Annotated in this window: 98 protein-coding genes and 2 tRNA genes (2 of these 100 only partly in view); 38 read left to right on the top strand and 62 right to left on the bottom strand. The window is 68.6% G+C overall.

The window, feature by feature from the left end; all coding sequences use genetic code 11:
* Both J7495_RS02155 and J7495_RS02150 read left to right on the top strand, forming a co-directional pair.
* Nucleotides 1–1,217, top strand: partial view of an NAD(P)/FAD-dependent oxidoreductase gene (locus J7495_RS02155; RefSeq protein ID WP_294054420.1) — the 3' portion only. Its footprint begins 22 nt before the window's first position; 1,217 of the gene's 1,239 nt are visible here — the last part of the coding sequence; its start codon lies beyond the left edge, outside the window; the stop codon is at nt 1,215–1,217.
* Nucleotides 1,218–1,228: 11 nt separating this feature from the next.
* Nucleotides 1,229–2,377: a DUF3734 domain-containing protein gene (locus J7495_RS02150; RefSeq protein WP_294054419.1), complete on the top strand. Its 1,149-nt coding sequence runs from the start codon at nt 1,229–1,231 to the stop codon at nt 2,375–2,377.
* A gap of 78 nt (nt 2,378–2,455) precedes the next feature.
* On the opposite strand, the gene J7495_RS02145 is transcribed toward J7495_RS02150, so the two are convergent.
* Genes J7495_RS02145 through J7495_RS02130 form a run of 4 tightly spaced genes read right to left on the bottom strand, consistent with a single transcriptional unit; the run spans nt 2,456 to nt 6,284 of the window.
* A complete protein-coding gene (locus J7495_RS02145) occupies nt 2,456–3,574 on the bottom strand; it encodes a serine hydrolase (protein ID WP_294054418.1) in 1,119 nt (372 codons plus the stop codon).
* Entirely contained in the window at nt 3,571–4,641 is a 1,071-nt protein-coding gene (locus J7495_RS02140; protein WP_294054417.1) for a hypothetical protein, read from the bottom strand. Before J7495_RS02140 ends, J7495_RS02145 begins: the two co-directional genes overlap by 4 nt.
* Before the next feature lie 7 nt (nt 4,642–4,648).
* Nucleotides 4,649–5,836 carry a hypothetical protein gene (locus tag J7495_RS02135; protein ID WP_294054416.1) on the bottom strand — a complete coding sequence of 396 codons (1,188 nt, stop codon included), beginning with the start codon at nt 5,834–5,836 and terminating at the stop codon, nt 4,649–4,651.
* Entirely contained in the window at nt 5,823–6,284 is a 462-nt protein-coding gene (locus tag J7495_RS02130) for a hypothetical protein (RefSeq protein ID WP_294054415.1), read from the bottom strand. The genes J7495_RS02135 and J7495_RS02130 overlap by 14 nt, the downstream gene beginning before the upstream one ends.
* 191 nt (nt 6,285–6,475) lie before the next feature.
* On the opposite strand from J7495_RS02130, the gene J7495_RS02125 reads away from it, so the two are divergent.
* Complete coding sequence (locus tag J7495_RS02125) at nt 6,476–6,946, top strand: YHS domain-containing (seleno)protein (protein WP_294054414.1); 471 nt, start codon at nt 6,476–6,478, stop codon at nt 6,944–6,946.
* Nucleotides 6,943–7,425, top strand: coding sequence for a VTT domain-containing protein (locus J7495_RS02120; protein ID WP_294054413.1), 483 nt, complete (start codon nt 6,943–6,945; stop codon nt 7,423–7,425). The genes J7495_RS02125 and J7495_RS02120 overlap by 4 nt, the downstream gene beginning before the upstream one ends.
* A 314-nt stretch (nt 7,426–7,739) precedes the next feature.
* On the opposite strand, the gene J7495_RS02115 is transcribed toward J7495_RS02120, so the two are convergent.
* Nucleotides 7,740–8,654, bottom strand: coding sequence for an NAD(P)/FAD-dependent oxidoreductase (locus tag J7495_RS02115; RefSeq protein WP_294054412.1), 915 nt, complete (start codon nt 8,652–8,654; stop codon nt 7,740–7,742).
* A 109-nt stretch (nt 8,655–8,763) separates the two neighbouring features.
* Here J7495_RS02115 and J7495_RS02110 point away from each other — a divergent pair, with 109 nt between their 5' ends.
* Nucleotides 8,764–11,619: a PAS domain S-box protein gene (locus J7495_RS02110; protein WP_294054411.1), complete on the top strand. Its 2,856-nt coding sequence runs from the start codon at nt 8,764–8,766 to the stop codon at nt 11,617–11,619.
* Between the two features lie 50 nt (nt 11,620–11,669).
* Here the strand turns inward: J7495_RS02110 and J7495_RS02105 are convergent, their stop codons facing one another.
* The 11 genes from J7495_RS02105 to J7495_RS02055 form a co-directional block, all read right to left on the bottom strand.
* A complete protein-coding gene (locus tag J7495_RS02105) occupies nt 11,670–14,747 on the bottom strand; it encodes a TonB-dependent receptor (RefSeq protein WP_294054410.1) in 3,078 nt (1,025 codons plus the stop codon).
* Between the two features lie 364 nt (nt 14,748–15,111).
* A complete protein-coding gene (locus tag J7495_RS02100; protein ID WP_294054409.1) occupies nt 15,112–15,480 on the bottom strand; it encodes a c-type cytochrome in 369 nt (122 codons plus the stop codon).
* Nucleotides 15,480–16,466 carry an isochorismatase family protein gene (locus tag J7495_RS02095; RefSeq protein WP_294054408.1) on the bottom strand — a complete coding sequence of 329 codons (987 nt, stop codon included), beginning with the start codon at nt 16,464–16,466 and terminating at the stop codon, nt 15,480–15,482. Before J7495_RS02095 ends, J7495_RS02100 begins: the two co-directional genes overlap by 1 nt.
* Nucleotides 16,466–16,660 (bottom strand): tautomerase family protein, encoded by a 195-nt coding sequence (locus tag J7495_RS02090; RefSeq protein WP_294054407.1) that lies wholly within the window; start codon nt 16,658–16,660, stop codon nt 16,466–16,468. The genes J7495_RS02095 and J7495_RS02090 overlap by 1 nt, the downstream gene beginning before the upstream one ends.
* Before the next feature lie 12 nt (nt 16,661–16,672).
* Nucleotides 16,673–17,200, bottom strand: a complete 528-nt coding sequence (locus J7495_RS02085; RefSeq protein WP_294054406.1) for a hypothetical protein — start codon at nt 17,198–17,200, stop codon at nt 16,673–16,675.
* Nucleotides 17,197–18,540, bottom strand: coding sequence for an amidohydrolase family protein (locus J7495_RS02080; protein WP_294054405.1), 1,344 nt, complete (start codon nt 18,538–18,540; stop codon nt 17,197–17,199). Before J7495_RS02080 ends, J7495_RS02085 begins: the two co-directional genes overlap by 4 nt.
* A complete protein-coding gene (locus J7495_RS02075) occupies nt 18,537–19,427 on the bottom strand; it encodes a dipicolinate synthase subunit DpsA (RefSeq protein WP_294054404.1) in 891 nt (296 codons plus the stop codon). The genes J7495_RS02080 and J7495_RS02075 overlap by 4 nt, the downstream gene beginning before the upstream one ends.
* Nucleotides 19,424–20,485 (bottom strand): NAD/NADP octopine/nopaline dehydrogenase family protein, encoded by a 1,062-nt coding sequence (locus tag J7495_RS02070; RefSeq protein WP_294054403.1) that lies wholly within the window; start codon nt 20,483–20,485, stop codon nt 19,424–19,426. Before J7495_RS02070 ends, J7495_RS02075 begins: the two co-directional genes overlap by 4 nt.
* Nucleotides 20,475–21,263: an ABC transporter ATP-binding protein gene (locus tag J7495_RS02065; RefSeq protein WP_294054402.1), complete on the bottom strand. Its 789-nt coding sequence runs from the start codon at nt 21,261–21,263 to the stop codon at nt 20,475–20,477. Before J7495_RS02065 ends, J7495_RS02070 begins: the two co-directional genes overlap by 11 nt.
* Entirely contained in the window at nt 21,260–22,015 is a 756-nt protein-coding gene (locus tag J7495_RS02060; RefSeq protein WP_294054401.1) for an ABC transporter permease, read from the bottom strand. The genes J7495_RS02065 and J7495_RS02060 overlap by 4 nt, the downstream gene beginning before the upstream one ends.
* Complete coding sequence (locus J7495_RS02055; protein ID WP_294054400.1) at nt 22,012–23,004, bottom strand: ABC transporter substrate-binding protein; 993 nt, start codon at nt 23,002–23,004, stop codon at nt 22,012–22,014. The genes J7495_RS02060 and J7495_RS02055 overlap by 4 nt, the downstream gene beginning before the upstream one ends.
* Before the next feature lie 166 nt (nt 23,005–23,170).
* On the opposite strand from J7495_RS02055, the gene J7495_RS02050 reads away from it, so the two are divergent.
* On the top strand, nt 23,171–23,887 hold the full coding sequence (locus J7495_RS02050) for a GntR family transcriptional regulator (RefSeq protein ID WP_294054399.1): 717 nt from the start codon (nt 23,171–23,173) through the stop codon (nt 23,885–23,887).
* 9 nt (nt 23,888–23,896) lie between these two features.
* On the top strand, nt 23,897–24,847 hold the full coding sequence (locus tag J7495_RS02045) for a GTP-binding protein (RefSeq protein ID WP_294054398.1): 951 nt from the start codon (nt 23,897–23,899) through the stop codon (nt 24,845–24,847).
* Here the strand turns inward: J7495_RS02045 and J7495_RS02040 are convergent.
* The 4 genes from J7495_RS02040 to J7495_RS02025 all read right to left on the bottom strand — a co-directional run bounded on the left by J7495_RS02040 (nt 24,829) and on the right by J7495_RS02025 (nt 30,831).
* Complete coding sequence (locus tag J7495_RS02040) at nt 24,829–26,262, bottom strand: amidohydrolase family protein (protein ID WP_294054397.1); 1,434 nt, start codon at nt 26,260–26,262, stop codon at nt 24,829–24,831. The two genes, J7495_RS02045 and J7495_RS02040, sit on opposite strands and share 19 nt — an antisense overlap.
* A complete protein-coding gene (locus J7495_RS02035; RefSeq protein ID WP_294054396.1) occupies nt 26,262–27,425 on the bottom strand; it encodes a Xaa-Pro peptidase family protein in 1,164 nt (387 codons plus the stop codon). The genes J7495_RS02040 and J7495_RS02035 overlap by 1 nt, the downstream gene beginning before the upstream one ends.
* Nucleotides 27,412–28,572 (bottom strand): enolase C-terminal domain-like protein, encoded by a 1,161-nt coding sequence (locus J7495_RS02030; RefSeq protein ID WP_294054395.1) that lies wholly within the window; start codon nt 28,570–28,572, stop codon nt 27,412–27,414. Before J7495_RS02030 ends, J7495_RS02035 begins: the two co-directional genes overlap by 14 nt.
* Before the next feature lie 93 nt (nt 28,573–28,665).
* Nucleotides 28,666–30,831, bottom strand: a complete 2,166-nt coding sequence (locus J7495_RS02025; protein ID WP_294054394.1) for a TonB-dependent receptor — start codon at nt 30,829–30,831, stop codon at nt 28,666–28,668.
* A gap of 187 nt (nt 30,832–31,018) precedes the next feature.
* On the opposite strand from J7495_RS02025, the gene J7495_RS02020 reads away from it, so the two are divergent.
* Both J7495_RS02020 and J7495_RS02015 read left to right on the top strand, forming a co-directional pair.
* Nucleotides 31,019–32,317 carry a Rieske 2Fe-2S domain-containing protein gene (locus J7495_RS02020; RefSeq protein ID WP_294054393.1) on the top strand — a complete coding sequence of 433 codons (1,299 nt, stop codon included), beginning with the start codon at nt 31,019–31,021 and terminating at the stop codon, nt 32,315–32,317.
* A complete protein-coding gene (locus J7495_RS02015) occupies nt 32,296–33,744 on the top strand; it encodes a glutamine synthetase family protein (RefSeq protein WP_294054392.1) in 1,449 nt (482 codons plus the stop codon). The genes J7495_RS02020 and J7495_RS02015 overlap by 22 nt, the downstream gene beginning before the upstream one ends.
* 274 nt (nt 33,745–34,018) lie before the next feature.
* Here J7495_RS02015 and J7495_RS02010 read toward each other — a convergent pair whose 3' ends face one another.
* Genes J7495_RS02010 through J7495_RS01995 form a run of 4 tightly spaced genes read right to left on the bottom strand, consistent with a single transcriptional unit; the run spans nt 34,019 to nt 38,500 of the window.
* Nucleotides 34,019–35,380, bottom strand: a complete 1,362-nt coding sequence (locus J7495_RS02010; protein WP_294054391.1) for a c-type cytochrome — start codon at nt 35,378–35,380, stop codon at nt 34,019–34,021.
* Nucleotides 35,377–35,877, bottom strand: coding sequence for a DUF2165 family protein (locus J7495_RS02005; protein WP_294054390.1), 501 nt, complete (start codon nt 35,875–35,877; stop codon nt 35,377–35,379). The genes J7495_RS02010 and J7495_RS02005 overlap by 4 nt, the downstream gene beginning before the upstream one ends.
* Nucleotides 35,867–37,042 carry a hypothetical protein gene (locus J7495_RS02000; protein ID WP_294054389.1) on the bottom strand — a complete coding sequence of 392 codons (1,176 nt, stop codon included), beginning with the start codon at nt 37,040–37,042 and terminating at the stop codon, nt 35,867–35,869. Before J7495_RS02000 ends, J7495_RS02005 begins: the two co-directional genes overlap by 11 nt.
* A gap of 21 nt (nt 37,043–37,063) precedes the next feature.
* Nucleotides 37,064–38,500, bottom strand: coding sequence for an aldehyde dehydrogenase family protein (locus tag J7495_RS01995; RefSeq protein ID WP_294054388.1), 1,437 nt, complete (start codon nt 38,498–38,500; stop codon nt 37,064–37,066).
* 89 nt (nt 38,501–38,589) lie between these two features.
* Here J7495_RS01995 and J7495_RS01990 point away from each other — a divergent pair, with 89 nt between their 5' ends.
* Nucleotides 38,590–40,173, top strand: a complete 1,584-nt coding sequence (locus J7495_RS01990; protein WP_294054387.1) for a hypothetical protein — start codon at nt 38,590–38,592, stop codon at nt 40,171–40,173.
* Nucleotides 40,174–40,176: 3 nt separating this feature from the next.
* Here J7495_RS01990 and J7495_RS01985 read toward each other — a convergent pair whose 3' ends face one another.
* The gene (locus J7495_RS01985) at nt 40,177–41,640 is read right to left on the bottom strand and encodes an alpha/beta hydrolase-fold protein (protein ID WP_294054386.1); all 1,464 of its coding nucleotides are present in this window, start codon (nt 41,638–41,640) and stop codon (nt 40,177–40,179) included.
* A gap of 391 nt (nt 41,641–42,031) precedes the next feature.
* Here J7495_RS01985 and J7495_RS01980 point away from each other — a divergent pair, with 391 nt between their 5' ends.
* From J7495_RS01980 to J7495_RS01965, 4 genes are all read left to right on the top strand, one after another.
* Complete coding sequence (locus tag J7495_RS01980; protein ID WP_294054385.1) at nt 42,032–43,945, top strand: asparagine synthetase B family protein; 1,914 nt, start codon at nt 42,032–42,034, stop codon at nt 43,943–43,945.
* A 201-nt stretch (nt 43,946–44,146) separates the two neighbouring features.
* Nucleotides 44,147–45,046: a hypothetical protein gene (locus J7495_RS01975; RefSeq protein ID WP_294054384.1), complete on the top strand. Its 900-nt coding sequence runs from the start codon at nt 44,147–44,149 to the stop codon at nt 45,044–45,046.
* Complete coding sequence (locus J7495_RS01970) at nt 45,046–45,966, top strand: sulfotransferase domain-containing protein (protein WP_294054504.1); 921 nt, start codon at nt 45,046–45,048, stop codon at nt 45,964–45,966. Before J7495_RS01975 ends, J7495_RS01970 begins: the two co-directional genes overlap by 1 nt.
* A 3-nt stretch (nt 45,967–45,969) precedes the next feature.
* The gene (locus tag J7495_RS01965; protein ID WP_294054383.1) at nt 45,970–46,245 is read left to right on the top strand and encodes a PqqD family protein; all 276 of its coding nucleotides are present in this window, start codon (nt 45,970–45,972) and stop codon (nt 46,243–46,245) included.
* Between the two features lie 172 nt (nt 46,246–46,417).
* On the opposite strand, the gene J7495_RS01960 is transcribed toward J7495_RS01965, so the two are convergent.
* Entirely contained in the window at nt 46,418–47,323 is a 906-nt protein-coding gene (locus J7495_RS01960; RefSeq protein ID WP_294054382.1) for a LysR family transcriptional regulator, read from the bottom strand.
* A gap of 179 nt (nt 47,324–47,502) precedes the next feature.
* Between J7495_RS01960 and J7495_RS01955 the strand changes: the two genes are divergently transcribed.
* The 5 genes from J7495_RS01955 (at nt 47,503) to J7495_RS01935 (ending at nt 51,370) form a co-directional block, all read left to right on the top strand.
* Nucleotides 47,503–48,249, top strand: coding sequence for a glucose 1-dehydrogenase (locus J7495_RS01955; protein WP_294054381.1), 747 nt, complete (start codon nt 47,503–47,505; stop codon nt 48,247–48,249).
* Nucleotides 48,250–48,306: 57 nt separating this feature from the next.
* Nucleotides 48,307–48,948 (top strand): glutathione S-transferase, encoded by a 642-nt coding sequence (locus J7495_RS01950; RefSeq protein ID WP_294054380.1) that lies wholly within the window; start codon nt 48,307–48,309, stop codon nt 48,946–48,948.
* Nucleotides 48,949–48,971: 23 nt separating this feature from the next.
* Entirely contained in the window at nt 48,972–49,805 is an 834-nt protein-coding gene (locus tag J7495_RS01945; RefSeq protein ID WP_294054379.1) for an alpha/beta hydrolase, read from the top strand.
* Between the two features lie 68 nt (nt 49,806–49,873).
* Nucleotides 49,874–50,614, top strand: a complete 741-nt coding sequence (locus J7495_RS01940) for a 3-oxoacyl-ACP reductase family protein (protein WP_294054378.1) — start codon at nt 49,874–49,876, stop codon at nt 50,612–50,614.
* 12 nt (nt 50,615–50,626) lie between these two features.
* Nucleotides 50,627–51,370, top strand: a complete 744-nt coding sequence (locus J7495_RS01935) for an SDR family oxidoreductase (protein ID WP_294054377.1) — start codon at nt 50,627–50,629, stop codon at nt 51,368–51,370.
* A 189-nt stretch (nt 51,371–51,559) separates the two neighbouring features.
* Here the strand turns inward: J7495_RS01935 and J7495_RS01930 are convergent, their stop codons facing one another.
* From J7495_RS01930 to J7495_RS01920, 3 genes are all read right to left on the bottom strand, one after another.
* Nucleotides 51,560–52,063: a winged helix-turn-helix domain-containing protein gene (locus J7495_RS01930; protein ID WP_294054376.1), complete on the bottom strand. Its 504-nt coding sequence runs from the start codon at nt 52,061–52,063 to the stop codon at nt 51,560–51,562.
* A 147-nt stretch (nt 52,064–52,210) separates the two neighbouring features.
* Nucleotides 52,211–53,266, bottom strand: coding sequence for a FecR family protein (locus tag J7495_RS01925; RefSeq protein ID WP_294054375.1), 1,056 nt, complete (start codon nt 53,264–53,266; stop codon nt 52,211–52,213).
* Complete coding sequence (locus J7495_RS01920) at nt 53,263–53,790, bottom strand: sigma-70 family RNA polymerase sigma factor (protein WP_294054374.1); 528 nt, start codon at nt 53,788–53,790, stop codon at nt 53,263–53,265. Before J7495_RS01920 ends, J7495_RS01925 begins: the two co-directional genes overlap by 4 nt.
* 278 nt (nt 53,791–54,068) lie before the next feature.
* Between J7495_RS01920 and J7495_RS01915 the strand changes: the two genes are divergently transcribed.
* A complete protein-coding gene (locus J7495_RS01915; RefSeq protein ID WP_294054373.1) occupies nt 54,069–57,083 on the top strand; it encodes a TonB-dependent receptor in 3,015 nt (1,004 codons plus the stop codon).
* A gap of 101 nt (nt 57,084–57,184) precedes the next feature.
* On the opposite strand, the gene J7495_RS01910 is transcribed toward J7495_RS01915, so the two are convergent.
* The 3 genes from J7495_RS01910 to J7495_RS01900 all read right to left on the bottom strand — a co-directional run bounded on the left by J7495_RS01910 (nt 57,185) and on the right by J7495_RS01900 (nt 59,885).
* A complete protein-coding gene (locus J7495_RS01910; protein ID WP_294054372.1) occupies nt 57,185–58,168 on the bottom strand; it encodes an alpha/beta hydrolase in 984 nt (327 codons plus the stop codon).
* A gap of 65 nt (nt 58,169–58,233) precedes the next feature.
* Nucleotides 58,234–58,992: an alpha/beta hydrolase gene (locus J7495_RS01905; RefSeq protein WP_294054371.1), complete on the bottom strand. Its 759-nt coding sequence runs from the start codon at nt 58,990–58,992 to the stop codon at nt 58,234–58,236.
* Nucleotides 58,993–59,057: 65 nt separating this feature from the next.
* On the bottom strand, nt 59,058–59,885 hold the full coding sequence (locus J7495_RS01900; RefSeq protein ID WP_294054370.1) for a DJ-1/PfpI family protein: 828 nt from the start codon (nt 59,883–59,885) through the stop codon (nt 59,058–59,060).
* 215 nt (nt 59,886–60,100) lie between these two features.
* Here J7495_RS01900 and J7495_RS01895 point away from each other — a divergent pair, with 215 nt between their 5' ends.
* On the top strand, nt 60,101–60,397 hold the full coding sequence (locus J7495_RS01895; RefSeq protein ID WP_294054369.1) for a putative quinol monooxygenase: 297 nt from the start codon (nt 60,101–60,103) through the stop codon (nt 60,395–60,397).
* 117 nt (nt 60,398–60,514) lie between these two features.
* On the opposite strand, the gene J7495_RS01890 is transcribed toward J7495_RS01895, so the two are convergent.
* From J7495_RS01890 to J7495_RS01875, 4 genes are read right to left on the bottom strand one after another with little or no spacing between them, the layout of a single operon-like run.
* Nucleotides 60,515–62,056 (bottom strand): trehalase family glycosidase, encoded by a 1,542-nt coding sequence (locus tag J7495_RS01890; RefSeq protein ID WP_294054368.1) that lies wholly within the window; start codon nt 62,054–62,056, stop codon nt 60,515–60,517.
* Complete coding sequence (locus tag J7495_RS01885; RefSeq protein ID WP_294054367.1) at nt 62,053–63,297, bottom strand: MFS transporter; 1,245 nt, start codon at nt 63,295–63,297, stop codon at nt 62,053–62,055. The genes J7495_RS01890 and J7495_RS01885 overlap by 4 nt, the downstream gene beginning before the upstream one ends.
* Nucleotides 63,290–64,729 carry an FAD-dependent oxidoreductase gene (locus J7495_RS01880; protein ID WP_294054366.1) on the bottom strand — a complete coding sequence of 480 codons (1,440 nt, stop codon included), beginning with the start codon at nt 64,727–64,729 and terminating at the stop codon, nt 63,290–63,292. The genes J7495_RS01885 and J7495_RS01880 overlap by 8 nt, the downstream gene beginning before the upstream one ends.
* An 18-nt stretch (nt 64,730–64,747) precedes the next feature.
* Nucleotides 64,748–67,645, bottom strand: coding sequence for a TonB-dependent receptor (locus J7495_RS01875; RefSeq protein WP_294054365.1), 2,898 nt, complete (start codon nt 67,643–67,645; stop codon nt 64,748–64,750).
* A gap of 172 nt (nt 67,646–67,817) precedes the next feature.
* Between J7495_RS01875 and J7495_RS01870 the strand changes: the two genes are divergently transcribed.
* Nucleotides 67,818–68,786, top strand: a complete 969-nt coding sequence (locus J7495_RS01870) for a LacI family DNA-binding transcriptional regulator (RefSeq protein ID WP_294054364.1) — start codon at nt 67,818–67,820, stop codon at nt 68,784–68,786.
* Nucleotides 68,787–69,053: 267 nt separating this feature from the next.
* On the opposite strand, the gene J7495_RS01865 is transcribed toward J7495_RS01870, so the two are convergent.
* Nucleotides 69,054–69,128: transfer RNA gene (locus J7495_RS01865), tRNA-Gln, on the bottom strand.
* Between the two features lie 44 nt (nt 69,129–69,172).
* Nucleotides 69,173–70,267, bottom strand: a complete 1,095-nt coding sequence (locus J7495_RS01860) for a branched-chain amino acid aminotransferase (protein WP_294054363.1) — start codon at nt 70,265–70,267, stop codon at nt 69,173–69,175.
* An 83-nt stretch (nt 70,268–70,350) separates the two neighbouring features.
* Here J7495_RS01860 and J7495_RS01855 point away from each other — a divergent pair, with 83 nt between their 5' ends.
* Nucleotides 70,351–70,836, top strand: coding sequence for a helix-turn-helix domain-containing protein (locus tag J7495_RS01855; RefSeq protein WP_294054362.1), 486 nt, complete (start codon nt 70,351–70,353; stop codon nt 70,834–70,836).
* 528 nt (nt 70,837–71,364) lie between these two features.
* On the opposite strand, the gene J7495_RS01850 is transcribed toward J7495_RS01855, so the two are convergent.
* From J7495_RS01850 to J7495_RS01835, 4 genes are all read right to left on the bottom strand, one after another.
* Entirely contained in the window at nt 71,365–74,082 is a 2,718-nt protein-coding gene (locus J7495_RS01850) for a pitrilysin family protein (protein WP_294054361.1), read from the bottom strand.
* An 84-nt stretch (nt 74,083–74,166) separates the two neighbouring features.
* Nucleotides 74,167–77,580, bottom strand: coding sequence for a TonB-dependent receptor (locus tag J7495_RS01845; protein WP_294054360.1), 3,414 nt, complete (start codon nt 77,578–77,580; stop codon nt 74,167–74,169).
* 109 nt (nt 77,581–77,689) lie between these two features.
* A complete protein-coding gene (locus J7495_RS01840; RefSeq protein ID WP_294054359.1) occupies nt 77,690–78,685 on the bottom strand; it encodes a FecR family protein in 996 nt (331 codons plus the stop codon).
* Nucleotides 78,682–79,158, bottom strand: a complete 477-nt coding sequence (locus tag J7495_RS01835) for an RNA polymerase sigma factor (RefSeq protein WP_294054358.1) — start codon at nt 79,156–79,158, stop codon at nt 78,682–78,684. The genes J7495_RS01840 and J7495_RS01835 overlap by 4 nt, the downstream gene beginning before the upstream one ends.
* Nucleotides 79,159–79,416: 258 nt before the next feature.
* Between J7495_RS01835 and J7495_RS01830 the strand changes: the two genes are divergently transcribed.
* Nucleotides 79,417–80,232 (top strand): sulfite exporter TauE/SafE family protein, encoded by an 816-nt coding sequence (locus J7495_RS01830; RefSeq protein ID WP_294054357.1) that lies wholly within the window; start codon nt 79,417–79,419, stop codon nt 80,230–80,232.
* Nucleotides 80,233–80,324: 92 nt separating this feature from the next.
* Nucleotides 80,325–81,104 carry a sulfite exporter TauE/SafE family protein gene (locus J7495_RS01825; protein WP_294054356.1) on the top strand — a complete coding sequence of 260 codons (780 nt, stop codon included), beginning with the start codon at nt 80,325–80,327 and terminating at the stop codon, nt 81,102–81,104.
* A gap of 111 nt (nt 81,105–81,215) precedes the next feature.
* On the opposite strand, the gene J7495_RS01820 is transcribed toward J7495_RS01825, so the two are convergent.
* The 8 genes from J7495_RS01820 to J7495_RS01785 form a co-directional block, all read right to left on the bottom strand.
* Nucleotides 81,216–81,461: a hypothetical protein gene (locus J7495_RS01820; protein ID WP_294054355.1), complete on the bottom strand. Its 246-nt coding sequence runs from the start codon at nt 81,459–81,461 to the stop codon at nt 81,216–81,218.
* A gap of 112 nt (nt 81,462–81,573) precedes the next feature.
* Nucleotides 81,574–83,154, bottom strand: a complete 1,581-nt coding sequence (locus tag J7495_RS01815) for a serine hydrolase (RefSeq protein ID WP_294054354.1) — start codon at nt 83,152–83,154, stop codon at nt 81,574–81,576.
* The gene (locus J7495_RS01810; RefSeq protein WP_294054353.1) at nt 83,151–84,278 is read right to left on the bottom strand and encodes a hypothetical protein; all 1,128 of its coding nucleotides are present in this window, start codon (nt 84,276–84,278) and stop codon (nt 83,151–83,153) included. The genes J7495_RS01815 and J7495_RS01810 overlap by 4 nt, the downstream gene beginning before the upstream one ends.
* On the bottom strand, nt 84,275–85,336 hold the full coding sequence (locus tag J7495_RS01805; RefSeq protein ID WP_294054352.1) for a DUF1611 domain-containing protein: 1,062 nt from the start codon (nt 85,334–85,336) through the stop codon (nt 84,275–84,277). Before J7495_RS01805 ends, J7495_RS01810 begins: the two co-directional genes overlap by 4 nt.
* A 4-nt stretch (nt 85,337–85,340) precedes the next feature.
* Nucleotides 85,341–87,584: a TonB-dependent receptor gene (locus tag J7495_RS01800; protein ID WP_294054351.1), complete on the bottom strand. Its 2,244-nt coding sequence runs from the start codon at nt 87,582–87,584 to the stop codon at nt 85,341–85,343.
* A gap of 95 nt (nt 87,585–87,679) precedes the next feature.
* Nucleotides 87,680–88,978, bottom strand: coding sequence for a peptide MFS transporter (locus J7495_RS01795; protein ID WP_294054350.1), 1,299 nt, complete (start codon nt 88,976–88,978; stop codon nt 87,680–87,682).
* Nucleotides 88,979–89,242: 264 nt separating this feature from the next.
* Nucleotides 89,243–90,253 carry a dipeptide epimerase gene (locus J7495_RS01790; protein ID WP_294054349.1) on the bottom strand — a complete coding sequence of 337 codons (1,011 nt, stop codon included), beginning with the start codon at nt 90,251–90,253 and terminating at the stop codon, nt 89,243–89,245.
* The gene (locus tag J7495_RS01785; protein WP_294054348.1) at nt 90,253–92,259 is read right to left on the bottom strand and encodes a serine hydrolase domain-containing protein; all 2,007 of its coding nucleotides are present in this window, start codon (nt 92,257–92,259) and stop codon (nt 90,253–90,255) included. Before J7495_RS01785 ends, J7495_RS01790 begins: the two co-directional genes overlap by 1 nt.
* Nucleotides 92,260–92,387: 128 nt before the next feature.
* On the opposite strand from J7495_RS01785, the gene J7495_RS01780 reads away from it, so the two are divergent.
* Both J7495_RS01780 and J7495_RS01775 read left to right on the top strand, forming a co-directional pair.
* Nucleotides 92,388–93,044 carry an XRE family transcriptional regulator gene (locus tag J7495_RS01780; RefSeq protein WP_294054347.1) on the top strand — a complete coding sequence of 219 codons (657 nt, stop codon included), beginning with the start codon at nt 92,388–92,390 and terminating at the stop codon, nt 93,042–93,044.
* 171 nt (nt 93,045–93,215) lie between these two features.
* Nucleotides 93,216–94,523 carry a dipeptidase gene (locus tag J7495_RS01775; RefSeq protein WP_294054346.1) on the top strand — a complete coding sequence of 436 codons (1,308 nt, stop codon included), beginning with the start codon at nt 93,216–93,218 and terminating at the stop codon, nt 94,521–94,523.
* Between the two features lie 346 nt (nt 94,524–94,869).
* On the opposite strand, the gene J7495_RS01770 is transcribed toward J7495_RS01775, so the two are convergent.
* Nucleotides 94,870–95,331, bottom strand: coding sequence for a group III truncated hemoglobin (locus J7495_RS01770; RefSeq protein WP_294054345.1), 462 nt, complete (start codon nt 95,329–95,331; stop codon nt 94,870–94,872).
* 531 nt (nt 95,332–95,862) lie between these two features.
* On the opposite strand from J7495_RS01770, the gene J7495_RS01765 reads away from it, so the two are divergent.
* The 3 genes from J7495_RS01765 to J7495_RS01755 all read left to right on the top strand — a co-directional run bounded on the left by J7495_RS01765 (nt 95,863) and on the right by J7495_RS01755 (nt 101,530).
* Nucleotides 95,863–98,364, top strand: coding sequence for a TonB-dependent receptor (locus J7495_RS01765; RefSeq protein ID WP_294054344.1), 2,502 nt, complete (start codon nt 95,863–95,865; stop codon nt 98,362–98,364).
* A 134-nt stretch (nt 98,365–98,498) separates the two neighbouring features.
* Complete coding sequence (locus J7495_RS01760) at nt 98,499–100,346, top strand: methyl-accepting chemotaxis protein (RefSeq protein ID WP_294054343.1); 1,848 nt, start codon at nt 98,499–98,501, stop codon at nt 100,344–100,346.
* 143 nt (nt 100,347–100,489) lie between these two features.
* Nucleotides 100,490–101,530 carry a DUF2332 family protein gene (locus J7495_RS01755; RefSeq protein WP_294054342.1) on the top strand — a complete coding sequence of 347 codons (1,041 nt, stop codon included), beginning with the start codon at nt 100,490–100,492 and terminating at the stop codon, nt 101,528–101,530.
* A 6-nt stretch (nt 101,531–101,536) separates the two neighbouring features.
* Here the strand turns inward: J7495_RS01755 and J7495_RS01750 are convergent, their stop codons facing one another.
* Nucleotides 101,537–102,823, bottom strand: a complete 1,287-nt coding sequence (locus J7495_RS01750) for a PA domain-containing protein (protein ID WP_294054341.1) — start codon at nt 102,821–102,823, stop codon at nt 101,537–101,539.
* 94 nt (nt 102,824–102,917) lie between these two features.
* Here J7495_RS01750 and J7495_RS01745 point away from each other — a divergent pair, with 94 nt between their 5' ends.
* Complete coding sequence (locus J7495_RS01745) at nt 102,918–103,964, top strand: serine hydrolase (protein WP_294054340.1); 1,047 nt, start codon at nt 102,918–102,920, stop codon at nt 103,962–103,964.
* Between the two features lie 16 nt (nt 103,965–103,980).
* Here the strand turns inward: J7495_RS01745 and J7495_RS01740 are convergent.
* From J7495_RS01740 to J7495_RS01720, 5 genes are all read right to left on the bottom strand, one after another.
* Nucleotides 103,981–104,057: transfer RNA gene (locus J7495_RS01740), tRNA-Arg, on the bottom strand.
* A gap of 35 nt (nt 104,058–104,092) precedes the next feature.
* On the bottom strand, nt 104,093–104,557 hold the full coding sequence (locus J7495_RS01735; RefSeq protein ID WP_294054339.1) for a DUF1178 family protein: 465 nt from the start codon (nt 104,555–104,557) through the stop codon (nt 104,093–104,095).
* Complete coding sequence (locus J7495_RS01730; protein ID WP_294054338.1) at nt 104,554–105,378, bottom strand: carbon-nitrogen hydrolase family protein; 825 nt, start codon at nt 105,376–105,378, stop codon at nt 104,554–104,556. Before J7495_RS01730 ends, J7495_RS01735 begins: the two co-directional genes overlap by 4 nt.
* The gene (grxC, locus tag J7495_RS01725) at nt 105,375–105,632 is read right to left on the bottom strand and encodes a glutaredoxin 3 (protein WP_294054337.1); all 258 of its coding nucleotides are present in this window, start codon (nt 105,630–105,632) and stop codon (nt 105,375–105,377) included. Before grxC ends, J7495_RS01730 begins: the two co-directional genes overlap by 4 nt.
* Before the next feature lie 34 nt (nt 105,633–105,666).
* Entirely contained in the window at nt 105,667–106,410 is a 744-nt protein-coding gene (locus J7495_RS01720) for a ComF family protein (protein WP_294054336.1), read from the bottom strand.
* A 44-nt stretch (nt 106,411–106,454) separates the two neighbouring features.
* Here J7495_RS01720 and J7495_RS01715 point away from each other — a divergent pair, with 44 nt between their 5' ends.
* Nucleotides 106,455–107,291, top strand: coding sequence for a class I SAM-dependent methyltransferase (locus J7495_RS01715; RefSeq protein ID WP_294054335.1), 837 nt, complete (start codon nt 106,455–106,457; stop codon nt 107,289–107,291).
* A 101-nt stretch (nt 107,292–107,392) separates the two neighbouring features.
* Here J7495_RS01715 and J7495_RS01710 read toward each other — a convergent pair whose 3' ends face one another.
* Nucleotides 107,393–107,785, bottom strand: a complete 393-nt coding sequence (locus J7495_RS01710; RefSeq protein ID WP_294054334.1) for a (deoxy)nucleoside triphosphate pyrophosphohydrolase — start codon at nt 107,783–107,785, stop codon at nt 107,393–107,395.
* Nucleotides 107,786–107,864: 79 nt separating this feature from the next.
* On the opposite strand from J7495_RS01710, the gene J7495_RS01705 reads away from it, so the two are divergent.
* The 3 genes from J7495_RS01705 (at nt 107,865) to J7495_RS01695 (ending at nt 108,743) form a co-directional block, all read left to right on the top strand.
* A complete protein-coding gene (locus tag J7495_RS01705) occupies nt 107,865–108,053 on the top strand; it encodes a Flp family type IVb pilin (protein WP_294054333.1) in 189 nt (62 codons plus the stop codon).
* A gap of 120 nt (nt 108,054–108,173) precedes the next feature.
* A complete protein-coding gene (locus J7495_RS01700; protein ID WP_264608333.1) occupies nt 108,174–108,341 on the top strand; it encodes a Flp family type IVb pilin in 168 nt (55 codons plus the stop codon).
* A gap of 240 nt (nt 108,342–108,581) precedes the next feature.
* Nucleotides 108,582–108,743: a Flp family type IVb pilin gene (locus J7495_RS01695; protein ID WP_294054332.1), complete on the top strand. Its 162-nt coding sequence runs from the start codon at nt 108,582–108,584 to the stop codon at nt 108,741–108,743.
* Nucleotides 108,744–108,814: 71 nt separating this feature from the next.
* Here the strand turns inward: J7495_RS01695 and J7495_RS01690 are convergent, their stop codons facing one another.
* From J7495_RS01690 to J7495_RS01675, 4 genes are read right to left on the bottom strand one after another with little or no spacing between them, the layout of a single operon-like run.
* A complete protein-coding gene (locus tag J7495_RS01690; RefSeq protein ID WP_294054331.1) occupies nt 108,815–109,762 on the bottom strand; it encodes an acetyl-CoA carboxylase carboxyltransferase subunit alpha in 948 nt (315 codons plus the stop codon).
* A gap of 12 nt (nt 109,763–109,774) precedes the next feature.
* A complete protein-coding gene (locus tag J7495_RS01685; RefSeq protein ID WP_294054330.1) occupies nt 109,775–110,701 on the bottom strand; it encodes a tyrosine-type recombinase/integrase in 927 nt (308 codons plus the stop codon).
* Nucleotides 110,698–112,524 carry a hypothetical protein gene (locus J7495_RS01680; RefSeq protein ID WP_294054329.1) on the bottom strand — a complete coding sequence of 609 codons (1,827 nt, stop codon included), beginning with the start codon at nt 112,522–112,524 and terminating at the stop codon, nt 110,698–110,700. Before J7495_RS01680 ends, J7495_RS01685 begins: the two co-directional genes overlap by 4 nt.
* Nucleotides 112,505–112,642, bottom strand: a complete 138-nt coding sequence (locus tag J7495_RS01675; RefSeq protein ID WP_294054328.1) for a hypothetical protein — start codon at nt 112,640–112,642, stop codon at nt 112,505–112,507. The genes J7495_RS01680 and J7495_RS01675 overlap by 20 nt, the downstream gene beginning before the upstream one ends.
* A gap of 80 nt (nt 112,643–112,722) precedes the next feature.
* Here J7495_RS01675 and J7495_RS01670 point away from each other — a divergent pair, with 80 nt between their 5' ends.
* The 3 genes in view from J7495_RS01670 to J7495_RS01660 are tightly spaced (each overlapping or abutting the next) and all read left to right on the top strand, a layout consistent with a single transcriptional unit that may run on beyond the window.
* A complete protein-coding gene (locus tag J7495_RS01670; RefSeq protein WP_294054327.1) occupies nt 112,723–113,262 on the top strand; it encodes a shikimate kinase in 540 nt (179 codons plus the stop codon).
* Nucleotides 113,259–114,371 (top strand): 3-dehydroquinate synthase, encoded by a 1,113-nt coding sequence (aroB, locus tag J7495_RS01665; protein WP_294054326.1) that lies wholly within the window; start codon nt 113,259–113,261, stop codon nt 114,369–114,371. Before J7495_RS01670 ends, aroB begins: the two co-directional genes overlap by 4 nt.
* A protein-coding gene (locus tag J7495_RS01660) for a hypothetical protein (RefSeq protein ID WP_294054325.1) crosses the window boundary here: on the top strand, nt 114,368–114,643 show its 5' portion. Its footprint extends 807 nt past the window's final position; only the first 276 of its 1,083 coding nucleotides appear in the window; it begins with the start codon at nt 114,368–114,370; the stop codon falls past the right edge of the window. The genes aroB and J7495_RS01660 overlap by 4 nt, the downstream gene beginning before the upstream one ends.

Raw genomic sequence — 114,643 nt, 5'->3', positions numbered from 1 at the left:
TGGGCGCCGGCTTCGGCGGTCTCGCCGCTGCGCGCGCGCTCGCCCGCGCCGATGTCGACGTCACCGTCGTCGACCAGCGCAACCACCACCTCTTCCAGCCCCTGCTCTACCAGGTGGCGACCGCCGGCCTGTCGCCCGCCGACATCGCCGCGCCGATCCGCGCGATCCTGCGCCGCCAGGCGAACGCGCGCGTCATGCTCGGCCGCGTCGGGGGCGTCGATGCCGATGCGCGCATGGTCCGGCTCGAGGACGGGCGCAGCCTCGGCTATGACTGGCTCGTGCTCGCGACCGGCGCGCGGCACAGCTATTTCGGCCGGGACGGCTGGGCCGAGCATGCGCCCGGCATCAAGACGCTCGACGACGCGACCGCCGTGCGCCGCAAGGTGCTGCTCGCCTTCGAGCGTGCCGAGACCGAGGCCGATCCCGAGCGCCGCCGCGCGCTGCTCACCTTCGTGGTGATCGGCGGCGGGCCCACCGGCGTCGAGATGGCCGGCGCGATCGCCGAGCTGGCGCGGCTCGGCGTCTCCGAGGATTTCCGCAGCATCACGCCGCATTGCGCGCGCGTGATGCTCGTCGAAGCGGGCGAGCGGCTGCTGCCGAGCTTTCCCCCTGCCCTGTCCGCCAAGGCGCGCGCCGCGATCGAACAGCTCGGCGTCGAAGTCCGCACCGGCGCACCGGTCAGCGCGATCGATGCGGAAGGCGTGACGATCGGCAACGAGCGGGTCGCGGCGCACACGGTGATCTGGGCCGCAGGCGTCCGCGCCTCGCCCGCCGCGGCCTGGCTGGGCGCGGCGAGCGATCGGGCCGGCCGCGCGATCGTGGGCCCCAATCTCCAGCTGCTCGGGCACGCCCAGATCTTCGCCATCGGCGACACCGCCGCCTGCACTGACGCGCGCGGCCGCATGCTCCCCGGCATCGCGCCCGTCGCCAAGCAGCAGGGCCGCTACGTCGGTCGCGTGATCCTGGGCCGGACGCGCCAACCCTTCCGCTACCGCGACTGGGGCAATCTCGCGACGATCGGCCGCCACCGCGCGGTGATCGACTTCGGCCGGGTGCGGCTCTCGGGCACGCCCGCGTGGCTGCTCTGGTGCACCGCGCACATCTTCTTCCTCGCCGGCTTCCGCAACCGGCTCGCGGTCGGGGCGACCTGGCTCTGGAACTATCTCACCTTCGAACGCGGCGCCCGGCTCATCACCGGCGATGCCCCGCATCCTTGAGGACAGCAACGATGACCAAGAAGCTCATGACCGAACTCACCGGCCTCGGCCAGCAAGTGCTCGTCCTCCAGGGCGGCGGCGCGCTCGGCGCCTATCAGGTCGGCGTCTATCAGGCGCTGCACGAGGCCGGGATCGAGCCCGACTGGGTGATCGGCACCTCGATCGGCGCGATCAACGCCGCGATCATCGCGGGCAACGCCAAGGCCGACCGGATGGACCGGCTCCGCGAGTTCTGGAAGCGCGTCGAGCACGGCCATTGGTTCGACGAGATGCTGCCCACCGCGCTCTCGACGATGATGCGCAACTGGAGCTCGGTCACCGGGGGACTGCCCGCCTTCTTCAATCCCAACCCGATGGCGTTCCTCAGTCCGCACGCGACGCTGGGCGCAGAAGGTGCCGGCTATTATTCGGTCGATCCGCTGCGCGAGACGCTGGGCGAGCTGGTCGACTTCGGCCTGGTCAACGCCTGCGAGGTGCGGCTGACCGTGGGCGCCTCATGCGTGCGCACCAGCGAGATGCATTATTTCGACTCGCGCGACATGCCGCTCGACCTGCGCCACGTCCTCGCTTCGGGCGCGCTGCCCCCCGCCTTCCCGGCGGTGCGCATCGACGACGAGCTCTACTGGGACGGCGGCATCCTCTCCAACACGCCGGTCGAAGTGGTGTTCGACGATAATCCGCGGCGCAACTCGGTGGTCTATGCGGTGCACATCTGGAACCCGCACGGGCCCGAGCCCCAGACGATCTGGGAAGTGATGAACCGCCAGAAGGACGTGCAATATTCGTCGCGCGCGAGCACGCACATCAAGCGCCAGCGCCAGCTCCACAAGCTGCGGCACATCATCACCGAACTCGCCGCGCTCGTCCCCGACGCGCAGCGGACCAACGCGGACGTCGCGGCGATGGCGGCCTATGGCTGCCCGACGCGGATGCACGTGATCCGCCTGCTCGCGCCGGCGCTCGACTATGAGGATCATTCGAAGGACATCGACTTCTCGCCCTCGGGCATCCGCGCGCGCTGGGATGCGGGCTATCGCGACACGATGCGCACGCTCGACCAGGGGCCGTGGCGCGCCGAGGTCGATCCGCTCGAGGGCTTCGTGCTGCACGAGGCGATGGGCGGGCGCATGGTCGAGACGCCGGCGAGCGCGGCGGTATGAAACGCGTCCTGATCCCGGTCGCCTTCCTGGCGATGTGCTCCGCCTCGCTGCTCGATTCGGTGCCGCGCCTCCCGCCGGTCAGCCCAGCGTCTCGCGCAGCCTAGCGAATTGGGCGCGGTGGAGCGCTTCGGTGAAGCCGTTGCTCGTCACCGGATGCGAGCCGAGCTTCACCACGACGAGCTCGGCCGCCGGATCGATCCACAGCCGCTGGCCGAACACGCCGTTCGCCGCGATCAATCCGCTGTCATGGTCGATCCACCAGAGGCTGCGGTACGATCCGCCCGGCCGCACCTCGCCATAGGCGGCGTCGAACAGCGCCCGGTCGCCGCCCTCGGCGAGCCCGGCGAGCAGGCGGCGCTCCTCAATCAGCCACAGCCCCACGCGCGCGAGGTCGCGGGCGGTCGCGTTGAGCCCGGTCCCGGCCATCTCGAGACCCGAAGTGTCGACGAGCATATGGGCCTCGTCGCCGCAGCCTGACGGCTGCCAGACTTCGCGCGCCACAAGTGCCGCCAGCCGCTCGCCGGTGGCGCGGCGGAGCAGGTGCGCGAGCACGTCTGCGGCGGCGGTGCGGTAGCGGAACTGCGCGCCGGGCGCGGCCGAGCGCCGCGTCAGCATGGGCAGCGCGCCGAGCACGCCCTCGGTGCTGTCGCCCCAATAGGCCGCCGAGTAGCGGTGCACTTCGGCGTCGGGATTGGCATAATCCTCGTCGAACGCGGCGCCGTCGGTCATGTCGAGAACCTGACGGACGGTCGCATCGGCGAAGCCGCTTGCTGCAAGCTCGGGCAACAGCGCCTCGACCTTGGCCTCGGCGTCGAGTCGTCCCGCGTCGATCAGCCGCTCGGCGACGATCCCGGCGATCGACTTGGTGATCGAGAAGGCCATGTGCGGCGTCGCCGGAGTCATGCCGTTGAAGTAACGTTCGTAGACGATCGCGCCGCGGTGGAGCACGAGCGCCGCGTCGGTGTAGGTCTCGGCGAGGAACGCGTTCCAGCCGAGATCCACCGGGCGCTCGGGCAAGGCTCGCGGCGAACCGCCCGGCAGCGCCACCGACGGCACCAGCTCGCGCGCATGCTGGAAGGCCCAGCGCGTATAGGGCCAGGTCCGCCAGTTCGCGCGCGTCACGCGGCGCTCGGCCGGCACGTCGGGCCCGGGCCCGATGCCGGCCTCGCGCCAGTCGAGGGGTGGAGGAAGCGTCACGCGGTCAGCGGATAGCGTTTCGTCGCTCGTCTTTCACGTCTCCATCGCGCGATCAGCATGCGCCAGCCTTCGGGCCGGTGGCCGAGCCGCCGATTGGCCGCGCCGATCGCGAACAGCAGCGCCATTTGCCGCGCGAGCGTCTTCCAGGCGCCGAACAGCGTCATCCGGCTGTCCCAGATGTGCGTCGCCTCGGCACCTGCCCCGTTGAACTCGACGATGGTGAAGCCCTGGCCCCCGCGGAACGCCGCGAAGTCCGCGAAGCGCACGTCGAACCGGCCGAAGTGGAAGCCCGGGATCGAGTCGGCGATCGCGTCGAACCGGGTTACCAGCGCCTCGGTCACGAAGCCGCGCCCGTCGCGGAAGATCGCGCCCTTCGAATGATTGCCGGCGAAGACGAGGGGTACCCGCTCGCCAGACGCCGGCACCTCGCCCAGCCGCCCGGCAAAGCGCGGCAGATAGAGGCGCGCCACCTGGCCTGCGCGCGGATCGCGGCGGATCAACGTCTCGATCGTCGCCCGGCCGTCGCCGATGATCTCGGGGAAATATTTGAGCGTGAGCGAGAGGATGCCCCCCTGCCGCCGCCCAGGTTCGCGGACGTAGAAAACACCAGCCTCACCCGCGCCCACGGCGAGCCGCTGCAGGATCAGCGTCTCGCCGCGCGGAAAGCCGTGCAGATAGGCGAGCAGTTCGGCGCGGTCGCGCACCGGCCGCACGCCGGCACCCCGGCATCCGAGGTCGGGCTTGGCCACCACCGGATAGCCGATCCCCGCCGCTGCCATCGCCGCTTCGGCCACGGCGACCTGCACCCCGGCATTGCCGCACCGAAGCAGCGTGGCATAGGGCGCAAGGACGTCGCGCTCGGGTCCGGAGAGCGCGGCAAAGGCCTCGCTCTTGGATTCGCCCACCAGCCCGCCCGCCGGCAGCGCCGGATTGGCGAGCAGCGGCAGACGCAGCCCGCGGTGACGGATCGCCAACCCGATCACCAGACCCCAGATCGGCAAGTAGAAGATCCAGCCGGGCCAGAACTCGAACCGCGACAGCGGCGGCGCGGGCTCCAGCGGCGGCATCGCTCGATCAGGCACAGGCGCGAACCTCGCCGCGAGAGCGCACCAGGCTGTCCACGAGCAGCTCGTCGAACCACTGCCGCTGCACCTGGCTGCCGCCGATCTCGCCGCGCCCGCGGCGTTGCTGACCGAGCGAGACCGCCGCGGCGTGCCATTGGCCTCGCGCATGCGCCACCAGGCCCTGGGCGAGGTCCGCGAGCGGCGACACGGTCCCGGTGCAGGCGCGCAACGCCTCCGCCACCTTCGCATCCTCGCCGGCACGCGCCAGTGCGTAGAGGTAATGGAGCTCCGCGAAGCCGCTGACGCCCTCGCCGGCATGCGCCCCGACATAGCCGGCGATGTCGGCCCAGCGTTCGCCGCCGTCGACGCCGCGCATCTCCAGCCGCGCGAGCAGCGACACGGCGTTGATCTGGTCCTGGCAATGCGCCTTGCGCACGCCCCACACCTGCTCGTCGAAGAGCCGCAGCGCGTCGTCGCGGTCGCCCAGCCAGAGAGCGAACAGCGCTGCGTGCCACCAATTGTGCGTGAGCATGAACGACGAGCAGCGCGTCCAGCTCGCCGCATGCGCGCGCAGGAAGGCACGGCCCTCGATCCATTCCTCGCGCGCGCAGAGGATGTGCGCCATCGCATGCTGCGCCCAGGGATCGGTGTTCGGGTTGCGATCGATCGCCCGGCGCGCCTGCGCCTCGGCGCGATCGGTCTCGCCCGCCTGGTCGAGCGCGAAGGCGAGCAGCCCCGCGCCATAGCCCATGGGATCGGCGGCGGCGGCGAGCGAGGCGGTGCGCACCATCGCCCGGACCTCGCCCGTGGCCAGTTGCAGGATCTGTGCGAACTTCGCGCTCACCAGATCGTGCGGCCATTGCGCCACCGTGTCGGCGAACAGTGCTGCTGCCCGGCGTTCGTCGCCTTCGGCCCATGCCGCGACCGCCGCGACGATCTGCCGTTCGCGCGGCGACGCCTCGAGCGCCTGTGCCGCGGCCACATGCGGCGCCGCCTGCACCTGTCCCGCCCGCGTCGACAGGCAGAGGAACAGCGCCGCGGCATGGGCATGGGCAAGCGCGCATTCGGGGTCGGCGAGCACGGCCTCGAAGATCACCGAGGCGTGGCAGCCATGGCTCAGCAGCTCGCCGCCGAAACGGTGGATCGCTTCGACCGCCGCGGCCGAGCGCGTGGCGACGGCAAGCTCAGGCGCGCGCATGGCGAAGCCCCGACACGCCGTCGATCGCGAGCAGCAGCGCGGCGGACAGCCAGACGCCGCACGCCAGCGCGAACAGCTCGCCGCCGTCGCGCGTCCCGTCGGCGTTGAGCACCGAGACGCCGAGCGGCGTGAACAGGTGGAAGAAGATCGCGCCCGAGATCACGCCGAGCGAAAGCAGCGCGCCCCAGCGGCGCAGCGCCCGAAACGCCGGGAACAGCGCGAGCAGCAGTATCGCCGAAGCGACCAGCTCGGCCGTCCCGACGACATATTGCGACGCGACTCCGTGCGCCGAGAAGGCGCCACCGAGCCCGAAGCCGGCCGCCCACTGGTCTAGCGTGCCGAAGATATATTGCGTCTCGGGCGAGTTGGTGAATTTGAAGAACAGCGACTGGATGAAGACGAAGGCGATATAGAGCGTCAGCACCGTCGGCGCGTGGCGGCGGATCATGGCAGTCTCTCCTGGATCATGTGGCCCGACGGGCGGGGTCGGGTGAAGCCCGCCGGACCTGCGCACTCTCTGCGAAATCGCGCGAAGCGGCGGAAATGCCGCTCGGTTCTAATTTCGATGCGCGAAGGGCATTTCAGTCGGCGGCGCGCCGGAGCCACCTCGATCGGACCCAAAATCAAGGAGTTCGATCCATGCGTTTTCTCAGCAATTCGTTCGCGATTGCCGTCGTATTGGCCACGGGTGCCGGCGTTGCCGGTGCAAGTGCGGCGATCGCCCAGCAGGCCCCGGTCTATACCGGATGGCTGAGCAAGGTGGCGGTCGGCGGCTATGATCCCGTCGCCTATTTCCGCCAGGGCAAGCCGGTGAAGGGCAACGCGCGCTTCGCGTTCAGCTGGCAGGGCGCCGAATACCGCTTCGCCAGCGCCGCCAACCGCGACGACTTCCGCGCCGATCCAGGCCATTATGCCCCGCGCTACGGCGGCTATTGCGCCTGGGCCGTCGCGCACGGCTACACCGCACCGGGCGACCCCAAGGCCTGGACGATCGTCAAGGACCGGCTCTACCTCAACTATGACGCCGACGTCCGTCGCCAATGGTCGAAGGACATCCCGCGCTACATCGCCGACGCCAACCGCAACTGGCCCGGCGTGCTCGGCAAATGACCACGGCCGGGATGCTCGCCGGGTTCGTCGCGGGCCTGGCGCTGCAGCCGGCTATGGTGCTGGCGGCGATCTTCCTCGCGACCTTCGTGCTCGAGGACGCGGCGATCGTCGCCACCGGGCTGCTCGCCAGCCGGATGCTCGTCGATCCGTGGGCGGCGGGCATCGCGCTCACGCTCGGCGTGATCGCCGGCGACCTGGCACTCCACTGCCTCGGTCGCTGGGCGGCGAGCCTACCCTGGGTGCGCCGCCAGTGCCGACGGCGGCGCACCGCCCGGGCATTGGACCTGCTCGAGCGCGGCTGGTGGCAGGGCCTGCTCGTCGCCCGCTTCGTGCCGATGCTGCGGTTGCCCGTTTATCTCGCCAGCGGCCTGCTGCGCCTGCGGACGCCCGCTGCCGCGACGGTGATCGCCATCGCCGGGCTCGCCTGGGCGCCGTTGCTGTTCCTGGCGAGCATGGCAGGCGGTACGGTCTTGGCGTAGCCGCACCGGCGCACGCGCCAGTTGGTCGCGGATCTCACGACGGCTTGGCTGCTGAAGCAGGTGAATGCGAACCGAGCCCCGCGAGAAGCCGTGCGCGTCTGGCGCACGGTCCGCATCGAAGAGAAGACGGGCGGGCAATCCCGGCACCAGCGGGACCGCTCCGGCGTGCGGCCCACGATCGCGCGGGAGCTGCCCGAAAGGCCCCGATCATCCTGGCCGTCGTGCTCGCGATCGGGGGATCGTCTTCGTCGGGTCAACCTCGGCGGAACAGGCGCTGACGCGGGCGGGCCGGAGCATCTTCTTTCGCCCCGGCCCTAGCGAGCAAAAGTGCACTCCTCGGCCAGATCGTTGCGGATCGTCGTCGCGGCCACCCCCGCCTCGCCCATCGCGTGGCTGATCTGGTCGAGTCCCTTGACCACGTCGCCGGCCGCATAGAGCCTCGCTATGCTCGTACGCTGGTGCGCGTCGACGACGATGCAGCCGTCCTCGCTCGCTCGGGCGCCCAGTTGCACCGCCAGTTCCGACCGGATGTCCGAGCCGAGCGCCGGATAGACGGTGTCGAACCCGGCGGCCGCGCCAGGTGTCGGAACGACGATCCGGCGCCCGTCGATCCGCAGCGGAACGCATGGACCATCGACCGCCGCGATGCCGAGTTCCGCGAGCTTCGCCCGATCGGGGGAGTCCAGGCGATGCGCTGCGTCGGGGGCGATCAGCGTGACGTCCGCGCTGTACATGCGCAGGAAGATCGCCTCGCGACAGCCGTGGCTTCCAGTGCCGATCACCGCGATCTTCCTGTCGGTGACTTCATAGCCGTCGCAGATGGGGCAATAGCGCAGCAGGCCCGCGGCGAGCGCCGCATCATGGGTTTCGGGATCGATCGGCGGCCGCCGATTGACCACGCCCGTCGCCAGCAGGGCCGCGCGGGCCTCGACCGCGAGTTCGCCGGACCAGGCGCGAAACCTTTCCCCGGCCCGTTCGAGGCGATCGACACGCGCCGGGGTGATGACGGCGCCGAATTGCCGAGCCTGTTCGCGCATTCGCGCGAGGAGGTCCGGGCCCGAGATTCCTTCGGGAAATCCGGCGTGGTTGCGGGTCCTGGGGATCAACGCGGCGCGGCTATCGCCCGCATCGAGAACCCGGACCCTCAAATGGAAGCGCGCCAGGTAGATCGCCGCGGTCAGCCCGGCGGGCCCGGCACCGATCACGAGACAGTCGAGCGGGTTGTCCATCGACCGCCCCAATCCCGCAGCAGCGGGATCGTTCCGCCGGCCCGCCGACACCCTGCCCCATAGCCCGTTCGCGACGCATCCAAACCACGGCGGGCGCGTTGGGACCTGAATGCACTGGGGGGATCGATTGGGCAATTTCGGCAACACGTTGGAGGAAATCTTCCCCGGCAGCAGCCGCATGGCGCTGACCATGCGCGAGCACGACTGGGCATCGACGCCGCTGGGGGATCCGGTCGGCTGGCCCGACGCACTGAAGATCCCGCTCCGGATGCTGCTGACCTCGCGGTTCGAGATGTGGCTCGGCTGGGGATCCGACCTGCAGTTCTTCTACAACGACGCCTATATCCCGACCCTCGGGATCAAGCATCCCTCGATGCTGGGGCGGCCGTTCCGCGAGGTCTGGTCCGAGGTCTATGACGAGGTCGCCGACCAGGTCGCGCGCGTCCGCGCGGGCGAAGCGACCTGGAACAAGGCGCTGCTCCTCCTGCTCGAGCGCCGCGGCTATCCCGAGGAAACCTACCACAGCTTCTCGTACAGCCCGCTCCATCAGTCCGACGGCTCGATCGGCGGCCTGCTCTGCGTGGTTAGCGAGGAGACCGAGCGAGTCATCGGCGAGCGCCATGTCGAGACGCTTCGAGCGCTGGGAAGCGCACTCGTCGGCGCGACCGACGGCGACGGTGTCCGAGCGGCGCTGCAATCGGTATTCTCCGCGAACAGCCGCGACTTTCCCTTCGTGCTCTACATTTCGGCACCGGACGGACCCGTTCCGGCGTGCGCCGGCAGCGAGGACGCCGCTCGGCTGCTCGAGGAGGATTGGTCGGCCATCTCCGTGAGCGACGCGGGTTCGGGCAAGGTCTTTCCGCTTTCCGATGCGATCCGTTGGCCGCGAGGCGCCTGGGACCGCCCGCCGCACGAAGCGATCGAGATCGCCGTTCCCGGCCAGGCGGGCGACCCGGCACCCGGGTCGCTGATCCTCGGCCTCAACCCCTATCGCAGCGACGAGACCGAGGTCCTGCCCCTGGCGCGGCTGATCGCGGGCCAGCTGAGCGGTGCGATCGCGAACATCAGCGCGCTCGACGCCGAGCGCCGCCGCGCGGACCGGATCTGGACGGTATCCCGCGACCTCATGGTCGTCGTCGACGCCGAGGGCATCTTTCGTTCGGTCAGCCCTGCATGGACGCGCATTCTCGGGCACTCGGTCGAGGAGGTCGTCGGCCGGCCGTTCGCCGACTTCATGCATCCCGATGACGTCGCCGCCAGCCGCGGCGCCCTCGCCGACGCCGTGATCAATGCCGAGCTTTCCAACTACGAAAACCGCTTCCTGACGGTGGCGGGGGAGCCGCGCTGCATCGAGTGGCACACCACGATGGAGGGCGGACTCGTCTATGCCTATGGCCGTGACGTCACCGAGCGCAAGGTGGCGGAGGAAGCCCTGCGCACCAGCCAGGGCCAATTCCGCCATCTCGTGCAGGGCGTGATCGACTATGCGATCTACATGGTCGATCCCGAAGGGCGCGTCTCGAGCTGGAACGAAGGCGCGCGGCGCATCAAGGGCTATGAACCCGCCGAGATCATCGGCGAGCATTTCTCGCGTTTCTACACGCCGGAGGATCGCGAGCGGGGCGACCCGATCCGGGCCCTGGAGACCGCGCGCAGCGAAGGCCGCTTCGCCTCCGAGGGCTGGCGGGTACGCAAGGACGGCGAGCGCTTCCGCGCTAGCGTGGTGATCGACGCGGTCCGCGACGATGACGGGACCCTGATCGGCTTCGCCAAGATCACGCGCGACATCACCGAGCGCGAAGCGGCGCAGCGCGAGCTCGAAGCGGCACGCGAAGCGCTGTTCCAGTCGCAGAAGATGGAAGCGATCGGTCAGCTGACCGGCGGCGTGGCGCACGACTTCAACAATCTGCTGATGGCGATCCAGAGCAGCCTCGCGCTGCTGCGCAAGCGGTTGCCCGACGACCCGCTCTCCCATCGCCTGCTCAGCAACGCGACCGAGGGGGCGGAGCGCGGGGCGACGCTGACGCAGCGGATGCTCGCCTTCGCGCGCCGACAGCACCTCGAAGTCGATCGCGTCGAGCTGCCGCGGCTCCTGTCGGGCATGGGCGATCTCGCGCAGCGGTCGATCGGTCCGGAATGGCCGATCTCGACCAACCTGCCGATGGGGCTGCCCGCGATCACCGCCGATGCCAACCAGCTCGAGATGGCGATCCTCAACCTCATCGTGAACGCGCGCGACGCGACTCCGGAAGGCGGCGCGATCGTGATCGCGGCGACGTGCGAGGACCTGCCGCAGGGCAATCCGGCCGGGTTGCCCGCGGGGCGCTATGTCCGGTTGTCGGTCTCCGACGAGGGCACCGGCATGGATGCGGAGACGCTCCGCCGCGCGACCGAGCCCTTCTTCACCACCAAGGGCGTCGGGAAAGGCACCGGCCTTGGGCTCCCGATGGTGCACGGCATGGCGCAGCAGATCGGCGGCGCCTTCACGCTGGAGAGCCGGCTCGGCAACGGCACCTCCGCGATCCTGTGGCTTCCGCTTGCCGCCGGCACGGCCGAGCCGGCTGCGCCGGTCGAGGCGGAAGCGCCCGCCGTCGTCGACCAGCAGCTCAAGATCCTGGCGGTGGATGACGACAGTCTGGTGCTGATGAACACCGCCGCATTGCTCGAGGATCTCGGGCACCTCGTGATCGAGGCGGATTCGGCGGCGGAAGCGCTCGACCGGCTGCGCGAAGACGATTCCATCGATCTGATCCTCACCGATCAGGCGATGCCCAACATGACCGGCCTCGCGCTGCTCGATGCGGCCGATGCAATACGGCCAGGGATTCCGGCGATCGTCGCCAGCGGCTATGGCGAAGGCGTGGGAAGCCCCGATCGGAACCTCGTGCGCCTGAGCAAGCCCTTCAATCAGACGCATCTCGCCAGGGCCCTCGCGGACGCGCTGGAGCGTTCGCACGGCGGCTAGGCGCGGGGCAAAAATGGACGGGCGCGAGGGCGCCCGTCCAGGGTAGGAGTTCAGAAGCCCGCCTTGACGCCGAGCTGGATCACGCGGCCGATCCCATTCGCCATCCAGGGATCGAAGCCATATTCCTCCTGCGCCTTGGGCGGATCGCGGTCGAACAGGTTGGTGACCGTGGCCGTGAAGGCGATCTTGTCGGTCAGGTCGAAGCGATAGGCGAAGTCGAAGGTCACCCAGTCGCTGCCCGTCTCGCCATATTGGATGCCGGGACGCTCATCCGTGACCGCGGAGATATAGTTCATCGTGGCGCGCAGATTGTGCCGGGCGATATTGTAGTTGAGGTCGCCGTTGGCGCGGACCTTCGGCGCGGCGTTGGCGAAGGTCGCGAAGTTCAGCGTCCCGAGTCGATCGTCGCCAGTGGAGACGGTGACGCCGTCGAGCGCGGTCGGCCCTGTCCGCAGCGCGGTCAGGATCGTCGCCGCGCCGTGCAGGCCCAGCTCGCCGCCGCCCAGGGGCAGGGTATAGTCCGCCTGGATGTCGAAGCCGTTGGTCGTCTGCCCGGGGCCGTTGCCGACGACGGTCGACACCGACGAGAAGCTGCCGACCCCGCTCATGCCGACGGTGCAGCCGGCGTTGAAGGTGACGCGGGCGAGCAGCGGCTGCTTGGTGGCGTCGCAGGTGGTGATCGTGCCGCCGGCACCGTTGAAGACCAGGCTCGCGATCTGGTCGGGCGTCGCGATCTGGCCGATCTCGTCGCGGGTGCGGATGTCGAAATAGTCGACGATCAGGCGGAAGCGGTGCCCCTGGCCCAGGCCGCCACTATCCCAGATCGCACCGACATTGGCGGTAGTCGCGGTCTCGGGCCTCAGGCTCGTCGCCGTGAGGAAGGTCGCGCCGAGCCAGTTGCCGCCCGCCACCGTATAGGTCCGCGCGCCCGACGTCACCGAGCCCGGCACGGTCCCCAGCGGCGGCGTCTGATAGTTGGTGCCATAGGACGCGCGCAGCGTCAGCGGGCCGAACACGTTCCACTTGCCCGCCACCTTGTACACCGTCGCCGCGAGCCCGCCCGAGAATTCCTCGCGCCGTGCCGCCGCCTGGATATCGACGCCGTCGAACAGCGGAATCTGCAGTTCGCCGAAGAAGGACTTTTGCTGGCGTTCGGCGGTTGCGGGAATCTGCGGCGTGAACAGCACGAACGGACCCGGCGCATCGGGCGTGCACCCGCGATAATTGGGGTCGCTCGGCGGCAGCGGCGTCTGCTGCTGCGGCGTCGAGCCGGCGCCGTTGGTGCTGGTAGTGCCGGCCGGCCACGGACAGAGCTGGCCGCCGTTGAAGATCGGATCGGGAATACTCTGGCGGCTGTCGAACCAGCGCAGCTGGCCGCCAATGGCCCAGCTGAAGTCGCCGCCGGGAAGCACGAGCCCCGACTTGCCGCTGAACACCAGGTCGAGCGTCAGGTCGCTGCTCACGGTCTCCACCGCGCGGCTGTCGAACATCCAGCGAGTCAGTTCCTTCGAATTCTCGCTGCCCGCCACATAGTTGGGATTTGCGAGACCCAGCACCGGCTGGCCGGCGAAGGACGAGGAGAAGGGATTCCAATAATGGCAGTTGCCCACCCCAGCCAGCGCCGGGTTCTGGGTACCGAAGCGATTGGGATCGAGATCGGGCGCGTTGCAGCTGGGCCCGCCGAAGCCGTTCAGCGCCTGCTGCAACCGATAGCCGATGACGTCGGGGTGCGTGTTGAAGTTGCGGGCATTGTTGTAGGTCGCGGCGAAATCGAAATTCACGTTGCGCGCGAAGCCCGCCCAGTCGCCGAGCTTGCCGTCGATGTTCGCCGACACGCGGAAGATCTCGTTGTCGATGCGGTCCGGAACGCCGAAGCCGCCCTGCTGGCTGAGCGCCGGATTGCCGCCGTGCCCGAGCATGCGGTAGGTGGTGGCCGTGAAGCCCGACGCACCGACCACGCCGTTGCGCGTCGCGAACGCCGCCGCATAGGGATTGGTGATCGGCACGTAGAACTGGTCGACTGCGCCCGTCGACATCGCCGGGCCGCCGATCACCGGCTGGGAAGGCGAAGCGATCACTTCGGGCACCGTGACGCGCGCATAGGATCCGTCGACGTGGAAGCGGATATCGTCGGTGATGTCGCCTGTCAGCTGCGCATAGGCGCGCCAGGTGTCGGTCTTGGAGACCAGATCGTAATAGGAGATGTAGTTGTAGGCGCAGGTATATGCATTGTCCGGGCGGCCCCCGACCGCGCGGCAGCTGGCAGGCGTAAAGTCGGTGACGAAGCCGACGGCGGCGCCGAACTCGTTCGCGACGCTCGGCGTGGCGGGCAGCGGCCCGCGCGCGGTCCAGCCGGTCAGGTTGGTCAGCGTCGACCAGGGTGCGGGATTGTAGCCGGCGACGGTCGGATCGAGCGAATTGCGGACGAAATCGCGATCGATCGCCCGGATGCGCGAGCGGCGCTCATATTCCGCGGAGACCATCAGATTGACGTTCCCCGAGCCGACCCCGGCGAGCACACCGGCATAATAATCGCCATCGGACTTATCGATGAACTTGTAGCGCGCCTCGGCCCGTACCCCGGTGAAGCGGTCGCGCGTGATGAAGTTGACGACGCCGCCGGTCGCGTCGGCGCCGTAGGTGACTGCCGCGCCGTCCTTCAGGATTTCCACGCGGCTCAGTGCGATCGAGGGCACGTTGGCGGTATTGATGTTCATCCGGCGGCCGTTGAGCAGCACGAGCGTCTTGCTCGCGCCCAGCCCGCGGAGATTGTAATTGACCGATCCGGTCAGCGCAGGTCCGCCGAAATAATAGGATTCGCCCGTGGTCGGGCCGGAAATGGTCAGGCTCTTGGCGAAGTCGAGCGCAGTCGGCGACCCGCGGCGCTCCAGTTCCTTGTTGTCGTAGACTTCGACCGGCAGCGCTGCGTCCAGTGGCGTGCCCTTGATCAGCGATCCGGTGACGACGATCCCGGCGTCATCCTGAACCGAGTCCTGATCGTCGGGAATGGCGGTGCCGGCCTTCGGCGCCGGATCGACTTCCTGCGCCGTCGCAGGCCCGCTCCAACTCGACGCCACCAACGCCATCGCGATGGCCGCATAAGACCCGCGGCATAGTTCTGCCTTCATAGCCCCTCTCCTCTGCGTAGTTTTCACTATCTTGCGAGTGAGGATTCCGCGTAATAGCGAAACTGTCAATGCCTGTCATGGTCGAGGATTGGTGACGCACTTGGCCCGAAACGATCTTTGATTTTTCGGGCGTGGGTGGTGGAGAAGTGCGCAAGGAGGCGCCGGCGTGCGCGCCGACCGGTATTCACCGGTGATACGTACGCGCCGACTGCGACAGAACGGCGCCGCTTTCGCGCGGGCGCGCTAAATCGGCGTGGTTCTCACGACTGCTTGCCTGGGGCGCCGGTCGGCGGCGAACCGCGCTCCGCCTCGATTCCGCACGGTTCGACAACCGGGAAATCGAGCGATGGACCGGCTCGCCTCGCTAGTTGAGTTCGAGGAGATAGCGCACGACCGCCTCGCGCTGAGCAGGGTCGGGCACTGCGACGGCCATCCGCGTTCCCGGCACCATCCGGGTGGGGGCCGCGAGGAACCTGTCGAGGCTCGCGGCGTCCCATCGCACCCCCGCCTTTCGCAACGCGGGCGAATAGGCATAGGCGGTCGATCCCGCCGCGCGCCCTCCCACGCCGCGGAGATTGGGGCCGATGCCGCCCTTCGCGCCAGGCTCGATGCTGTGGCACATCCGGCATTTGCCGTCGAAGATCCGGCGCCCGTCCTCGGCGGGAGGTGAGGCGAAGGCGCAGACCGCCGCCGCCAGCGGCACCGCCGCAACGATCGGATGGAAAAGGCGCATCAGCGGCCTTCCGCTTCATAGAGTTCGACGCGCGTGCCGTCCGGATCGGTGACGTAGATGGTGCGGCCGTAGGGGCCGTCGTGGAGATCGTCCTGGATTTCCGTCCCGGCGGCCGCCACGCGCTCGCGGATCGCATGGATGTCGTTCACCTCGAACGCCATGTGATCGATCTGGCGCGCGCCGGGCCGCCGGCCGGCCACCAGCGCGATGCCCTGGCGGAAGGCAGTGAACGGTCGCCCGTCGGCAAGCGGCTTGGCCGGGCGGATCGTGAAGCCCAGCTGGTCGACATAGAAGCGGGTCGACCGCTCCATGTCCTCGACCATCACCAGCATGTGCCCGAAGCCCAGCGTGCGCGGCGCGGTCTGCGCGTCGATCCAGCCGAGGACCTCGTCGGAGGTGGCGGTCTCGCACAGATATTGGCGCCAGACCTCGCGCGCGACACGCTCCCACTCGTCCCTGACGCCCGAGATGCAGTCGTCGACCGCGATCGTGTCGAAGTCGCGCAGATACGCCTCGCGCAGCGTCGTCTCGATGCAGGCATTGGCGGTCGTGCCGGCGATCAGCAGCGTCCGCACGCCGAGCTGCGCGAGCAATATGTCGAGCCGCGTCTGGTGGAACGCGCCGTAGCGATGCTTGCGCACCAGGTACGACGGGTTCCGCTCGGCCAGCGCCTTCAGCTCGGGGATGATCTCCTGGTCCCAGCTGCCGGCCAGCGCCGACACCTGCTTGCGCCGGCTGCTGTGCCCGGCAAGCTTCTTGCGCCCCCGGCTGGCGTCGCGTGGCAGATGTTCCTGCAGCGTCCAGATCACCGGGATGCCGGCGTCGTTGCAGCGCTGCACGAGGCGATCGACGGGCTGGACGATGGACGACAGCCGGTCGGTATCGACCCCGGAGATGCCCAGCGTGCCCTCCGGGCTCAGGAAGGCGTTCTGCATGTCGATGACGATCAGCGCGGTGTCGCGGACGTCGAGCTGGTCGAGCGGCATCAATGGCCCTCCATGTCGATGCCGAGCACGCCGCCGCGGCCCCAGCTGTCCTTGGGCGTGTCGTGGATCACGACGTGGAGGTGGTCGGGCTTGCAATCGGCATGCTCGACCATCGCATCGGTGATCGCGCGCACGAGCCTGCGCTTCTGGTCGACCGTGCGGCCTTCCCACATTTCGACGACGACGAACGGCATGACGTGTCTCCTTCAGGCAGCGGCCCAGCAAGGCGCGGCGAGCGCGAAGCCGGTGACGAAATCATTGGCGGCCCGGTCGCGCCCGCGCACCAGCCACAGGGGGCGGCGGGTGCGGTCGACCAGGGGCTCGGCCTCCATCTGCGCTATATGCGCGGGATGGCCGGGATCGCGCACGAAGCGGCTGGCGGCGGGCAGATAGCGGATCAGCAGCGCCGGGCCTCCGCAGGCGGGAAGCGGCTCGCCGAGCCGAGCGCAGGCGAGGATGCTTCCGTCGAGCCGCACCAGCGCCAGCGCCCCGGCGAGCGGCTCGACCGGCCACAGCGCGGGATCGTCCTCGGGCCCGCCGTCCAGCAGCAACTCGCTGTCCCAAAGGATCAGGTCCGGCCCGATCAGCGCCGCCACCGCGTCGAGGATTGCCGGCGCATGACAGAGGTCGAGCAGCGCCCAGGCGTCCACATAGGCGGCGGCGGGCCCCCAGGGGTGATGCGCCGCGACCAGCCATTCGCGGCGCGGCCGCTTCTCGAGCGCGCGCGCGATCATGCGGGGACCGTCACGCAGCGCCCGCGGCCATAATCCTCGCTCGCCGCGCCGTCCTCATACACCACTTCGCCGCGCGCGACGGTCATCACCGGCCAGCCCTTGAGCGTCCAGCCATCATAGATGCAGGTGCCCTTGCCCCGGTGCTCGACCGTGCGCTCCGCCTCGAGGTCCACCAGCACCAGATCGGCGTCGAAGCCGATGTCGATCGCGCCCTTGCGCGGCCACAGCCCGAAGCGGCGCGCCGGGTTGTAGCTGTTCACCTGCACCAGTCGCGACAGCGGCAGGCCGCGCTGATGGACCCCGAAGTGGAGCATCAGCGACAACTCCCAGGGGAAGCTCACCACGCCCGGCGCCTCGCGCCACAGGTCCTCGCCTTTCTTGGGAAAGAACGGGACATGGTCGGTGCCGAGGCTGTAGACGTTGCCGTTCAGCATCCCGTCCCAGAGCCCCTCCAGCTCGGTGCGGTCGCGCAGCGGCGGCGAGATCTTAGCGCGCATGTCCAGGTCGGCGTCGTAGCAGGTGCGGGTCAGATAATGCTGGCAGGTCTCGACCGTCACGTCGACGCCGCGCGCCCGCGCCTCGGCGGCGAGCACCGGCCCCATGCCGACCGAGGTATGGACCAGATGCAGCGGGCAGCCGGTCCGCTCGGCCAGGAAGAGCATGCGCCGGATCGTCTCGACCTCGCAGAACGCCGGGCGCGACTCGGTGTACGCGCCCAGGTCCTGACGCCCGGTGGCGATCATCTCGTGCTTCAGCCAGGTCGCGATCTGCGTGTTCTCGCAATGGACGCTGAGCACCCCGCCGGGGATGTCCTTCAGGATGCGCATCGCCGCATAGACCCAGCCGTCGGTGGCGGGGACGATGCCGATCGGATTGTCGACCTCATAGCCGAAATAGCATTTGAACGAGCGGACCCCGGTCGCCTCGACGATCGCCGGGATCTCGTGGACATGCTCCTCGCGCTGGATGCCGAAGTGGAAGCCGAAGTCGATCAGCGCGTTCGCCTCGCCCAGCGCGCGCCGCTCCGCGTAGAAGGGCAGGTACGAAGGCTGGAGGTTGCGGATGTAGAGCAGCACGGTGGTGACCCCGCCCGAGGCCGCCGCCGCCGTCTCGGTCCGCATGTCCTCGGGGTAGGGGTAGTTGACGCCGAGGTGGCAGTGCGGGTCGATCACGCCCGGCATCAGCACCAGCCCGCCCGCGTCGATCCTGCGGGTCGCATCGGGCAGCGCATCGTCGGCGCCGCGCTCGACGATCACGCCGTCGCGCACCGCGACGCCGCCGTGGAACTCGCGGTCATGGCTGACGACGCGGGCGTTGTGGATGACCAGGTCAGCCTTCATGGGAGCGTCTCCGAGAGCGTTTCGATGCGGGTCCGGATGCCGCTCCACTGGCTGCGGCCGACGGTGACCGGCGCGCGCCCGCCCAGCCCCCGCGCCCAGACGTAGCGGCGGCCGAGCGCCTTGGCGGCGTCGCCGTCGACTCCGCCGGGCGGGGCCGCGACGTCGACCAGCAGTGCCGCCGGGGGAAGGCGCTCGATCAGCTCGGCGCCGATGATGCGGGTCGGAATGCTGGAGACGACGATGTCGCTTTCCGCGAGCAGCGCCGGCAACGCGTCGAAGTCGTGCGGCTCGGCGCCGGCGGCATAAGCCGCCGCGCGCTGGACCGGATTGCGGGCGACGACATGCACCCGCGCGCCCAGACCCAGCAGCGTGCTGGTGATCAGCGTGCCGATCGTGCCCTGCCCCACCAGCGTTACGGTCGCGCGGTGGATGGTGAAGTCGGTGTTGGCGATGATCGCCGCCAGCAGCCCCTCGACGATCGCGGGGCCGCGCAGCAGCATCAGGTCGCGGTCCCACTCATATTCGTGGATGCCGATCCCCAGCGCCTCGGCGTGCCCGCGCAGCCGATCGTCGGCCCAGCCGAGGATGATGTGCCCCGGCCGCCGCATCGTCGCGAGCGTCTCGCGGTCGAGGATGATGCGGATCGGCGAGCTCGGCGCGAAGATCGCGCCGTCCGGGGCGATGCCCGGGATCGGCATCAGCAGGAAGTCGGCGCCGGCGATCGCCTCGGCCGGCGAAGCGGCGTGCGCGACGCCCGCGATGCCCTCCTCGGGCCAGGGAAAGCCGAACGCGCGCACCGTCGCGCCGGTGTCGGCGGCACAGCGCGCGATCTGCTGCTCGCGGCGGTCGCCGCCGATCATGGCGATGCTGCATCCGTTCCAGTTCATGCGCGTATCCGTTCGATCAGTTGGTCACGGTCCAGCCCGGCGATCCCCATGTCCTCGGCCGAGCGCGCCTCCGACGCGCCCGTCGCGGTGCGGGCGAGCGACACCAGCGCGCCGGCGGTCGGGCAGGCGACTCCCGCGATCTCCGCCAGCGCGAGGAACGGCGCGAGCCCATAGCCGAAGTCCTCGCGATAATAGCGGTGGCCAAAGCCGTCGGGCGCCTTGATCCGCCGATTGGCCTCGCCCGCGGCGATGGCGGCCGCGAGGCCGTCTCCGGCGAAATCCGCCTCGACCGTGCCGATCCGCCGCATCTCCTCGACCAGCGCCGGCAGCTCGTGCCCGAAGGCGCGCGCGACCGCGCGCCGCTCGTCGTCGAGCGACGCCATCACTCGCGCCACGCCCGGCGTCATCGCGTCGACGTAGAAGGTGAAGTCGCCAGCACGCGCCTCGACCCATGCCGCGGCGAGCACCGCGCCCGGCGGATGCAGCACCATGTTGACGTTGGCGAGACCCGTCGCGAGCACGTCGAGCGCCGCTTCGGCGCCGGGAAACAGCCGGCAGGCGAGCGCGAGCGCCGCCGCCCCGCCCGGCAATGCCGCCGCCCGCACCGATTTCGCGCGTCCCGTGATCGAAACGGCATCGGGCGCAGGCTTGCGCGCCACATAGGTGAGCGTCGAGAATTCGGCGAGCGCAACCTGCCCGCCAAACGCCTGAGCAAACGCCAGCCCGCCGCCGGTATGGCCGGGATTGAGCACCACCGGCCGCTCCGCCGGCCACCCCGCCTGCGCCAGCATCGCGCCGATCGTGCCGTGCAGGAAGGTCGGCAGCACGACCACCGCCGCGTCCGCCTCCGCCGCCACCCGGGCGAGATCAGCGGTCACCGCCGGATGCGCGATGCCGCTGCCGAGCACGCCCTCGTGCCGCACGCCCCGCTCGAACCCCGCCAGCGTCTCCGCCGACCGGTTCCAGAGCAGCACGTCGTATCCGGCCTGCGCCAGCTCGACGCAAGCCGCCGCGCCGCCGGCGCCCGCTCCCAGCACCGCGATGCGTTCAGCCGGCAACGAGCACCCCCTGCGCCTCGAACGCGGCGCGGATGTCGCGCACCGCTCGCCGGAACGCGGGCGCCTCGATCATCTCGCTCCAGCGCCGCGGGCGCGGCAGGTCTATGGCGAGGTCGAGCGCGATCCGGCCGGGGCGCGGGCTCATCACCAGCACGCGGTCCGCCAGGAACACCGCCTCGTCGATCCCGTGGGTGATGAACACCACCGTGTTGCGGATGCGCAGCCACAGCGCCTGGAGATCGGTCGTCATCTGCTCGCGGGTGAGCGCATCGAGCGCACCGAACGGCTCGTCCATCAGCAGCAGCCCCGGCTCCTGGATCAGCGCGCGGCAGATCGCCACGCGCTGCCGCATGCCGCCCGACAATTCATCCGGCCGCCGCGCCTCGAACCCGGCGAGGCCTACCTGCGCCAGCAGCGCCCGCGCCGCCGGCTCGTGAGCGCGCGGATCGGTCCGGCGCACCTCGAACGGCAGCAGCACGTTCTGCAGCACCGTCCGCCACGGCAACAGGCAATCGGACTGGAAGATCATCCCCATCTTCGGATGCGGCCCGGCGACCGCGGCTCCGTCGATCTCGACCGTGCCGGTGGACGCCGGCTGCAACCCCGCCAGGATCGACAACAGGCTGCTCTTCCCGCACCCGCTCGGGCCAACGACGGCGACGAAGGCTCCGGGCTCGATCGCCAGGTCGATCCCGTCGAGCGCGGCAATCGCGCCTCCCGTGGCCCAATAGGTCTTGGCGAGCCCGCTGGCGCGGACGCTGGCGGGCGCGGAGCTCATGCCCTGGCCGGCACGCAAAGCCGCTCGACGGCGGCGACCGCATAGTAGAACGCCAGCCCCAGCAGCGAGATCGCCACGATCGCCGCGAAGTTCAGCGTCACGTCGAACTGCGCGTTCGCCTGGAGCTGCAGGAAGCCCAGCCCCTTTTCGGCCGCGACATATTCGCCCAGGATCGCGCCGATCACCGCCAGCGAGATCGCGATGCGCAGCCCGGCGAACAGGTTCGGCAGCGCGGCCGGCAGCCGCACCTTCACCAGCACGTCGCGCTCGCTGCCGCCCAGCGACCGGATCAGGTCGACATAGCCCGGCTCCAGCGCGTGCAGCCCCACCATCGTGGCGACGGTGATCGGGAAGAAGGAGATCACGAACGCCAGCGCGATCTTGGGCGCCCAGCCATAGCCGAGGTAGAGGATCAGCAGCGGCGCCAGCGCAACCTTCGGCACCGTCTGCAGCGCGACGAGCAACGGATAAGCGGCGCGCTCGAACCGCGGCCAATGGAAGGCAGCGAGCGCCAGCGGCACGCCCGTCGCCACCGCCAGCGCATAGCCGGCCAGCACCTCGCCGCCGGTCACCAGCGCGTTCGAGAGCAGCAGCGGAAAGTCGCTCGCCATCCGCGCGGCGATCGCCAGCGGCGTCGGCAGGATGAAATCCGAGATACCGAACGCCGGCACCGCCAGTTGCCACGCCGCGAGCAGCGTCAGCACCAGCAGCGCCGGGGGCAGCCAGCCGAACCCGCGCAGGCCGAGGCTCACGACTGCACCTGCGGCAGCAACGCGTTGGTGTAGAAGGCCTGGATCGGCTTGGCCGGCCGCGAATGATTCTCCCTGCGCACCAGTTCCAGCCCGGCGCGGACCAGCGCCGGATCGATCCAGCCCAGCGCGCGGCCCGGCACTGCCGGGATCGTCGCCATCGTCGCGCGTACCTGCGCATCGACCACCTTGGGCTTCGGCCCGGCCACCCACACGCGCTGGATCGCCCGGCTGGCCGCCAGCGGATCGCGGCGCGTCGCGGCAAAGGCCTGGGCGGTCGCGGCGAGGAAGCGGCGCAGCGCCTGCGGCCGGGCCGCGATGGTGCGCTCGCTCGCCACCACGGCCATGCCGGGAATGTGCAGGCCATAGGCGGCGAGATCGAGCACGGCGAGCGGCCCCGCCTTGTCCTCCAGCACCGGCAGGTCGGTGGTCCGGTAGACGCTGATCAGATCGACGCGCCGCTGCAGGAAATAGGGGATGCGCGCGCGCGAATCCATGATGATGCGGGTGATCCGGCCGCAATCGATCCGGTTGATCCCGCAGAAGGTCGTCAGATAGGCGGTGGTCGGCTCGCCGAGCGAATAGGCGAGCGAGCGCCCCGCCAGCTGCTCGGGGCGCACCACGGGATGGTCGGCGTGCGACACCAGCAGCACCGGCGCCTGCGGCTGGTACAGCGCGACGATCCGGATCGGCGCGCCCATCTGGATCGCCGAGATCGCGAAGATGCCCGGCATCACCACCAGATCGTCGCCGCCGTGGATCAGCCCCGCCACCGCGGCCTGGGGCCCCGCGCCTTCGCCGAAGCGCACATCCAGCCCGGCGCGCGCGAACAGCCCCCGCTCCTGGCCCAGGTAGAAGGCGGCATATTCGCCCTTCAGCCGCCAGCTGAACCGCACGCTCAGCGGCTCGGCCGCCTGCGCCGCGAGCGGCGCCGCCAGCAGCGTGACGAGGAGCAGCGCACTCGCGAGGATGTGACAATGCGGTCGTCGCATGATAGGCTGCGTTCCCGAGAGGCGGGCCCGCGCCGCGCCCAACCGTTTTGGATATGATCACAGCTTGTGATCACGCTATTTAAATGTCAAGAGCAGCACGGGATGAACGAGGCAGCGGCCGTACGGCAAGCGTTACGGACCGACGGCCCATGCAGAGGAACATTCGATGCTGGCGAACGCGATTGCGGAAGAGACGACCGAGGAAGCGCCCAGGAAGCGCGGCCACGTCCAGGACCAGGTGCTGAACCGGCTTCGGCGCGGGCTGATGATCGGCGCGTTCGTGCCGGGCCAGGTGATGAGCCTGCGCAAGCTGGCCGCCGGTTTCGGCACCAGCGCGATGCCGGTGCGCGAGGCGCTGCGCCAGCTGGTCGCCGCGCACGCGCTGGAGGAGATGCCGAACGGATCGGTGCGGGTGCCCCGCCTGTCGCCCGAGCGCATCCAGCAGATCTTCGACGTGCGCGAGGCAGTGGAGAGCATGGCCGCCGGCATCGCCTGCAAGGGCGACGGCGAGGCGCTGGCCGAGCGGCTGCGGCCGATCAACGGCGCGCTCAAGACCGCGATCTACAAGCGCAACATCCTCGGCTGCCTCGAATACAACCAGGCATTCCACTTCACCATCTACGAGGCGGCGGGATCGGAAGTGCTCACGCCGATCATCGAATCGCTGTGGCTGCAGAGCGGCCCGACAATGTATTTCTCGCTGATCTCGCCCGACATGCCGTGGGACGCCACCGCGCACGACGAAGTGATCGACGCGATCCGGGACGGCGACGCGGCCCGCGTCAAGCGGCACATCGCCCGCGACATCCGCGCGACCGGCAAGCATCTGATCCGCGAGCAGGTGTCGGAAACGCTGTCGGGCCCGTTCGCCTCGCCGCTCTAGGGCCCGAGCTTGATCGAGCGGGTTCCGGTCCACGTCCTCACCGGCTTCCTCGGCAGCGGCAAGACGACGTTGCTGCGCCATATCCTGTCCGACCCCGCCTTTGCCGACACGGCGGTGGTGATCAACGAATATGGCGAGGCGGGGCTCGATCATCTGCTGGTCCGCGATGTCGCGGAGGATATCGCGTTGCTGGCCTCGGGCTGCGTGTGCTGCACGGTGCGCGACGATCTGGCGACGGTGCTGGGCGATCTGGACGCGCTGGCGCGGGCGGGCGCCATTCCGCCGCTGCGACGCGTCGTTCTGGAGACGACGGGTCTCGCCGACCCCGCGCCCATCGTCCGCACCCTGATGGCCGAGGCGGGCCTCGCGCGGCGGTTCGAGCCCGGGCTGGTGATCGCGACGGTGGACGCGGTGAACGGCGCCGCCACGCTCGACCGCTTCCCCGAAGCCGCGGCGCAGGTCGCGCTCGCCGATCGGGTGGTCGTCACTAAGACCGATCTCGCGGCGGCCGGCTCGGTCGAGGCGCGCGTGCAGGCGATCAACCCCGGCGCGGTCCCCCTGCGCTCGCGCGAGCAAGCCCTGCCCTCCCCGCACGCGCTGTTCGACGCGCCTGCCGCCGCACCGCTGCGGACCGGCGCCGGCCACGCCCATTCGCACGGGATCGATACCTTCACCGTGCATCCTGAAATGCCGGTCGACTGGGACAGACTCGTCGACTGGCTGCAATTGCTGCTGCTGAACCGCGGTGAGAACATCCTGCGGGTGAAGGGCCTGATCGCCGTCGCGAGCGAGCCGCGCCCGGTCGTGATCCATGGCGTGCAGCACGTCCTGCACGCGCCGCGCCACCTCGAGGGCTGGCCGGAGGGCACGCGCCCCTGGCTGGTGTTCATCGCCCGGCACCTGAGCAAAAGCGCCGTCGAACGATCGTTGCGCAGCGTCTATCAATTGCCTTCGTCGTAGAGCGTCGTCGTCGTCGCGACGTCCTCGTGCAGCCCCGCCCGGCGCACGGCGGCGGCGGCGAGCTCGCGCGCCTTGGCGCGGATCGCGCGCTCGTCGACCGTGACCACCCTGCCCCCGCTGAACAGCGCCTGCCCGTCGACCCAGGTCTCGTGGATCGACGCGCTCGACGCCGAATAGACGAGCGCCTGGAGCGGATCGAGGAACGGCGTCCATTCGACATGATCGAGGTCGAACAGGACGAAATCGGCCTTCTTGCCGGCCTCGAGCGATCCGATCTCGTCATCCCACATCAGCGCGCGGGCGCCGTCGATGGTGGCGGCCCGCATCGCCTGGCGCGCGACGAACACGTCGGGCTTCAGCCGCGCGTCCTTGAACATGCCCGCGACCATCGGCACCTGCCGCAGCAGGTTCATCGTCCCCGCCGCCGACACCCCATCGGTGCCGAGCCCGACCGCGACGCCGGCATCGACCATCTCGGGATATTTCCCGATCGCGGTCGCGCCCTTGCCCAGCTTGAACGACGAGCAGGGGCAGAAGGCCACGCTCACGCCGTCGCGGGCGAGCAGCGCGACCTCCTCGTCCTGCACCGCCACGCAATGTGCGATCACCAGGTTGCGGCCGAAGCCGCCGGCCTGCTCGATCCGGGTGAGCGGCCACACGCCGTGCTTGGCCTCGCACACTTTGGCTTCCTCGATCGAGGTGGCGAGGTGGTAGGTGGTGCCGACGCCCAGCCGCTCGGCCAGCGCGCGCGCGCCGACGTGCAGCTCGAGCGTGCACGGCTCCTTGCCCTCGATGTTCACCCAGCACCGCGCCCGCCCGCCATGGGCGCCGTTGTGCGCGAGCACGCAGCGCTCCAGCTCGGCCAGCGCGGTCGCGGAATCGGGGAAGAAATGATGCTCGACCATCGCCTGCGTCCAGCCGCGCGGCAGCTCGGCGGGGGGATTGTCGGCGGCATGGCGGCCGGTGATGCCGCGGATGCCGGTCTCGCCGATCGCGCGCACGGCGATGCCGGGATCATATTGCGAGCCCATGTCGAGGAAGCAGGTGGTGCCGGCACGCAGCATCTCGGTGATGCCGAGCATCGCGCCCCAATATTCGTCCTCGGCGGTGATGAAGGCGTAGAAGGGCTTGGCCCAGTTGAACACCCAGGCGCGGGTGGTGAGATTGTCGGGGAAGACCGCGCGCGACAGCGTCTCCGACAGATGCACGTGACTGTCGATCAGGCCGGGGCAGACGCCCAGCATCCGTCCGTCGACCACGCGGTCCGGCGCCAACTCCATCCGCGCGCGCACCGCCGCGTCCGGGCCGATGTCGGCGATCCGGTCGTCCTCGACCAGCAGCGCCGCGTCGCGCAGCACCGTGTCGTCCGCGTCGACAGTGATTGCGAAATCCAGATGCTCGATCAGCGTGCGCATCAGCCGCCGATCACGATCAGCCGGTCGGTGTCCGCATAGTCGGACAGCAGCTCGCATCCGTCGGCCGTCACCAGCAGCATGTCCTTGTTCTGCATTCCGAAGCCATGGCCGGTGCGATAGCACAGCGGCTCGAACCCAAGCACCATGCCTTCCTCGATCACGGCGTCCGCCTCCGGCCGCCCCAGGATCGGCGCGCGTCCGAGATAGGGGTCCTCGTGGAGGTGCAGCCCGATGCCGTGGCCGACGAACGAGATCGGCGGCAGGTCGTGCGCCGCCAGCATCGCGATGAATGCGTCATAGACCGCGCGGCAGCTCGCCCCTGGGCGGACCATCTCCATGATCCGGTATTTACACTCGACCAGCACCGCCCAGATCTCGGCGGCCATCGGCGGGGCGTGACCGACCACGGCGGTGCGGCACACGCCCGCCTGATAGCCGCCGATCACCGTGAAGATCTCGACCCGGCACACGTCGCCCGGCTCGATCGCGCGCTCGGTGGGGCCGACGTTCGGGAGCTGGCTGCGCTCGCCGGTGGCGACGATCATCAGCTTGAACTGCTCGGCGCCCAGCGCGTAGACGTTGCGCGTCAGCCGCGCGGCGATCTGCATCTCGGTATCGCCGGCACGCGTCTCGGCGAGCGCGTCGGTGATCGCCTGGTCGGCCATGCGCGACAAGCGGCGCAGCAGCGCAATCTCCTCCGGCGTCTTGAGTTGGCGCAGCCGGGCAAGAATATGCTCGCCGGGCTCGAACCGTACGTCGGGCAACGCTGCGCGCAACGCCAGCAGGTCGCGCGCGGGCAGATAATCGAACTCGATCCCGATCCGCCCGCGATCCAGGCCGCGCGCGCGCAGATGCTCGACGAGCCGCGCCACCGCATTGTCGTCGAACTCCTGCCAGACGGTCAGCGGCACGCCCGGCGCGCGCAGCCGGATCGTGCTCTCCTCCATGTCGACGCCGAGCAGCGAAAGCGCGCCGTCCGGCTCGACGATCGCCATCGCGTGGCGATGCCGGATCAGCGTCTGCGAGGGCACGACGAAGCCGGTCGCATAGGCGAAATTCTCCGGAGAGCAGGAGATCAGCGCGTCGAGCCCGGCGGCGCGGATCGCCTCGGCCTGACGCACGAGGATCGGCGTTGCGGATCGGGCTTCCTCAATCACGGACACGATATTGCTCCAGTTTCTGCTCGTCGATCACGATGCCCATGCCGGGCGCAGTCGGCACCTGGATGGCGCCGTCCACCAGCCGCATCGGATCGACGAGGAGGTCGTCGGTATAATAGATTCCGCCGACCTGCCCGTTCTGCCATGCCGCCGGCGTCGAGACCGGCACCACGCACGACAGCGTCGCCGCCGGCGCTGCCGCCGCCAGATGGATGTTGGCGAGGTTGCCGACGCCGGTCTCGACCGATCCGTTGATGTTGCAGACGATGCCCGCCGCCCGGCATACCGCCGCCACCTCCATCGCGCGGTAGAGCCCGCCCGGCTTCGTGGTGTAGATCGAGACGATCTGGGCGGCGCGCTTCTTGGCGATCTGAAAAGCATCGTGCGCGGTCCACGCACTCTCGTCGGCCATCACCGGCGCGTCGATCGCGGCGGCGACCTGGCCGACGCGGTCGATGCCGGCGACCGGCTGCTCGAAATAGGCGATCCGGCAGCCGGCGATCGCGCGGTAGACCGAGATCGCCTCGCCGGGCGTGGCATAGCCTTCGTTCGCGTCGATGCAGAGCGCGACCGCATCGCCGACCGCGTCGCGCACGCCGTGGACGAGAGCGACGTCGCGGGCCGGATCGACGCCGACCTTGATCTTGATCGTCCGGATGCCCTCGGCGGCGACCTGCGCCGCTTCCGCGACCGCCTCGTCATAGGGGATCAGCCCGATCGAATGCGTCACCGGCACCGCCATGCGCGCCGCGCCCCCCAGCAGCACGTGCACCGGCACGCCCAGCCACTGGCCGGTCAGGTCGTACACCGCTGCGTCCAGGGCAGCCTTGGCGTAGGGGTAGCCCTTGATCGCGGCGTCCATCCGCGCGTGGAGGCCGGCCATGTTGCCGAGTTCGATGCCGGCGGCGGCGGGCGCCAGATAGCTTTCGATCACCAGCTTGGCGATGCGGGTGCTCTCGCCGAAATAGCGGCCGAACTCGCCGCCCCAGTCCTTGAGCGCGGGCGCCTCGCCCCAGCCGGTCCGCCCGTCGCTGTCGGTCACGCGCACCATCAGGTAGCGGCCGATCGCCTCGGTCAGGCCGGTCCATTGGTGCCGGCGGCGCGTGGGAAGCTGGACTTCGAAGGTTTCGATCCGCCGGATCTGCGGCAACGTTCTTCTCCCGTGCCGCCGGTCATATCCGCCGGCGGTTCTGGTCTTCGGTTCGCCGGCCGGAGCGGGAGTGACCGCTCCGACCGATCGGGTTCAGAAGCGGAACGTCGCGCCGCCGCCGAACCATTGCGGCCGGCCCCACACGTCGGTCGCCAGCAGCGAGACCGAGAGGTCGAACGAATAGGTGCGATAGACCGTGTCGCCGATGTTCTTGGCGAACGCCTCGAGCTCGAGCTTGCCGTTCTGGCTCGTCCAGGAAACGCTCGCATTGGCGACGGTATAGCCCGGCTCATAATGATAGGGGCTGTTGTACGCGTCGAAATATTGCGAGCTGCGGCGAGTCACGTCGCCGCCGATCCGGATGCTGCCGCTGCCGCCGAGGTCGACGGTATAGGCGGCGAGGCCGGTCACGGTCCATTTGGGCGAGAGCGGCATCCGCGTGTCGACCACCGCGCCGCCCGACGGCAGGTTGACGTCCTTCAGCGTCGCATCGAGATAGGAGACCAGGAGGCCCAGCTCGAGGCCCTTCACCGGCCGCGCATGCGCCTCCAGCTCGGCGCCGTACACGGTGGCATCGCGGTTGAAGGTGGTCGCCGTGCCCAGGGTCCCGTCATATTGGAACGCCTGCGAGTCCTTGTAATCATAATAGAATGCCGACACGTCGACCGAGACCAGGTCGCCGAACCGCTGCTTCACCCCGGCTTCGTAGCTGGTCAGCTGCTCGGGCTTCACCGGGATCGCGTTGAAGGCGATCGCGGTATAGCCGACGTTGAACGTCCCGCCCTTGTAGCTGCGCGCCACGCCGGCATAGAGGAGGGTATCGGCGACCGGCTTGTAGCTCACCCGCGCGTTGAAGCTGACGTTGTCGTCGTCCTGCTTCGCCAGCGCGCCCGCCGTGGTCTCGTTGAACACCACCCCGAACTCGCCGTTGGTCAGCGCGTACTTCTTCTTCTCCTTGCTGTAGCGCAGGCCGCCGGTCAGCGTCACGTCGCCCAGCGACCAGTCCGCATTGGCGAACAGCGCATAGGAGTCGGTCTTGAGATCATAGGTCACGTTGGGCCTGAAGCCGATGACCGGGCCGCGATAGCGCTTCTGGTAGCCGTAGACGTGATAGTTCAGATAATAGCCGCCGACGATCCAGGTGACCGGACCGCTTTCGCCCTGCGCACGCAGCTCCTGGCTGAACTGCTTGCCGCGCGGATGCGCCTCGGTGCCGCGGATGTCGAACGGCGAGGAATCGCTGTCCGACGCCTGGTCCTTCTTGCTCCACTCATAGCCGGTGACCGAGATGAGCGAGACGTCGCCCGCCTTGTATTCCAGCCTGCCGGTGGCAGTGAGCTGCTCGCTCTTCAGATAGGCGTCGCGATCCGAATTGGTGAAGCGCGGGTCGTCGCGGACGGGCTGGCGGTAGCCGAACGAGTCGGTCGCCGCCGGATTGGGATTGGCCACCGCCAGGCCCTGCGCGTTCACCGCCACCACCGAATGGCCGAACAGGTTGCCCGCGTCATTGTCGTTCTTGTAATATTGCACGGTGGCCAGCGCGCTGAACGAGTCCGTCGGCTCGATCAGCAGCTGGCCGCGCACCGCCGTGGTGTCGAGCGCGTTGCCGTCCGGCCGGCCGGGATAGATATTCTCCAGCCAGCCGTCGTGCTCGTGATGGACCGCCGAGATACGGGCGGAGATGCCGTTGGCGATCGGCCCGCCGACCGCGCCCTCCACCTTGATCTCGTTGTAGCTGCCGTATTGGGCGGTGACATAGCCGTCGAGCGTGTCGCCCGGCTTCTTCGTCACGAACTTGATCAGGCCGCCCGTGGCGTTGCGGCCGTAGAGCGTGCCCTGCGGCCCGCGCAGCACCTCGACCCGGTCGAGATCGAAGGTCTGCCCGTCGAGGCCCATCAGATTGGCCTTGTAGAAATCGTCGATGTAGACGGCGGACGGGCTCTCGTTGGTGTCGGCGAAGTCGCGCATCGACACGCCGCGCAGCGAGATGAACGGGAAGTCGCCGTCGCCGGTGTTCTGCCCGATCGCCAGGCCCGGCACGTAATTGGCGAGATCGAGCGTGCTGTTGACGCCGCGCCGGTCGAGCTCGGCGCCGCTCATCGCGGTCATGCTGATCGGCACGTCGGACGCCAGCTGCTCGCGCTTCTGCGCGGTCACGACGATCTCGGTGTCGGACGCGGCGTCGCTCGCCTGCGCGAGCGCCACGGCGGGAAGGAAGCTGGCGCCGGTCAGGAAAACGGCGGCCGTGAACTGGATCATTCTCATGATAACCCCCCTAGCTCCTAGTCTAGCCCTCCCCCGCCCGGCACCCGTTGCCGCCGCAGGCCACCCTCTCCTCAGCGCACGTTGATCTCGTGCATTATCACTGATAGTGATCACACTTTGTGATAAAGTCAACGCCGCGCGATGCGACCTTCGTACGAGGACGGCGAAGAGGGTGGAAGCGATGATCACCGCGGAAGAGAATGAACGTCTGACCCGGGTGGGACCGGGCACGCCCGGCGGCGAGGTGCTGCGCCGCTACTGGCAGCCGGCGGCGCTGGCGGAGGAGCTGGACGCGCATCCGGTGGTACCGGTCACGCTGCTCGGGGAGCGGCTCGTCCTGTTCCGGGACGACGCCGGCGACCTGGGGCTGGTCCAGCGCAGCTGCCCTCACCGCGGCGTCGACCTGAGCTACGGCCGGTGCGAGGACGGCGGGCTGCGCTGCCCGTTCCACGGCTGGCTGTTCGACCGGCTCGGCCGCTGCCTCGAACGCCCGGCGGAGGCGGACGGCGCGGGCCTGGGCGACCGGCGGGTGGCGCGCGCCTATCCCTGCCTCGTGCGCGCCGGCATCGTCTGGGCCTATCTGGGGCCGGGCGATCCGCCGCGCTTTCCGCATCTCGACTGTTTCGAGGCGCCCGGCACGCACGGCTTCGCCTTCAAGGGGCTGTGGGAATGCAACTGGCTGCAGGCGCTGGAGGTGGGCATCGATCCCGCGCATGCCTCGTACCTCCACCGCTTCGAGACCGACGCGGCGGAGGCGCGCTACGGCGAGCAGTTCCGCGCCGCGGGCGCCGCCGAGACGACGATGCCGATGACCCGGCTGCTGCGCGAATACGCCCGGCCGCGCATCCAGGTCGAGCAGACGCCATATGGCCTGCGGCTGAAGGCGATCCGCGACGCAGGCGAACACGGCGTGCACGTGCGCGTCACCAACCAGATCTTCCCCAACGCCATCGCCATTCCGATGAGCCCGACGATGGGGATCACCCAGTGGCACGTGCCGGTCGACGACACCCGCTGCTATTGGTACTCGATCTTCACCAGCTATGCCGAGCCGGTCGACCAGGATCGCATGCGCGCGCAGCGGATCGCCGAATGCACCCTGCCCGACTATGCGCCGCGCCGGAACGCCGCCACGCGCTACGGCTTCGATGCCGAGGAGCAGCGGCTGGAGACCTACACGGGCATGGGCCAGGACATCAACGTCCACGACCAATGGGCGGTCGAATCGCCCGGCCCGATCGCCGACCGCACCCGCGAGCTGCTGGGCCGCACCGACATCGGCATCGTCACCTTCCGCCGCCTGTTCAAGGACGCGATGCGCGCGATCGAAGGGAATGAGGATGTTCCGTCCCCACCGCCGGGGGACGGAAGCGACGCGGCGGCGATCGACTGCCTGCTGCCGGCGGGGGCGGACGTCGAGGGCTGGCGCGAGCGGGCGGCAGCACGACGCGCGGCGGCGTGGACGGACGTGCCGGCATGAGCGGCTTCGTCGCGCGGCATGGGCTGTGGTCGGATGCGCAGCAGGCCGCGGCCGAGCGCCTGCGGAGGCGGGTCGCGGACGGCGGGATCGAGGCGATCCGCTTCGCCTTTCCCGACCAGCACGGCATCCTGCGCGGCAAGACGGTACTGGCGGGGCAGCTCGACTCCTTCCTGCGCGGCGGCTGCGCGATCACCTCGACGCTGTTGCTGAAGGACACGTCGCACCGCACCGTCGTTCCGCTCTGGACGCGCGAGGCGGCACCGCCGGAGAACCTGCGCGGCGGCAGCGACGTGGTGATGGTCGCCGATCCGGAGACCTTCCACCTGCTGCCCTGGGCGCCGGGGACGGCAGGCGTGCTGTGCGACCTCCATCATCCCGACGGGCGGCCGGTGGCGCTGGCGACGCGGCATGTCGCGCGTTCGGCGCTGGCGCGGCTGGCCGAGGCCGGGTTCGGCTATCTGGGCGGGCTCGAGGTCGAGCTGCACGTCTTCCGCCTCGTCGACGCGCGGCTGGCGACGGGCGCTGCGACCCAACCGGGGCCGGCCCCCTCGGTGGCGCTGATCGGGCACGGCTACCAATATCTGACCGACCAGCGGCTCGACCAATATGGTCCGGTGCTCGACATCGTCCGCGAGACCTGCGCGGGGCTGGCACTGCCGCTGCGCACGATGGAGCTCGAGTTCGGCCCCGGCCAGATCGAGCTCACCTTCGCGCCGCGCCCGGGGCTCGGCCTCGCCGACGACATGGTGCTGCTGCGCTCGGCGCTGAAGCAGGCGCTGCGGCGGCAGGGCTATCATGCGACCTTCATGTGCCGGCCGGCGCTCGACAATTGCTTCTCCAGCGGATGGCATCTGCACCAGTCGCTGTTTGGCGCGGACGGCGGCAACGCCTTCGCGCCCGGCGAAGGCGAGATGCTGTCGCCGGTCGCGCGCCGCTTCGCGGCCGGGCTGCTGGCGCATGCGCGCGACGGCTGCGTGCTGACCACGCCGACGGTCACCGGCTACAAGCGCTACCGCCCGCATTCGCTCGCACCCGACGGCATCGCCTGGGGGCGGGACAACCGCGCGGCGATGCTGCGGATCGTGCCCGGCACCGAGCCCGCGGCGGCGCATCTCGAGAACCGCGTCGGCGATCCGGCCGCCAACCCCTATCTCTACCTCGCCAGCCAGATACTCGCCGGCCTCGACGGCATCGCGCAGGCGATGGAGCCGCCGCCCGTCAGCGAGACGCCCTATGACGGCACGATCGAACGGCTCCCCGCCAGCCTTGCCGAAGCAGTCGCGCTGTTCCGCGCCTCGCCCTTCTGGCGCGCCGCGCTGGGCGAAGACTTCGTCGACTATTATGCGCGCATCAAGCAGGCCGAGGTCGACCGCTTCCACGCCCAGGTCACCGACTGGGAGCAGCGCGAATATTTCGACATCTTCTAGGGGCGGTTCCGTTGCGGTGGAACATTCACCGTTCGCCCTGAGCTTGTCGAAGGGCGCGCTTCCGCGGATTCCGCTCTCTGCTTGAAATGTAGGATTTCGCCTGCTTGGCTCGCGGGGCCGGTCATGCCGGCCGCTCTTTGACTCGGTCGATCCGCACTTGGCGAACCGCGCACTTCGCCCCCGGTCTGCGCGGCGGGAAACTTACGCGATAGTGTGACCTTCGTGTGACCTTCCACATGCTGGGACCACCCAGCCCGCGCCGATCGAGCCCCGGCTAGGGCTTTTTCGGCATCTCCGGGAAGCGAATGTCGCGCAGGTCCACGCCCGCCGGCCAGGGATAGGGCTCCTTGCCTTCGTCCACCGGCATCCACCCGGCCTCCTGCGCCCGCGAGACGCGCCCGTCGAGATATTCCTTCAGCTCGACGATCCGCCCGTCCTGCACGCGCCCGACCGCGAGCGTGCCGGTAACCGTCCGCTTGCCGCCGACCGGCGTGTTGGCGAACTGATATTCGGCGGCGAAGCGGTCGCCGTCGACCAGGATCCGGTGGATATAGACCTTCACGTCGCGATAGTCGGCCTTCCACTTGTCGAACACCGCCATCGCTCCCGCCGCGTCGGTGCGCCGGCCCGGAAAGGCGAAGACGAGCTTCGGGTCGGTCGTGGCGGCAAACTCGGTGCGGTCGCCGCTCTGCCAGCTCATCAGCGAGCGCGTCACCACCGCGCGCACGCTGCTCTCGTCAGCCGCGACCGGCGCGTCGCCGCGGCGCTTGGCCATATGGGTCAGATAGGCGATCAGGTCGTCCAGTTCTCCATCCGGCAGGATCTCCGGCGGGAACGGCCCCATCGGTGTGTTGGGGTTCGCACGGATCGACTGCGAGTTGCGGATCAGCCGGCGCAGGATGCCGGGCTGGAAATATTCGGTGGGGCTCATCGGGCTGTTGAGATCCGGTCCCATGCTGCCCGGGCCCTGGCCGTTGATCGTGTGGCACGTCAGGCAGTTCTTCTCGAACGAGGCATAGCCCCGCCGCACCGGATCGTCCGCCGCCAGCGCCGGATCGGGGAGGATCTTGGGGAAGCGCGCCGCGGTGGAGCGCGTGATCGCGACATGATCGATCAGATAGGGATATTGCTCGCGGCCGATGCCGGACAGCTCGGGATGGACCCAGAACAGATAATAGGGGCCGGCCGATTCGCTCTTGTTGCGCTGGTTCGGCCATTTGGCCTGCGGGTCCTCGACGGCGAGATAGGCGATCGCCTTGTCCGGGGCGGTGTTCTGCAGCAGCTCGGGGCGGAAGGTCGTGCCGAAGCCGTCGGTCGCCACGAACTGGACTTCGTCGCCCGGCTCGATCGCCACTTCCTTCAGCAGCGACGCCATCTTCACCGCCCGGAACGTCATCGTCTGGCGCGGATAGGCGCTGACGTCCTGGATGGTCAGCGTCTCCAGATCCTTGCGCGCCAGCAATTGCGCGGTGGTGAAGACAGTCTCGCCGGTGTCGCTGCGGATCGCGAGCTGCGGCGCGGCGGCGGCCTGTTCCTCGGCGCTCTGCACGGGGAACCCGGCGGACAACAGCGCCGGCTGGAGCAGGATGGCGGCGCCCAGGGCGGCGGCCGAGAGGACGAGGGGGTTCAGTCTCATTGCGCTGGTTCCGGCTGGACGAGGTAGAGGAGGATGAGCAGGTAGAGCATCGAGAAGCGCGCGGATTCGTTGAGCCCGTTCCACGTCGGCGACTGCCAGCTCAGGAACCACTCGCCTCCCAGGACGATGAAGCCGCCGAACCACAGCACGATGCCGAGCGTCAGCGCGAGGACTGCCGGGCCCTTCGCCGCCGCAAAGGCCATGGGATCGCCGCGGCGCCCGGCCAGCCGCGCCACCGCCACCCATCCGAGCAGCGCGATTCCCGCCTCCACCAGGATGATCAGCCCATAGGCGGCATGCGTCGCCGCCACCGAATCGATGTGCCGCCACATCCCCGAATTGCCGGGGAAGGTGGTGTCCATGCTCAGCACATGGTGGACGTAGTTGAAGTTCGACCCATAGTCGGTGACGTTGTTGAACACGACCAGGGTCGCGAAGAACGCCGCGGTGGCGACCAGCGCGGTCTTCGAGAGCCGGACGGCGGCACTAGCAGGCATGGCAGGTCTCCTGGGCAGGCGCGGACGGGAGCGGACGACCCCCGCGAAGGACGGTGCGGCCGGCCGGCCGCGTCGCGAGGGCTTCGGCGAAGCTGGCGGCGGGGACCAGCACCAGATCGGCGGGATCGCCGGCCGACAGCGTGGCGCGCCCGTCGCAGATGCCCGCGACCAGCGCGGCCTCGTCGGCGAGCGGCACCCCGGTCATGGCCATCGCCGCCACGTCGAGCAGGTCGCCGTCGCCGAGCGGGTAAAAGGGGTCGCGCACATTGTCGCTTGCGAAGCGCAGCGGCACGCCCGCCGCAAGCAGCTCCGCCACGCAGGTGATCCCGCGCCGCGCCGCCGCGCCGCCGGCACGGTCCTGCAGGAACAGGTTGGTGGCCGGAAGCGCGATCACCGTGACGCCGGCGGCGAGGAAGGCGTCGATCGCGCGGCTGCGCTCGGGCGCCTCGAGCGCACCGACCGCGCAGGCATGGCTGATCGTGACATCGGGAAGCGCGCGGGCGGACACCGCCTCGGCGAAGCGCCGGCTATGGCTCCGGCCTGGGTCGAGATGCTCGTCCAGATGCACGTCGACGCCGACGTCGAGCTCGCCCGCCAGGTCGAGCAGCGCGTCGATCGCCCGTCCGGCATCCACGACGAAATCGAGCGCGGCGCCGATCATCGTCGCCCCTTGCGCCACCGCGTCGCGCAGCATCGCCTGCTCCTCGGCGCCCGCCGGATCGCCGCGCGCGGTCACGAACGCGACCACCTCGACCGCGGCGTCGACCGCCTCGCGCGCCTGCAGCGACCCGAGCACCGCGTCGAGCCCGACACGCGCGTCGACATCGGCATGGGTGCGCATCCGCGTCGTGCCATGGCCGCGCGCGCGGCCGTAGAGCCGGGCGGCATGCCGCGCATAATCGGCCGGGCCATAGTCGGCGAGCCGCGCCTGCACCTGCTTCACCGCCTCGCCGAGTCCCGCCACCGGCGGCCCGGCGCCGAGGAACGCGCGGCAGGCGTGCAAATGAAGATCGGCGAGCGGCGGCAGGCAGAGCGTGCGCGCCGCCACGCCGCTTGGCGCGATCGCGGCGATGCGGCCGCCGTCGAGGATCAGGTCGAACACGCCCTGCCCCGCGCCGATCACCGCCCCCTCGATCCGCAGGCTGCCGTCGTGTCGCTCGATCACCGGGCCATCATCCTCACCCGCTCAGCCCGCGTCCAACGGAATCGAGACGGTCTTGGTCACCATCGCCTGCAGCAGCCCCTCGATCGCCCCCTCGCGCCCGTTGCCGGACGCGCCGATGCCGCCGAATGGTACCTGGGGCGAGACGATCTGGGTGCTGTTGACCGCGACCAGCCCGGTGCGGAGCTGCGCCGCGATCCTGCCGGCACGCGCGTCATCGGCGCTGAACACATAGGCGGCCAGCCCATAGTCGGTGGTATTCGCCTGCGCGACTGCCTCGACCTCGTCGGCGAAGCGCAGGATCGGCGTCACCGGCCCGAACGGCTCCTCGGACAGGATCGCCGCATCGGAAGGCACGTCCCCAAGGACGGTGGGCGGGTAGAACCAGCCCGGTCCTTCGAGCGCGGCGGCGCCCGTCACCAGCCGCGCGCCCTTGCCCAGCGCATCGTCCACCAGCCGCTGCATCGCCGCCACCCGGCGCGGCGTCGCGAGCGGGCCCATGTCGGTCGCGGGATCGGCGCCGGGCCCGATCCGCAGCGCCGCGGCCTCCGCCGCATAGGCCGCCACGAAGCGATCGTGGATCGCATCGGCGACGAAGAAGCGCGTCGGCGCCATGCACGACTGGCCGGCATTCGCATGCCGCGCCCGTGCGAGCGCCGCCGCCGTCGCGCCGACGTCCACGTCCTCGCAGACGATCACCGGCGCGTGCCCGCCCAGCTCCATGCTGACCGGGATCAGCCGCTCGCCCGCCCTGGCCGACAGCAGCCGGCCGACCGCCGTCGACCCGGTGAACGACAGCTTCCGGATCACCGGCGAGGCGAGCATCGCGTCGGACACCGCCGCCGCGGGGCCATGGACGAGGTTGACCACCCCCGGCGGCAGCCCGGCGGCCACGCAGCACTCGACGATGCGCACGATCGTCTCCGGAGTCTCCTCGGCGGGCTTGAGCACCACCGAACAGCCGGCGGCGATCGCGATCGCGATCTTCCGCGCGGGCAGCAGCGCCGGCATGTTCCACGGCGACACCGCATAGATCGGTCCGACCGGTTCATGCGCGATCACGCGCCGCATCCCCGCCGCGGCATCGGCGACGCTGCGATCGGGAATCGCCAGCGCGAGCTCGGCCATCTCGAGGAAATAGCCGATCGTGCCGAGCAGCTCGCCCCTGGCCTGGGCGATCGGCTTGCCCTGCTCGGCGGTCAGCACCGCAGCGATCTCGTCCACCCGCTCGCGCAATTGCGCCGCGCTCGCCCGCAGCAGCGACGCGCGCGCTTCGGGAGAAACCGAACGCCACAGGTCGAACCCCCGGGACGCCGCGTCGAGCGCGCGGGCGAGGTCGCCGTCGCTTGCCTGGCAGAGCCGCGCGACGGCCGTGCCGGTGGCGGGATCGAGCACGTCGATCTCCGCGCCCCCGCTTCCCTCGCACCAGCGGCCATCGACGAACAGGCGAACCTTGCGCAACCCCGACCCCCTGGAACCGCCGCTTGACGCAGCGCAGCAAACCCATAGTGTGGTCACATATTGTGATCAAACTTGCAAGCGGGGGCAAGATGAAGGCATTCACCAAGGGCGACTGGGAAGGGTTCTTCGCGGTCAGCCTCGATGCGATGATGACGCTGATCGTGATGCAGGGGCTGCTGACCGGCTTCCTCGGCTTCCCGGGCGAGCTGGTGTTCGGCCGGATCATGCCGGCGGTCGCGGTGGGCCTGGTGATCGGCAACGGCTTCTACGCCTGGCAGGCGCTGCGGCTCGCCCGCGCCGAAGGCCGCGACGACGTGTGCGCGATCCCGTTCGGCGCGAGCATCATCACCGTGGTCGTCAACGTCTTCCTGGTGATGTACCCGGTCCAGCAGGGCGCGCTCGCTGCGGGCAATGCCAAGGAAGCTGCCGACCTGCTCGCCTGGCACGTCGGACTCTGGGCGTGCGTCGGCTCGGGGCTGGTCGAGTTCTGCGGCGCGTTCGTCGTCCACCATATCCGCCGGTTCACGCCGCGCATCGTGCTGCTGGTCAGCGTGGCGGGCACCGCGCTCGTGTTCCTCAGCCTCGATCTCGTCTTCCGCACCTTCGCCTATCCGGTGATCGGCTTCACGGCGCTGGCGCTGATCCTCACCTTCTTCTTCGGCAACCAGCGGCTGCGGCTGCCGATCCCGAGCGGCGCCGCGGTGCTGCTGGTCGGCACCGGGCTCGCCTGGCTGCTGCACGCGCTCGGGCTGCCGAGCGTCGTGCCGGGTGCGCCGGTCGACTTCGCGCACCTCGGCCTCAACCTGCCGCGCCTGGAAGCGGTCGCGGCGTGGGACTCGCTCGGGCTCGCCGCCGGCTACCTCCCGATCGTGCTTCCGTTCGGCTTCATCTTCCTGCTCTCGGGGCTCCAGAACATCGAATCGGCCGCCGCCGCGGGCGACAGCTATGCGCCGCGGCCGCTGCTCATGATGAACGGCATCGGCAGCCTCGCCGCCGCCGCCTTCGGGTCGCCCTTCCCCAATTCGGTCTATGTCGGCCATCCCGGCTACAAGCGCATGGGCGCGCGCGCCGGCTATTCGACGATGAGCGCGATCTTCTGGACCTTGGTATGCTTCACGGGATCGCTGACGCTGATCACCTACGCGATCCCCGTCGAGGCAGTGATGCCGATGATCATCTGGATCGGCATCGTCGTGTGCGCGCAGAGCTTCGAGGCGGCCGAGCGGCGCCACATGCCGGCGGTGGTGATGGGGCTGCTCCCCGCGCTCGCCGCCTATATCGCGCTGGCGGTCAAGCATGCGCTGACCGTCACCGGCATCGAGGCGCAGCGCAGCTTCTTCGACCAGGCGACCGTGGATGCCTTCGCGACGATGCGCGGCTTCCACGCCGACGGCATGTTCGCGCTGGCGCAGGGCTATATCTACACCGGCATGCTGCTGGCGGCGATCACCTTCTACGTGATCGAGAAGCGATTCCAGGCCGCCGCCGCCTGGGCCGCGGGCGGTGCGGCGCTGGCGGCGACCGGGTTCATCCACCGCACGGTGATCCGCGGCGGCGACGTGGTGGGTGTGCTGGAGCCGCCGTTCCTGGCGTGGAACCAGTGGGTCGCGGGCTATCTGCTGATGGCCGCGGTGTTCCTGATCGTCCCCCGCCTTTCGCGCACGCAGGAATGAGCCTCACCAGGCGGGGCGATTGACGATGCCGACGCGGTAGAGCGGGGCGGCTCGCTCGGCCGGATCCTGCTCGAACGCCTGCGCGGTGCGATCGGGATCATAGCCGCGCCACAGCCAGGCCAGCGCCTCGGGCAGGTCCAGCCCCTGCTGCGCCATGTTGTGATAGCCCTGGCCGTAGCGGAAGTGGAAGTCGTAGCCGCGCGTCTTCAGCGCCTGCGCCATCGCGATATTGGCCAGCGGCCAGCTCCCCGCCAGGTACATGTCGCGCCGGCCGTCCTCGGCGACGTCGATGCCGTTCATGCTCTCGGACAGCCAGACGCGCAGGTTCCGGCGCGGCTCGCGCCGGACGAGATAGGGGAACAGGAAGCCGCCCGTCGGCCCGTCCTCGGGCTGGAGCCCCAGCGCGGTGAAGCCGGCGATGCTGGGCATCACTCGGCTGAACAGGTCCGGGCGATACCAGCCGAGCTTGAAGCAGGCCGTTCCGCCCGAGGACTGGCCGGCGACCGCATGCGAATAGCCGTCGGGGCGCAGCTTCACCTCGCGGCCGACCTGCGGCAGCACCTCCTCGGCGATATGGCGGGCGAACAGGTCCGACACGGTGTCGTACTGCAGGCTGCGCATCGCCGATCCAGGGTCCTCGTCGGGATATTGCTTCGGCTGCGGCGGGCCGCCGCGCCCGGGGTTGATCAGGACGTGAACCATCGGCGGGATGCGGCCGTCGTGCACCAGATTGTCGGTGACCACCTGCATCCGCAAGCCCCGCCAGTCGCGATTGCCGACATGCATGCCGCCGTCGAGCCACAGCATCAGCGGCGCCCCGCGCACGCCGTCGACGCCCGGATTGACGTAGAGCCAATAGTCGGACTGCGCACCGCCGTAGAGCGCGCTCGTGATCGTCCGCTGCTCCGACATCGTCCCGCGCGGCACGTCCAGCCGCGGGTAGCTGGCGGGCGTGTAGCCGGCGACCGTGTAGCAATCGAGCTCACGCTCGCCGTCGTAGAAGCTGAAATTGTGCGTCGCGCCCAGCCTGATCCGCTCGACCCGATACCAATAGGGCGTGCCGGTCACGGCCTTCATCGGCCGCGCGCTGCCTTCGTCGATCCGGATGGTCACCGGACGAGGATGGGCGGTGAGGAACACGCAATGCTCGCCCCACACCACCGCCGCGTCGTTGTTGGAAGGGTTACCCCAGCCGATCGCGCCGCTCGCCGATCCCGCTACCTTCGCCAGCGGCTCGCGCCGGGCTGGCAGCGAGGCGAGGCGGGGACAAAGCGCGGCGATCAGCGGCCCCAGGTCGGGCGATCCCGCGCGCGCCGCGGCGACCAGCGCGCGATGCGACTCGATATCGGTGGTCAAGGGATCGGGAACGGCTTCGGCGCGACCGACGCCGTACAGGCCCGGAACCGCGCTGCCGACGCTGGCCGCGCAGGCAGCGCCGAGCACGCTTCTTCTGGAAATGCGATTCATCGATTTCTCCCCCGGCAGGCGTAGCCGCGGGCGAACCCGTTTCCAAGCGACGCGGGGCCAAGTTCCTTCACGCCGGGCATGCCGGCCACCGGAAATGCAGAATATTGACCGACGTGGCGGTTTCTCTTAGCGCTTTTTTCCTGGTGGCGAGGGTGATCGGGACATGAACGACGTTTTGAAGGCTGCGCAATCTTCCGAAAACGAATGCCTTGCGCGTAAGCCATGGTCGGCGCCGCGGGTGATCGAGAGCGAAGTGCGCGATACCGAAAACGGCCCCGCGGCCAATAGCGAGACCGGGGTCCCGGGATCCGCTTCCTAGCTCCTGACGAATTATTCTGCGCGTCCCTGTGTTTTCCGCGGCGAAGCGATCGACCATAGGGAGCGCGCAGCGTTGGCATCGAGTGCTGAATGGATGGACGCGAGTCCGCGCGAGGCTTCGTTTGCCGGGCTGGTGATTCATCAAGGCGCGCCGGTTTCGCGCCGGAACGAAGAGCTCCTGGTTCGCGCGCTGGGCAGAGGCAACCGCGGCATTCAGATGCAGCGTTGTCAGCAGGCGGTATTCGTACAGGCGGGGGTACGCGTCGCGCATCGGGGAGCGCCGTTCGTTGCCTCGTCCCGGCTCGACGACCGCCCCTGGATGTCCGAACGGGCCGGCGGTGATAACGAGTATATCCGCGACCAGTTCGAGGCGCGAGGCGATGCCGGTATTGCCGACCTCCTTGGCGCCTTTGCCTTCGCTCATTGGGACGAACCCCGCCGCACGCTGACCCTGGCGCGCGACTGCCTCGGCCAGCGCGCGCTCTTCTTTCATGTCGGACAAGGCTTCGTTGCCTTCGCCTCGCATCTGGCGACGCTGCTGGCGCTTCCGGACGTGCCGCGCGAACTCGACGAGCGCCTGCTGGCCAATTTCCTGGCCCTCAATCACCGCGAACGCGAAGCCACATTCTATCGCGGCATCTGTCGGGTGCCGTCGCGTACGGTCGTGCGCATCACGGACAAGGGCGTCGTTCAACGGCATTATTGGAACCCCGATTTCGAGGCAAAATCGCCCTGCTCGACGGAAGCCGATTATATTGCGCGTGCCCGCGAATTGTTCGACCGCGCCACGGCCAGAACCTTACGCGAAACGCCGCGCGTCGCGATTCGCCTCAGCGGCGGGCTGGATTCCAGCGCCATCGCGGCCACGGCCGCGCGCCTTGGCGGCTGCGAAGTCGCTTGTTACACAGGCGTTCCCCCTGCGGATCTGGACGTGCAGCCGCGGCCCGGCTGGTACCTCGACGAGCGCGGCAAGGTGGAGGCGTTGGCGCGGCTTTACCCCACGCTGAACATAAACTTCATCGAGCCCCATGGCGCGCATCGCCGCCAAAGCGACCCCACGCGCTTTTTCGCGGATGTTCCCGTCGCCAGCCGCAACGTGTCCAATCTCGGCTGGTTCGCTCAAATCGACGACGCGCTCGCCGCACACGGGCATCGTGTCGGCTTCAATGGCAGCTTGGGAAATATGACCTTGAGCTGGGACGGAAGGTTTTCCCTTGCCGTGCAGATGCAAAAGGGCCGTTTGCTCTCCCTGCTGGCGGACGCGCGCGCGATTGCGCGCAACACGAAGAACAGCGTTCCGCGCGTGCTGGCCGCCGAAGGCGTGATGCCCTTGCTGCCGCCGTTTCTGCAGCGAGCCATCGGACGGATGCGCGGTTTTGCCGAAGAAGACGTGAGCCCCTTTAGCCTGCTTCGCCGGGATGTCGTGGACGATCTCGATTTGCGCGGGCAATGGCGCGAGGACGGCTTCGATCCGCTTTATCGCAGCCGCGGCACCAGCGCCCGGCTGCGCGCCCACCAGATATTCGATCAGTCCCAATTTTCGCGCGACATCGTCGCGATGCGGTCTGCGACTGACGGACTCGAATGGCGCTCCGCCTATAACGACCGCGAACTCATCGAATTCTCCCTCGCCGTGCCGGAGACGCTCTTTCGTCGCAAGGGCATTCCGCGCTGGTTCGCCCGCCAAATCTTTGCCGACCGCCTGCCGCCCGAAATCCTGCACGAGACAAGGCGCGGCGCGCAGGCGCCCAACTGGTTCGAATCGCTCGACGCACGCAAGCCGATCATCGTCGCGGAAGTCGAGCGATTAGCATCCTCGCGTCTGGCCAGCCGCCTCATCGATCTGGAGCGGCTCAAGCGATTGGTCACCGAATGGCCGAGCGATGCCCGCGAGGCGCAGGCGCGCGAACTCGAATACCGCTTGGCGCTCGACCGCGCCGTACATCTCGGTCAGTTCATCCGCTGGGTCGAAGGCGGGAATGGCTAGGCCGTTTCGGAACCCTCATCACCATGCGCATGGGCAAATTCGTCCGCTCAGCCCGCCGAAACCGGCCGCGGGCGGACAAAGCCTGTCGCAATATCCGATTGTCCCACAGGCCGGTTGCATCAAGTTCCTTGTTCTTCGTATTGGCAGGCAAGGGTATTTCCGGGGCGGCACTTGAACTCTTACGTCATAGCTGGGCTGCCCGTGGCGAGCGAGATCGTCCTGCCGGGCCTGATCCCTGGGGAGATGGTCGGCGTCGCGCCGGCGGTTGCCATCACGTGCGGCTCGGTGCCGGCGAGCCTGGCAGATGCTAGCGCCACAGGTCCGACATGGCAGATCGCGGGCGACAGGTTTCTGCTCCACATTCCCGGCGTCGCCCGCTTTCTGTTGGTTGACGGGCGCGAAATCAAAGTTGAACTCGAAGATGACACGCCGGCGGAACAGGTAGCGATATTCCTGGTCGGAACGGTCTTCGGAATATTGCTCCATCAACGCGGTCAGATCGTGCTCCATGCCAGCGCAATTCGCGTCGGCGGAAAGGCCGTTCTTTTCTGCGGTCCATCCGGCGCCGGCAAATCGACCATCGCGGCGGCATTAGGCCAACTTGGATATCCGCTGGTCTCGGACGATCTTTGCGCAGTGATAGCCGACGCCAAAGACGGTCCCTTGGTGCAGCCGGACGGCCGCCAACTCAAACTATGGTCCCAGGCCATTGACCAGCTCGGCCTGTCGGAGCGCCGCGGTGGGGCCGTTCGCAACAAACTCGAGAAATTCTACGTCGAGCCTGGCGATGCCTTCGGCGAGGCGTTGCCGCTGGGCGCCCTCTATGCCTTGCGCGAGGCGCGTCCACCCCACGCGCCCGGCATCACGCGGCCGAATGTCGTCGATTGCACGTTACTGCTGCGGCGCAATGCGTACCGGCCCTTCCTGGTCAGGCGATTCGGGCAAAAGGACGAATATTTTCGTGCCGCGGCGGCCATGGCCAACAGCGCCGGCTTCTTCCATCTGACGCGCGCGCTCGATTTCGCGCAGATGCCCGAGGTTCTTGGCTGGCTGCGAGATCATTGGGAGAAACTCGGGCTCTTGGAACCCGTGGGTAGGTGATGCGGACCATCTGGCTCGCGTCCTATCCCAAATCCGGGAACACGTGGTTCCGGATGCTGGTGGCCAATCTCTTCGCGACGGAAGGCAAGGCGGTAGATATCAACAACCTGCCCGAACGCGGCGGCATCGCCAGCGCCCGCGGCCCCTTCGACCATCTCACCTTGATCGATTCCGGGTTGCTCACCCATGACGAGATCGATTGCCTGCGGCCGCGCGTCTATGAGGAACTGGCCGGCGGCGCTCAGGACGACGAATATGATCGGTTCGGGGAGGCACCCCCAATCCGTTTCGTGAAAGTACACGACGCGTACACCATGACGCCGCGAGGCGAGCCATTGCTGGCCGGCACACGCGGTGCAGACAGGGCCATCGTCATCGTACGCGATCCCCGCGACGTGGCGCCGTCTCAAGCCAATCACAATGGCTGCACGGTCGACGAAGCGATTTCGCTCCTGAACGACGACGACGCAGCCCAATGCGCCAAGCCGGGTCGGCAACATACGCAGCTTCGGCAAAAGCTCTGCGGCTGGAGCGGACACGTCGCGAGCTGGCTCGACCAGCAAGACATTCCCGTTCACCTCGTTCGGTATGAACACCTGCTGACCGATACCGCGGCCGTCTTTGCACGCGCGCTGGCGTTTGCCGACTTTCCCGTATCGGCGGGACAAATGACGCGGGCCATTGCATTGTCGGACTTCGCCGAACTCGACCGCCAGGAGCGAGAGAAGGGATTCGGCGAGGCCTCACGCGCAAAAGGGGGGCGCAAGTTCTTCCGCCGGGGCCAAGCCGGTGCATGGCGGGACGAGTTGACCGAAAGACAGGTCCGCGGCATCGAATCCGCGCATAGCGTGATGATGAAGCGGCTGGGCTATGAATTATCAACGGGCACAGGCGTGCGCATGCGCGGGTTAGAGGGATAGGCGATGATCGTTCGCAGGCAAGGCGATTGGATTACGGCGAAAGTGGGCGACGAACTCGTCATGATGAGCACCGAGAAGGGCAAATATATCGGTCTCAGCGACGTGGGTGCCTGTGTGTGGGCGTTGATCGAGGCGCCGCGCAGCGTGGACGAGGTTTGCGCGCAACTGGAGCGGGAGTTCGACGTGGCGCCGGATGTTTGCCGTGCCGACGTGGAGACGTTCCTCGAGGAATTGGTGAGGCACGGCGTCGCCACGCTCGATTCCATCGCGCCTTCGTGACCGTGCTGATCTGACATGGCCTGGGGGCCGTTGCTGGGCTTGCGGGTCGGGCTGAGATTTCGACAAAGGCCCCGGCGGGCAGCGCTTATGATCGCTTTTGGGAACCGCTCAATTGGCGATGAACGAAGTGAATCGAGGCGCCAAGCGGTCGAGGGGCGCGCGCTCGACACGATCATCTCTTGGTCCTGGCACCCGCGGGCCCCGCTGCCAATTGGCCTGCGCGTTCCAGAAATACCTTCAGGATCGGTGACTGATTGTCGGCACGATAGCCGATCGCCAGATCGATGGTAGGTGGGGTTCCCTTCAGTGGCCGGCTTACCACGGACCAGGGAAGCAGCGGCTCGACATAGGTGGGAAGCAGCGCCACGCCGCGCGTGGAAGCGACGAGCGAGATGCCCATGGCGAAATTGTCGATGCGGTGACTGGGCTGCAGATCGATGCCGTTGCGCCTGAGATAGTCATCGACCACCGCCCGCAGGACATGCGGCACATCGGAGAAGCCGACGAACGCCTCGCCTTCCAGATCGTGCGGATCCACCTCGGCCTCGCGGGCCAGCGGATGATCGCTCGAAAGTATGGCGACGAGCGGCTCCTGGGCGATCACCTGATAGGCGACGTCAGGCTTCGGCTCCACCCTGAGAAAGCCGAGATCGATCTCGCCGGTCTGCAGCGCCTCCGCCAGATCGGGCGAATAGAGGCTGGTGACCTTGAATTCGATCTTGGGCAGCTCGTTGCGCAGGATGTTGGTGACGTGCGGCAGCCAGTCGACCTCCTGCCCGGTGAGGAAGCCGACCGAGAAGATCGCCTTCGCAGGGCGCGCCGCGCGCCGCGCCGCCTGGATCGCCTCCGCGGCCTGGCCAAGTGCCAGCCGGGCATGGTCGAGAAAGGCGCGGCCCGCCGGCGTCAGCTCGATCCCGCGCGCGCCGCGCGTGAAGAGCTGCGCCCCCACTTCCCGTTCGAGATCGCGCAGCTGCCGGCTGAGCGACGGCTGGGCGGTGTGCAGCCGCTTCTCCGCCGCGACCGTCAGGCTTCCCTCCTCGGCCACGGCGACGAAATAGCGAAGGTGGCGAAGTTCCATGAGCGAGCCATGCCTTGGAGGTATCGCTTACGGACATACAAAGTCTTTTTCGGGCGCGCAACGAGGACCTAGATAGGCAGCATCGAAGCGCAGCTAGTGACCAGCGCATGGAAGGCCGAAGGGCATTTCCGTGAACGATCCGGGCTTATCTTCGTGATTTTAAATCAAGGAGTTGGGCAATGGAAAATCAAGTCATCTTGATCACTGGCGCGCTTACCGGCATCGGCCGGGCCACTGCGCTCGAAGCGGCGCGCAAGGGTTATCGCCTGGCCGTCTCCGGCCGCAATGCGGAGACCGGCGAGGCATTGGCGGCCGAACTGCGCGGCCTTGGCGCCGAGGCGGAGTTCATCCGCGCCGATGTGCGCCGCGACGAGGAAGTCCGCGTGCTGGTCGACAGCACGGTGGCGCGCTTCGGCCGCCTCGACGTCGCCGTCAACGTGGCCGGCACCGAGGGGCAGCCGGGCCCGATCACCGCCCAGACCGCGGAGAGCTACGCTGCCACCTTCGACACCAATGTCCTCGGCGCGCTGCTCAGCGTGAAGCACGAGGCGCGGGTGATGCAGGCGCAGGGCGCCGGCAGCATCGTCAACATCTCGTCGAGCTACGGCCATGAGGGCGCGGCCTATGCCTCGGTCTATTCGGCCAGCAAGCATGCGGTGGAAGGCATCACCAAATCCGCCGCGCTCGAGCTGGCTGGCGCCGGGGTCCGCGTCAACGCCGTCGCGCCGGGACCGACCGACACCGGCATGCTGGACCGGTTCACCGGCAGCGAGGCGGTCAAGGCCCAGCTGGCCGCCGGCGTCCCGCTCGGCCGCGTCGGCCGTCCCGAGGAGGTCGCTCGCGCGATCCTCTTCATCGGTTCGGACGACGCTGCGTTCGTCACCGGCCAGATCCTCACCGTCGACGGCGGCAAGACCGCCGGCTGATCGCAATGCCCGGGCGCGCGGGCTTCGCCTCGCGCCCTTCCCCCGAAGGACAAGACCATGGAAAAGCTGAAGCTCTATCATTCGCCGGTGTCGCCCAATGCGCGCCGCGTCCGCATCTACCTCGCAGAGCGAGGCATCGACGCCGAGCTGGTGACGGTCGACCTGGGCGCCAAGGCGCAATTCTCCGACGCCTATGCGGCGATCAACCCGCGGCAGGTCGTGCCGACCCTCCTGCTCGCCGACGGCACGGCGATCGGCGAAGTGCCCGCCATCATCCGCTACCTCGACGAAGCCTTTCCCGAGAACCCGCTCGACGGCGCGACGCCCAAGGACAAGGCACTGGTCCAGATGTGGGAGCGGCGCATGGAGCAGGAGGGCCTGCTGCCCGCCGTCGCGGCCGTGCGCAATGCCGTCCAGGGGCTGGCCGGGCGCGCGCTGGCGGGGCCGCATGGCTATGCGCAGATCCCCGGCCTGATCGAGCGGGGCCGGCAGATCGTCTCCAATCTCCACGCCGACCTGGAGCTATGGCTCTCGCAGCGGCCGTTCGTCGCGGGGGACAGCTTCTCGGTTGCCGACATCACTGCCGTCGTCGCGATCGACTTCGCGACCAAGGCGCTGTCGATGCCGATCCCCGAGGGCAACGCCGCCACCCTGCGCTGGTACGCCGCCGTCGCCGCCCGCCCCAGCTTCTCCGCCTGACCCCCGTTTCAAGGAGACAGACCATGACCTACACGCATGACACCGCCCCGACCCGCTATGTCGAGGCAGAAGGCATCCGCTTCGCCTATCGCCGCTTCGGCAAGCCCGGCGGCGTGCCCATCGTCTTCAACCAGCATTATACCGGCACGATGGACTATTGGGACCCGGCGGTGACCGACGGTCTCGCCGCGACCCGCGAAGTCATCCTGTTCGACAATGCCGGCGTCTCCAGCTCGTCGGGGGAGACGCCGGCCAGCTTCCAGGCGATGGGTGCCAACGCGATCGCCTTCATCCGCGCGCTGGGCCTTGGCCAGGTCGACGTGCTGGGCATCTCGATCGGCGGCTTCGTCGCGCAGGAGATCGCGCTGCAGGGCGGGAGCCTCGTCCGCAAGGTCATCCTCGTCGGCACCGGCCATCGCGGCAACGACATGACCGCCAGCCGTTCGAACGCGATCTTCTCCGCCACCTATGATCCGCCCGAGCATCTCTGGCTGGCGGTCCATTTCAAGCCCACCGAGACCAGCCAGAGGGCGGGCCTCGCCTTTCTCGAGCGCAAGTGGCGCCGCAAGGATCGTGATCCGGAAGTCAGCGCGCAGACCGTCGCCGCGCAGGGCGAAGCGATCGGCAAGTGGATCACGCCGGACGGGAACGCCCTCGACTATCTGAAGTCGATCACCCAGCCCGTGCTCATCGTGCAAGGCAGCGACGACGTAATCATCCCGACCGCGCACTCGCTCACCCTCCAGCAGAACCTGCCGGACGCGCAGCTCATCATCTACCCGGATTCGGGCCACGGCTCGATCTACCAATATCCCGAGCTGTTCGTGGCCGAAGCCGTCCTGTTCCTCGACAAGTGACCCGATGCGCCCGCGGCCGGGCTGCGGGCGCCTCCATCATCAGCCCACTCCATCAAAAGGAATTTCCAATGGCCAATCTCGCCAACAAGACTGCGCTCGTCACCGGCGGCTCGCGCGGTATCGGGGCAGCCATCGCCAGGCGGCTCGCCGCCGATGGCGCCAGCGTCGCCATCACCTACACCCGGGGCGCGGACGCCGCCGCCGAAGTCGTGAAGGCGATCGAGGGAGCCGGCGGCAAGGCGATCGCCATCCGGGCCGATGCGGCGAATGCCGGAGCCGTGCAGGCCGCGGTCGAGCAGACCGTCGCCGCCTTCGGCGGGCTCGACATCCTGGTGAACAATGCCGGCACCGCCATTCCGAAGCCGTTCGAGGAGACTTCGCTGGAGGAGATGGATCGCGTGATCGACATCAACCTTCGCGGCGTGCTCGTCGCAACACAGGCCGCGCTGAAGCACCTGCGTGACGGCGGGCGCGTCATCACGATCGGCTCCAGCGTTGGCGAGCGGGTGATGACGCCGGGCCTCGTCGCCTATTCCGCGACCAAGGGCGCGGTGAAGCTGTTCAGCCAGGGTCTAGCGCGCGAGGTGGGCCCGCGCGGCATCACCGTCAACACGGTCCAGCCGGGCCCGATCGATACCGATCTCAACCCGGCTGCCGGGGACTGGGCGACGCCCCAGATCGCGACGACGGCGCTCAAGCGCTACGGCCATGTCGACGACATCGCCGCGATGGTGGCCTTCGTCGCAAGTCCCGAAGCCGGCTACGTCACGGGCGCGAGCCTGAGCGTCGACGGCGGCACCAACGCCTGAGCGGAGGGGATCATGAACTGCAACGGAAAGACCGCTCTCGTCACCGGCGCCTCGCGCGGCATCGGCCGCGCGACCGCCCTGGCGCTGGCGGCGGCGGGCGCCCAGGTGCTCGTCCATTACGGCCGGAGCGCGGCCGATGCGGAGGCGGTGGTCGAGGATATCCGCGCGGCCGGGGGCCGGGCCCGGGCGATCGGCGCCGACCTCTCCGCCCCGGACGCTCCCGCCGAGCTGGCCCGCCAGGTGCGCGCGATCGCCGGCGACCGGCTCGACATCCTCGTCGCCAATGCCGGCATGGCGAAGGCGGTGTCGATCGAGGACACCAGCATCGAGGATTTCGACGCGCTGTTCGCCGTCAACGTCCGGGCGCCCTTCTTCCTGGTCCAGCAGCTGTTGCCGATCCTCCGGGAGGGGTCGAGCGTGATCTTCACCTCCTCGCTCGCCGCTCACGCAGCGGTCGGCACGCTGCCGGCCTATGCCGCGACCAAGGGGGCGATCGACACGCTGGTGAAGCATCTCGCCGCCAGCCTCGGGCCACGGGGCATCCGCGTCAACGCCGTGGCGCCGGGGGTGGTCGCCACCGACATGTCGAGCTTCACCAAGACTGATGCGGGGCGCGACTATACGCTTGGCATCCAGGCACTGCAGCGCCTGGCGCAAGCCGACGATATTGCTGGCGCGATCGCCTTCCTCGCCTCGGATGCCGCCCGCTGGGTGTCCGGCGACACGCTGCGGGTCGATGGCGGGTCGAAGCTCTAGGCCGAGCGCCTTCAGGACCCAATATGTTGATGACCATCGACAAGGACTCGCCGGCCGCGGCAGAGCCGCGCCGCTTTCGGGCGGACGACCAAAATCGAGCGCGGCTCCGGCGACTGCTTGGCTGCGGAAGCAGCCAGCGGCGAACCGTGCTCCACGACAATTTCCGCTTCGGCACGGTCGCCGGCCGCTTCACGCCGCCGCGCAGGGCAGGACGAAGCCGCGGTGGTGATTCGAATATTCCAGTATCTCCAGAAGCGTCTTGCCCAGCAGACCCTCGGCCCCATCGGCCCCGATGACGATGACCAGCGGCATGCCGGGAACCGCCGCGCGCGCCGGGATTCCGACGGCGTCGTTCGCCGTCGCGGCATCGTCCGAGACCAGCAGATAGCCGCGTCCAGCGATCGTCTTGATCCGCCAGCGCTCGGGGCCGAGCGCACGCCGCACCAGGCTGAGCTGCACCTTGAGATTGCTCTCGACCACCGTGACCGTGGGCCACACCCGGCGGATCAGCTCTTCCTTGGAGACGATCTCGCCGCGGGCGTCGAGCAGCATCTTCAGCAGGTCGAACGCCCGGCCGCCCAGCTCGACTTGCTCGCCGTCGACCAGGACCGTGCGCGCCGAGGGGATCACCTCAACACTTCCGAGCCGGATCGACGAACGTCCCGAATGGATGCCCGCGATGTGCGCCCGCATCTGGTTCTGAAGAATGGCTACGTCCGCAAGGCTTCCCATGGCGTGTCCCCGATTGACTGTCGTGATGGGAGACGCACTCGCCGCGGGAACCTACACCCCGCCGCACGAAAAATCTGCGCGCGCCAGACAAGCGTTTGGGATTAAATATTATTTTCTGGAAACAATCTCGATTTCGCCGTCTTTCGCCGGCCCGGCGCGAACCGGATAGAGCATCGTCAGCGTCTGGACGAAGCCATCGGGATCGTCCGTGGGAAAGGCGCCGCTGATCCGCAGCGACGCGGCGCCGGGATCGCGCACGACGAGCTTCTTCGCATTGTACCGGTTTAGCTGCGCCACTGCCTCGGCGAGCGTTTCGCCATCGAACCGGATGAAGCCGCGCCGCCACTCGAGCGGAAGCGCGGTCTGGACCTGGCCGATCACATCGGGCTTGCCCGTCCGGACGACGAGCTGCTGGCCGGGCGCCAGCCGCTCGGTCTCGCGGCCCGGGTGCGCCGGATCGCTGCCCGCGCTGATCCCGACCGATCCTTCGACCAGCACGACGCGAGTTTCGTCCTGGCCGAGCCGGATATTGAACCGCGTGCCGAGCACCGTGACGATCCGCTCGCCCGCCGCCACGCGGAACGGGCGTCGCGCGTCGTGGCTGACCTCGAAGAACGCCTGCCCCCTCACCAGCCGCGCCATGCGCTGGTCGCCCCGATAGGCGACGTCGACGGCGCTGTCGGTGTCGAGGGTCAGCTTGCTGCCGTCCTGAAGCTCGACTGTCTTTCGCTCGCCCACGGCGGTGCGATAGTCGGGAATGCCGAAGGCCGCGGGGTCGGGCTCGGCCGCCGCCACGACCTGTTGCTCGGGCGCGTTGCCGCCGAGCCGGCCGAGGCTGACGAACAGCGTGACCACCACCACCAGCACGAGCGACGCCGCGACCGCATAGCGAAGCGCGACCGGCGCGAACCGCTGCGGCTCGAACTCGAGCGCATCCTCGCGCATCGCGTCGAACGCCTGGGCGCCCTCCGCGAACTCGAGGCTGTCCCACAGTTCAAGCGCATCGTCCCAGGCAGCGCGGTTTGCTTCGCTCGCCGCGAGCCACTGCTCGAAGACGGCACTGCCCGCTTCGGTCTCGTCGCCCTGCAGCCGTTCGAGCCAGAAGGCGGCCCCGCGAGTCGGCCCGATGAGCTGCAATTCGCGAAGCGTCGGCAGGAGGCTCATCGCTCTTCCGCCCTCGCCCGCAGCAGCGTCTCGATCGCGCGCAGCATGTGCTTCTGGACGGCGCTCACCGAGATATCGAAGCGCGTGGCGATCTCGGCGTATCGCATCCCCTCCAGCCGGCTCAGCACGAAGATCGCGCGCGTCCGCTCGGGCATTTCGAGCAGCGTCGCCGAAACCTGCTGAAGCCGTTCGCGCGCGATCAGCGCGCGCAGCGCGTCGACATCGTCCGCTTCGCCATGTTCGGGAAGCAGGGGCAGGTGCGCGCCCGCATGGCGGACATTGCGCCGTCGCTGCCGGTCGAACAGCACTGCGCGGGCAGTCTGGTAGAGATAGGCCTCGACGTTCGCCACCTCGTCGCCGGCCTGGCGGTTCGCGAACCGCAGGAAACATTCCTGCGCCAGATCCTCGGCGTCGGTCATGTCGCCCACCCTGCGGCGGAACCAGCCGACCAGCGACGGGCGGAATTGCCGGAGCTGATGCGCGAACGCACCCGTCTGCTCCGGTTTCGGCGTCCCGCTGCCCATGAGGACAGTCTGGTCAACATCGCGGACAAACTCCAGCACCCAAAGGAGGGGGCGCGGCCAAACCATCGGCGGCTATCCCTTGGGATAGTGTAACTGCCTCGCTGCGCCCGGCAGAGTAAAGTCCGGTGAAGAATCGATAATCCGGGGCCGGCGGCGTCGATGCGGGCATCCGGGGCTGCACCCTGTCGCACTCGACCATTCTCGAACTCGGACCAACCCGTGGGGGGCGCCACGCTTTGGACTCGCGCACGATTCTGATGCTGATTGGGGCGCCAGCCTTGGCGCTGACCACGCCGGCGGCGGCGCAAAGCGGCACGCTGGTCGTCTCGCTGAAGGCGGGCCGGCTCGACGATGCGCTGCGCGAATTGTCGGTGCGCAGCGGCGTCGGCATTCTCTTCTCGCCCGACGTGGTCGGCAACCGCCGCAGCGTGCGTGTCGCGGGCAGGATGACGCTCACCGAGGCGCTCGACCGGCTGCTCGCCGGCACCGGCCTGGCCTATCGCCGGACCGGCGCAGGCACGATCGTCATCTATGCGCTGGCCAAGGCGGAGGAACCGGAGCCCGCCATTCCCGAAATCCTGGTGATCGGCCGGCGCACGCAGAACCAGGACATTCGCCGCACCGAGAACGACACCAGGCCCTATGAACGGTTCAATGCGCGCGCAGTCGAGGAGGCGAGCTCGGACGATGTCGGCCAGTTCCTGCGCACGCGCGTGTCGAGCAACACCGTGCTCGCCGGCCCGTCACAGGATCCCACGGGGCAGTTCGGCGACAATCGCTCGCTGATCGATCTCCATGGGCTCGGCGCCACCGAGACGCTGGTTCTGGTCGACGGCGCGCGGATGCCGCGCACGCCCAGCCTGTCCTCGCTCGTGTTGCAGCAGCCCGACCTGAACGGCATCCCCCTCGCAGCCGTCGAGCGAGTCGAAGTGCTGACCGCCACCGCGGGCGGCATCTACGGCCCGGGCGCGACGGGCGGCGTGATCAACGTGATCCTCAAGCGCGACTATCGCGGCGCCGACCTGGGCTTTACCTATGGCCTGAGCACACGGGGCGACGCGCCGCGCCGGCGCATCGACGGGAGGATCGGCTTCACGCCCGATCATGGGCGCACCGACGTGATGCTGACCTTCTCGCGGACGACGTCGGACGCGCTCCCGCTCGGCAATCGCGACTATGCCGTCGACGCCCGGCGCCTCCTCGTCGAACGCGATCCGAACGGGTTCATCGCTACCTATCCTTCCGGCAACGCGGTCATGGTGCGCAGCCTCTTCGGCGACAATCTGTCGTTCGTGCCGGGCCTCGGCGGTACGGCGCTGAACGCGTTCTACACCTTCCTGCCGCTCGACCAGGCCGGCCGGCAAAGCGGGCTCGCAGCCACGCTGCTCGCCAATGCCGGCCAGATCCCGACGGAGCTTGCCCCCGATGGCTCGGGCACGCGGCGCGGCCTCACCAACACGACCGTCGTCAATTCGCTGCTCGTGAACCTGCGCCACCGGTTCGGCGACGACGTCCAGGCCTTCGTCGACTTCGTGGGATATGAAAACCACGGCAGTGCCGTGGTCACGATGAACAGCTCGCTGGTCATGCTCGGCGCGGCCCCGGCCAATCCCTTCCAGCAGCATGTCGTGCTCACGGTCCCGATGCCGGGCTTCGACGGGACGGGCCGCACGAACCTGCGGACGTACCGGCTTTCGTCGGGCGTGATCGTCAACTTGCCGCTGGGCTGGAAGGCCGATGCGAGCTTCGCGATCGGCGGCGTGCGTTCGCACCAGGGCGTGACCACCTATATCCTCGACAGCGATGCGTCGGCGGCCGTCGGATCGGGCCAGCCCGCGGCGCCCGGCGAACCGCCGCCCAATCCCTTCGGAGACTGGAATCAGTTCGTTGCCGCGACGGCCAATCACAAGACGATCTATGGCGTGTCGTTCGATTCGGACACGCGGTTCCGCAACGCGAGCCTGCGGCTGGCGGGGCCGATCTACACGACCGCCGGCGGCCCGGTCACGCTGTCGCTGCTCGGCGAGCATCGCTTCGAGAAAGTGCGCGAGGTGTCCCTCCGGACGATCTACGAGGACCTCGACTTCACGACAAAGGCTCCGGGCTTCGCGCTCTCGGTGTCGTCGCTCTACGGCGAGCTTCGTGCGCCGCTGCTGTCGCGCGACAGCAGCATCCAGCCGTTGCGGGGGCTGGAACTGGAACTCGCCGCGCGGTTCGACGACAACAGGACGCGCCTGCCAAGCACCGACGACGAACGGCTGACCGCGCACCAGACGGCCGTCGCCTACACCGCGGGCGTGAAATTCTACCCGCGCGACAATCTGATGCTGCGCGCGAGCATCGCGACGGGCACGCTGCCACCGACGCCCGAGCAGCTGCGGCCCTCGACGAGCGTCTATCGCAGCGCCTACATCGTCGGCGATCCGAAGCGCGGCGGCCGCGAGGTCGGGAGCGAAGGCGTCTTCACGCTGTTGGAGGCGGGCTCGCTGAACCAGCCGTCCGAACGGGCGCGCTCGATGTCGGTCGGGGTGGTGCTCAATCCCGACCGGGGCGCCATCCCGCGCCTCTCGATCGACTATACCCGCATCGTCAAGACGCATGAGATCGGCACGAACTTCGGCGGGAACATCCTCTATTTCCTTGCCAACGAGGGCCTTTATCCCGGCCGCGTAACCCGCGCGCCGCTGACTGAAGCGGATCGGGCGGCGGGGTTCACCGGCGGCGTGATCACGCAGATCGACGCGCGCTATCTCGATATCGGCAGGACATGGAGCGACGTGATCGATATCCGCGCGGACGCGGCCCTCGACCTGCACGGCCTGGGCAGCCTCAGGCTCTACGGCACGGCGACCTGGCACCCGAACCTGCGCCGGTGGATGGCGCCCGATCGCCCGGCGATCCAATATGTCGGTTTCGCGAACGGCCCGCTCCGGTGGCGCGGCAACGCGGGCTTCACCTGGGATCGCGGCCCCCTCTCCTTCGCCGCGAACGGGCAATATTACGCCGGATACCGCTCGATCGACCTCGAGAACAATGTCGCGCCGACCGTGATCGACGCGACCGAGCTCGACCAGCCGGGGGTCCATATCCCCGGGCAATTCTATCTCGATCTCTCGTTCGCCTATCGGATCGACAACCCGTCTCCGATCGTGCGGCGGATGGAGTTCCGGCTGGGCGTGGTCAATGCGTTCGACCGGTCGCCGCCGATCGCGACGAGCACGCCGCTCGGCTACAGCTATTACGGCGATCCGCGCCGGCGCCGGATCGAGGCTTCGCTGGTCGGGCGTTTCTAGAGTCTGGCGTTGGAGGGTCGGGACGCCGGCACGGGAGGGGGGACGCGAGGCGTCGGCGCCCCGACTGCGATCGGCGGGGGCGCGCCGACCGCATCTCATCGTCAGCGGGCCTGCGGCGCCACCTTGCGATCGAGGAAGTCGTGGATCAGCGGCGCCATCTCCGACAGCCGGTCCTCGAGCGCGAAGTGGCCGCTGTCGAGCAGGTGGAGCTCGGCATCGGGCAAGTCGCGGAGATAGGGACCTGCCCCCTCGGCCGGGAAGATCGTGTCGTTCTTGCCCCAGACGATCAGCGTCGGCGGCCGGCGCTCGCGGAAGAAGGCCTGGAATTGCGGATAGAGCGGCACGTTGGTCCGATAGTCGTAGAGCATGTCCAGCTGGATCTCGCGGTTGCCCGGCCGGTCGAGCAGCGCCTGGTCGTGGACCCAATTGTCAGGGCTGATCCGCGAGACGTCGCCCATGCCGTCGGTGTACTGGAACTTGGTGATGTCGAGCGTCACCAGCCGGCCCAGCGCCTCGCGGCGCGCGGGGGTGCCTTCGTTCCAATAGGCCTTGATCGGGTCCCAGAAGGCGCGAAGCCCTTCCTCATAGGCATTGCCGTTCTGGACGATCAGCCCGGTGACCCGCTCGGGATGCTTGAGCGCGAGCCGGTAGCCGACCGGCGCGCCGTAATCCATCACGTACATCGCGTAGCGGCTCGCACCGAGGCGGCCCATCAGCGTGTCGATCATGTCGGCGAAATGGCCGAAGGTGTAGGCGAAGCGCGTGTGATCGGGCGCGTCGCTCTGGCCGTAGCCCGGATAGTCGGGGGCGATGACGCGATACTTGTCGGCGAGCAGCGGGATCAGGTTGCGGAACATGTGCGACGAGGTCGGGAAGCCGTGGAGCAGCAGCACGACCGGACCGTCCGCCGGGCCCGCCTCGCGGTAGAAGAGCTTCACGCCGTCGATCGTCTCGGTGCGATAGTGGACGACGGCGGGCGCAGCGGCGGCGGCAGCCAGGGCGGCCTCGGCGGGCCGGGCCTCGGCCTGGGGGGCGGCCGCGAGCGCCAGCAGCGCAGGCGCGACCGAGAAGAGTAGCTTGTTCACGGCAATCTCCATGGGTTCGGGAAAGGATCGCGCGGCCGTGCGGGGACGGCCGCGCGACGTCCGGATCATTTCATGTCGGCGGCCGCGCCCTCGATGAACGCGGCGACTTCCTCGGGGTGCGAGAGCATCACGGCGTGGCTGCTCGCGATCTCGACGGTCTTCGCCTTGGCCCGCGCGGCCATGAAGCGCTGCGTGGTCGGCGGGATCATGTGATCCTGCGTCGTCAGCATGAACCGCAGCGGCTTGTCCTTCCAGGCTGCCTGGGTGAGCTTCGGCTGGATCGCGCCAAGGCCCCAAGGCACCTGCGACGCCGCCATGAACCGCACCGTCGCGGGATCGCCGTCGGGCGCGAATGCCGCGGGGAACTTGGCGGGATCGACGATGATGAAGCCGTCGCTCGGCGGGAGCAGCGGCGGCGAAGGCTCGCCGGGCACCGGCCGCGTGGCGAGCTCGAACACCGACTCGCCGACGTCGGGCGCGAAGGCGGCGAGATAGACGAGGCTGCGGACCTTGGGGTCGGCGCCGGCCTCGGTGATCACTGCGCCGCCATAGGAGTGGCCGACCAGCACCACCGGCTTGCTCGCCTTGGCGATGACCTGCTTCGTCGCCTCGACATCGCCCTCGAGCGTGATCGTGGGGTTCTGGACGACGAGCACTTCATAGCCGTCGCGCGTGAGGATGTCGTAGACCGACTTCCAGCCCGATGCGTCGACGAAGGCGCCGTGCACCAGCACGATCGAGACGGGCTTGTCCGGGACGGTCTGCGCCGGGGCGGCGGATGCGGTGAGCATGGCGAGGATTCCTCCAAACAGAATGCGGTTCATGGTGTGTCTCCTGGGATTCCCCCCGCCCGCAGCATCTGCCGGGCGGAGAATGGGCTTCTCGCGCCTCAGGCGGTGGCGAGCATCGAAGCGGCGGCACCGGACTGCGCGCGATAGCGGTCGAGCGCGGCGATCAGTGCCTTGGCGATCGGGTGATCCGAGCGCGGGTTCTGCCCCGTGATCAGCTCGCGATCCTCGACGACGTAGGGCGCGAAGTCCTCGGGCGTGGTGCTGACCTCGGCGCCGGCCAGGTTCAGCGCGAACGGCATGTCGAAATAGAGTTCGCCGTGGAGGATATTGTCCTGGATCCACTTCTCCTCGGTCGCCGAGAAGACCGTCATCCTGTAGCCGGCATATTGCCAGCCTTTGGCCCATTCCCGAGCCTTTTCGGTGTCGCCTGCGATCAGTGCCGCGCGGAACTCGCGGGCATAGGGCATCGCGGCCACCGACGAGATCGGGCCGTGGCACAGCATCGCGGTGGGCTTCGCCTTCGCGTGGAAGTGGCGCAGGATCTCGCCGATCTGCTGGTCCTGCATCAGGTCGACGATCGGCGCCTGCCCGCCCGGGATGTGCAGCCCGGCATAATTGTCGAGGCCCTCGTCTAGCACCGAGCGCAGCGTGCGCCCCTTCATCGCGGGATCGTTGGCGTAGAAGTCCTTGGCGCGGGCATAAAGCGCTTCGTCGCCGCCGAAATGTTCGACCTTGTCCGATGCCGGGTCGATGTACGGCGGCTCGCCATTGGGCGTGGCGAGCACCACGTCGTAGCCTGCCTCGATGAGCGCCATCGCGGGCACTACGGTTTCATTGAGATACTGGCCGGTGGCGCCCCAGTAACCGCCCTTGATCTCGATGCGCTCGGCATTTGAACCAAGGATAACGACCTTACCTTTGCTCATGACTTCCTCCTTTGCTTCGATCCGTCGAATAAAGCGACGAACTATCGATAGCTCCGACGCGGTCGATCGGCACGTAAATGGAGGTAAGCCGAGGTTAATCGGCTGGAGGATCGAGGATCTTACCGTTCAACAACCAAATTTGACGCAATTTTACGACACGATATCTGACCGACACCTTATCCTGTGCGGATTCTTACTCATCCAGGAGCAGGCAGATGACGAACCAGGTGAAGACGGTGGCTGTGCTCACGGCACATCCGGGCAAGGCCGGCGAACTCCGGACGCTGCTCGACGGCATGGTCGCGCCGAGCCGGGCGGAGCCGGGCAATCTGCGCTACGACCTCTGGGCCGATCTGGCGGCCCCCGGCCGCTTCGTGCTCGACGAGCTCTATACCAGTCACGCCGCGGTGATCGCGCACCGCGAAACGCTCCATTTCCAGAATTATCTCTCGCACATCAACGCGCTCGGCGAGCGCAGCGCCTGGACCCTTCATGCCGTGGCCGTCGGTTGACGCAGGCGACCGGCACGACGGACGGGCGCGGTTCTCGCGACTGCTTGGCTGTGGAAGCAGCCAGAGGCGAACCATGCTCCACGCAGATGAAGCGCGAAGCGGACATCGGGGCCGCGATCAAGCCGGAAGGGGCACCGGGACCGTTTCACCGAATTTCATCAGCACCGGATAGTCGCGAAAAAGCGCCGCGGTCACACCATTCGTCCACCCGAACCCATCTTCAAGCGGATAACCGCCACCACTGCCAGGCGCCTGCCGCACGACATCGTATTTTTCCATGAGACGCCCGGTCTCCGCATAAACGAGCGCAACCGTCTCGAGCCAGCGCCGCGCGAGATCCTTCGCCTCGGCGGTGAACCCGTAGCGCCGCAGGCCCGCCACCGCGAACCAGTGGCTCGGCGCCCATCCGTTGGGAGAATCCCATTGCTCTCCGGTGTGACGATCGGTCGCGAGCAGCCCGCCTTTCACAAGCAGGCCGCGCTTCATCGTCTCGACGGTTGCTTTGGCGCGATCGCGCGTTGCGGTGCCCGCGAACAGCGGAACGAGCGCCGCGGCGCTCACCGCACCGCGCAGTTCGCCCGCCTCGTAATCATAATCGTCGTACAGGCCGAGAGTCTCGTTCCATAGCCACCGATCGATCGCCTGTCGGCGATCCTCCGCGCGACGCACAAAGTCGGTGGCGCGGGCCTCGTCGCCCGCCGCCGCGGAGCCCTGTGCGATCGCGCGCTCCAGGCCGAACAAGAGCGCATTGAGATCGATCGGGACGATGGACGTCGCTCGGAGCGTGGCCATCGTCGCCCGATCGCCGAACCAGCGCGAGCTGAAATCCCAGCCCGTGGCGCAGCCGGCGCGAATCTCGCGATACAATTCCTCAGGCGCGCGGGGCGCCGCCGCCTTGGCGATCGCGACATCGCGGCCGGCGCGCGCCTCGTCGCGCGGCGTTGCCGAGTGACTCCAATAGCGATTGAGCAGCGCACCGTCCGGAAGCCGGACGACGCAGTCCGCAGCCTCGCCAGGCTGCAGACTCTCGGAGCCGCGCATCCAATAGCCGTGTTCGGCAATCAACTGCGGCAGATACCGCGCCCATGCTCGCTCGGGCGCATCCGGCAAGAGCGCCCCCACCGAGGCGTAGAAGGTCGGCGGCTGCGAACGCGACAGATAGTAGGTCCGCGTGCCGTTCGGCACGAAACCGAAGGTGTCGATCTGCTCGGCCAGCGCCGCCACGCATTCTTCGCGCAGCGCCGCCCGCTCGTCACCGAGCCCCAGGAGGGTGAAATAGGAGTCCCAATAATAGCATTCGCGGAATGCGCCCCCGGGGACGATATAAGCGTGCTGCAACGCCACCTGAGAAACGCCGTCCTGAAACCCGGGCGGGCGCACCAGCAAGTCCCAGAGATACTCGATCCGATCGGCCAGGGTCATTGGATCGCAGGGCGCCAGCTGGTCCGGCGGCGCCGGGAACGTGAACCAACGGCCGACGAAGGCCCGGATCGCCTCCGGATCGCGGGTCGCCTCGCGGGCGAACGCCGCGTCGATCCGCTCGGGCGTGTCACCGAGCCTCGCATCGGCCAATGCCTTCATGTCAATGACCGCGCCGGTTTCCCACAGCGCCTCATAAAGCCTGGGCATCAGCTGCGCGGGTGAACGTGCCGGGATCATGCGTGGACCTCCCCGCCGACGATGGAAGATTTGGATGACGCACTCCCATCCAGGACGGGAAACCGCCGGAGCAGCAGAAAGCCAGCGGCCGCGGCGCCCAGCAGGATCCCCGCCCCGTGCAGGACCTCGACGTAGGAGCCGAACCGGTCGAAACACCAGCCATAGGCGGTCGGCGATATGGCCGTCCCGACGACCACGAAGGCATAGAGGATGCCGTAGGTGCGGCCATAGGCGGCGAGTCCGAAGTAACGCGCGACCAGATAGCTGACGAGGTCGATCTCCGCGCCGAACGCAAGACCGGCGACCACCAGACCGACCACGGCGACGCCAGGACCGCTCTGCGCGATCAGCAGGAACCCCGCCGCACTGACCACCATGATCACCGCTGCGACGCGCGGCGCGAAGAAGCGGTCGATAAGGAAGCCGGTTACAAGGCGGCCGGCGATGAGGAACAGCCCGCCGGCCCCCATCATGCGTGCCGCATCCACGGCGCTGAAACCGCGGTCCGTCATCATCGCGACGAAATGTCCGCTGAACCCGCCGACGGCGAGCGCGACCAGGAAGAAGATGAGCCCAAGGCCCCACAGCAGCGGGTCCCGGAGGATCGTCGGAAACGGCACCTGCGCGTCATCGGCCTTGGCCGCCTTCGCGCCATCCTCCGCCTTGAGCAGCGCGAGGACGACCGGTGTCGCAAGGGCGACGACGCCCGCGAGCAGGAAATAGCCGGCGCGCCAGCCCCAGGCATCGATCGCCAGGCTGAGCAAAGGCGGCATCGCGGCCGAGGACAGGCCGGTACCGATCAGCGCGATGCCCAGCGCACGGCCCCGCGCTGCACGGAAGCGAGCGTTGACGATGCGTGTGTAGGTGGGGGTCGCGCTACCGACCCCGATCACCCCGACGGCGATGAACGTCCCATAGTAGAAGGCGAGCGAGCCGGTGGTCTGGCTCAAGGCGACGAAGAAAAGCGTCAGGGCGAGCAGGCCGGGAAGGATCACGCGGCGCGCGCCGAAGCGGTCGATCACCGTGCCGAATATCGGCGCAATGGCTCCCAGACACAGGAACAGCAAGGTCGGGCCGAACGATGCTTCCGCGCGCGTCCAGCCAAAGGTCCGGGTCAACGGCCCGAGGAAGAGACCCGATGTCCCGAAGGGAAGCGCGTGAACGCCGATCGCGAGGCCTAGCATGCTGCCGGCAAGCGATCGCCAGCCGTTGCGGAATTCCATTGTCGCGGTTTCAGCCACGGCGCGTCCCCGCACAGGCAGCCGTGCGAGGCGGAGCATCCTCGGCGGACAGCAGGACTCCCTGACGACGCAGGACCTGGCGCAGGTCCGCCATCTCCACGGCTCGCGGCGGGATGTTCTTCGAGACGGCAAGGGCGGCCGCCACGCCCGCAGCCTGGCCGGTGAGCCAGCATTGCGGGATCTCGCGCAGGATCGAATGGGATGTCGGATCGCAGGAGACATGCCGTCCCGCTGCGAGCAAGCCATCGAGCGTCTCAGGGACGAGGCAGCCATAGGGGACCGAGAGGCTCGGCCATTGCGGCGCCAGCGATGGCGACAGGCCGATCTCCGTCTCGGACGATCCGCCGGAACGCCAGTCGGCCCGCGTCACACGCGCCACTCCGACGAGCCGGCGCGAATGGCGGACGCCGAGCTGGGACCCGGCCTGCAGAAGCTCGGCGTTCGCGAATCCGGGCGCGTTGCCGCGATAGAAAGCCAGGTGCGCGAGCATCGCCTCGCGGCTTGCGATCTCCGCCTCGCTGAGATCGAGAACATCGACGCCGCTCAGACCCGACAGCCGCGGGCCCATGAACAGCGCGATGCCGTCATCCCAGGATATGACCGGCTTTTCGAAACCAAGCGGTGAGGCGTGGCGGCCCGCCTCCATGAAAGCGGCGAAGGCCTGTGGCTCGCCATAGCGAAACGCCAGCCAGGCCTTCATGTCCACGCCGCCGAACAGCCATGAGGTGTTCATGCAATGATGGATCGAGCTTTTCTCGATATCCGCATCGGTGCGCGCGCCCGCGCGGTAGAACAGGTCGCCATCGCCGGTGCAGTCGATCACCACCTTGGCGCGGATCGCGCGGCGGCCTTCCTTGCTTTCGAACAAGACCCCGGAGACGGCTCCCGCCTCGTCGAGCACGGGTTCGGCCGCCCAGCCGTGCAAAACGAGCTCGGCACCGCTCTCGAGCACCAGGCGCTGGCTCTCGGTCTTTAGATGCTCGGGATGGATCGTCGGCGCCAAGGTGACCACGCCGTGGTGGGCGGAGGAGCGCCGACGCCAATGTTCGACCAGGGCTGCGTCCGTGCTGCCGAGAATGTCCCGTGCGGGTCCTTTCACCGTGGAGGCCGGCAACCGCGAGAGCAGCTCCTCCGCGAAGCCGCGGATGACGAGATTGCCGGACCAGTCCGTCATCCGGTCGATCCAGATGACGAGGCCGCCGGTCGCAAGCCCGCCAAGGTGATTGTAGCGTTCCAGGAGGACGGTATCGGCACCGGCACGGGCCGCCGCGGTTGCAGCGGCGGATCCGGCCGGTCCGCCGCCCACCACCAGCACGTCGCATTCACGAAGGATCGGAACGCTCCGGGCCGCTTCGGCGATCGCGCCCAGATTCTGCTGTCGGACGCGGCGGCGCGTGGGAAAGATGCCGTCGGCGTCTGCAATGCTGCCCATCAGGTCGATGCCTTCTCGTTAGAACTTGATGGTCGCGGTGGTATACAGGAACCGGCCGCGCGTGTCGTAGATGCCGGTTGCGGTCGCTTCCCCGTTCGGCGACGTGCGCGCGGGTCCCGAGATCAGGGGTGGCTGACGGTCGAACAGGTTCTTCGCGCCGATGGCGAAGGTGAACCGCCTGCCGACCTCGAGCGACATCTGCAGGTCGTGATACCAAACCGCCGGGATGTCGTTCTTCGGCCCCAGATTCTGGGACGTGTCGGCAAGGGCCGGCGACAGATAGCGCGCCTCATAGGCGATGTTGAAGCCGCCGGAATTGTAGCCGAGGCCGATCGAGACCTTGTTGCGGAAGTCGCCCACCTGCCCATCATAGTGATCCCGGTTCGCACCGGCATATTGCACGAAATAATGGTTGAAGAGGTGCGACCATGCCACCTGCAGGCGCAACGTGCCGGGAAGCGACGTCCCCACCCGCTCGAGCGGCAGCGAATAGGCGCCGACCACATCCAGGCCGTTCTCGAATTCGGTCGCTGCGTTCAGGAAGGAATTCGCGACCGACAGCAATTGGCCGGTGGTCGCCGAACGGGTGATCTGCCCGCAGAAGATCTGCGGCAGGCCGTTGTCGTCGTAGCAGCGATTGACGACATTCTGGATTGTCAGCTGCGAGATGACATGGTCGATCTTGATGCGATAATAATCCGCGGTCAGCGTGAGGCCGCCCAGAGCCCCACGGGGAGCGACCACCATGCCAAGCGTGTAGCTGCGCGCCGTTTCGGGCGACAGGCCCGGATTGCCCTGACTGACGTTGCCGACCGTCTGGCGCTGGACCTGCGTCTGGTCGAGCGTCGATGCAAGACCGCCGAGCGCGGCGCCGCAGCTGGCCTGGCGAGCGGCGCTGAGCGAGATCGCTGCTCCCGCATCGCTCACCCGGTCGCAAGGGTCGATGACATTGCTGATCGCCGCCGTTCGGGGCGCGTAGAGCTCATAGAGGTTCGGCGCGCGGATCGCCGTGCCGTACGTTCCACGCACACGCAGGAAGTCCGCCGGCTCCCAGTCGAGCCGCGTGCTCCACGAGGTCTGGCTGCCGACCGTGGAATAATCGCTGTACCGGACTGCGCCGCCGACCTCGAGCCGCTTGATCAGCGGAAGGTCGGCAAGCAGCGGGATGGTGATCTCGCCGAACGCCTCCTTGACCGAATAGCCGGCGGCGATGCCGAGGATCTTCTTGGTCAGGTTGTTGCCCGAGGTCAGCACTTCGGGCGGCGCCACATCCACGGTCTCGCGGCGATACTCACCGCCGACCACGATGCCTACATCGCCGGCGGGAAGCGTGAAGGGCTCGGCGCGCACGAACCCCGAGAAGACATTCTGGGTCGAGACCGAGCGGGTCACCGCCGGCACGGTCGCATAGTCGACGAAGGCCTGGCTGATCGTGCCGACGCCGAAGACATTGACCGGCACGCAGCCGAGATTGCGGTACCGCGCGTCCGCGCAATAGTCGTCGGACAGGTTGCCCGGCGTGCCGTTGTTGTTGACGTTCAGCGCCGCGACCAGCCGGTCCTTGGCGATGACGCCCTGATCGTCCTGCGTCGCCTCCACGCGGCCATATTGATAATAGATGTCGTAGTGAACCTTCGGCGCCAGGTCGCCGCGCACCCCGGCGACCGCCCGGATCGTCTCGCGATCGACGATCGAATAGCGTTCGCCGAACTCCTCGAGGCGGCGCTGGAAATTGAGGCCAGCCGCCGGAATCGCGCCGATCCGGGCCAGCACCGAAGCAGGCAGGTTGAGCAGGAACGGATTGTTGGCTGGGATCAGCGGCAGATCGGGCGGCGTCTCGTTGACCGTTCCATAGTTGCCGCCGGAGAAAAGTGCTGGCGCCGGCTCGTAGCGGAAGGTCGTCTTCGTCCGGCCATAGCTCGCCTCGCCATATAGCGTGGCCGAAACCGATCCTTCTGCGAGCGCATAGTCGAAGACGCCGTTCGCCAGATACCGGCTGGTGGGGTTCTGGAGATATTTGTGCGGATAGCGCGCATAGCGGTCGTCCGGCGTCTGCGCCCGCAGGACGTTGCCGGCATCGAAGAAGAGCCCGCTCGCGGCAAAGCGGCCACCCGGCGTCGCCGTCGACCCGTTGGCCAGTGCCGGTGTCGCGAACGACGCGACCGTGCCGCCATTGTCGGCAAAGCCATAGGAGCGGCTCGATACGTCGATGGCGTCGCTCCGCGCATATTCGGCGGCGAGCAGGACATGCCCGCGATCGTCGGCGAATTTGGCGCCGAAGATACCGGAAACCGAACGCTCGCCACCGTCGCCACGATCGGTGATGCCCGCGCGCGCCCGGATTTCGGCGCCCTCGTACTTACTCTTGAGGACGATGTTCACGACGCCGCTGACCGCGTCCGCACCATAGACGGCGGAGGCGGCGCCCGTCACGACATCGACACGGTCGACCATGATCGACGGGATGGCGGTAAGGTCGACCGACGACGTACCCGGGTTTCCCGCGACGTGCCGGCGACCATTCACCAGGACCAGCGTGCGCTGGATGCCGAGGTTGCGCAGGTTGATATATTCGCCGCCGAACCCGAAGCCGGAATTGAGCGAGTTGTTGTTCTGACTGCGCGAACCCGATGCCGTGCCAAGTTGCGGCAGCGCGCTGATCGCCTCGCTGACCTGCAAATTGCCGCTCGCCGCGAGCGCCTTGGCATCGATGACCGCGGTCGGTTGCGGGGCTCGCGCGCCGCTCGAGAGGCGCGAACCGGTCACGATGATCTCCGAAGCCTGTTCGTCGGCCGCGGCCGGCGCCGCCACGGCTGGGGAGTCAGATGTCGACTGCGCATGTGCCAATCCCGGCAGGATCAGCGCCGCCGCGCATACCGACAAGTGAAGGCCGATGTGGCGCCCTCTGTTCCGCATTCTTCCCTCTCCCAGTTTCGGCGAGTCGACTCGCCTCTGTATGCAACGTTTGTGCAAACGTTATCTTGCGTGTTGCATAGCGACTGCCGGCATGTCAACTAGGCGCATCGGGAATGGGGTCTGAAGGGAAGCGATGGCGGGCCGAAGTCGGCAGAAAGGGGAACGGCCGACGATGGCCGATCTCGCGGAGATGGCGGGGGTCTCGATCCCCACCGTTTCACGCGCGTTGCGCAATCTTGACTCGGTTTTGCCGGAAACCCGAAAGCGGATCCAGCAGCTCGCGGAGGAGCATGGCTTTGTCGCGAACGCGGCGGCCCAGGCTCTGCGCGGGAAATCGGCGCGCAAGATCGCGATCGTCATCGACTTCACCTCGTCGGGACCCGGCAGGGCTTCCCCGGACGCGTTCATCTTCGAACTGCTCTCCGATGTCGCGCATGCCCTGGCGATCCGCGATTACGAGATCGCCCTCTGCCCTCGCGAGCCGTCCGTCGAGCGGTATCAGCGGCAGTTCAGCGATATCGGCGCGAGCGGCGCCATATTTCTCGGACAGGGCGGACAACATCGGCTGCTCCAGGAACTGGCACCCCTGTTCCCGATCGTCATCTACGGGGCAGCCTTGCCCGACGCTGTCTATTGCACCGTCGGCAGCGACAATTTTGCCGGCGGCGAGATGGTCGGCCAGGAACTGGCGCGACGCCGGCGCAGGCATGTCCTCCTCGTTGGCGACCCGGAGACCGACCAGGTACGGCTTCGTTTCGACGGCGTCCGCGCCGCTCTGGGCACCGAAGTCGTCGTCGAGGAACTGCCGATCCGGGGCTTCTCCTATGACGAGGCCCATCTTGCGGTAAGAAATCGGCTGGGCGACGCCGAACCGGATGCAATCTTTGGCGCTTCCGACATGCTGGCAATGGCAGCGGTGCGGGCGGCAAAGGAATGCGGGCTGTCCGTACCGGCCGATATCGCGGTGATCGGCTATAATGACATACCCCAGGCAAAGGCCTTCGAGCCTCCGCTGACCACCGTCAAGGAAGATGACCACCAGGCGGGAAGCCTGCTGGTCGAGAAATTGATGCAGATGCGCGACGGAGCGCGCGTCTCTTCGGTTCGCTTGGGGGTCTCGCTGATTTCGCGGGCAACCTGAACACCGCGACCGGGAGACGCTCAAGAACGCAGGTCGCCTCGACAGTCAGGCGTTCATCGAGGCGGACGACCCGTTGCGGGCGTGCGGGACTCCCGCCGCTCGATCGCGTCGGCTCGCCAGCCGCAGACCAACCAAGCCCAGGATCGACGTGGCCGCGCCTGCGAGCGCGACCGCGCGGTAACCCAGCCCCGCCGCGATCACGCCTCCGCCCAAACGCTGCGCCGAACGCGTTGCCCAGGTTGAACGCGCCGATATTGACCGACTGCTTGGCTGGGGCGGGAGGATTCGAACCTCCGAATGACGGTACCAAAAACCGTTGCCTTACCACTTGGCGACGCCCCAGCGGAGAGCGGGCTTATAGCGGCGCGCTCGCCGGATGGAAGGGCTCAGAAGAGCCGCTTCACCCAATTGTGCGGATCGGGCGCACGGCCGCGCTGGATCGCCACCAACTCGTCCTTGAACCGTTGCGACACCACCCCCGGACCCTGGTTGCCGATCGCGAACTCGAAGCCGCGGCCGCGCACCTTGCCGATCGGCGTCACCACCGCTGCCGTGCCGCACGCAAAGGCCTCGCGCAGGCGGCCGCTCTGGGCATCGGCCTGCCACTGCGCCATCGAATAGGGCTCCTCGCGGATCGCGAGGCCCGCGTCGCGCGCAAGGGTGAGCAGCGAATCGCGCGTGATGCCGGGAAGGATCGTGCCGCCGAGCGGCGGAGTCTGGATCGAGCCGTCGTCGAACACGAACATCACGTTCATGCCACCCAGCTCCTCGACCCACTTATGCTCGGCCGCATCGAGGAACACGACCTGCTGGCAGCCCTCGCGGATCGCCTCGGCCTGGGCGACGAGGCTCGCGGCATAGTTGCCGCCGCACTTGGCCGCGCCGGTGCCGCCGGGCGCCGCGCGGGTATAGTGCTCCGAGACCCAGAGCGTCACCGAATCCGCGGTCTTGAAATAGGAGCCCGCCGGCGAGGCGATGACGATGTAGAGGAACTCCGACGCCGGCTTCACGCCGAGGAAGTTCTCGCTCGCGAACATGAACGGGCGCAGATAGAGCGAGCCGCCCTCGATCTCCGGAATCCAGTCGCGATCGGCGCGGACGAGCGCGTCGATCGAGGCGATGAACAGGTCCTCGGGGAGCGCCGGCATCGCCATCCGCTCGGCCGACTCGTTGAAGCGGCGCGCGTTCGCCTCGGGGCGGAACAGCGCCGCGCCGCCGTCGGGCAGGCGATAGGCCTTGAGCCCCTCGAAGATCTCCTGCGCATAATGGAGCACCGCGCAGGCCGGGCTCACCTGGAGCGGGCCATAGGGCACCACGCGAGGGGCATGCCAGCCCCGGCTCTCGTGATAGTTGATCACCACCATATGGTCCGTGATCGTCTTGCCGAAGCCCGGGTCGGTGAGAATCGCCGCGCGCTGCTCCGCAGGCACCGGGCCCGGATGGGCTTCGATCGCGAAGTCGAGAACGGCAGCGTCTTCCATGTCACTCCCCAGGATTTTGGCCCACGACGGGGCTCGGAACGGCGGGTTGCCTGTGCCTAAGGCGCGTGGCAAGATTGGTCAACATGGCTGCCCCAATTCCCGCCTCGCCGCTGTTCCTGCGCGAACCCGAGATCCGCCGCGGCATCGAGCTGCTCTATTTCGGCTACGCGCATCTGACGCGGACGATCGACGCCAGCCTCGCCAAGCAGGGCCTGGGACGTGCGCACCACCGCGCGCTCTACTTCATCGCGCGCAAGCCCGACCTGAGCGTGAGCGAACTGCTGGCATTGCTGAGCATCACCAAGCAATCGCTGGGACGGGTGCTCGGCGAACTGGGCGAGCGCGGGCTGGTCGAGACGCGCACCGGCGACCGCGACCGGCGCCAGCGGCTGCTGCGGCTGACGAGCGAGGGCGCCGCGCTCGAGAGCCAGTTGTTCGAGATGCTGCGCGAGAAGATGTCCGCCGCCTATTCGAGCGCTGGCCAGGGCGCGGTGGGCGGGTTCTGGGCAGTGCTCGAGGGGCTGATCCCCGAAGCCGAGCGCGCGCGGATCGCGCGGCTGGGGCCTTAGGACGGATCGACATCCAGACGACTCCCGGTGTAGTATTCAAATACTACAGTTTACACGGTTGACACCAATCATCTGAAAAATCCTTCCGGGACAAGCGGACGCGCGGGGGCCCGAACTGAGCGCCGGCGAGGGCCGACGATGCGAAAGAGCGACGAATGGAGTCGCGCCTGAATTCCTATTTTGCAAGCCGCCCGGCTGGGGCGGGAAGCCGGCCGCAGCCGGCCGCCGCGGACACGGCGTTCGAGGCGGCTGATCCCCAAGCCGAGCGCACGGATCACCCGGTTTCAGGCTCGGGGCGTATCGACATCCACCAAAACACGCTGTCACCCCGGCCTTGCGCCGGGGCCTCTTCGCCACGCCCGCCGGACGAGAGGCTCTATTCCGGCCCTTGCTTGCCGCTGGGCCCCGGCACAAGGCCGGGGTGACGAGCGTGGCTGGCGGAAGCGCCGACCTTCGATTCTGAACGCCGATACGACCTGGAAGTCCCCCCTCCAAGGAGGGAAGCGCCCGTTGCAGCCGACGTGCGCGTCAGCGAACCTTTCGCCCCTCGGCGTCCCACACCTCGACCGGGCCGAGGTTCAGCGCCCTCACCTTCGCTTCGATCTTCGACAGATCGCCGACGATCACCCAGGTCATCGCGTCCGGATGAAGCTGCTGCGCCGCCGCGGTGATCGCGCCGGTGCCGAGCGCGGCATATTGCGCGGGCAGCGTCGTGATCCAGTCATAGGGCCGGCCGAAGCGGTTCACATATTGGAGATAGCCGACCATCGCCTGGTTGGTCTCGAAGCGGCCCGGCAGCCCGAGCACTTCGCCCTTCGCGAGCAGGTCGAGTTCGGCGGGCGTCGCAGGCTTCTCCTTGCGGATCGCGCGGATCTCCTTGTCGATCTCGCCCAGCGCCTCGGCGGTCTTGTCGGTCTGGACGCTGGTCGCGACGCCGAACATCCCCGGGCCCTTGTCCTCGACGACGAAGCTGTTCGCGCCGTAGGTCCATCCCTTGTCCTCGCGCAGGTTCATGTTGAGCCGCGAGGTAAAGTTGCCGCCGAGCACGTCGTTCATCGCGCCGATCGTGAATTCCTCGGACGCCGAGGTGACGGGCATCGCCTGCCCCACGCGGATCACCGACTGGATCGCGCCGGGCTTGTCGACGAGCACGATGCGCGGTGCCTTGGCCTCGGCGACCGGGTCGAGCGTCTTGCTGCCCTTGGGGCGGGCCGGCGCCTTCCAGTCGCCGAACACCTTTTCGAGCGCAGGCACCAGCGTCGCGAGATCGGTGTTCCCCGAGGCGTAGATCACGGCATTGTCGGGCCGGATCCAGCTCTCGTGGAAGGCGACCAGATCGTCGCGCGTGATCGACTTGAGCGTTTCCGCCCGACCCGCGAGCGGGGTGCCATAGGCGTGGTCGGCGCCGTAGATCAGGTTGGTGAAGGTGCCGTGGGCGATCTCTTCCGGATTGGCGAGCGACTGCGACAGGTCCGAGAGATGGAGCGCCCGGTCACGCTCGAGATCGGCGGGGCGGAAGGCCGGATTGCGGATGTAATCGGCCCACAGCGCCAGCGTCTCGGGCAGCGCGCGCGGCATCGCCGAGAGCGCGAAGTCGGTGGTGTCGGCGTCGTCATAGCTGTTGACGCGCGCGCCGAGCATCGCCTGGCGCTCGGCGAACTGCTGCGAGGTCAGCGTCTTGGTGCCCTCGTCCATCAGCCCGCGCGTGAAGTCGCCGACGCCGCGCTTCATGTGCTGCTCCGCGGCATTGCCCGCATCGAAGACCATCGCCAGCTCGACCGTGGGCGAGCCCGGCCGCTCGGAGAGCACGACGCGGATGCCGTTCGAGAGCTTGGCCTCGCGCAGCTCGGGCAGCTTGAGCGCGGGCGAGGCCGCGAGCGAGGGCAGCTTGGTCCGGTCGGCGCCATCGGCGGCCGAGACGGGGCTGCCGAAGGGCACGACGGTGAGGCGATAGCTCGGCTTGCCGATCCATGCCCTGGTATCGGCGAGCACTTGCGGCGCGGTGAGCGCCTGGAAGCGCTTGTCGCTCACCGCATAATCCCCGGGATTGTCGGCGAAGACGAGGCCATCCGCCAAAGCCATGGCCTTGACGTAGATCGTCTCGAGCGCGCGGGCATTTTCGGCATAGGCGCTCGCCTTGGTGCGCGCGAGCTCGGCCGGCGTCGGGCCGGTGGCGAGGAAGTCGGCGAGGAGCTTCTTCACTTCGGCCTCGACGACCGCGGGATCGACGCCGGGCTTGAGGCGCACGTCGACCGAGAAGACGCCGGCGATCGCATAGCCGGCATATTGCGCCGAGGCATAGGTCGCCAGCTGCTTCTCCTGGACGAGCAGCTGGTAGAGCCGCGAGGTCTTGCCGCGGCCGAGCACCTGGGCGGCGAGCTGGAGCGTCGCGGATTCGGGCGTGCCGCGGCCGGGCACCGCCCAGTTCCACGCGACCGCGGTCTGCGGCACATTGTCCTGCATCACTTCGGCCTTGTCGCGATCGAGCACGGGCACCCAGGCGGTGGTGCGGCTGACCGGCGTGCCGGCGGGGACGCTGCCGAAATACTTCTGCATCAGCGTCTTGGCCTGCTCGAGCGTCACGTCGCCCGAGAGCGAGACCACGGCGTTGGTCGCGCCATAATATTGGGCGAACCAGCCCTTCACGTCGTCGAGCTTCGCAGTGTCGAGATCCTCCATCGAGCCGATCGTCGGATGGTGATAGGGATGGCCGACGGGGAAGAGCGCCGCCGCCTCGCGCTGGTCCATCAGCGCATAGGGGGTGTTCTCGCGGGTGCGCTTCTCGTTCTGGACGACCTTGCGCTGCTCGTCGAGCTTGGCCTGGCTGATCGCGCCGGCCAGATAGCCCATGCGATCGGATTCGAGCCAGAGAACGCGTTCAAGTCCGCCGGTGGGGACGATCTCGTAATAATAGGTCTGGTCGAGCGAGGTCGCGCCGTTGACGCCCGAGACGCCGATCTCCTGGAGCGGCGGCATATATTCCTTGTCGTGATGCTCCGAGCCGTTGAACATCAGGTGCTCGAAGAGGTGCGCGAAGCCCGACTTGCCGTCGGGCTCGTTCATCGAGCCGACGTGGTACCAGACCGCGACCGCGACCTTGGGCGTGTTGTGGTCCTCATGGACGACGACGCGCAGGCCGTTGGGAAGCGTGAACTGCTTGTACGGCACCAGCTCCTGGGCCTGCGCCGGCAGGGCGGCCGCAACGGCGAGCGTCGCCGCCGTCAGGAGCAACTTGATGGCTTTCATGTGATCGGTTCCCGAAAAAGGCCGGCCCCGCGGGTGAACGGGGCCGGCAGAGTTACGCTGCGCACAAATCGTTGGTGGTGGTCTTCAGAAGGTCGCGGCGATGCCGAGCTTGAACTTGCGGCCGCCGAGGTAGGTCGCGTTGGCGTAATAGCCGGCGATCAGCTGCTCGACGTCGGGGCTGCGCGTGCCGCGGGTCAGGTCCGACGCCTCGACGTAGATGCGCATCTTGCCGATGCCGGGGTTGAAATAATATTCGCCGCGGAAGTCGAGCGTGCCGACGCCCTTGTTGTAGACCGAGAGGTCGCGCGGATAGAAGTTCGCCAGCGCCTTGGACTGGAAGCTGTAGGCCAGCGTCGCGTCGAAACCGTATTTGTTGTAGGTCAGCGCCGCGGTGCCCGAATGCTTGGGCTGATAGGCGAACGGCACGCCCGAATATTCGTAGAGCTCCTTGCCCGGCTGGGCATAGGGCCAGCTGTAGCGATCCCAGCGCGAGCTCTTGGTGAAGGTGTAGTTGGCGAACACGCCCAGCCCCGAGAGCGCGCCGGGGAGGAAATCGAAGGTGCGCTCGATCTGGCTCTCGATGCCCCAGATCGTCGCCGGGTGGGTGCTGTTGATCGGCGAGCCGCCGGTGATGAAGTAATTCTCGGGATGCGCCGGATCGAAATAGGGCGCACCGTGGAAATAGATGCTGTCGGGCAGGGTGATGTTCGCCAGGTTCGCCGGGCCGTTGGTCTGGTTCGACTGGAGGAGATTCTCGATCCGCTTGTAGAAGCCGCTGACCTTGATGATGCCGATCTTGTGGTAATATTCGGCACTGACATCGAAGTTGTGCGTGGTCGCCTGCTTCAGGTTCGGATTGCCCGAGTTGATCTGAAGGATCGGCACCGGCCCCTTGGGTCCGGGGATCGGGAAGTTGATGAAGCTGATCGACGTTTGCGTCGAAAGCTGCCGGATCTGCGGGCGGGCGACCGACATGTAATAGCCGCCGCGGAAGATGAGGTCGTCGCTCTGGCGATAGTTGAACAGCACGCGCGGCAGGAAATCCTGCGACTTCGCCGTCTCGGTCACCAGCTTGGTGAACTCGTTCTGGAAGTCGAGATCGGGGCCGACGCTGCCGTCGGGCTTGGGGCCGATATAGGTGGGGAAGACGAGGTTCTTGGCGGCCAGGTTGGTGCGGTTGTAGCGCACGCCGCCGATCACCTCGAGCTTGCCGAACTGCAGCTTGGCCTGGAGGTACGCCGCATAGTTGGTCTCGCGGGTCTCCTGCTCGTCCTGTCCCTGGGCGGGCACGATCGGGAGCAGCGTGAGGTCCGGGTTCTTGGCGAGATAGTCGTCGAGATTGTCGAGGAAGTGGATGAGCGTGCTCTCGCTCATCGCATTGAAGCCGTTGCCGGTGATGCCGATCCGCGCGAGATCGGTGGGCTCGAAGGCCAGGCCGAGCGACGCCGCGGTCGAGGTGCCGCCGAACTGGGTGCGGACATTGTTGTTCTGGAAGGCCGTGCGCTCGTAGCGGCCGCCGGCCTCGAGATATTTGAGCGGGCCGAAGTCCAGGTCCCAATGGACGTTGAGATCGGCGGTGTAGCGATCGTTGCGGCCGGTGGTCGTGTCGATCTGGCCCGTGCCGTTCTGGATCTGGTAGCTGGCGCTATTGTTGATCAGCGCCCAGCCCGCGGTGCTCAGCAGCGGGAGCTGGATGCCGTTGCCGCTGCGCGGGGCGAAGGGCGTGACGATATAGCCGAGCGTCGCGTCGGTCGCCTCGGGGAGGAAATAGCCCGGCAGCGCATCGGCATCGGGCATGCGCAGGTCGAGCGTGGTGGCGCGGTCGTCGCGCGCGCTGCCATGCGCATAGCCGAGCAGATAGTTGAAGGTGAACTTGCCGAACGCCGACTTGCCGGTGAAGCTGTAGGTGTCGGTGATCGTCTTGGCGTTGGGATCGTAATAATATTGCTGCTCGCGCTGGAGCGAAGCGCTGCCCGCCCCCATCGGCAGATGCAGCGACGAGACCGGCTGGCCGCCCGGAACGTCCGAATATTCGACGAGACCGCCGAAGATGTCGTTGAGCGAATAGGTGGTGCGATCGACCTCGGCGTGCTGGCCGACCAGCTTGAGGTTGGTGTGCGTGCCGATCTGCCACTCGGCCGAGAGCGTCGCGGCGAGCGTCTTCTGCGTCACATGGTTGAAATAGGTCTGGAGCTGGTAGGGGCGCGGCTTGCCGTCGTCGGGGGCGAAGGGATAGGTCGCGTTGGGATCGAGCGCATCGCCCGAATCGAGCGTCGGCTGGCCGTTCGCGTCGTTCGGCAGCAGCGTCACCATCTTCATCACGGTGTTGTACGAGATGTTGCGCACCGAGTTGCGGCGATACTGGACCGAGGCGCTCAGGCCGAAGTTCTCGCCGCCGCCGAAGCGGCCCGAGAGGGTGCCCGAGGCGAGGAAATCGTCGCTGAAGCCGTTGCCGCTCCTGCCGCCCTCGAGCTGGAAATTGGCGTAGCGGTGCGGGCGGTTGAGCGGCGACATCGTCTCGATCTCGACGAGGCCGCCGGTGCCGGCGCTATCCTGGCTCGGCAGCAGGCTCTTGCTGATCGTGATCTTGCTGACCGAATCCGCGAGCAAATTGCTCAGATCGGCCGAGCGGCCCGTGCCGTTGCCGACGGGCAGCTGGAGGCCGTTCAGCTTCACGTTGTTCATGTCCGGGTCCATGCCGCGGACGATGACGTTGGTGCCGTCGCCGGTGACGGAGTCGCGCACGAAGGCGACGCCGGGCGCGCGGCGGAGCGCATCGGAGAAGGTGGTGCCGGTGAAGTTGCCGAGGTCGTCGGCCGAGACGACATCGGAATTATTCTCGGCGGTGCGCTGCAAGTTGAGCGCGTTGGCGCGGGCGCTGCGCTGGCCGTAGACGACGATCGGCGCGCCATCGTCGCTGCCTTCGGTCAGCGCGAGGTCGACGGTGGCGGGGCCGCCTGCGGGAACGACGATCGTCTCGGTGACCGTCTGGAAGCCGAGGAACGAGATTTCGAGCGTGTACTCGCCGGGCGCGAGGCTCGGGAAGCGAAAATCGCCCTGGTCGTCGGCGGTGGCGGTCTGGCCGGTCTCGACGATGCGGATGAGCGCACCGGCGAGGTTGCGGCTCCCGTCGGCGCGCGCGACATGGCCGGCGATCGAGCCCGGCTGGCCGCCGCCGGTGCGGTCCTGCCCGGTCGGCGCATTGACGATGTACGACCCGCCCTGGGTGACGCTGAGCGTCAGCCCCGAGCCGCGCAGCAGCGCCTGGTACGCCGCCTCGGCGCTATAGTCGCCGTGGAGCGCCGGCGCGGTCTTGCCCCGGACCGCGCTCCCCGCGAAGACGATGTTGGTGGTGGTGCGCGACGCGACCGTGCGCAGCGCGGTCTCGAGCGGCTGCGCGGGCATGTCGAAGCCGTAGCGCGCCTGGGCATGGGCAGCGGGCGCGACGAACACGGCGCAGCTGGCGGCAAGCATGGAAAGCGTGAGTTTGGAACGCATGGTTTCCCCCTGGGGAGCGCGACCCTTTTCTGCTCCCGTCACAGGGGTAGACGATGCTGCGATGCAAAACCGACATGGCCACGACATAAAAATGTCACTGCGCGGGACGTCAGCGCACGATGTGCAATGTCTCGCCGGTCTTTTGCGCCCTTAAACCATGCAGCGCCGCCACGGCCTGGGCGAATTCCTCGGTATCGTTGGTGGCGAACACGCCCGACACCGGGAGCGCGCCGAGCGCCGGATCGTCGATCGCGATGCGCGGCCCGCCATAGCGGTTGAGCTCGGCGACGGCCTGCGACAGTGGCGTGTCGCTGAACACCGCCTGCCCGCGGCGCCACGCAGTCGCCGCTTCGGCGGACTGAACGTCGCGCTCGATCAGCCCGCCTGCCTCGGTGGTGAGGCGCTGGCCGGCGATCATCATCGCCGGTGCGGCAGTGGTGGCCTGGGGCATCGCCGCAGCCTCGGCGCGGCTGTCGGTGACCGCGACCTTGCCCTGGATCAGCGTGACGACGACGGTGTCGCCCTCGCGCCGCACGATGAAGCTCGTCCCCACCGCGCGCACCCGCGTGGTGCCCGCGACGACGATGAACGGCCGCGCGGCATTGTGCGCGACTTCGAACATCGCTTCACCGCGCTCGAGCTCGACCCGGCGCTCGGCGGCGCCATAATGGACTTCGAGCCGGCTGTCGGTGTTGAGCGCGATGCGGCTGCCGTCCTCGAGCGTCGCGACCTTCTGTTCGCCGACACTGGTCGAATAGCTCGGCGCTTCGAGCAGCCAGAGCAGCGCGCCGATCCCCACGACGAGCAGCAGCGAGGCGGCGAGCGCGAGCTGTGGCAGGGGCATCACCCTGCGCCGCGGCATCGGCACGACGCGCGCTTCCGCCCGGGCTCCCGCCTTGGCCTCGGCCTCGCGGCAGAGTGCGGCGCCGGGGATCATCGCCCAGACCTCGGTCGCGCGCTCGAACGCGGCTTCGTTCGCGGGGTCGGCGTCGAGCCACGCCTTGAGCGCAGCATCGGTCCCCGTGTCGCGCACGTCGCCCTGCAGCCGCGCCACCCAGGCCGCAGCTTCCGCGTCGATCGACTCCCGGAGCGCCGCGCCGCTCACCACCCCTCCATCCATTGCATCAATTGCAGCGTCGCGCGCGCGACCTGCTTTTCCACCGCGGCGACGCTCATCCCCTCGGACGCCGCGATCTCGGCATAGCTCATCCCATCGAGCCGCCGCTTGAGCAAGATGCGCCGCGTCTTCTCGGACAGGGTGTCGAGCCCGCGCGCGGCATGGCGGAGGCGCGCCTGCTGCTCGACGATCTGCGCGGGATCGGGCATCGCATCGGCGATCTCGTGGAGGTCGTCGATCTCGGCGAAGGGCGCGCGCGCGTCGCGGCGGCGCCGGTCGATCGAGAGATTGACCGCCGCGGTGACGAGCAACGCCTCCTGCGAGCGCGCTTCGTGCGTGCGCTGATAGTGTTCGATCTTCAGGAATGCATCCTGCACGAGCTCATCCGCGTCCTGTTCAGGCACCCCTCGCCGCAGCACCGCGCGCCTGGCCTTCTCGAGCATTTCCGCGAGGCTGGGCATGTGGCGATGCGTGCGATTCAGCTATCTAGACGCGCGAGCGGCGAGAACCGGACATTTTGCCGAGGATTCGATACGCCGAGCACATGCATGCTCGAATTGTGCCCGAGCGATATCGACTTGCCAAGCCGCCGTTTCGCCGCCCGCGCGGAGCGGCTCGGCGCAGGGCTATTGTGCGGAGGCGGCGGCTGGCCCCAAGCGAATCGCGGTCCGTCACGGGGAGGCAATGATCCTGCAGCACGCGCGCCGCCGGCCCGTCCCTTGCACCCTCCCCACGCGAGCGCCCACGGCGTGATCGACTGGCTCAACGCGCTCGCGGGGCTGCTCGTCGGGCTGGTGGTGGGGCTGACCGGCGTGGGCGGCGGCTCGCTGATGTCGCCGATCCTGATCCTCTTGTTCGGCATCGCGCCCTCGACCGCGATCGGCACCGACCTGTGGTTCGCCGCGATCACCAAAACCGTGGGCGGCGCGGTGCACCACCGGAACGAGAGTGTCGACTTCGGCGTGGTGCGGCTGCTCGCGATCGGCAGCGTGCCCGCGGCGCTGCTGACGGGGCTGTTCCTGTGGCACTACAACGTCGAGCGGCTGAGCCACGCGGGCACGCTCTCGCGCGTGCTGGGGGTCGTGCTGATCCTCACGTCGTTCGCGACGCTGATGCGCGTGCGGCTGGCGCGCTGGGTGACCACCCTTCCCGTCCGCTCGAGCCCGCGCTTCCCGGTGATGAAACTCGCCGCGACGATCGTCGCGGGCGCGATCCTGGGGACGCTCGTCACGCTCACCTCGGTGGGCGCGGGGGCGCTGGGGGCGACGATGCTGCTGCTCCTCTACCCCAAGCGGCTCAACCTCAAGAAGCTGGTGGGAACCGACATCACCCATGCCGTGCCGATCGCGCTGATCGGCGGGGTCATCCACCTGATCGCGGGATCGGTGAACTTCGGCCTGCTCGGCATGCTGCTGGTCGGGTCACTGCCGGGGATCGTCATCGGATCGAAGCTCTCCGCCGTCGTCCCCGAGCGCGCGATCCAGCCGGCGCTCGCGCTGGTGCTGGCGTTCGCAGGCTACAAGCTGCTCGGTTGAGCGTTGTCGGGACAATCGCCGCCGATCACGGCCCTTGCCGCTGCCCGTGCAATACCATAGTCATTCGCTAGAGATAAAAGGACCCGGCCATAATGGATCTCTCCTGGATCAACGTCGAGCACCTCGCCCTGTTCATCGCCGTGGGGTTCGTCGCGCAGGTGATCGACGGCGCGCTGGGCATGGCGTTCGGCGTGATCTCGAACACGCTGCTGCTGAGCCTGGGCGTGCCCCCCGCGGCAGCCTCGGCGGGGGTGCATGCAGTGGAGACGGCGACGACCGCGGTCTCCGGCATCAGCCACACGATCCACCGCAACGTCGACTGGAAGATGTTCTTCCGGCTGATGATCCCCGGCGTGGTCGGCGGGGTAATCGGCGCCTATCTCCTCTCGAACGTCGATGCGACGCAGGTAAAGCCGTTCATCCTCTTTTACCTGACGCTGATCGGGCTCAACCTGCTCTACCGCGGCTGGCGGTTCCCGCCGCAGGAGCGCCAGCCCAAGGTGATCGAGCCCTTGGGCCTGATCGGCGGCTTCCTCGACGCGGCGGGCGGCGGCGGCTGGGGCCCGATCGTGACCTCGAACCTGCTCGTCCAGGGCGCCAGCCCGCGCAAGACGATCGGGACGGTGAACACCGCCGAATTCTTCCTGACGCTGACGATCTCGATCACCTTCCTCAGCCAGCTCGGCTGGGAAGCGCTGACGCTGGCGACGACCGGCCTCTTGATCGGCGGCGTCGCGGCGGCACCGTTCGGCGCGATCCTGGCGAAGCGGGTGAACCCGAAGCTGCTGCTGATGTTCGTCGGCGCGATCCTGACGCTGACGAGCGTGTACAACCTCGTGAACAGCGGGATACTGGCGAAGCTGTTCGGGTGAGGGTTATCTTCTTCCGCACACCATAACCGTCATCCCGGCGAAAGCCGGGACCCAGGGTTACCAAGGACATCGCTCGTGGCCCTGGGTCCCGGCTTTCGCCGGGATGACGGTTCAGGGTGTCGGGACCACCAACCGCGCACGATGCACCGCGACGATCGCCTCGGTCTTGGCGAGCAGCAGTTCCGCCTTGGGCTCGGGCAAATCGTCGAACGCGATCTCGAGCCGCCAGCATCCGCCTTCGCGATCGGCGGTCAACTTTGCGGGTTCGAGCATCTGCTGGGCAACGAGCCCGAGGACGCGGAGCAGCGCCTGCGGGCAGGGATCGGCCTCGACGAGGAGGCGGCACGGGAATGGCATCGGGGTTCACCGGAAACGAAGGGCGACGGGAAAGGCGAAGGGACGCGCGCCGGATCAGCCGATCCGGCGCCCTCTAATTCGCATCCCCGTCGTCACGCACGCCCCCCTCGAATCACTTGCCCGCCGGTGCCGGCGTGAAGAGCAGGTCCTGATAGTCGAAGCTGAAATCCGCAAGCGGAGAAACCGGCTTGAGCGTGATCGTCTTCACCGCGCCATCGGCATCGAGCGCGAAGCTGAGGTACGCCGGCTCGATCCCCTTGTCGTCGAAGCGGGCGATGAAGCTGTCATACTGCCAATGCTCGAGCCGGCCGCGCATGTTGGGCGTGGTGGTGAAGTCGACCGTCAGGCCCTTGGCGTCCTTGCCGATCACCAGCCTGCCGTACCAGGGATCGACATAGGTGCCCGTGTAGCGATCCGCCGGCAGCGAGGGGCCGACGCCCGCGGGGGTCGCCGCCTTGCTCGTCACCGCCGCCGCGGCGCCGTCGAGCCGCTGCTTGACGAAGGCCTCGAACTTGGCGGGCCAGTCGTGCGGCGGCTGGCCGAGGTAATGGTCGAGCAGCTCGTACATCAGCCCGAGCCGGGCGATGCTGTCCTCGCTGTTGAGCTCGATCCCGAAGCCGACGTTCTTCTCGGGGATCAGCACGACCACCGAGACCGAGCCGAACAGCCCGCCCGCGTGCCAGAGGATCTGGTGGCCGGCATAGTCCTGGACTTCCCAGCCCAGCGCATAGCCGAGATAGGTCGGCGTGAGCGCGGCGAGCGGCCCGGGCCAGCCATGGATCGGCATCGGCGTGACCGGCGCCCACATCTCGGCCGAGGCGGCCTCGCTGAACAGGCGTCCCTTGCCGTCGGGCAGCGCGCCGTGCGCGAGCTGGATCTTGAGCCAGGTCGCCATGTCGGTGGCGCTGAGCCCGATCATCCCCGCCGGGGCGCCCGCGCGGCCGAGCTGGTCGCGCTCGTCGAGCACCTGCAGGTCGGCGAGGCCGCGGATCGTGCCGCCGATCTTCGCATGCGGCCAGGCGCGGTTGGGGTTGGCGAAATGATGCGCGTCGTCGGTGATCCCGTCGAGCATGCCGGCGGCGCCGAACACATGCTCGCGGACATAATCCTCCCACGACTGGCCGGTGACTTCCTCGATCAGCTGGCCGGCGACGATGTAGAGGATGTTGTCATAGGCATAGCTCGAGCGGAAGCTGGTCGCGGGCTTGAGGTAGCGGATGCGCTTCACCGTCTCGGCGCGCGAGAGGCTGCCGCGCGGGACCATCAGCAAGTCGCCCTGCCCCAGCCCGAGGCCGCTGCGGTGGACGAGCAGGTCGCGCACGGTCATCTCGCGCGTCACCCAGGGATCGTACATCTGGAACCAGGGGATGTGGTCGACCACCTTGTCGTCCCAGCCGATCTTCCCCGAGTCGACGAGCGTCGCGAGCGCGGCGGTGGTGATCGCCTTGCCGGTCGAGCCGATCATGAAGATCGTGTGCGCATCGACCTTGTCGGTCGTGCCGAGCTTGCGGATGCCCCAGCCGCGCGCGAGCGTGGTCTTGCCACCCTCGACGATCGCGATCGCCATGCCGGGGACGCCAGCCTTCTGGCGGACCGCCTCGACGCGCGCCTCGAAGCCCTTGGGCGGATCGGCGAGCGCCGGTGCGGCGACTGCCGCGACCGACAGCGCCAGCGTGGCGAGCAGCTTGTTCATGCGACCTCCGGGGCGGGTTCTCTTGGGGCTTTGAGCAGGCGCGCCGGCGCGATCAGCAGCAGCGGCACGACGAAGACGGCGAGCAGGGTCCAGGCGAGCGCGCGATAGCCGCTGGCGATCAGCGCGACGAGCCCGAAGCGGTCGGCGAGGAGCATGCAGAAGGCGAGCAGCGCCAGCGCGATCAGCGCGCGCGCGACGACGCCGAGCGGGCGGCCCGCCGCATGCGCGACGCCGGCGATGCGCTCGTTGATCGCATGGACCGCGCCGGAGCCGCTCTCCAGCAGCGCGGCGAAGATCATCAGCTGGAAGAGGATGTGGAAGGCCGGCGAGCCGAGGCGGGTCAGGAGGTAATCCGACGGCAGCGCGGCGCCGGCGACTTCGGCCGAGAAGGCGGTCATGCACAGGAAGAAGAGCAGCGCCGGCAGCATCGCCAGCGGGCCCGAGACCAGCCCGGCGACCACCGCGTCGCGGCGGCTGGTCAGGTGGCGGGTGACCGGGAGCACCACCACCGCGCCGATGATGTTGTACGAGGCATAGGCGATCCCGCCGCTCAGCCAGCCGGACTCGGGCGGGCCGGCGGCGGCGAAAGTCGTTGCGATCCGGTCGCCGAAGCGGGTGAGCGCGAGAACGAAGAAGATCGCATAGACGCCGTAGAGCAGGATCGAGATCCAGGCGAAGGCGCGCTCGACGCTGCGGTTGCCGAAGGCAACGCACGCCGCGATCCCGGCCATCAGCGCCACCGTGCCGACGAGCGGCGGCAGCCCGAACGCCGCCGCGCCGATCGCCCCCGCCGCGGCGCCGAACACCGCGAGGATCAGCACGACGAACACCGCATAGGCGAGGTCGAACACGAACCACGCCCGGCCGAGCAGCGCCTTGAAGAAGCTGCGATAGTCGCGCGTATGCGTCGCATGGGCGAAGGCGAAGGTGATCGCGGCGATCCCGCTCCACAGCAGCATCGCGACGACCATCGCGAACAGCCCGCCCCAGGGACCCGCGGGCAGGAAGAATTCGGCGATCTCGCGGCCGGTTGCATAGCCGCCGCCGATCACCACCGCCTTGAACGCGAACCCCGGCAACAGGAAGCGCTGGAACCAGCTGTGCCGGGTCGCGCCGTCGCTCATGCCAGGCAGGCGTCCAGCAGTTGCTCGAATGCCGGGCCGCCGCGGATCGGATCGGCCACCGGCAGTCCCAGCCGCTCGGCGGTGCGCGCGATCTCGGTGTCGGCGGCCAAGGCGTCGAGCGCATGCGTGTTGAGGCTCACCCCCGCGCAGCGGATCGCCGGATTGGTGAGCCGGCCGAGCGCCGTCGTCAGCTCGATCACCGCCTCGATGCTCGGCAACGGATAGTCCGGATGGCCGAGGACGCTGGTGCGCGACGGATCGTGGCAGACGATGAACAGATCGGGCTGGCTGCCGTGGAGCAGCCCCAGCGAGACCGGCGCATAGGAAGGATGGAAGATCGAGCCCTGCCCCTCGATCACGTCGATATGGCCGGGCGCGGCGCTGGGCGTGAGCAGCTCGGCGGCGCCGGCGACGAAATCGGCGACCACCGCGTCGATCGGCATGCCCTCGCCCGCGATCATGATCCCGGTCTGGCCGGTGGCGCGGAACTGGGCGTCACGGCCGCGCGCCTGGAGCGCGCGCGCGACCGCTAACGCCGTATACTTCTTGCCCAGCGCGCAATCGGTGCCCACGGTGAGCAGCCTTTTGCCCGTGCGCTTCTTCCCGCTCGCCACCGGGATGTCCGGCGGCGGCATGCGGATGTCGATGAGCCGGCGCCCGTTGATCGCGGCGATGCGCGCGACCGAGGGGATGTCGCCCAGCTTGCGGTGCATGCCCGCGACGATGTCGAGCCCCGCCGCCAGCGCTTCGACCAGCGCAGCTTCCCAGAGCGCGGGGATCGCCCCGCCCGGCGTCGCCACCGCGATCACCAGCGCCTGCGCGCCCCGCGCGGCGGCTTCGGCGGGCGTCATCTGCGGCAGCCCGGTGCTCACCCTGGCACCGGGCAGCGCATATTCGCCGATGCAGCGCTCGCCGGCCCAGTCGCGAAGCCCGAAGGCGGTCTTCGCATAGCCCGGCTCGGTCACATCGCCGAGGAACAGCAGATAGGGCGACGGCAGCAGCGCACTGCTGCCGTCGTAAACGCTACGCTCGAGTACGGCGGCCTGGCCCGCAGCCATGATGTTAGAAGCCCGCTCCCAGAGTGACGCCGATGGTTCGCGGCCGGATGATGCCGGTGCCGACCGCGCCGGCAGGATAGATTCCGTCCCCGCTCGAGCTGGTCTTGCCTTCGGAATCGGTGAGGTTCTTCACATAGGCCTCGAGCGAGAACTGGCCGAAGTCGACGCCGGCGCGCAGGTCGACGACATTGTAGCTCGGCAGTCGGCGCTGGTGGCCATAGGTGGTGCGATAGGTGATGTCGTAATCGCTCACCTGCCCGGCGACGTGCCGGATCGACCCGCCGACATAGGCCTGGGCGTTGCCGCCCACGCTCCACTCATAGTCGCTGTTGACGCTGACGCTGTACTTGGGCGTGTAGGGCAGCGCGTCGTCCTTCAGGCCACCGACCAGCGGATCGGTGTCCGTGCCCAGCTGCGCGTCGGTATAGGCGCCGTTGATCGAGACGTCGAAGCCCTTGGTCGGACGCAGCGTGGCCGTGAACTCGAGGCCGTCGCTCGTGGCGCTGCCGGCGTTGGCATTGATGCCATAGCCGTTGACCTGGGCGAAGAGCTGGATGTGCGACCAGTCGATGTGGAAGGCGGCGAGGTCGATCGCGAAGCTGCGATCGCTGGTCTCGGCCTTGATGCCCGCCTCGTAGCTGATCAGCGAGTCCGAATCATAGGTATGCGGCGTGTTGGCGGGCGCGCCCGGCGGCAGGATGTTGGGCCCGCCCGGACGGAAGCCCTTGGCCACGCGCGCATAGAGCGAGACATTGTCCGCGAGCTTGAACTTGGGCGCGACCGACCAGGTGAACACGCCTTCGGACGAAGTGGCCGAGCTCGCCGCGCTGGCGAGGATGCCGCCGCCGCCCTGCGCGGCGCTCTGCTTGTTGTGGCTGTAGCGCCCGCCGACCGTCACGTCGAAGCGCGGGCCGAAGTGGACCGTGCCGTTCGCGAAGCCCGCGAACTCCTCATATTTGGACGAGAGGAAGATGTCGGCGAGCAGGGGCAGCCCCGCCACCGGCGTCATCGTGCCGTGGGTGAAGGCGTCGAGCCGCTGGAGGATGTCGCCCGTCTCATGCGTGTAATAGCCGCCGACCAGCCATTCGAACATGCCCTCGCCCGACGAGGCGAGCCGGACTTCCTGCGTGAACTTCTTGAGGTTGGTGTGCTGGCGCAGCCCGACGTCGGGCGTCGGGACGCTGAAGATCAGCCCGAGCAGCGCGCCATATTGGGTGGTGGGATCGTCCTGCAGCGATTCCTTGAGCGTGCTGTAGCTCGTCGACGAGGTGAGCGTCGCGATGCCGAGGTCGGCGTTCACCGTGCCGTTGTAGAGGCGGTAGCTGATGTTGGTGAACTGCGGCACATATTGCGACTGGGTCAGCCCGCCGTACAGCGTGTGGAGCAGCAGCGGATCGCTCTCGACGAGGTTGGGCGCGTCGGTATCGAGGTTCTGGAGCACCGCGGTGAGGCGGATCGAGAACTTCGGGCTCGGCTTGAACAGCGCCGAGATTCGGCCGCCGTAGCTTTTCGAGCCGTTGATGTTCTTCTCGACGTCCGAGCCGGCGGTGCCGATCGAGTCGATGAAGCCGCCGTAGCTGCGGTAGAAGCCCGAGGCGCGCACCGCCAGCGTGTCGCCGAGCGGCACGTTGACCATCGCCGAGCCCATGTAGCTGGCTTCGCCGCCCCTGGTGGTCTCGACGCTGGCGCGGCCGCGCGCGACGAGCTTCACCGTGTCGGGCTCGGCGGTGACGAACTTGAGCACGCCGCCCAACGAGCTGGCGCCATAGAGCGTGCCCTGCGGCCCGCGGAGGACCTCGACGCGCGCGACGTCGAACGTGTCGAACTCGCCCGCGAGGATCGCGCCGTTGACGAGTCCGCTCGACGACCCGAAGGGCGTCTCGTCGATATAGGTCGAGACCGTCGCGGCGACGCCGCCGGTATTGATGCCGCGCAGCACGAGCCGCGCCTCGCCCGGATTGGACTGCGAGATCTGCAGGCCGGGCACGAGCTTGACGTAATCCTGGAACTGCGTCGCCTGGTTGCGCTCGAGCGTGTCGCCGCTGACCACCGAGACCGATTGCGGGACCTCGATCAGCGTCTGCTCGCGCTTCTGCGCGGTGACGACGATCTCGTCGTCGCTGCCCGACTGTGCGGGATCGGCCGTGGTGTCCGCGGTCGTGTCCGCGGGCTTGGTTTCGGCGTGCGCCGGCAACGCGGCGACCAGCGCGGCGGCGGCAGTAGTCATCAGGAGCTTCATCGGCTTCATCTATCGTCTCCCCCCAGGAGGCCGCTCGATCGTTGCATCTCCTCAAATGCACGCCGAGCTCGAATTAGGACACTATTGTCCTGATCAGAGAATTGTCAAAAGGATTCGTCAGATGGTTTCGGATCGGGCCTAACTTCGCTGCTTTCCCGGCCGAATGCAGCGCCCGAAAGCCGCAGCAACAGCGCCGCGACGGCGCCCAGCCCTGCGAGCATCAGGAAGAAGCCCGGCGGGGTGAATCGGCTCCAGAGACTCCCGACGAAGCCGGCGGTGAGGTTGCCGGCGAAGGTGGCGAGGTACCAGGAGGCGACCGTCGTCGCGCCGAGGCCGATCGGCGCTAGCCGGGCGAAGAGGCCGAGGCCGGTGGGCAGGATATGGAGCTCGCCGAAGGTGTAGACGGCGAAGAAGAGGATCAGCCAGATCCAGCTCGCCTGCACGCCGCTCCCGCCGTTCCACGCTACGCCGGCGAGCAGGACATAGGCCGCCGCGACGATGAGCGCGCCCTGCGCCATCCTGGCGGTCGGCGCGGGGACACGGCCGCGGGCGGCGCGCCGCGTCCACCAGGCGAGCAGCGGCGGGGTCATCAGCATGACGAGCAGCGGGTTGAGCGACTGGAACCAGGTGACGGGCACGACCATCGCGCCGGCGTGGCGGTCGACGCCCGCCTCGGCCCAGAGCGCGAAGCTGTTGCCCGCCTGCTCATAGGCGCCCCGGAAGAGGGTCACCGCGAGCGCGACGCCGACGAGCATCGCGACGGTGCGCCAGCCCATCCCGCGCGCCGGCGCCTTCGCTTCGCGCACCACGGGGGCGCGCTGCTCGGGGAGATGGCGCTGGCCGAAGAGGTATATCACCAGCCCGGCGAGCATGCCGAAGCCCGCCGCGGCGAAGCCGTAGTGCCAGCCGTAGAGCTCGCCCAGCGTCCCGCAGATCAGCGGCGCCAGGAAGCCGCCGATGTTCACCCCGACATAGTAGACGTTGTACGCCCAGCCGACGCGCGGGTCGCCGCGCTCGTAGAGGTCGTCGATCTGGCTCGGCAGGCTGGGCAGGAACAGGCCGTTGCCGAGCGCGATCGCAGTCAGCGCGGCGTAGAACAGCGGCTCGAACGCCATCATGAAGTGGCCGAGCGCCATCACGCTCGCGCCGATGATGATCGCGAGCCGCTTGCCCAGCCAGCGATCGGCGATCGCGCCGCCGACGATCGGCGTGAAATAGGCGCAGGCGGTGTAGGTGCCGTAGATGTAGGAGGCATTGCCCTGCGCGAGCAGGAGCTGCTTGGTCATGTAGTACATGAGCAGCGCGCGCATGCCGTAGTAGGAGAATTGCTCCCACATGTTGGTGAGGAACAGGATCGTCAGGCCGCGGGGTTGGCCGAACCAGGAGTTGGACTGGGTGGGCATTCAGGGTTCCTGCCGTTCGGGAACCGATAACCACCCGTCATGCTGAACGGCGCGGGCGATCATTTTCACGGGTTGAAGGATCTCGCGAGCGAGGTTCATTTCATGCTCCTAAATCGTCATCCCGGCGAAAGCCGGGACCCAGAGTCACGGGCGACGTCGTTTGCTGCCCTGGATCCCGGCTTTCGCCGGGATGACGGTTGAGAGGTATTCAAGCCCGTCCCACAATCGATGGCACGCCCTTGCTCCAGCATGCCGGACCCCCACTCATGCCGCGACCGTCTGCGCGCCGCCCCAGACGTCGTCGCCGGCGAACAGCGTGCCGTCGCGGTAGACCACGCTGGGCTTGCGGTCCTCGGCGAGGAAGGTCGGGCCGTCGAGGTCGACCAGGTCGGCGAGCTGGCCGAGGACGAAGCCCGGCGCGGTGGCGAGGCTCGTCCCCACCATCGTGCCGACCATCACCCCAAGCCCCAGCCTGCGCGCGGCCTCGGCCATGCGGAGGCCCTCGGTGAGCCCGCCGCACTTGTCGAGCTTGATGTTCACCACGTCGAACCGGCCGACCGCCGTGGCGACGTCGTCGAGGGTGAGCAGGCTCTCGTCCCCCGCGATCGGGATCGGCGACTTGAACCGCTCGAGCCCTGCCTCGGCGCCGCGCTTCAGCGGCTGTTCGAGCAGCGCGACATCGAACTCGCACAGCCCCGCGACCAGCGCCTCCAGGTCCTCGCGGAGATAGCCCTGGTTGCCGTCGACGCCGAGCCACACGTCGGGCCGCGCCGCGCGGATGGCGCGGACGCGCTCGAGGTCGAGCGCCAGCTCGCCGGTGAGCTTGACCTTGATCGACCGCGCCTCGGCATAGCGCGTGGCAACGCCGGCCATCCATTCGGGCTCGCCGGCGCTGACCGTGAAGGTGGTGACCACCGGCCGCACCGACTCCAGCCCCGCGAGCCGCCACACCGGCACGCCGGCCTGGCGAGACTCGAGCTCCCAAAGCGCCGCGTCGACGGCGTTGCGGCCGCCGCCCGCAGGCATGAGCGCGAGCAGCGCCTCGCGGCTCGCGCCTGCCTCGATCGCGTCCTTCGCGGCGGCAATGTCGGCGAGCATGTTGGGCACGTCGTCGCCGAGGTAATAGACGCCGCCGCCCTCGCCGCGCCCCTGGTGGTCACCCTCTTCGAGCGTGACCACCACCACTTCGGACGTCTCGAACACATAGCCCGCGATGCGGAAGGGCTCGACGAAGCGCAGGACCTCGGCCTGCACCCCCAGCTTGCGCTTCGTCATCAGTAGTTCACCGTCATCGAGAGCAGGCCGAAGGTGCTGGCGACGTAGAGCACCTGGAGCGTCGCCAGGCAGACCAGCGTGTTCCAGATCTTGCGCGGCCAGCTGCGCCCGTCGCGCCAGCTGAGCCAGGCGTTCCAGCCGGTGATGCCGACGGCGCCGACGAAGATGATCGCGCCGCCGATCTGGCAGGCCCAGAGCAGCACGTCCGCGGTGGAGGTGAGCGAGCTGAGGTTGCCGAACAGCGACTGGACCACGATGATCCAGCTGAGCAGCATCGCGAGCACCAGCCCCGCCATGATCCCCGTCGCGCGATAGGCGCGCTTCGCATTGCCTTCGAGCGCGAGCTTCGCCCCGAACCGCCAGCGGGTGAACGCGGCGACCGGCCAGTAGAGCAGCGCGAGCGCGAGCACCGCGAGGCTGGCGTAGAGCAGCGGCAGGATCCAGGCGCCCGAGCGGCCGAAGGGCACGCGGTCCCACACGGTGAACGGCGCGGGCAGGTCGTAGCTCCAGCGGACGACCTTGCCGTCGACCACCTGCGCGGCAAGGCGATCGTGCCCGCCATGCTCGCGCCAGACGAAGGGCGCGATCTCGTCCCACACCACCGGCGCATGGTTGGCGCCCTTGAGCGACGGGATCAGCAGCTTGCCGTGCGCGTCGACCGTGACGGTCGTCTGGCCGATCAGGTTGATCACGTCGAGGAAGTTCGACGACGGCTTGCGGCTGCTCTCCCAGAGGCCGACCATCAGCCTGGCATGCTCGGCGGCGGTCTTGTCGTCGACCTTGCCGTCCTTCTCGGTCGAGGGGAAATAGCGGTCGGCGAAGTCGCGGAAGAGGTCGAGACGCACCTGGTGCGCGGCGCCCTCATGCCCGGCGCTGTTGAACGAGACGTAGAAGCCCACGCCTTCCTTCATGAACAGATGGAGCGAGGTGTGGAAATTCTCGGTGTCGCCGAGGTGCGCGATCACTTCGCGGCCGTTGATGTTGGTCTCGAAGAAGCCGAGCTCCATCCGGTTGAGCGGCGGGATCAGCGACCTGGGATTGACCTTGTCGAGCGGGCTGTCGTGCATCATCGCCGCGGTCTCGGGACGGAGCAGCCCGGCGCCGTTGTTGAGGTGCGCGATCATGAACTTGGCCATGTCGACGCCCGAGGCCGAGAGCGAACCCGCGGGGGCCGGCTGGACGATCTCGAACGGCTTGGCCGGCTCCGACGCCTTGGGATAGCCCTGCGCCATGTACGGCGCGAGCTGCTTGGGCAGCGGCTGGCGGAAGGTGGCGTATTGCATCTGGAGCGGCGCGAAGATGCGCTGGTCGACATAATCGTCGAACTTCATCCCCGAGACGCGCTGGACGACATAGCCCGCCAGCGTGGTCGCCCAGTTCGAATAGGCCGGCGTGGTGCCCGCGTCGAAGATGCGGTGCGGCGTCCAGCGCTTGAGGTAGGCGTCGATCGGCATCACCTTGCTGCCGTCGTAGCCGATCAGGTCCTTGATCGCTTCCTCGAAGCCCGCGGTGTGCGTCATGATCTGGCGCATCGTGATCGGCTGGCCGCCCCGCGGCGGAATCTTGAAGTCGAGATAGGTGTTGATGTCGGCGTCGAGGTTGATCTTGCCCGCCTCGACCTGCTGCATCACCGCGGTCCAGGTGACGAGCTTCGACACCGAGCCGGGGCGGAACAGCGTCTTGTAGGGGTCGACCGGCGTCTTCTTCGCGACATCGGCATAGCCGAAGCCGCGCGCGGTCATCACCTGGCCGTCCTTCACGACCACCACCACCGCGCCGGCGAGGTCGCCGCCGCGCAGCGCATTGGGCATGAAGCCGTCGAGCCAGGCGTCGAGGTCGGTCTTTTCGAGCGGGCGGGCGCCGCCGGCCGGAACGGTCGCGGTCGTCGCGGCGGGCGCCACCGGCGGCGAGAGCACGTCCGGCTTCTTGGCCAACTGCCCGGTGGCGGCTCCCGCCAGGCCCAGCACCGCGGCGACTGCCGCTGCGGCGCGTTTCCATCTGCGCATATCTTCCTCCCTGTCCCGCCCGGGATTGCCGAGGCGGCGTCCTCCCGATAAGCTTGCAAAAGTGCAACCCGATTGGGACAGTTTTATCCTGATCGGAAAATCGGTCAACAGTGAAGAAGGGAGCCCGTTTGCCGACCCCTGCCCCGACCCTGGGCGCGCTGCTGCGCAACCTCAGGAACCGCGAGCGCTGGACCTTGAAGGAAATGAGCGCGAAGAGCGGGATCCCGGTCTCGACGCTTTCCAAGATCGAGCATGACCGGCTCACCCTCAGCTACGACAAGCTGCAGCAGCTCGCCCAGCGGCTGGGCATGCGCATGTCCGAGCTGTTCGCCGAGCCCGACTCGAGCGCGCCCCAGCCCGTCACCGCGCGCCGCAGCCTCGGCAGCGAGGAGCAGGCGGTGCGTGTCGAGACGCCGAACTACGATTATTATTATCTCTGCACCGAGCTGCGCCGGAAGCGGATGATTCCCGTGCTCACCAAGATCCGCGCCAAATCGCCCGAGGCGTTCGGCGACCTCGTCCACCATACCGGCGAGGAGTTCATCTATGTGCTGCGCGGGCGGATCGTGGTGCACCTGGAGTTCTACGATCCGGTCACGCTCGAGCCCGGCCAGTCGATCTACATCGATTCGAGTATGGGCCACGCCTATGTCGCCGCCGAGGGCTGCGACGAAGCCGAAGTGCTCGGCGTGATGTCGAGCCCCGACGAGGACCTGATGGACGCGCTGCTGAGCCTCCACGCGGGGCAGCGGCAGACTCAGGCCGAAGCCAATGGCCATGGGTGAAGGGTCGAGCCGGGCATCGCCCTCTCAGCCGTCATCCCGGCGAAAGCCGGGACCCAGGGTTGCAGGGGACGTCGCTCGCGGCCCTGGGTCCCGGCTTTCGCCGGGATGACGGTTGGGTGGGAAAGAAGGTCGGTCCCGTTTTGGAGGCCGCGATAAAAAGGGAAGCACCGCATGAATCGGGTTGAAGTCCGTCACCTGCTGCTCGCCGCGGCCGCCGCGCTGGCGCTCGCCACGCCTGCCGCCGCGCAGGATACGCCGCAGGACAAGGCCATCGCCGCGCGCGTCGCCAAGGTGCTGCGCGACACGCCGCTGATCGACGGGCACAACGACTGGGCCGAGACGCTCAAGGACCAGGCGGGCGACAAGCGCTGGACGCTCGACCTGACCAAGGGCCTCGGCACGCTGCCCGAACCCTACAACACCGACATCGAGCGGCTGAGGAAGGGCGGCGTCGGCGGGCAATTCTGGTCGGTCTATGTCGATGCCAGCCTGCCCGGGCTCGAGCAGGTCAAGGAAACGCTCGAGCAGATCGACCTCGTCCGCCAGATCGTCGCGCGCTACCCCGAGACCTTCGAGCTGGCGACCACCGCCGCCGACGTGCGCCGCATCCACAAGGCCGGGCGGATCGCTTCGCTGATGGGCGTCGAGGGCGGCGGGCAGATCGACGACAGCCTCTCGGTGCTGCGCGCCTATCGCGCGCTCGGCGCGGGCTATCTCACGCTCACCCATGTGCTGACCACCGACTGGGCCGATTCGGCGACCGACAATCCGAAGCACGGCGGGCTCACCCCGTTCGGCGAGCAGGTGGTGCTCGAGCTCAACCGGCTGGGGATGCTCGTCGACCTCAGCCACGTCTCCGAGGACACGATGAAGGATGCGTTGCGCGTGTCCAAGGCGCCGGTGATCTTCTCGCACTCGAGCGCGCGCGCGATCGCCAACCATCCGCGCAACGTCTCGGACGAGGTGCTCAGGCTGCTCGCGGCGAACGGGGGCGTGGTGATGGTCAATTACGCGCTGCCTTATGTCTCCGAAGCCTATCGCAACTGGTCGGCGGATTCGGCGGCGGAGAAGGCGCGGCTCAATTCGCCGCCCTATTCGGGGCTGCTGATCGGCCAGCCCGAGGCGGCGAAGAAGGCCTATGACGACTGGCTGGCGGCGCATCCCAAGCCCAGGGTGACGCTGGCGATGGTGGCGGACCATGTCGAGCATGTCGCCAAGGTGGCGGGCGTCGATCATGTCGGCTTGGGCAGCGACTATGACGGGGTCGGCAACGAGCTCCCCGAGGGGCTGGGCGGCGTCGACACCTACCCCGCGCTGCTGGCCGAGCTGGCGCGGCGCGGGTGGAGCGATGCGGACCTGGCGAAGGTCGCCGGGGGGAATGTGCTGCGCGTGCTGGAGCAGGCGGAGAAGGTGGCCGAGAGCCTGAAGGGCACGCCGCCGGTAAATGCCACGCCGGCGATAGATAGAGCTGCGAACTGATCGCAATAATGTTGCGAGCGATTCGCAAGAATTAGGGCTTACGCTGACCGGGAAGCCCGCTTCTTCGTCGCTCCTGCCACCGTCATCCCGGCGAAGGCCGGGACCCAGGGTTACCGAGGATATCGCTCGTGGCCCTGGGTCCCGGCTTTCGCCGGGATGACGGCTCAAGAGGCAGCGCCGCCTCCGCCCCACCTGCTTTCAAAGAGTGAAATAGGTGACACGCCCTTGTTTCAGCATCCAACGATCCTCCGGGGCGATATCGCCCGTGGCGAGCTGGACCCGAAACAAGCTCGGGGTGACGGGTCTTTGGATGAAACCCGTCCTTCGACCTGAATGTCGATAAGACCTAAAGCGCTTCGCCCGCGGTCAGCCCGATCCGGCCATGATGGTGAATCGCGATGCCGTTCAGCAGGCTATTGGCGATCAGCCGCGCGCGCTCGAGCACATGCGCTCGCGCCGCCTCGCCGCCCAGCTCGGCGAGCGTCGCGTCGAACAGCTTCAGCCAGCGCTCGAACAGCGCGCGGTCGAGCTCGGGGATCGCGAGATGCCTGGCCATCGGGTTGCCGAGGAATTCGCCGCTGCTGAACAGCACCGATCGCCAGAAGCGTTTCATCTGGTCGAGGTGGGGCGCCCAGTCCTCGATCCGCGCGGCGAAGATCGGGCCCAGGAGGCCATCTTCGCGGATGCGAGCGTAGAAGCGGTCGACCAGATCGGAGACGAACGCCTCGTCGATACCCATCGCCTCGGCAGCGCGGCGTTTTTCCTCGCGCGCGGCAACGGCATGGGCGGACGAACGGGCAGCTTCCATCGCAGCACTCCTCGGTTCCCGCGCATATGGGAACCATGCTGCACTGCCGCAATCCATGGTTACTGTGACCTTACGGCAACATACGTGTCTCTACAGGCACAGCGTTTTTTTGGGGTCCCTAGGGAAGGTCCCCTAGTGGAACCCCCTATAGTTGCAGTTGTGAGTAACAGTGAATGAGTAGCCTTTGACAGAAAGTCGAAACGCGATGTCTCCGGCCGCCAGCCGGGGAATTGAATCGGCGGAGACAGAATCACCGTCGCGCGTGCAGTAGAACAGAACCTCGGTCGCATCTCCCTACCGAACCCGCTCGTCGGCGCGTCCCGCCGCACGGGCTCTCTGTGATCCTGCCGCAGCGAAGGGGCCCGTGCCCTTTCGATTGCGCACAGCCAGTCCCCCGTCGGCGATCGAGCCGCCGGGGCCATCCCCGGCTGCGCCCGATCGAAGCGGGACCGGGAATCCATCCGTCGAAGCTCGGGCAGGGTCACCCAATCACCGATCAGGTCAGAAATCACCAACAGGGTCAGAAACCACATGAAAAAGCACCTTCTCCTCCTTACCGTCGCGCCCTTCGCCTTCGCGGCTCCCGCGATGGCCGAGACCGCGCCTGCCGCGCCCGCCGCCAAGGCCGGCGAGGAAGCCAAGCCCGAGCAGGACGCCAAGCCCGCCGCGCAGACCGAGGTCTTCTCGACCGGCGTCGCCAAGGGCCGCGACCGCCTCGACAGCGCCACCTCGACCAGCGCGCTGCGCGGCGCCGAGATCGACAAGCTGAGCGCTCGCTCGGTCGGCGACATCCTGCGCGACATCCCCGGCGTCCGTTCGGAAGCCGCTGCGGGTGAAGGTATGGCCAACATCACCATCCGCGGCCTGCCGATCGCCTCGACCGGCGCCAAGTTCCTGCAGCTCCAGGAAGACGGCCTGCCGATCCTCGAGTTCGGCGACATCGCCTTCGGCAGCGCCGACACGTTCCTGCGCGCCGACCTCGGCCTCAACGCAGTCGAAGCGATCCGTGGCGGCTCGGCGTCGACCTTCGCGTCGAACTCGCCCGGCGGCATCGTCAACTTCATCTCGAAGACCGGCGACACCGACGGCGGCGCCGTCCAGCTCTCGGCGGGCCTCGACTATGGCATGCACCGCATCGACTTCGACTATGGCGCGCACATCACCCCGACGCTGCGCTTCAACGTCGGCGGCTTCTATCGCCAGGGCGCCGGCCCGCGCGACACGGGCTTCAACTCGACCCGCGGCGGCCAGATCAAGTTCAACATCACCAAGGAATTCGACGGCGGCTACATCCGCCTCTACGCCAAGTACCTCGACGACCGGGTGCCGGCATTCGACCTCACCCCGGTGGGCGTGACGGGTACGAACAGCGACCCCGACTACCACAACATCAAGGGCTTCGACGCGCGCAGCGACACGCTCTATTCGAAGTATTTCCAGAGCCTCCTCACGCTCGACGGCAACAACAACGTCACGCGTGACGACATGACCGCGGGCCAGCATCCGATCGTCAAGTCGGTCGGCCTCGAGAGCAAGTTCGAAGTCGCCGGCTGGGACATCACCGAGCGCTTCCGCTACTCGGACATGTCGAACCACTATATGGGCATCTACTACACCCAGTATCTGCCCGCGGCCTCGCTGGCGCCGGCGTTCGGCGCGGTGGGCGGCACGGTGCGCTATGCTAGCGGCCCGAACGCCGGCCAGACGGTCACCAACCTGTCGACGCTCAACGGCAACGGCATCGCGGCGCTCGAGCTGGTTTCGGACACCGACATCAAGAGCCTCGCCAACGCCACCAACGACCTGCGCGCCAGCCGCGTGTGGAAGGTCGGCGCGGGCGACCTGACCACCACCTTCGGCGTCTATGGCTCGCACCAGACGATCGACTCGGACTGGAACTGGGCGACCGTGCTCGGCGACATCGCGGGCAATGGTGAATCGCACCTGCTCGACGTCGTCACCGCGGGCGGCATCAAGGTCACGCAGGACGGCACGCTGCGCTACGGCGGCCCGACCGTGGGCACCTTCCGCCGCAGCTTCCGCCTCGGCTACACCACGATCGCGCCGTTCGGCTCGGTGAACTACCACATCGGCAAGCTCGCGGTCGGCGGCAGCCTTCGCTACGACTTCGGCGACGCCAATGGCTCGATCTATGGCGCGGAGCTCGGCGGCGGCCGCGTCGGCGTCGGTCCGAAGGACATGAACGGCGACGGCGTGATCTCGGTCCCCGAGATGCAGGTGGCGATCACCCCGCTCGGCCGTCCGGGCCCGGTCGACTACCATTACGGCTATCTGTCGTACTCGGTGGGCGTGAACTACCGCATCGCCGAGCCGCTCGCGGTGTTCGCGCGCTACAGCCGCGGCGCCCGCGCCAACGCCGATCGCATCCTGTTCGGTCCGTTCGTCAGCGCCACCACGGGCGCGCTGACCGACAAGAGCGCGGCCTATGACACGGTGAAGCAGGCCGAGGCGGGCGTGAAGTACCGCAACGAGAACCTGACGCTGAACCTCACCGGCTTCTGGGCCAAGGCCGAGGACACCAACCTCGACGCCACCAACGGCCAGCCGCTCGTCCGAGGCTACAAGGCGGTCGGCGCCGAGTTCGAGGGCAGCTATCGCTGGGGCATCTTCAGCATCAACGCCGGCGCGACCTACACGCATGCGGAGATCACCAACGACAAGCTCACCCCGGCGCTGATCGGCAACACGCCGCATCGCCAGGCGAAGCTGATCTACCAGGTGTCGCCGCAGGTGAACACGAAGCTGTTCAGCGTGGGCGCCGTGTTCATCGGCACCACCGGCAGCTACGCGACCGACGCGAACCTGCTCAAGGTGCCGGGCTACATGACGACCAACGCGTTCGTGCAGTTCCGTCCGACCGAGCGGATCACGCTGGGCGTCAACGCCAACAACCTGTTCGACAAGCTCGCGATCGTCGGCATCGACGATGCCACGGTCCCCGCGACGGGCGTGGCCAAGGGCCACGTCCTCACCGGGCGCACGGTCTCGGCGTCGGTGCGGTTCGACTTCTGAACCCGGTAATCTGGGCCCCGGGCCGCCGTCAGCGCGGCCCCGGGGCCCAGAGCCGTCTATATTGTTCCTAAGGGGTCGTCCTGAGGGCGCACGGAACGATCGGGCGGTGCAACTATATGTTGAGGCTAGGAAACATGCTGAAATCGATGAAGATCCCGAGGAAGCTGGGCCTGTCCTTCCTCATGATCTGTGCGTCGGCCGCGGTGATGATGATCGTGTTCTTCATGAACGTGTCGATGATCCGCAACACGACGGACAGCAACAACCAGAGCCAGGCGATCCACGCCAAGGTCATCACGCTGGAGACCGCGCTGCTGCGTCAGAACAGCCAGATGCGCGGCTTCCTGGTGACCGGCGACAAGAGCTACCTCAAATCCTACGAGGAAGGCCGCGACGAATATGACAGCAACTCGGCCGATCTCGAGAAGCTGCTGACCGACCCCGTCCAGCTGAAGGCGCTGCGTACCTCGCGCGACGAGACGCTGGCGTGGCGCAGCAAATGGGCCGATCGCCTGATCGCCAAGGTCCAGGCCGGCGACCGCGACGGCGCCGAGGCCGAGGTCCGCGCCGCGGGCAAGGCCGTGCTGACCAGCGCCGCGGTGCTGCCGCTGCGCGACATCCGCGACGCCCAGGCCGAGCTGATCGAGAAGAACGGCGCGCTGCAGGAGGGCGCCATCCACTCGGCGACCGTCGTGCTGATCGTCGGCGGCATCGCGCTCATCGCCATCGCCATCATGCTCGCGCTGATGCTGAGCGGCATGATCGCCCGCCCGATCTCGCAGCTTACCCGCACGATGGCGGACCTCGCCGCGGGCCGGAACGACGTGGCGGTGCCCGCCACCGATCGCGGCGACGAGCTGGGCGACATGGCCCGCGCCGTGCTCGTGTTCCGCGATGCCGCGGTGGCCAAGGTCGCCGCCGAGGCCGCGAGCACCCAGGCCGAGGCGCAGCAGAAGATGGTCGTCGAGACCGTGTCGCAGCACCTCTCGGAGCTCGCCAACGGCAACCTGACCGCCGAGATCCGTGCCGACTTCCCGGGCGAATACGGCGTGGTGAAGTCGAACTTCAACGCCGCGCTCTCGTCGCTGCGCGAAGTCATCGCCTCGGTGATGGAATCGACCGCGACGATCCGCACCGGCTCGGGCGAGATCGCCCAGGCCAGCGAGGATCTCGCGCGCCGCAGCGAAGCCAATGCCGCGACGCTCGAGCAGACCTCGGCCGCGGTCACGCAGATGGACGAGCGCCTGCGCGCCACCGCCACCGCGGCGACGCGCACGGTGGAGCGCGCCGACGGCGCCATCGGCACCGTCTCCGGCGGCCGCTCGATCGCCGACGAGGCCGTGCAGGCGATGACTCGCGTCAGCGAGAGCGCCAAGGGCATCGACTCGGTCATCGAGGGCCTCGACAAGATCGCGTTCCAGACGCGCGTGCTCGCGATGAACGCCGCGGTCGAGGCGGGTCGTGCGGGTGAAGCGGGCCGCGGCTTCGCGGTCGTCGCCGACCTCGTCTCGGCCCTCGCGATGCGCGCCGAAGAGGAAGCGGGCCGCGCCCGCGACCAGCTGACCGCCACCCAGACCGACATCGTCGCGGCGGTGGACATGGTCCAGAAGGTCGACAGCGCGCTCGCCAACATCGCCGGCGACGTGGGCGAAGTGCACGGTCTCCTCGGCCGCATCGCCGAGGACAACCAGGCGCAGTCGACTGCGATCACCGAGATCAGCTCGGCGATCGGCAGCATGGACCGGGCGACCCAGCAGAACGCCGCGATGGTGGAGCAGACCTCGGCCGCCGCGCGCAATCTGTCGGGCGAAGTCAACGGCCTGGCCGAGCAGGCCCGCCGCTTCAACGTCGGCGGCCACACGGCGGCGCCGGCGCGCAAGCCGGTGGTGCCGGGCGGTGCGGTGCGTCCGCTCCCCGCGGCTGCGGTGTCGGCGCTGGTCCGCCCCTCGGCGGCTGCGTCGGACGACTGGCAGGCCTTCTGACGACCAACCGCGCGGCGGGCGTCCTGCCCGCCGCGCAAGGCCTGCCGGGCGCGTCGATGCGGCGCGCCCGGCCCCGACCGATCGACTGACCGGGCAGGTCGGATTGCCCGTAAGTATCCGCGTGCGCGTAGGGGACCTGACGAATGAACATGATCGCGCACGTGACCGAGTTCGGCGAGCTCGGCCGCCAGGCCCGGGTCGCGCGAGGGCTCGGCTCGCCGTTCGTGGCGGACGTGCTCGAGGCCGGGCAGCGCCAGCTCCGCTGGGCGCCGCGCACCGCCGGCTTCTTCGCCGAATGGCCCGACAACCCCTCGAGCGCCGCGCTCGCGATGCGCTTCAACGCCGCGCTTCACGCGCTGGCCCGCCGCAACAGGCCCGCCGCGCTCGGCGCGCTCTATCGCGGCGAACACCGGGATTTCGACGGCGCGATCCGCACCGCGCTCGCCGACAACGATGACTTCGTGCTGGGCTGGATGCGCGACACGCCGCAGACCAACGAAGTCGGCCGCGCCGCCGCGATCGGCTCGGCGCTGATGGTCGTGCGGGCGCGCTTCGGCCTGCCCTTCGAGCTGTTCGAGCTCGGCTCGAGCTGCGGGCTGAACCTCAACCTCGCGCGCTATCGCTACGACCTGGGCGGCATCGCCGCGGGCGAGGCGCGCTCGCCGGTGCTGGTCGCGCCCGAGTGGCGCGGCGAGCTGCCGCACGTGGCGCCGATCGACGTCGTCTCGGCGCGCGGCGTCGACCTCCATCCGCTCGACCCCTCCGACGAGCAGACGCGCGAGCGGCTGTTCGCCTATGTCTGGGCCGACCAGCCGCACCGGTCGGAGCGGCTCGCCCAGGCGCTCGAGCTCGCGCTGCGCTATCCGCCGCGGATCGACCGCGCCAACGCCGTCTCCTGGCTCGCCGAGCGGCTGGCCGAGCCACAGGCCGAGGGCGTGTGCCGCACCGTCTTCCACTCGATGGTGCTGCAATATCTCTGCGACCGCGACCGCGAAGTGGTGAAGGCCAAGATCCGCAACGCCGGCGCGCGCGCCACCGCCGAGCGGCCCTTCGCCTGGATCGGCTTCGAATGGACGCCGACGCGCAGCGAGGTCCGCTTGACGCTCACCACCTGGCCCGACGGCGAAAGCCGCGTCCTCGCGCTCTGCCACCCCTACGGCAATTGGGTCGACTGGCGGGGTTGAACCCCATCAGCCCTGGCGGAGGATCCGCTCGACCATCGCCTGGAACGCCGCCGCGGTCGCCGCGACGCTCGTCGCCGAGACGCAGCGCGCGTCGTCGTCCGGGCCGTGGTGGTAGCGATGGATGCCGAACACGCCCGCGACATTCTTGTAGCCCGCCGCGATGATCTCGGTCAGCTCGCCCGCCGAGAGGATATCGGTGGTGTAGGGCGCCTCGAGCCCGACATGGCCCGCGAACACCTCGCGTGCGAGCGGCAGCAGCGCGGGGCTCACCGACAGGAAGCGCTGCGGGTCGATGCTGGGCAGCGGCTTGCCGGTGCCCTCGTGCCAGTCGCGCGCGGCGACATTGGCGCCGAGGTGGAGCCAGAAGCGCGTGTCGGCCGGGTCGGGCGCGATCGCCTTGAGTGCCTCGGACGCGCCGAGATACTCATATTCATGCCCCGAGTTGCAGACGAAGGCGAGGTCGTGGCCCTTGACCGCCGCGCTCGCCCAGCGCGCGAGCCAGAGCCAGGCGGCGACGCCGGGACCGCGCTCGGCCGCACAGCCGAACCAGCCCGAGCGCGGAGTCGACACGGCCAGCCAGCGCTTCCTGCCGCGGTCGATCCGGCCGATCAGGTTGAAGGCCGGGCGGCGGCCGGTGGTGCCGGTAAGGACGAGCGTCGCCGACGCCTTGCGCATCGCCGCGGCGAGGAAGGGGCCGGCGTCCTGCGGTGCGAGCACCGCGACCGGACCGGCGAACATCGGCTTGCGGCCGTCGGCGTTGAGCGCGATCACCTTGCCGGTGGGGCCGTTGGTGACGATCACCGCGGCCCTGGCGCCGGCGGCGAAGGCAGCGGTGACGGACTCGCGGATCGGCTTGGCGAGCGCGGTCGACCAGCGCGCGAACGGCAGGTCGAGCAGCGCGATCGCACCCGCGAGCGGCGCATCCGAGCGACCGGCGCCGTCGATCCGCACCACCGGGCCGGTGACGCCCTCGAGTGGGGTCGGGGCGACGATCGGCTGCGGCCAGACCGCGGCGCGCGCGTCGCCGGACGACAGCTCGGCGCGCTGGGTCTCGAAGAAGGGCGTCGGCACGCTCTGGCGCTCGACCTCGAAGCCGAGCCCTTCGAGCTCGCCCGCGAGCCATTCGCCGCAGGCGTTGTCCCCTGCCCCGCCGGCCTGCTTGTTGCCGAAGCCGATGTACTTGCGGAGGTCGGCGTCGACCTTGTCGCTTGCCGCGCTGCCGGGCACCGCTGCCGCAGCGGCCGCCGGAAGCGCTGCGCCGGCCGCAAGGAAATTCCGCCTGCTGGTCTTCATGGATGCGTTCCCTTGGGCTTGCCGAACGGCAGCATGCTGGCCATCGATATCATGCACATCGCGGCGAGATAGATCGAGATCGGAGGTGAAGAAGATGGTTCGATTCCACATCAAGGCCCTAGCCGCTGCGGCCGCCGTCGCGCTGCTCGCGCCGGTTGCGCTCGCCGCGCCTGCCGCCGCACAGTCGGCGCCCGACAAGGCCGCGGCGACGGCCAGGCTGCTCGATTACCTGCGCAACCAGAACACCACCGGCTTCCTGGTGATCCAGGACGGCAAGGTGCTGATCGAGAAGAACTTCCCCGCGCCCGCCGCCGCCGACGCGCCGCAGTTCGCCGCCTTCGCCTATGAGCGCAACGAGGAAGGCGCGCTGCTCGAGGACGTCGCCTCGCAGCAGAAGAGCTTCGTCGCGGTGCTCGTGGCGATCGCGATCGACAAGGGGCTGCTCGACATCGAGAAGCCGGTCTCGGCCTATCTCGGCGCCGGCTGGTCCAAGGCGACGCCCGGGCAGGAAGCCAGGATCCGCGTGATCGACGTGCTCACCATGAGCTCGGGGCTCGACGAGAAGTTCGCCTATTCGGCGCCGCCGGGCACGCTGTTCTTCTACAACACGCCCGTCTACGCGATCACCAAGCGCATCCTGGCGGCGGCCGCCAAGCTGCCGCTCGATACGATCACGCGCGCCTGGCTGACCGACCCGCTGGGCATGAAGGACACCGCCTGGCGCAAGCGCCCCGCGGCGCTCGCTTCGATCGGGAACGATACCGGCCTCGTCACCACGCCGCGCGACACGGCGCTGTTCGGTCTGATGGTGCTCCACGGCGGGGTCGGCGACGACGGGAAGCGGATCGTCTCGCAGGCCAACCTCAAGGCGCTGTTCATCCCGACAGCGACCAACCCTGCTTATGGGCGGCTCTGGTGGCTGAACAGCGGCGCCTATGCGATGCGTCCGCTCCTCGGCCGCAAGGAAGGCCCGCTGATCGCAGCGGCGCCGACCGACACCGTGGCGGCGCTCGGCTTCTTCGACCGCAAGCTCTACGTCGTGCCGAGCCGCAAGCTGGTGGTGGTGCGCATGGGTGCGGCGGCCGCCGACAAGGACTTCGACCAGCAGCTCTGGCTGCGGCTGACGGACGTGATCGGCTGAACCGATCGCCGAACCCTGGCGCCCCCGGAGAGACTCGAACTCCCGACCTGCGGTTTAGGAAACCGTTGCTCTGTCCTGCTGAGCTACGGGGGCGTGGGCTCGGCTGCTACCGGCCATGGCGCCCAGGGTCAATTGCGCGCCTCGGGCGGAACGACCGGGAATGGGAGCGGCGCGACCGGAACGCCTTCGTCGATCAGCGCCTTCGCCTGTTCGGGCGTGGCCTGGCCGTGGATCGGGGCGTGCGCTTCCTCGCCCAGGTGCATCGCGCGGGCGCGGTCGCTGAACGAGACGCCGACCCACTGCGACTTCTCCAGCGCCTTGGCCTGCGCCTCGGCGAGCGCAGCCATCGCCGCCTTGAGCACTTCGGGCGGAGGCTCCGCGGCGACCTCGGCGGGGAGCGACGGGCCCGCGCCGCTGCGCTGGTTGCCCTTCGCTGCGACATTGGGCGCCATCACTGCCTTCTCGACCGCGCTGTCGCCGCACACCGGGCAGGCGACCAGCCCGCCTTCGCGCTGCGCCTCATAGGCGCTGCTCGAGCCGAACCACGCCTCGAACACATGGCCCTGGCCGCAGCGGAGATCGAAGACGATCACAGCGCCTCGGGCTCCGGGATCGCGCGGCGGTGCTGGATCACGGGAACGCGGCTCCGCGCAGCATCGACGCGCGCCATGTCGATCTCGGCGAAACCCAGCCCCGCGGGCTCGCCCAGGTCGAGCAGCACCTCGCCCCAGGGATCGATCACCAGGCTGTGGCCATAGGTCGCGCGGCCGTCCTCATGCTCGCCGGTCTGCGCCGCCGAGATGACGAACGCCGCCGCCTCGATCGCGCGGGCGCGCTGGAGGATGTGCCAATGCGCGGCGCCGGTGGGGCGAGTGAACGCCGCGGGCATGGCCAGGATCGTCGCGCCGGCGTTGCTCAGCGCGCGGAACAGGTCGGGGAAGCGCAAATCGTAGCAGATCGCGAGGCCGAGCCGCCCGAGCGGCGTCTCGACCGTCACCGCGCGCTCGCCGCGCGTGTAGGTCGCCGATTCGCGCCAGCTCTCGCCGGTGGCGAGGTCGACGTCGAATAGATGCATCTTGTCGTAGCGCGCGCGGATCGCGCCCGAGCCGTCGATCACGAAGGCGCGGTTGGCAAGCTTGCCGTCCTCACGCAGGATGGCGAGGCTGCCGAGATGCACCCAAAGCCTGTGCTTCGCCGCTGCCTCGCGCACCGCGGCGAGGACCCGGTCGTCGCCTTCGCGCGCAAGCACCTTCGAGGCGCGCTCGCGGTTGGCGTCGACCAGCCCCGACATCTCGGGGGTGAACAGCATCGCCGCCCCCTCGCCCTTCGCGTCCGCCGCGGCCTCGACGATCGTGCGCGCATTGGCAGCGGGATCGACTCCGCTCGTCATCTGGAGGAGCGCGGCGCGGCTCATGCCGCAAGCAACGTGTCGAGCTCGCCGCTGTCGTCGAGGTCGGCGAGGTCGTCGGAGCCGCCCACCGGCCGGCCGTCGATGAAGATCTGCGGCACGGTCATGCCGCCGCCCGAGCGCTGGATCATCTCCTTGCGCCGATCGGGGTCCATCGAGATCTCATATTCCTCGACCTCGACGCCCTTGGCGGCGAGGAGCTTCTTGGCGCGCACGCAATAGGGGCAGAACGCCTTGGTGTAGATTTCGACCTTTGCCATAGCTCGGTTCAGGTGAGGACCCTGTCACAATTTGTCAATCAAGCGCGTCCGCGGAGCCGTCGGCGGCGAGCACGCGCGCCCAGCAGAGCAGCACCACTTCGGCCGCACCGCTGCGCTTGAGCAGCTTCGCACAGGCGTCGCCGGTGGCGCCGCTGGTGTGGACGTCGTCGACGAGGATAACGCGCCGGCCCTTGATCCGCTCCCTGGCGCCGGGCGCCAGCGCGAAGGCGCCGGCGACCGCCTTGGCCCGTCCGCGCGCGCCTAGCCCGCGGAGCACCGGCGTGTGCTTGGCGCGCACGAGGAGGCCGGCCGCCATGGGCACGCCGCTCGCGCGCGAAAGCCCCGCCGCGATCAGCGCCGCCTGGTTGAACCCGCGCGACCAGATCCGCCAGCGGTGGAGCGGCACGGGGACGAGCAGGTCGGCGCCGTCGGGGATGAGCCGCGCCATCGCCTTGGCCATCGTCGCGGCATGCGCGGTCCGCCCGCCGTACTTCAGCCGCAGCGCCACGCGGCGGGCGACGTCGCCATAGGCTACCGCGGCGCGCACCCCGTCGTGCGGCGGCGGATCGGCGATGCAGCGCCCGCAGAGCGCGCCCTCGCCGCGGTCGTGCTCGAAGGGCAGGTGGCAATGCGCGCACCACGGCGGCCCGAGGAACTGGAGCTCGCCCCAGCAGGGCGCGCAGAAACGATGGTCGGCCGAGACGACGTCACCGCAGCCCGGGCAACGCGGCGGCAGCGCCAGGCCGGCAATGGCAGCGAACGGTGAAAGGACCCCCATGGCGCTGCTTGTCCCCCGACGCGCGCCGCTGCACAAGCGCCGCCGTGACCGACTCCAGCCCTCCCGAGATCTTCGGCCGCGCGCTCCGCCGCCGCCGCCGCGACCGCGCCGCGCGCAACTATGCCGCGCACGACTTCCTCCGCCGGCACATGCTCGAGGGGATCTGCGAGCGGCTCGACGCGGTGAAGCGCGAGTTCCGCGACGTGCTCGACCTGGGCAGCTTCGACGGCAGTTTCGCGCTGGCGGGCGCGCGGATCACGCGGCTCGACGCGGGCGCGCGATTCGCCGGCGCGGGGGTGCAAGGCGACGAGGACCAGCCGCACTTCCCCGATGCGAGCTTCGACCTGGTCGTCTCGGCGGGCGTGCTCGATTCGGTGAACGACGTCCCCGGCGCGCTGGTGCTCGCCAATCGCGCGCTCAAGCCCGACGGGCTGTTCCTCGCGGCTTTCGCCGGGGCAGGCACGCTCTCGACGCTGCGATCGGTGCTGATCGAAGCCGAGGCCGACCGCCCCGCCGCGCGCTTCCATCCGCAGATCGACGTGCGCTCGGCCGGCGACCTGCTCAGCCGCGCGGGCTTCGCGCTGCCCGTCGCCGATACCGAGACGCTGACGGTGCGCTATTCGAGCCTGTTCGGGCTGCTCGGCGACTTGCGCGGGATGGCGGCAACCAACCTGCTCAAAGGCACGCCGCCGCTGACGCGCGGAACCCTGGCTCGCGCGGCGGCCGCCTTCGCCGAGCGCGCCGACCCCGACGGCAAGACCGCCGAGCGCTTCGAGATCGTCTATTTGACCGGCTGGGCGCCCGACCCTTCGCAGCCCAAGCCCGCGCGGCGGGGAAGTGCGACCGCGTCGCTGGCGGAAGCGCTGAAGGCGCGAGACTAGACACTTCTACCGTCATCCCGGCGAAAGCCGGGACCCAGGGTTACAAAGGACGTCCCTCGCGGCCCTGGGTCCCGGCTTTCGCCAGGATGACGATCCGGGTGTTAAACCAACGCCTCGAGCAGCCCGATCAGCGGCTTGTCCGCGGGGGGCATCGCCAGCGCGTGCAGCTCGAGCGGGCGCACCCATTTGAGCACGCTCGCGTGGCGCGCCTCGGGCACCCCTTGCCATTTGCGCAGCACATAGAGCAGCAGCAACAGATGCCGCTCGCCCAGCGCCTCGCTCGCGAAAGCTGCCGGCGCGAGGCACGCCGCTTCGGTGCGAATGCCCAGTTCCTCCCCCAGCTCGCGGATCAGCGCCGCCTCGGGGACCTCGCCCGGTTCGACCTTGCCGCCGGGGAATTCCCACAGCCCGGCCATGGGCTTGCCCTCGGGCCGCTGCTGCACGAGCACGCGCCCGTCGGCATCCACCAGCGCCGCCGCGACCACCAGCAGCATTTCCCCAATCTCCCCGCGAAGCATTTCGTTAAACGTCTTTCACTATCGTCCCTCGACGTTTGAGGGAGTTCCGCCTGCAATGCGAGCGTTTCTGAGCCGTGCCGCCCGCCTGTTCCGCGACCCGAAGGGCGCGACGGCGGTCGAATATGGCCTGATCCTCGCCCTCATCGTGCTTGCGATCATGGGCGCGCTGCTCGAGCTCGGCAGCATCACCTCGGGCCTGTGGACCAATGTCTCGACCAAGGTCCAGGCCGTCGGCACCCAGTAGGGTTTTCCTAACCCTCTGGTTTAGGCGTTTCTTTACCCGCGATCCCTAGGTTCGGACCTGCCGACCTGGAGCAATCCGGCGAGGCCGGGTGAATGAAGCTTCGAACACATGGAGACCGGTATGCAGAAGATTCGCAACTTCCTCAAGAATTCCAAGGGCGCGACCGCCATCGAATACGGTCTGATCGCCGCTCTGATCGCCGTCGCCGCGATCGCCGCGATGCAGGGCCTGGGCAACCAGCTCAACAAGACCTTCGGCAACGTCACGTCGAACATGAAGGCGTCGTAATTCGACACCTTCCACGGTTTTCCCAAGAAACCAGGAACGGCGGGGAGCAATCCCCGCCGTTCTTTTTTGTTTTCCCGAAACACTCCATCCGGACACGAAACTTTACTCTGATCTGGATCAGATATACTTATTGCTTAACAGCGAATTCACTATCTTGAATCAGATTTGGTAAGGCACCTCGGCCTCATTCTTCCGCGTGCGTCACGAAACGAAGGCGCAACGTTCGGGAGTGTGAAGACCATGATCCGCAAGCTGTTTCGCAACAAGAAGGGCGCCACGGCCATCGAATATGGCCTCATCGCCGCGCTGATCGCCGTTGCTGCGATCGCCGCCATGCAGGGCCTGGGCAACCAGCTCAGCACCACCTTCGGCAATGTCACGTCGAACATGAAGGCCGGCTGAGACCGGTTCCTTCGAAGCTTCCTCGGAGGGCGGCGGGACTTGGGTTCCGCCGCCCTTTCGTTGGTGCGGCCTCAGGCGCGGCCCATCGCGAGGAACTTGCCGCGTCGTGCCTGGCGGAGCGCCTGCGGGCTCAGCCCGTCGAGCTCGCCCAGCGCCGCGGCGATCGCATCGCCCAGCGCTGCGATCGCCGCGGCGGGGTCGCGGTGCGCGCCGCCCAGCGGCTCGGGGACGATGTCGTCGATCACGCCCAGTTCCTTGAGGTGCTGCGCGGTGACCTTCATCGCTTCGGCCGCGTCGGCCGCCTTGTCGGCGGTGCGCCACAGGATCGAAGCGCAGCCTTCGGGCGAGATCACCGAATAGATGGCATGCTCCATCATCAGCACCTTGTTGCCCGCCGCGAGCGCCACCGCGCCGCCCGAGCCACCCTCGCCCAGAATCGAGGCGATCAGCGGCACGCCCAGGTTGAGGCACGCCTCGGTCGAGCGCGCGATCGCCTCGGCCTGGCCGCGCTCCTCGGCCTGGACGCCGGGGAAGGCGCCTGAGGTGTCGACCAGCGTGACCACCGGCAGCCCGAAGCGGTCGGCGAGCTGCATCAGCCGGATCGCCTTGCGATAGCCCTCGGGCTTGCCCATGCCGAAGTTGTGCTTGAGCCGGCTCGCAGTGTCGTCGCCCTTCTCATGGCCGATCACCATCACCCGTCGGCCGCGAAAGCGCCCGAGCCCGCCGATGATCGCTTCGTCGTCGGCGAAGGCGCGGTCGCCGCCCAGCGGCATGAAGTCCTCGATCAGCCCGGCGACATAATGGTTGAAGTGCGGCCGCTCGGGATGGCGCGCCACCTGGGTCTTCTGCCAGGGCGTCAGCTTCGAATAGGCATCGCGCAGGAACTTCTCGGACTTGGCCTGGAGCGGCGCGATTTCCGCGTCGATGTTGACGTCGCCGTTCTCGGCGGCGCGCTTCAGCTCGTCGATCCGGCTCTGCAGCTCGGCGATCGGCTTCTCGAAGTCGAGGAAAGTAGCCATAGGCCCGGGCAGTTAGGTCCGCTTGCCCCGCGCGTCAACGAGTGCTTCCCCCAGCGGGTGTCTCTGGTTGACAAGATCGACCAGTCTCCGGCTGTCGACATGGGTGTAGATCTCGGTCGTCGCGATGTCGGCATGGCCGAGCATCGCCTGGAGCGCGCGCAGGTCGGCACCGCCTTCGAGCAGGTGCGTCGCGAAGGCGTGACGCAGCACGTGCGGGCTCACCCGGTCGGGCGGGATGCCAGCCTCGGCGGCGAGTGCGCGGACCAGCTGGTAGAGCCGGACGCGGCTGAGATGGCCCTTGCCCGAGGGGAACAGCCACGCCCGCCCCGGCGCGACCCTCTCGCGCCACATGGCCACCGCCGCCCGCGCGCGGTCCGAGATCGGCACCAGCCGCTCGCGCCCGCCCTTGCCCTTGAGGATGAGGTACGGCCGGTCGGGATGGATCGCGTTGCGCGGCAGGCTCACCAGCTCGGTCGCGCGCAGCCCCGAGCCGTAGAGCAGCTCGACCAGCGCTGCGAGCCGCAAGTCGTTGGGATCGGCGGGCACGCGCGCAAGTCTGGCCGCGATCGCGGCGAACATCGCGTCGACGTCACCAATGCTCAGCACCTTCGGGAGCGGCCGCGCCGTCCCCGGCCTGGGGAGCGCGCCGCCGGGATCGTCGCCGCGCAGCCCCTCGTCGGCGAGGAAGGCGTAGAAGCGCCGGAGCGCCGCCGACTTGCGCGCCACCGTCGCGCGCGACAGGTCCTGCCACGCCCCGCCCAGCCGCTCGAGCTCGTCCTTGCCCGCCGCGCCCAGCCGCCCGCCGAGCGCTTCGGACGCCAGCCGCAGGTCGGTGCCATAGGCCGCAAGCGTGTTCGCCGCTGCCCCGGCTTCGGCGGCAAGCATCTCGAGGAAGCGCTCGATCAGCGCGCGGTCTTCGCCGGCGCCCGCCCCACTCACCCCCGCGTGACCGCCTCGGCGGCGATCAGGCGCGCGTAATTGTCCATCCCCACCGCGCGAAACGCCGTGACGATGTGGAACAGGGCCTCGGGCGTGACCTGGCCCCAGCGCTGCGACTGCATGCCGACCGCGGCGAGCAGCGCGACGCTGCCCGAATCGCCGTCGCGCGCCGCCTTGTCGATCGCGCGAGTCCAGTTGTTCTGGGCGCCGATCGCGACGTCGAGCGCGCTCGCCGCACTCCTCGCCGAAGCGGCATCGAACTTGCCGAGCCCCGCGAGCCCCGCGAACGCCAGCTGCGCCTTCCGGCCGCCGGCATTGTTGCGATAGGCGTCGAAATCGCCCGAGGCGACGCGCGCGCCTGCGCTCGGGTCGGCGATCGCGACCAGCATCCAGGCATCGGTGCCGCGCTGGACATAGGGCCGCCAGCCCATCGCCTGGTTGACATAGCCCGCGGTGAGCATCGAGCCGAGGATCCGATCGGCTTCGGCCGCGCTCGCCTGCGACGGCGCGATCCCCGCCGCGGCATAGGCGGTGAGCACCATCCTGCCGTACAGCGCGCGGCCATCCTGTGCCTGGCCCCAGAGCGACTGGAGCGCCTTGACGCGATTCTCCTGCTGCCCGTCCGACGACGCGGTGCGCAGGTCGCGCGCCACCGCCACTTCGGCGCTCGCCGCCGATTCGCCGCTCTCCTCGATCTCCGAATAGAGATCGACCAGCCCGGCGTTGGAGAAGACCCCCTGCGCCGCCGCGCGCTCGGCCGAGGCGACGCGCTGGATCGCCGGGACCATCGGCGACAGCGCCTTCCAGTAGCGCACCTGCGGCCCGACGGTGTCGTAGAGGCTCTCCGGCACGTCCTCGCCCGCGGCGATCGCAAGGCCCCAGCGCCACGCGGTCAGCTGCGACACCGCCTGCCACTGGATCGTGACCGAGCGCTGCGCCTGCGCGCCGATGCCGAGCACCTTGCCGGCGACGAGATAGTCGATGTCGTTGGGATCGTTGCCGCGCTGGGCGGCGTCGAACAGTTCGGACGCGTGCTTGGGCTGGCCGGCGAGCGCCGCGCACATCGCGCGCGCCAGCGGCCAGGCGCGGAACGGCAGCGCCTTCGCTGCCGGATCGGCGATCGGGCAGAGCCCGCCCGGATCGGCGTTCGCCAGCGCGACCTGCATCGTCATCTGGTAGAGCTTGGGCGTGTAATTCTCGACGTCGACGTCCTGCACCACCCCGCGCGCCGCGATCGGCTCGCCCATGCGCAGGAGGAGCCAGGCGCGCTCGGCGGCGAAGTCGGCGCCATTGACGTTGCGCGGCGTGTTCACCGGCGACATCAGCGCGCGGCGGAGCGCGATCGACGCCCAGCGCGACGCGACCGGCGCGTCGAGCCGGCGCATCAGCGTGCTCAGGAAGCGCCCGTCGGCATGGCCGAAGGCGCGCGCCGGAAAGGCCGGGCTGCCGAGCGAATTGGCGCCGACCCGCGCGAGGCTGTGCCGCGCGATCTCGGGCAGGTCGTACTGGCTGAAGTCGGTGGTCGAGGCGTCCTCGTCCACCGCGGCCGATTCGTTGCCGATCGAGGCGTTGCCGCCGGCCGCATCGCCGGGGAGCGGCGCCGCGGGGGTCTCGCCGCCGGGCGCGGGGGTCTGCTGCTCGGGCGCGCGCGTCGCGGCCGGCGCGGGGGCCGGGGCAGGCGTCGGCGTGTCGCCGAATCCTTCGGGGAGCAGCGATTCGGGGCGGTCCTGCTGCTGCGCGGCACCGAGCGCGGGAAGCCCCACGCCCGCCAGCAGCAGCGCCGCCAGCGCGATCGCGCCCGTCCTAGTTGGCGAGATTTTCAAGCGTGACGGCCTTTTCGGTGCGCACGGGCTCCTTGTGGCTGGTGCGGCTCGCCAGGAAGAAGATCCCGGCGATCAGCACGACCACGACGACGATCAGTGCGATAAGCGAACGAGGCATGAGTTGGTCCGGTTTCCTAAAATCCGATGCGCGGGGGCCTTTTGCCCGAGGCGCCCCCACGCTGTATAGCCCCCCGCCGAATGCTTCAGAATTATGAACCCCTCGAACCCTGGACCGGCAGGGCGATCGTGCTCGTCGGGCTGATGGGCGCAGGCAAGTCGACCGTCGGCCGCCGCCTCGCGCAACGGCTCGACCTGCCCTTCGCCGACGCCGACACCGAGATCGAAGCCGCGGCGGGGATGACGATCAACGACATCTTCGATCGCTTCGGCGAGCCCTATTTCCGCGACGGGGAACGCCGGGTGATCGCGCGGCTGATCGACGGCACGCCCAAGGTGATCGCCACCGGCGGCGGCGCCTTCATCAACGACGAGACGCGCGCGCTGATCCTCGACCAGGCGCTCTCGGTGTGGCTCGACGCCAAGCCCGACGTGCTCGCCGACCGCGTGCGGCGCCGCGACCACCGTCCGCTGCTGCGCGGCCGCGACCCCGAGGAAGCGCTTTCCGAACTCGCGGTGAAGCGCAATCCCTTCTATGCGATGGCGCAGATCCGCGTCGAAAGCGTTGTCGCGCCGCACGACGCCACCGTGAATGCTATATTGAAAGCAATCGGACGATGAAGACCATTCGCGTGGCCCTGGCTGAGCGGAGCTATGACATCCGCGTCGAGGCCGGGCTGCTCGCCCGCGCCGGGGAGCAGCTCGCCTCGCTTTCGCGCGGGCGGCGGATGGCGATCGTCACCGACGAGCATGTCCGCCCGCACCTCGCGACGCTCGAGTCCAGCCTTCACGCGGCAGGCGTCGAGACGCTCGCCTTCGTGCTCGCGCCGGGCGAAGGCACCAAGAACTGGCGCCAGCTCGAGACGCTGGTCGACGGGCTGCTCGAGGCGGGAGTCGAGCGCGGCGACCATGTGGTCGCGCTCGGCGGCGGCGTGATCGGCGACCTCACCGGCTTCGCCTGCGCGGTGCTCAAGCGCGGGTGCAACTTCGTCCAGATCCCCACGACGCTCCTCGCCCAGGTCGATTCGTCGGTGGGCGGCAAGACCGCGATCAACAGCCGCGCGGGCAAGAACCTCGTCGGCGCCTTCCACCAGCCGTCGCTGGTGCTGATCGACCCGCAGGTGCTCGACACGCTGCCGATCCGCGAGCAGCGCGCCGGCTATGCCGAAGTGGTGAAATACGGGTTGATCGACGACGCCGACTTCTTCGCCTGGTGCGAAGCGAACGGCGCCGCGCTGCTCGCCGGCGATGGCCAAGCGCGCGAATACGCCATCGCCCATTCGGTCGCCGCCAAGGCGCGGATCGTCGGCGAGGACGAGCGCGAGACCAGCGGGCGGCGCGCACTGCTCAACCTCGGCCACACCTTCGGCCATGCGCTCGAGGCCGAGACGGGCTTCTCCGATCGCCTGCTCCACGGCGAGGGCGTCGCTGCGGGCATGGCGCTCGCCTTCGCCTTCTCCGCCGCGCAGGGCCTCTGCCCGCCCGAGGACGCGCGCCGCGTCGCCGCACACCTCCGCGCAGTCGGCCTGCCCGACGGGCTTCCCGCCACCGGCATCGCCGCCAGCGGTGCGCGCCTGGTCGAGCACATGCTCCACGACAAGAAGATGGACGCGGGCACGCTGCCCTTCCTGCTCGCCCGCGGCATCGGCCAGACCTATCTCGACAAGCGCGTCGACCTCGGCGACATCGCCGCCTTCCTCGACTGCCAGCGCGGGGCGGCCGCGGCATGACCCCCGGCGGCGAGCCGCGGCGCGTTCGCCTGGCTCGTCCGGGCGCGCTCCCCTGGCCCGCCGTCCAGCTCGTCTTCGCGGTGTGGCTGCTCTACGCGCTCGCCTTCGTCGGGTTGAGCAGCGTCTCGCCCGAGCGCGACGCATCGTTCGGTCCCGGCCTCGCGCTGCTCCAGCCCGTCTCGCTGATCCGCAGCGCGCTGTTCATCGGCCTCGGCGGCTTCGCGCTGCTCACCGCGGTGCGGGCGCTCCGCGCGCTGATCTCGCAGTGGCGT

It is taken from the genome of Sphingomonas sp., from assembly GCF_017745215.1.
Classification (GTDB): Bacteria; Pseudomonadota; Alphaproteobacteria; order Sphingomonadales; family Sphingomonadaceae; genus Sphingomonas.
The sequence above is the reverse complement of the archived record's forward strand: the minus strand, read 5'-3'. Positions and strand labels throughout refer to the sequence as shown.

Coding starts and splice junctions, on each gene's coding strand:
- J7495_RS02125 (WP_294054414.1), top strand. CDS start 6,476: ATGCGTTTTCTCAGCAATTCGTTCGCGATTGCCGTCGTATTGGCCACG.
- J7495_RS01955 (WP_294054381.1), top strand. CDS start 47,503: ATGGAAAATCAAGTCATCTTGATCACTGGCGCGCTTACCGGCATCGGC.
- J7495_RS01920 (WP_294054374.1), bottom strand. CDS start 53,790: ATGGGCAGCGGGACGCCGAAACCGGAGCAGACGGGTGCGTTCGCGCAT.
- J7495_RS01760 (WP_294054343.1), top strand. CDS start 98,499: ATGCTGAAATCGATGAAGATCCCGAGGAAGCTGGGCCTGTCCTTCCTC.
- J7495_RS01825 (WP_294054356.1), top strand. CDS start 80,325: ATGGATCTCTCCTGGATCAACGTCGAGCACCTCGCCCTGTTCATCGCC.
- J7495_RS02150 (WP_294054419.1), top strand. CDS start 1,229: ATGACCAAGAAGCTCATGACCGAACTCACCGGCCTCGGCCAGCAAGTG.
- J7495_RS01900 (WP_294054370.1), bottom strand. CDS start 59,885: ATGAGCAAAGGTAAGGTCGTTATCCTTGGTTCAAATGCCGAGCGCATC.
- J7495_RS01850 (WP_294054361.1), bottom strand. CDS start 74,082: ATGAAAGCCATCAAGTTGCTCCTGACGGCGGCGACGCTCGCCGTTGCG.
- J7495_RS02065 (WP_294054402.1), bottom strand. CDS start 21,263: ATGAGCTCCGCGCCCGCCAGCGTCCGCGCCAGCGGGCTCGCCAAGACC.
- J7495_RS01985 (WP_294054386.1), bottom strand. CDS start 41,640: ATGAATCGCATTTCCAGAAGAAGCGTGCTCGGCGCTGCCTGCGCGGCC.
- J7495_RS01775 (WP_294054346.1), top strand. CDS start 93,216: ATGAATCGGGTTGAAGTCCGTCACCTGCTGCTCGCCGCGGCCGCCGCG.
- J7495_RS01690 (WP_294054331.1), bottom strand. CDS start 109,762: ATGGCTACTTTCCTCGACTTCGAGAAGCCGATCGCCGAGCTGCAGAGC.
- J7495_RS01890 (WP_294054368.1), bottom strand. CDS start 62,056: ATGATCCCGGCACGTTCACCCGCGCAGCTGATGCCCAGGCTTTATGAG.
- J7495_RS01950 (WP_294054380.1), top strand. CDS start 48,307: ATGGAAAAGCTGAAGCTCTATCATTCGCCGGTGTCGCCCAATGCGCGC.
- J7495_RS01705 (WP_294054333.1), top strand. CDS start 107,865: ATGCGAGCGTTTCTGAGCCGTGCCGCCCGCCTGTTCCGCGACCCGAAG.
- J7495_RS02105 (WP_294054410.1), bottom strand. CDS start 14,747: ATGAAGGCAGAACTATGCCGCGGGTCTTATGCGGCCATCGCGATGGCG.
- J7495_RS01805 (WP_294054352.1), bottom strand. CDS start 85,336: ATGGCTGCGGGCCAGGCCGCCGTACTCGAGCGTAGCGTTTACGACGGC.
- J7495_RS01925 (WP_294054375.1), bottom strand. CDS start 53,266: ATGAGCCTCCTGCCGACGCTTCGCGAATTGCAGCTCATCGGGCCGACT.
- J7495_RS01785 (WP_294054348.1), bottom strand. CDS start 92,259: ATGCGCAGATGGAAACGCGCCGCAGCGGCAGTCGCCGCGGTGCTGGGC.
- J7495_RS01860 (WP_294054363.1), bottom strand. CDS start 70,267: ATGGAAGACGCTGCCGTTCTCGACTTCGCGATCGAAGCCCATCCGGGC.
- J7495_RS01815 (WP_294054354.1), bottom strand. CDS start 83,154: ATGAACAAGCTGCTCGCCACGCTGGCGCTGTCGGTCGCGGCAGTCGCC.
- J7495_RS01835 (WP_294054358.1), bottom strand. CDS start 79,158: ATGCCCAGCCTCGCGGAAATGCTCGAGAAGGCCAGGCGCGCGGTGCTG.
- J7495_RS01745 (WP_294054340.1), top strand. CDS start 102,918: ATGGTTCGATTCCACATCAAGGCCCTAGCCGCTGCGGCCGCCGTCGCG.
- J7495_RS02110 (WP_294054411.1), top strand. CDS start 8,764: ATGCACTGGGGGGATCGATTGGGCAATTTCGGCAACACGTTGGAGGAA.
- J7495_RS02115 (WP_294054412.1), bottom strand. CDS start 8,654: ATGGACAACCCGCTCGACTGTCTCGTGATCGGTGCCGGGCCCGCCGGG.
- J7495_RS02010 (WP_294054391.1), bottom strand. CDS start 35,380: ATGAGACTGAACCCCCTCGTCCTCTCGGCCGCCGCCCTGGGCGCCGCC.
- J7495_RS01960 (WP_294054382.1), bottom strand. CDS start 47,323: ATGGAACTTCGCCACCTTCGCTATTTCGTCGCCGTGGCCGAGGAGGGA.
- J7495_RS01750 (WP_294054341.1), bottom strand. CDS start 102,823: ATGAAGACCAGCAGGCGGAATTTCCTTGCGGCCGGCGCAGCGCTTCCG.
- J7495_RS01945 (WP_294054379.1), top strand. CDS start 48,972: ATGACCTACACGCATGACACCGCCCCGACCCGCTATGTCGAGGCAGAA.
- J7495_RS01710 (WP_294054334.1), bottom strand. CDS start 107,785: ATGCTGCTGGTGGTCGCGGCGGCGCTGGTGGATGCCGACGGGCGCGTG.
- J7495_RS01940 (WP_294054378.1), top strand. CDS start 49,874: ATGGCCAATCTCGCCAACAAGACTGCGCTCGTCACCGGCGGCTCGCGC.
- J7495_RS02080 (WP_294054405.1), bottom strand. CDS start 18,540: ATGAAGGCTGACCTGGTCATCCACAACGCCCGCGTCGTCAGCCATGAC.
- J7495_RS02055 (WP_294054400.1), bottom strand. CDS start 23,004: ATGCGACGACCGCATTGTCACATCCTCGCGAGTGCGCTGCTCCTCGTC.
- J7495_RS02040 (WP_294054397.1), bottom strand. CDS start 26,262: ATGCGCACGCTGATCGAGCATCTGGATTTCGCAATCACTGTCGACGCG.
- J7495_RS02075 (WP_294054404.1), bottom strand. CDS start 19,427: ATGAACTGGAACGGATGCAGCATCGCCATGATCGGCGGCGACCGCCGC.
- J7495_RS01875 (WP_294054365.1), bottom strand. CDS start 67,645: ATGCGGAACAGAGGGCGCCACATCGGCCTTCACTTGTCGGTATGCGCG.
- J7495_RS01795 (WP_294054350.1), bottom strand. CDS start 88,978: ATGCCCACCCAGTCCAACTCCTGGTTCGGCCAACCCCGCGGCCTGACG.
- J7495_RS02130 (WP_294054415.1), bottom strand. CDS start 6,284: ATGATCCGCCGCCACGCGCCGACGGTGCTGACGCTCTATATCGCCTTC.
- J7495_RS02005 (WP_294054390.1), bottom strand. CDS start 35,877: ATGCCTGCTAGTGCCGCCGTCCGGCTCTCGAAGACCGCGCTGGTCGCC.
- J7495_RS01720 (WP_294054336.1), bottom strand. CDS start 106,410: ATGGGGGTCCTTTCACCGTTCGCTGCCATTGCCGGCCTGGCGCTGCCG.
- J7495_RS01930 (WP_294054376.1), bottom strand. CDS start 52,063: ATGCGGGCGCACATCGCGGGCATCCATTCGGGACGTTCGTCGATCCGG.
- J7495_RS01670 (WP_294054327.1), top strand. CDS start 112,723: ATGCTTCAGAATTATGAACCCCTCGAACCCTGGACCGGCAGGGCGATC.
- J7495_RS02050 (WP_294054399.1), top strand. CDS start 23,171: ATGCTGGCGAACGCGATTGCGGAAGAGACGACCGAGGAAGCGCCCAGG.
- J7495_RS01695 (WP_294054332.1), top strand. CDS start 108,582: ATGATCCGCAAGCTGTTTCGCAACAAGAAGGGCGCCACGGCCATCGAA.
- J7495_RS02120 (WP_294054413.1), top strand. CDS start 6,943: ATGACCACGGCCGGGATGCTCGCCGGGTTCGTCGCGGGCCTGGCGCTG.
- J7495_RS01700 (WP_264608333.1), top strand. CDS start 108,174: ATGCAGAAGATTCGCAACTTCCTCAAGAATTCCAAGGGCGCGACCGCC.
- J7495_RS02090 (WP_294054407.1), bottom strand. CDS start 16,660: ATGCCGTTCGTCGTCGTCGAAATGTGGGAAGGCCGCACGGTCGACCAG.
- J7495_RS01990 (WP_294054387.1), top strand. CDS start 38,590: ATGAAGGCATTCACCAAGGGCGACTGGGAAGGGTTCTTCGCGGTCAGC.
- aroB (WP_294054326.1), top strand. CDS start 113,259: ATGAAGACCATTCGCGTGGCCCTGGCTGAGCGGAGCTATGACATCCGC.
- J7495_RS01800 (WP_294054351.1), bottom strand. CDS start 87,584: ATGAAGCCGATGAAGCTCCTGATGACTACTGCCGCCGCCGCGCTGGTC.
- J7495_RS01755 (WP_294054342.1), top strand. CDS start 100,490: ATGAACATGATCGCGCACGTGACCGAGTTCGGCGAGCTCGGCCGCCAG.
- J7495_RS02095 (WP_294054408.1), bottom strand. CDS start 16,466: ATGCCGCTCGACCAGCTCGACGTCCGCGACACCGCGCTGATCGTCATC.
- J7495_RS01880 (WP_294054366.1), bottom strand. CDS start 64,729: ATGGGCAGCATTGCAGACGCCGACGGCATCTTTCCCACGCGCCGCCGC.
- J7495_RS01730 (WP_294054338.1), bottom strand. CDS start 105,378: ATGAGCCGCGCCGCGCTCCTCCAGATGACGAGCGGAGTCGATCCCGCT.
- J7495_RS01845 (WP_294054360.1), bottom strand. CDS start 77,580: ATGCGTTCCAAACTCACGCTTTCCATGCTTGCCGCCAGCTGCGCCGTG.
- J7495_RS02020 (WP_294054393.1), top strand. CDS start 31,019: ATGATCACCGCGGAAGAGAATGAACGTCTGACCCGGGTGGGACCGGGC.
- J7495_RS02100 (WP_294054409.1), bottom strand. CDS start 15,480: ATGCGCCTTTTCCATCCGATCGTTGCGGCGGTGCCGCTGGCGGCGGCG.
- J7495_RS02025 (WP_294054394.1), bottom strand. CDS start 30,831: ATGATCCAGTTCACGGCCGCCGTTTTCCTGACCGGCGCCAGCTTCCTT.
- J7495_RS01870 (WP_294054364.1), top strand. CDS start 67,818: ATGGCCGATCTCGCGGAGATGGCGGGGGTCTCGATCCCCACCGTTTCA.
- J7495_RS01790 (WP_294054349.1), bottom strand. CDS start 90,253: ATGACGAAGCGCAAGCTGGGGGTGCAGGCCGAGGTCCTGCGCTTCGTC.
- J7495_RS02140 (WP_294054417.1), bottom strand. CDS start 4,641: ATGCCGCCGCTGGAGCCCGCGCCGCCGCTGTCGCGGTTCGAGTTCTGG.
- J7495_RS01820 (WP_294054355.1), bottom strand. CDS start 81,461: ATGCCATTCCCGTGCCGCCTCCTCGTCGAGGCCGATCCCTGCCCGCAG.
- J7495_RS01895 (WP_294054369.1), top strand. CDS start 60,101: ATGACGAACCAGGTGAAGACGGTGGCTGTGCTCACGGCACATCCGGGC.
- J7495_RS02085 (WP_294054406.1), bottom strand. CDS start 17,200: ATGATCGCGCGCGCGCTCGAGAAGCGGCCGCGCCGCGAATGGCTGGTC.
- J7495_RS01675 (WP_294054328.1), bottom strand. CDS start 112,642: ATGCCTCGTTCGCTTATCGCACTGATCGTCGTCGTGGTCGTGCTGATC.
- J7495_RS01855 (WP_294054362.1), top strand. CDS start 70,351: ATGGCTGCCCCAATTCCCGCCTCGCCGCTGTTCCTGCGCGAACCCGAG.
- J7495_RS01810 (WP_294054353.1), bottom strand. CDS start 84,278: ATGAGCGACGGCGCGACCCGGCACAGCTGGTTCCAGCGCTTCCTGTTG.
- grxC (WP_294054337.1), bottom strand. CDS start 105,632: ATGGCAAAGGTCGAAATCTACACCAAGGCGTTCTGCCCCTATTGCGTG.
- J7495_RS01770 (WP_294054345.1), bottom strand. CDS start 95,331: ATGGAAGCTGCCCGTTCGTCCGCCCATGCCGTTGCCGCGCGCGAGGAA.
- J7495_RS01905 (WP_294054371.1), bottom strand. CDS start 58,992: ATGAACCGCATTCTGTTTGGAGGAATCCTCGCCATGCTCACCGCATCC.
- J7495_RS01970 (WP_294054504.1), top strand. CDS start 45,046: ATGCGGACCATCTGGCTCGCGTCCTATCCCAAATCCGGGAACACGTGG.
- J7495_RS01765 (WP_294054344.1), top strand. CDS start 95,863: ATGAAAAAGCACCTTCTCCTCCTTACCGTCGCGCCCTTCGCCTTCGCG.
- J7495_RS02135 (WP_294054416.1), bottom strand. CDS start 5,836: ATGCGCGCGCCTGAGCTTGCCGTCGCCACGCGCTCGGCCGCGGCGGTC.
- J7495_RS01935 (WP_294054377.1), top strand. CDS start 50,627: ATGAACTGCAACGGAAAGACCGCTCTCGTCACCGGCGCCTCGCGCGGC.
- J7495_RS01965 (WP_294054383.1), top strand. CDS start 45,970: ATGATCGTTCGCAGGCAAGGCGATTGGATTACGGCGAAAGTGGGCGAC.